The organism is Paenibacillus solisilvae (assembly GCF_042656405.1).
GTDB lineage: Bacteria > Bacillota > Bacilli > Paenibacillales > Paenibacillaceae > Paenibacillus_Z > Paenibacillus_Z solisilvae.
In genome coordinates this window covers 1-115343 of sequence record NZ_JBHSOW010000063.1, presented here as the reverse complement: position 1 = coordinate 115343, position 115343 = coordinate 1, and the positions used below count along the sequence as shown (strand labels likewise).

128 protein-coding genes and 1 riboswitch (1 of these 129 running past the window's edge) are annotated in these 115343 nt (G+C 48.7%); of the genes, 121 read left to right on the top strand and 7 right to left on the bottom strand.

The genetic code is table 11. The annotated features are described in order from the left end of the window. The 12 genes from scpB to ACFPYJ_RS17395 all read left to right on the top strand — a co-directional run. On the top strand, positions 1-510 hold the 3' portion of the coding sequence (gene scpB, locus ACFPYJ_RS17450; RefSeq protein ID WP_379189445.1) for an SMC-Scp complex subunit ScpB. It extends 123 nt beyond the left edge of the window; 510 of the gene's 633 nt are visible here — the last part of the coding sequence; the start codon falls outside the window, past its left edge; the stop codon is at positions 508-510. 110 nt (positions 511-620) lie between these two features. Continuing rightward, positions 621-1316: a DUF2953 domain-containing protein gene (locus tag ACFPYJ_RS17445; protein WP_379189444.1), complete on the top strand. Its 696-nt coding sequence runs from the start codon at positions 621-623 to the stop codon at positions 1314-1316. Between the two features lie 67 nt (positions 1317-1383). Continuing rightward, positions 1384-1845 carry a GerW family sporulation protein gene (gene ytfJ / locus ACFPYJ_RS17440; RefSeq protein ID WP_379189443.1) on the top strand — a complete coding sequence of 154 codons (462 nt, stop codon included), beginning with the start codon at positions 1384-1386 and terminating at the stop codon, positions 1843-1845. 330 nt (positions 1846-2175) lie between these two features. Further along, complete coding sequence (locus ACFPYJ_RS17435) at positions 2176-3384, top strand: D-alanyl-D-alanine carboxypeptidase family protein (protein ID WP_379189442.1); 1209 nt, start codon at positions 2176-2178, stop codon at positions 3382-3384. Continuing rightward, positions 3378-4058, top strand: a complete 681-nt coding sequence (locus ACFPYJ_RS17430; RefSeq protein WP_379189441.1) for a nucleoside recognition domain-containing protein — start codon at positions 3378-3380, stop codon at positions 4056-4058. Before ACFPYJ_RS17435 ends, ACFPYJ_RS17430 begins: the two co-directional genes overlap by 7 nt. A gap of 37 nt (positions 4059-4095) precedes the next feature. Beyond that, positions 4096-4584 carry a spore maturation protein gene (locus ACFPYJ_RS17425; RefSeq protein ID WP_379189515.1) on the top strand — a complete coding sequence of 163 codons (489 nt, stop codon included), beginning with the start codon at positions 4096-4098 and terminating at the stop codon, positions 4582-4584. A gap of 156 nt (positions 4585-4740) precedes the next feature. Continuing rightward, complete coding sequence (locus tag ACFPYJ_RS17420; RefSeq protein WP_379189440.1) at positions 4741-5481, top strand: pseudouridine synthase; 741 nt, start codon at positions 4741-4743, stop codon at positions 5479-5481. A gap of 89 nt (positions 5482-5570) precedes the next feature. Continuing rightward, positions 5571-6098, top strand: a complete 528-nt coding sequence (locus ACFPYJ_RS17415) for a redoxin domain-containing protein (protein WP_379189439.1) — start codon at positions 5571-5573, stop codon at positions 6096-6098. 19 nt (positions 6099-6117) lie between these two features. Beyond that, positions 6118-7791, top strand: a complete 1674-nt coding sequence (gene resB / locus ACFPYJ_RS17410; RefSeq protein WP_379189438.1) for a cytochrome c biogenesis protein ResB — start codon at positions 6118-6120, stop codon at positions 7789-7791. Beyond that, entirely contained in the window at positions 7788-9047 is a 1260-nt protein-coding gene (gene ccsA, locus ACFPYJ_RS17405) for a cytochrome c biogenesis protein CcsA (protein ID WP_379189437.1), read from the top strand. Before resB ends, ccsA begins: the two co-directional genes overlap by 4 nt. Positions 9048-9090: 43 nt before the next feature. Further along, a complete protein-coding gene (locus ACFPYJ_RS17400; protein WP_379189436.1) occupies positions 9091-9807 on the top strand; it encodes a response regulator transcription factor in 717 nt (238 codons plus the stop codon). Further along, on the top strand, positions 9808-11247 hold the full coding sequence (locus tag ACFPYJ_RS17395) for a HAMP domain-containing sensor histidine kinase (protein ID WP_379189435.1): 1440 nt from the start codon (positions 9808-9810) through the stop codon (positions 11245-11247). A gap of 250 nt (positions 11248-11497) precedes the next feature. Here ACFPYJ_RS17395 and serA read toward each other — a convergent pair whose 3' ends face one another. Continuing rightward, positions 11498-13090, bottom strand: coding sequence for a phosphoglycerate dehydrogenase (serA, locus tag ACFPYJ_RS17390; protein ID WP_379189434.1), 1593 nt, complete (start codon positions 13088-13090; stop codon positions 11498-11500). 281 nt (positions 13091-13371) lie between these two features. On the opposite strand from serA, the gene ACFPYJ_RS17385 reads away from it, so the two are divergent. Continuing rightward, positions 13372-13617, top strand: coding sequence for a rhodanese-like domain-containing protein (locus ACFPYJ_RS17385; protein ID WP_379189433.1), 246 nt, complete (start codon positions 13372-13374; stop codon positions 13615-13617). Between the two features lie 92 nt (positions 13618-13709). Here ACFPYJ_RS17385 and ACFPYJ_RS17380 read toward each other — a convergent pair whose 3' ends face one another. Continuing rightward, positions 13710-14633 (bottom strand): hypothetical protein, encoded by a 924-nt coding sequence (locus ACFPYJ_RS17380; RefSeq protein WP_379189432.1) that lies wholly within the window; start codon positions 14631-14633, stop codon positions 13710-13712. Positions 14634-14790: 157 nt separating this feature from the next. On the opposite strand from ACFPYJ_RS17380, the gene ACFPYJ_RS17375 reads away from it, so the two are divergent. The 3 genes from ACFPYJ_RS17375 to ACFPYJ_RS17365 are packed head-to-tail and all read left to right on the top strand — an operon-like array spanning position 14791 to position 16539. Beyond that, positions 14791-15384 (top strand): CPBP family intramembrane glutamic endopeptidase, encoded by a 594-nt coding sequence (locus ACFPYJ_RS17375; RefSeq protein WP_379189431.1) that lies wholly within the window; start codon positions 14791-14793, stop codon positions 15382-15384. Continuing rightward, entirely contained in the window at positions 15381-15638 is a 258-nt protein-coding gene (locus ACFPYJ_RS17370; RefSeq protein ID WP_379189430.1) for a hypothetical protein, read from the top strand. Before ACFPYJ_RS17375 ends, ACFPYJ_RS17370 begins: the two co-directional genes overlap by 4 nt. Before the next feature lie 37 nt (positions 15639-15675). Then, entirely contained in the window at positions 15676-16539 is an 864-nt protein-coding gene (locus tag ACFPYJ_RS17365; RefSeq protein WP_379189429.1) for a metallophosphoesterase, read from the top strand. Here ACFPYJ_RS17365 and ACFPYJ_RS17360 read toward each other — a convergent pair. Beyond that, positions 16484-17443, bottom strand: coding sequence for a polysaccharide deacetylase family protein (locus tag ACFPYJ_RS17360; protein WP_379189428.1), 960 nt, complete (start codon positions 17441-17443; stop codon positions 16484-16486). The genes ACFPYJ_RS17365 and ACFPYJ_RS17360 overlap by 56 nt on opposite strands. A 167-nt stretch (positions 17444-17610) precedes the next feature. On the opposite strand from ACFPYJ_RS17360, the gene ACFPYJ_RS17355 reads away from it, so the two are divergent. From ACFPYJ_RS17355 to ACFPYJ_RS17055, 61 genes are all read left to right on the top strand, one after another. Continuing rightward, positions 17611-17928: a hypothetical protein gene (locus ACFPYJ_RS17355; RefSeq protein ID WP_379189427.1), complete on the top strand. Its 318-nt coding sequence runs from the start codon at positions 17611-17613 to the stop codon at positions 17926-17928. A gap of 246 nt (positions 17929-18174) precedes the next feature. After that, positions 18175-18783 carry a genetic competence negative regulator gene (locus ACFPYJ_RS17350; RefSeq protein WP_379189426.1) on the top strand — a complete coding sequence of 203 codons (609 nt, stop codon included), beginning with the start codon at positions 18175-18177 and terminating at the stop codon, positions 18781-18783. A gap of 139 nt (positions 18784-18922) precedes the next feature. Next, positions 18923-20173: a Glu/Leu/Phe/Val family dehydrogenase gene (locus ACFPYJ_RS17345; RefSeq protein ID WP_379189425.1), complete on the top strand. Its 1251-nt coding sequence runs from the start codon at positions 18923-18925 to the stop codon at positions 20171-20173. A 131-nt stretch (positions 20174-20304) separates the two neighbouring features. Continuing rightward, positions 20305-21000, top strand: a complete 696-nt coding sequence (gene prsW, locus ACFPYJ_RS17340; RefSeq protein ID WP_379189424.1) for a glutamic-type intramembrane protease PrsW — start codon at positions 20305-20307, stop codon at positions 20998-21000. Positions 21001-21052: 52 nt separating this feature from the next. Next, complete coding sequence (locus ACFPYJ_RS17335) at positions 21053-21211, top strand: hypothetical protein (RefSeq protein ID WP_379189423.1); 159 nt, start codon at positions 21053-21055, stop codon at positions 21209-21211. 126 nt (positions 21212-21337) lie between these two features. Next, complete coding sequence (ypeB, locus tag ACFPYJ_RS17330) at positions 21338-22672, top strand: germination protein YpeB (RefSeq protein ID WP_379189422.1); 1335 nt, start codon at positions 21338-21340, stop codon at positions 22670-22672. 101 nt (positions 22673-22773) lie between these two features. After that, positions 22774-23427 carry a flagellar brake protein gene (locus tag ACFPYJ_RS17325; protein WP_379189421.1) on the top strand — a complete coding sequence of 218 codons (654 nt, stop codon included), beginning with the start codon at positions 22774-22776 and terminating at the stop codon, positions 23425-23427. A gap of 89 nt (positions 23428-23516) precedes the next feature. Further along, positions 23517-23732 (top strand): hypothetical protein, encoded by a 216-nt coding sequence (locus ACFPYJ_RS17320; protein ID WP_379189420.1) that lies wholly within the window; start codon positions 23517-23519, stop codon positions 23730-23732. Positions 23733-23864: 132 nt separating this feature from the next. Further along, a complete protein-coding gene (gene cmk, locus ACFPYJ_RS17315) occupies positions 23865-24566 on the top strand; it encodes a (d)CMP kinase (RefSeq protein ID WP_379189418.1) in 702 nt (233 codons plus the stop codon). A gap of 3 nt (positions 24567-24569) precedes the next feature. Beyond that, the gene (locus tag ACFPYJ_RS17310; RefSeq protein ID WP_379189417.1) at positions 24570-25145 is read left to right on the top strand and encodes a lysophospholipid acyltransferase family protein; all 576 of its coding nucleotides are present in this window, start codon (positions 24570-24572) and stop codon (positions 25143-25145) included. Positions 25146-25257: 112 nt separating this feature from the next. Then, positions 25258-26496: a 30S ribosomal protein S1 gene (gene rpsA, locus ACFPYJ_RS17305; protein ID WP_379189416.1), complete on the top strand. Its 1239-nt coding sequence runs from the start codon at positions 25258-25260 to the stop codon at positions 26494-26496. Positions 26497-26650: 154 nt separating this feature from the next. After that, complete coding sequence (locus tag ACFPYJ_RS17300) at positions 26651-27274, top strand: YphA family membrane protein (protein ID WP_379189415.1); 624 nt, start codon at positions 26651-26653, stop codon at positions 27272-27274. A gap of 6 nt (positions 27275-27280) precedes the next feature. Further along, positions 27281-28207: a YIEGIA family protein gene (locus ACFPYJ_RS17295; RefSeq protein WP_379189414.1), complete on the top strand. Its 927-nt coding sequence runs from the start codon at positions 27281-27283 to the stop codon at positions 28205-28207. Continuing rightward, complete coding sequence (locus tag ACFPYJ_RS17290; protein ID WP_379189413.1) at positions 28200-28385, top strand: capping complex subunit for YIEGIA; 186 nt, start codon at positions 28200-28202, stop codon at positions 28383-28385. Before ACFPYJ_RS17295 ends, ACFPYJ_RS17290 begins: the two co-directional genes overlap by 8 nt. 324 nt (positions 28386-28709) lie before the next feature. Then, a complete protein-coding gene (gene der, locus ACFPYJ_RS17285; protein ID WP_379189412.1) occupies positions 28710-30032 on the top strand; it encodes a ribosome biogenesis GTPase Der in 1323 nt (440 codons plus the stop codon). A gap of 342 nt (positions 30033-30374) precedes the next feature. Beyond that, positions 30375-30968 carry a glycerol-3-phosphate 1-O-acyltransferase PlsY gene (plsY, locus tag ACFPYJ_RS17280; protein WP_379189411.1) on the top strand — a complete coding sequence of 198 codons (594 nt, stop codon included), beginning with the start codon at positions 30375-30377 and terminating at the stop codon, positions 30966-30968. 12 nt (positions 30969-30980) lie between these two features. Continuing rightward, positions 30981-32018, top strand: coding sequence for an NAD(P)H-dependent glycerol-3-phosphate dehydrogenase (locus ACFPYJ_RS17275; protein ID WP_379189410.1), 1038 nt, complete (start codon positions 30981-30983; stop codon positions 32016-32018). A 72-nt stretch (positions 32019-32090) separates the two neighbouring features. Further along, entirely contained in the window at positions 32091-32372 is a 282-nt protein-coding gene (locus tag ACFPYJ_RS17270; RefSeq protein ID WP_379189409.1) for a stage VI sporulation protein F, read from the top strand. A gap of 194 nt (positions 32373-32566) precedes the next feature. Further along, the gene (locus ACFPYJ_RS17265; RefSeq protein WP_379189408.1) at positions 32567-32746 is read left to right on the top strand and encodes a DUF2768 family protein; all 180 of its coding nucleotides are present in this window, start codon (positions 32567-32569) and stop codon (positions 32744-32746) included. Positions 32747-32793: 47 nt separating this feature from the next. Further along, complete coding sequence (locus ACFPYJ_RS17260; protein ID WP_379189407.1) at positions 32794-33090, top strand: 2Fe-2S iron-sulfur cluster-binding protein; 297 nt, start codon at positions 32794-32796, stop codon at positions 33088-33090. 19 nt (positions 33091-33109) lie between these two features. Beyond that, a complete protein-coding gene (locus ACFPYJ_RS17255) occupies positions 33110-33709 on the top strand; it encodes a nucleotidyltransferase family protein (RefSeq protein WP_379189406.1) in 600 nt (199 codons plus the stop codon). Next, positions 33706-34050 carry a 2Fe-2S iron-sulfur cluster-binding protein gene (locus ACFPYJ_RS17250; RefSeq protein ID WP_379189405.1) on the top strand — a complete coding sequence of 115 codons (345 nt, stop codon included), beginning with the start codon at positions 33706-33708 and terminating at the stop codon, positions 34048-34050. Before ACFPYJ_RS17255 ends, ACFPYJ_RS17250 begins: the two co-directional genes overlap by 4 nt. A 108-nt stretch (positions 34051-34158) precedes the next feature. After that, a complete protein-coding gene (locus tag ACFPYJ_RS17245; protein WP_379189404.1) occupies positions 34159-34896 on the top strand; it encodes a hypothetical protein in 738 nt (245 codons plus the stop codon). Between the two features lie 334 nt (positions 34897-35230). Beyond that, complete coding sequence (gene spoIVA, locus ACFPYJ_RS17240) at positions 35231-36709, top strand: stage IV sporulation protein A (protein WP_379189403.1); 1479 nt, start codon at positions 35231-35233, stop codon at positions 36707-36709. Between the two features lie 235 nt (positions 36710-36944). Next, entirely contained in the window at positions 36945-38069 is a 1125-nt protein-coding gene (locus ACFPYJ_RS17235) for a sugar ABC transporter substrate-binding protein (protein WP_379189402.1), read from the top strand. 46 nt (positions 38070-38115) lie between these two features. Then, positions 38116-39630: a sugar ABC transporter ATP-binding protein gene (locus ACFPYJ_RS17230; protein ID WP_379189401.1), complete on the top strand. Its 1515-nt coding sequence runs from the start codon at positions 38116-38118 to the stop codon at positions 39628-39630. Continuing rightward, positions 39627-40613 (top strand): ABC transporter permease, encoded by a 987-nt coding sequence (locus tag ACFPYJ_RS17225; protein WP_379189400.1) that lies wholly within the window; start codon positions 39627-39629, stop codon positions 40611-40613. The genes ACFPYJ_RS17230 and ACFPYJ_RS17225 overlap by 4 nt, the downstream gene beginning before the upstream one ends. A gap of 262 nt (positions 40614-40875) precedes the next feature. Then, positions 40876-41151: an HU family DNA-binding protein gene (locus ACFPYJ_RS17220; RefSeq protein WP_379189399.1), complete on the top strand. Its 276-nt coding sequence runs from the start codon at positions 40876-40878 to the stop codon at positions 41149-41151. Positions 41152-41429: 278 nt separating this feature from the next. Then, positions 41430-41651, top strand: a complete 222-nt coding sequence (gene mtrB / locus ACFPYJ_RS17215; protein ID WP_379189398.1) for a trp RNA-binding attenuation protein MtrB — start codon at positions 41430-41432, stop codon at positions 41649-41651. Positions 41652-41729: 78 nt separating this feature from the next. Next, a complete protein-coding gene (locus tag ACFPYJ_RS17210; protein ID WP_379189397.1) occupies positions 41730-42293 on the top strand; it encodes a hypothetical protein in 564 nt (187 codons plus the stop codon). 130 nt (positions 42294-42423) lie between these two features. Continuing rightward, positions 42424-43293: a heptaprenyl diphosphate synthase component 1 gene (locus ACFPYJ_RS17205; RefSeq protein ID WP_379189396.1), complete on the top strand. Its 870-nt coding sequence runs from the start codon at positions 42424-42426 to the stop codon at positions 43291-43293. Between the two features lie 7 nt (positions 43294-43300). After that, complete coding sequence (locus tag ACFPYJ_RS17200; protein WP_379189395.1) at positions 43301-44023, top strand: demethylmenaquinone methyltransferase; 723 nt, start codon at positions 43301-43303, stop codon at positions 44021-44023. Continuing rightward, entirely contained in the window at positions 44020-44895 is an 876-nt protein-coding gene (locus tag ACFPYJ_RS17195; RefSeq protein ID WP_379189394.1) for a UbiA-like polyprenyltransferase, read from the top strand. The genes ACFPYJ_RS17200 and ACFPYJ_RS17195 overlap by 4 nt, the downstream gene beginning before the upstream one ends. After that, a complete protein-coding gene (locus ACFPYJ_RS17190; RefSeq protein ID WP_379189393.1) occupies positions 44889-45521 on the top strand; it encodes a UbiX family flavin prenyltransferase in 633 nt (210 codons plus the stop codon). The genes ACFPYJ_RS17195 and ACFPYJ_RS17190 overlap by 7 nt, the downstream gene beginning before the upstream one ends. Continuing rightward, positions 45511-46371, top strand: coding sequence for a menaquinone biosynthesis protein (locus ACFPYJ_RS17185; RefSeq protein WP_379189392.1), 861 nt, complete (start codon positions 45511-45513; stop codon positions 46369-46371). Before ACFPYJ_RS17190 ends, ACFPYJ_RS17185 begins: the two co-directional genes overlap by 11 nt. Further along, a complete protein-coding gene (locus ACFPYJ_RS17180) occupies positions 46368-47342 on the top strand; it encodes a polyprenyl synthetase family protein (RefSeq protein WP_379189391.1) in 975 nt (324 codons plus the stop codon). The genes ACFPYJ_RS17185 and ACFPYJ_RS17180 overlap by 4 nt, the downstream gene beginning before the upstream one ends. A gap of 27 nt (positions 47343-47369) precedes the next feature. Further along, entirely contained in the window at positions 47370-47813 is a 444-nt protein-coding gene (gene ndk / locus ACFPYJ_RS17175; protein ID WP_379189390.1) for a nucleoside-diphosphate kinase, read from the top strand. 42 nt (positions 47814-47855) lie between these two features. Next, positions 47856-48638 carry a CheR family methyltransferase gene (locus ACFPYJ_RS17170; RefSeq protein ID WP_379189389.1) on the top strand — a complete coding sequence of 261 codons (783 nt, stop codon included), beginning with the start codon at positions 47856-47858 and terminating at the stop codon, positions 48636-48638. A gap of 67 nt (positions 48639-48705) precedes the next feature. Then, a complete protein-coding gene (locus tag ACFPYJ_RS17165) occupies positions 48706-48876 on the top strand; it encodes a hypothetical protein (protein WP_379189388.1) in 171 nt (56 codons plus the stop codon). 203 nt (positions 48877-49079) lie between these two features. Next, complete coding sequence (gene aroC, locus ACFPYJ_RS17160; protein WP_379189387.1) at positions 49080-50249, top strand: chorismate synthase; 1170 nt, start codon at positions 49080-49082, stop codon at positions 50247-50249. An 8-nt stretch (positions 50250-50257) separates the two neighbouring features. Then, positions 50258-51358: a 3-dehydroquinate synthase gene (aroB, locus tag ACFPYJ_RS17155; protein WP_379189514.1), complete on the top strand. Its 1101-nt coding sequence runs from the start codon at positions 50258-50260 to the stop codon at positions 51356-51358. Positions 51359-51360: 2 nt separating this feature from the next. Continuing rightward, a complete protein-coding gene (gene aroH, locus ACFPYJ_RS17150; protein WP_379189386.1) occupies positions 51361-51729 on the top strand; it encodes a chorismate mutase in 369 nt (122 codons plus the stop codon). Positions 51730-52076: 347 nt separating this feature from the next. Beyond that, positions 52077-53633 carry an anthranilate synthase component I gene (trpE, locus tag ACFPYJ_RS17145; protein WP_379189385.1) on the top strand — a complete coding sequence of 519 codons (1557 nt, stop codon included), beginning with the start codon at positions 52077-52079 and terminating at the stop codon, positions 53631-53633. Between the two features lie 11 nt (positions 53634-53644). Beyond that, positions 53645-54688, top strand: coding sequence for an anthranilate phosphoribosyltransferase (trpD, locus tag ACFPYJ_RS17140; RefSeq protein ID WP_379189513.1), 1044 nt, complete (start codon positions 53645-53647; stop codon positions 54686-54688). Further along, on the top strand, positions 54678-55475 hold the full coding sequence (gene trpC, locus ACFPYJ_RS17135) for an indole-3-glycerol phosphate synthase TrpC (RefSeq protein WP_379189384.1): 798 nt from the start codon (positions 54678-54680) through the stop codon (positions 55473-55475). The genes trpD and trpC overlap by 11 nt, the downstream gene beginning before the upstream one ends. Next, positions 55472-56179: a phosphoribosylanthranilate isomerase gene (locus ACFPYJ_RS17130; protein WP_379189383.1), complete on the top strand. Its 708-nt coding sequence runs from the start codon at positions 55472-55474 to the stop codon at positions 56177-56179. Before trpC ends, ACFPYJ_RS17130 begins: the two co-directional genes overlap by 4 nt. Beyond that, entirely contained in the window at positions 56176-57378 is a 1203-nt protein-coding gene (trpB, locus tag ACFPYJ_RS17125) for a tryptophan synthase subunit beta (protein WP_379189382.1), read from the top strand. Before ACFPYJ_RS17130 ends, trpB begins: the two co-directional genes overlap by 4 nt. Continuing rightward, positions 57368-58186, top strand: coding sequence for a tryptophan synthase subunit alpha (trpA, locus tag ACFPYJ_RS17120; RefSeq protein WP_379189381.1), 819 nt, complete (start codon positions 57368-57370; stop codon positions 58184-58186). The genes trpB and trpA overlap by 11 nt, the downstream gene beginning before the upstream one ends. A 108-nt stretch (positions 58187-58294) precedes the next feature. After that, on the top strand, positions 58295-59392 hold the full coding sequence (gene hisC / locus ACFPYJ_RS17115; protein WP_379189380.1) for a histidinol-phosphate transaminase: 1098 nt from the start codon (positions 58295-58297) through the stop codon (positions 59390-59392). Positions 59393-59396: 4 nt separating this feature from the next. Next, complete coding sequence (locus ACFPYJ_RS17110; RefSeq protein ID WP_379189379.1) at positions 59397-60488, top strand: prephenate dehydrogenase; 1092 nt, start codon at positions 59397-59399, stop codon at positions 60486-60488. A gap of 445 nt (positions 60489-60933) precedes the next feature. After that, positions 60934-61530 (top strand): RNA polymerase sigma factor, encoded by a 597-nt coding sequence (locus tag ACFPYJ_RS17105; protein WP_379189377.1) that lies wholly within the window; start codon positions 60934-60936, stop codon positions 61528-61530. Continuing rightward, positions 61527-62129, top strand: coding sequence for an anti-sigma factor family protein (locus ACFPYJ_RS17100; protein ID WP_379189376.1), 603 nt, complete (start codon positions 61527-61529; stop codon positions 62127-62129). The genes ACFPYJ_RS17105 and ACFPYJ_RS17100 overlap by 4 nt, the downstream gene beginning before the upstream one ends. A gap of 89 nt (positions 62130-62218) precedes the next feature. Further along, on the top strand, positions 62219-62815 hold the full coding sequence (locus ACFPYJ_RS17095; protein ID WP_379189375.1) for a histidine phosphatase family protein: 597 nt from the start codon (positions 62219-62221) through the stop codon (positions 62813-62815). A gap of 142 nt (positions 62816-62957) precedes the next feature. After that, positions 62958-64166, top strand: coding sequence for a hypothetical protein (locus tag ACFPYJ_RS17090; protein WP_379189374.1), 1209 nt, complete (start codon positions 62958-62960; stop codon positions 64164-64166). A 284-nt stretch (positions 64167-64450) separates the two neighbouring features. Further along, positions 64451-64633 carry an IDEAL domain-containing protein gene (locus tag ACFPYJ_RS17085; protein WP_379189373.1) on the top strand — a complete coding sequence of 61 codons (183 nt, stop codon included), beginning with the start codon at positions 64451-64453 and terminating at the stop codon, positions 64631-64633. A gap of 148 nt (positions 64634-64781) precedes the next feature. Further along, a complete protein-coding gene (locus tag ACFPYJ_RS17080; protein WP_379189372.1) occupies positions 64782-65195 on the top strand; it encodes a DUF2487 family protein in 414 nt (137 codons plus the stop codon). A gap of 245 nt (positions 65196-65440) precedes the next feature. Next, entirely contained in the window at positions 65441-65971 is a 531-nt protein-coding gene (locus ACFPYJ_RS17075; RefSeq protein WP_379189371.1) for a ubiquinol-cytochrome c reductase iron-sulfur subunit, read from the top strand. 17 nt (positions 65972-65988) lie between these two features. Continuing rightward, positions 65989-66660 (top strand): menaquinol-cytochrome c reductase cytochrome b subunit, encoded by a 672-nt coding sequence (gene qcrB / locus ACFPYJ_RS17070; protein WP_379189370.1) that lies wholly within the window; start codon positions 65989-65991, stop codon positions 66658-66660. 22 nt (positions 66661-66682) lie between these two features. Next, positions 66683-67567 carry a c-type cytochrome gene (locus ACFPYJ_RS17065; RefSeq protein ID WP_379189368.1) on the top strand — a complete coding sequence of 295 codons (885 nt, stop codon included), beginning with the start codon at positions 66683-66685 and terminating at the stop codon, positions 67565-67567. Between the two features lie 141 nt (positions 67568-67708). Continuing rightward, the gene (locus ACFPYJ_RS17060; RefSeq protein WP_379189512.1) at positions 67709-68293 is read left to right on the top strand and encodes a DUF1405 domain-containing protein; all 585 of its coding nucleotides are present in this window, start codon (positions 67709-67711) and stop codon (positions 68291-68293) included. Between the two features lie 43 nt (positions 68294-68336). After that, complete coding sequence (locus tag ACFPYJ_RS17055) at positions 68337-69269, top strand: sporulation protein YpjB (protein ID WP_379189367.1); 933 nt, start codon at positions 68337-68339, stop codon at positions 69267-69269. 18 nt (positions 69270-69287) lie between these two features. Here ACFPYJ_RS17055 and ACFPYJ_RS17050 read toward each other — a convergent pair whose 3' ends face one another. Continuing rightward, positions 69288-70154 carry a YitT family protein gene (locus tag ACFPYJ_RS17050; RefSeq protein WP_379189366.1) on the bottom strand — a complete coding sequence of 289 codons (867 nt, stop codon included), beginning with the start codon at positions 70152-70154 and terminating at the stop codon, positions 69288-69290. Between the two features lie 148 nt (positions 70155-70302). Here ACFPYJ_RS17050 and ACFPYJ_RS17045 point away from each other — a divergent pair, with 148 nt between their 5' ends. The 31 genes from ACFPYJ_RS17045 to ACFPYJ_RS16895 all read left to right on the top strand — a co-directional run bounded on the left by ACFPYJ_RS17045 (position 70303) and on the right by ACFPYJ_RS16895 (position 100346). Then, on the top strand, positions 70303-70638 hold the full coding sequence (locus ACFPYJ_RS17045; RefSeq protein ID WP_379189365.1) for a nucleotide pyrophosphohydrolase: 336 nt from the start codon (positions 70303-70305) through the stop codon (positions 70636-70638). A gap of 54 nt (positions 70639-70692) precedes the next feature. Next, on the top strand, positions 70693-71223 hold the full coding sequence (locus ACFPYJ_RS17040; protein ID WP_379189364.1) for a tetratricopeptide repeat protein: 531 nt from the start codon (positions 70693-70695) through the stop codon (positions 71221-71223). Between the two features lie 26 nt (positions 71224-71249). Beyond that, on the top strand, positions 71250-72053 hold the full coding sequence (dapB, locus tag ACFPYJ_RS17035) for a 4-hydroxy-tetrahydrodipicolinate reductase (protein ID WP_379189363.1): 804 nt from the start codon (positions 71250-71252) through the stop codon (positions 72051-72053). Between the two features lie 39 nt (positions 72054-72092). Further along, positions 72093-72509: a methylglyoxal synthase gene (locus ACFPYJ_RS17030; RefSeq protein WP_379189362.1), complete on the top strand. Its 417-nt coding sequence runs from the start codon at positions 72093-72095 to the stop codon at positions 72507-72509. After that, positions 72509-73210 (top strand): bacillithiol biosynthesis deacetylase BshB1, encoded by a 702-nt coding sequence (gene bshB1 / locus ACFPYJ_RS17025; RefSeq protein ID WP_379189361.1) that lies wholly within the window; start codon positions 72509-72511, stop codon positions 73208-73210. The genes ACFPYJ_RS17030 and bshB1 overlap by 1 nt, the downstream gene beginning before the upstream one ends. 105 nt (positions 73211-73315) lie before the next feature. Continuing rightward, complete coding sequence (gene bshA / locus ACFPYJ_RS17020; protein ID WP_379189360.1) at positions 73316-74476, top strand: N-acetyl-alpha-D-glucosaminyl L-malate synthase BshA; 1161 nt, start codon at positions 73316-73318, stop codon at positions 74474-74476. Positions 74477-74497: 21 nt separating this feature from the next. Continuing rightward, on the top strand, positions 74498-75808 hold the full coding sequence (locus ACFPYJ_RS17015) for a CCA tRNA nucleotidyltransferase (RefSeq protein WP_379189359.1): 1311 nt from the start codon (positions 74498-74500) through the stop codon (positions 75806-75808). A 35-nt stretch (positions 75809-75843) separates the two neighbouring features. After that, a complete protein-coding gene (locus tag ACFPYJ_RS17010; protein WP_379189358.1) occupies positions 75844-76830 on the top strand; it encodes a biotin--[acetyl-CoA-carboxylase] ligase in 987 nt (328 codons plus the stop codon). 336 nt (positions 76831-77166) lie between these two features. Continuing rightward, positions 77167-78072: a 3-methyl-2-oxobutanoate hydroxymethyltransferase gene (gene panB / locus ACFPYJ_RS17005; protein ID WP_379189357.1), complete on the top strand. Its 906-nt coding sequence runs from the start codon at positions 77167-77169 to the stop codon at positions 78070-78072. Next, positions 78041-79012: a pantoate--beta-alanine ligase gene (gene panC, locus ACFPYJ_RS17000; protein WP_379189356.1), complete on the top strand. Its 972-nt coding sequence runs from the start codon at positions 78041-78043 to the stop codon at positions 79010-79012. Before panB ends, panC begins: the two co-directional genes overlap by 32 nt. Beyond that, positions 78924-79307 carry an aspartate 1-decarboxylase gene (gene panD, locus ACFPYJ_RS16995; RefSeq protein WP_379189355.1) on the top strand — a complete coding sequence of 128 codons (384 nt, stop codon included), beginning with the start codon at positions 78924-78926 and terminating at the stop codon, positions 79305-79307. The genes panC and panD overlap by 89 nt, the downstream gene beginning before the upstream one ends. Positions 79308-79386: 79 nt before the next feature. After that, entirely contained in the window at positions 79387-80226 is an 840-nt protein-coding gene (locus ACFPYJ_RS16990) for a tetratricopeptide repeat protein (RefSeq protein WP_379189354.1), read from the top strand. Positions 80227-80251: 25 nt separating this feature from the next. Continuing rightward, complete coding sequence (dinG, locus tag ACFPYJ_RS16985) at positions 80252-83134, top strand: ATP-dependent DNA helicase DinG (RefSeq protein WP_379189353.1); 2883 nt, start codon at positions 80252-80254, stop codon at positions 83132-83134. Continuing rightward, a complete protein-coding gene (locus tag ACFPYJ_RS16980; protein WP_379189352.1) occupies positions 83131-83787 on the top strand; it encodes a redox-sensing transcriptional repressor Rex in 657 nt (218 codons plus the stop codon). Before dinG ends, ACFPYJ_RS16980 begins: the two co-directional genes overlap by 4 nt. Further along, positions 83768-85069, top strand: a complete 1302-nt coding sequence (locus ACFPYJ_RS16975) for an amidohydrolase (RefSeq protein ID WP_379189350.1) — start codon at positions 83768-83770, stop codon at positions 85067-85069. The genes ACFPYJ_RS16980 and ACFPYJ_RS16975 overlap by 20 nt, the downstream gene beginning before the upstream one ends. 32 nt (positions 85070-85101) lie before the next feature. Continuing rightward, positions 85102-85590: a cell wall elongation regulator TseB-like domain-containing protein gene (locus ACFPYJ_RS16970; protein WP_379189349.1), complete on the top strand. Its 489-nt coding sequence runs from the start codon at positions 85102-85104 to the stop codon at positions 85588-85590. Positions 85591-85734: 144 nt separating this feature from the next. Further along, the gene (locus tag ACFPYJ_RS16965; protein WP_379189348.1) at positions 85735-86277 is read left to right on the top strand and encodes a hypothetical protein; all 543 of its coding nucleotides are present in this window, start codon (positions 85735-85737) and stop codon (positions 86275-86277) included. After that, positions 86270-87790: an AAA family ATPase gene (locus ACFPYJ_RS16960; RefSeq protein ID WP_379189347.1), complete on the top strand. Its 1521-nt coding sequence runs from the start codon at positions 86270-86272 to the stop codon at positions 87788-87790. The genes ACFPYJ_RS16965 and ACFPYJ_RS16960 overlap by 8 nt, the downstream gene beginning before the upstream one ends. Before the next feature lie 105 nt (positions 87791-87895). Beyond that, positions 87896-88768, top strand: coding sequence for a 3-hydroxyacyl-CoA dehydrogenase family protein (locus tag ACFPYJ_RS16955; protein WP_379189346.1), 873 nt, complete (start codon positions 87896-87898; stop codon positions 88766-88768). Continuing rightward, positions 88765-89970 carry an acetate/propionate family kinase gene (locus tag ACFPYJ_RS16950; protein ID WP_379189345.1) on the top strand — a complete coding sequence of 402 codons (1206 nt, stop codon included), beginning with the start codon at positions 88765-88767 and terminating at the stop codon, positions 89968-89970. The genes ACFPYJ_RS16955 and ACFPYJ_RS16950 overlap by 4 nt, the downstream gene beginning before the upstream one ends. 44 nt (positions 89971-90014) lie before the next feature. Beyond that, positions 90015-91310 (top strand): asparagine--tRNA ligase, encoded by a 1296-nt coding sequence (asnS, locus tag ACFPYJ_RS16945; protein WP_379189344.1) that lies wholly within the window; start codon positions 90015-90017, stop codon positions 91308-91310. 74 nt (positions 91311-91384) lie between these two features. Next, complete coding sequence (locus ACFPYJ_RS16940; RefSeq protein ID WP_379189343.1) at positions 91385-92077, top strand: DnaD domain-containing protein; 693 nt, start codon at positions 91385-91387, stop codon at positions 92075-92077. A 100-nt stretch (positions 92078-92177) separates the two neighbouring features. Further along, positions 92178-93758 carry a spore germination protein gene (locus ACFPYJ_RS16935; protein WP_417629238.1) on the top strand — a complete coding sequence of 527 codons (1581 nt, stop codon included), beginning with the start codon at positions 92178-92180 and terminating at the stop codon, positions 93756-93758. 13 nt (positions 93759-93771) lie between these two features. Further along, positions 93772-94431 (top strand): Ger(x)C family spore germination protein, encoded by a 660-nt coding sequence (locus ACFPYJ_RS16930; protein ID WP_379189342.1) that lies wholly within the window; start codon positions 93772-93774, stop codon positions 94429-94431. After that, a complete protein-coding gene (locus ACFPYJ_RS16925; protein ID WP_379189341.1) occupies positions 94421-94984 on the top strand; it encodes a Ger(x)C family spore germination C-terminal domain-containing protein in 564 nt (187 codons plus the stop codon). Before ACFPYJ_RS16930 ends, ACFPYJ_RS16925 begins: the two co-directional genes overlap by 11 nt. Positions 94985-94999: 15 nt before the next feature. After that, positions 95000-96118 (top strand): GerAB/ArcD/ProY family transporter, encoded by a 1119-nt coding sequence (locus ACFPYJ_RS16920; RefSeq protein WP_379189340.1) that lies wholly within the window; start codon positions 95000-95002, stop codon positions 96116-96118. Next, complete coding sequence (locus ACFPYJ_RS16915) at positions 96115-96249, top strand: hypothetical protein (RefSeq protein ID WP_379189339.1); 135 nt, start codon at positions 96115-96117, stop codon at positions 96247-96249. Before ACFPYJ_RS16920 ends, ACFPYJ_RS16915 begins: the two co-directional genes overlap by 4 nt. Before the next feature lie 84 nt (positions 96250-96333). Beyond that, positions 96334-96744, top strand: a complete 411-nt coding sequence (locus ACFPYJ_RS16910) for a hypothetical protein (protein ID WP_379189338.1) — start codon at positions 96334-96336, stop codon at positions 96742-96744. Between the two features lie 155 nt (positions 96745-96899). Beyond that, positions 96900-97835, top strand: coding sequence for a glycosyltransferase (locus ACFPYJ_RS16905; RefSeq protein WP_379189337.1), 936 nt, complete (start codon positions 96900-96902; stop codon positions 97833-97835). Between the two features lie 227 nt (positions 97836-98062). Beyond that, on the top strand, positions 98063-99058 hold the full coding sequence (locus ACFPYJ_RS16900) for a polysaccharide biosynthesis protein (RefSeq protein WP_379189336.1): 996 nt from the start codon (positions 98063-98065) through the stop codon (positions 99056-99058). Continuing rightward, positions 99048-100346 (top strand): nucleotide sugar dehydrogenase, encoded by a 1299-nt coding sequence (locus tag ACFPYJ_RS16895; protein WP_379189335.1) that lies wholly within the window; start codon positions 99048-99050, stop codon positions 100344-100346. Before ACFPYJ_RS16900 ends, ACFPYJ_RS16895 begins: the two co-directional genes overlap by 11 nt. 53 nt (positions 100347-100399) lie before the next feature. Here the strand turns inward: ACFPYJ_RS16895 and ACFPYJ_RS16890 are convergent, their stop codons facing one another. Then, positions 100400-101095, bottom strand: coding sequence for a GT-D fold domain-containing glycosyltransferase (locus tag ACFPYJ_RS16890; RefSeq protein WP_379189334.1), 696 nt, complete (start codon positions 101093-101095; stop codon positions 100400-100402). A 137-nt stretch (positions 101096-101232) separates the two neighbouring features. Between ACFPYJ_RS16890 and ACFPYJ_RS16885 the strand changes: the two genes are divergently transcribed. Continuing rightward, positions 101233-102363 carry a glycosyltransferase gene (locus ACFPYJ_RS16885; RefSeq protein ID WP_379189333.1) on the top strand — a complete coding sequence of 377 codons (1131 nt, stop codon included), beginning with the start codon at positions 101233-101235 and terminating at the stop codon, positions 102361-102363. A 107-nt stretch (positions 102364-102470) separates the two neighbouring features. Here the strand turns inward: ACFPYJ_RS16885 and ACFPYJ_RS16880 are convergent, their stop codons facing one another. Further along, positions 102471-103373: a glycosyltransferase family 4 protein gene (locus ACFPYJ_RS16880; RefSeq protein ID WP_379189332.1), complete on the bottom strand. Its 903-nt coding sequence runs from the start codon at positions 103371-103373 to the stop codon at positions 102471-102473. Positions 103374-103582: 209 nt separating this feature from the next. On the opposite strand from ACFPYJ_RS16880, the gene ACFPYJ_RS16875 reads away from it, so the two are divergent. From ACFPYJ_RS16875 to ACFPYJ_RS16835, 9 genes are all read left to right on the top strand, one after another. Further along, positions 103583-104608: an NAD-dependent epimerase gene (locus ACFPYJ_RS16875; RefSeq protein WP_379189331.1), complete on the top strand. Its 1026-nt coding sequence runs from the start codon at positions 103583-103585 to the stop codon at positions 104606-104608. A 78-nt stretch (positions 104609-104686) separates the two neighbouring features. Then, on the top strand, positions 104687-105754 hold the full coding sequence (locus ACFPYJ_RS16870) for a glycosyltransferase family 4 protein (RefSeq protein WP_379189330.1): 1068 nt from the start codon (positions 104687-104689) through the stop codon (positions 105752-105754). A gap of 266 nt (positions 105755-106020) precedes the next feature. Then, positions 106021-107202 carry a CDP-glucose 4,6-dehydratase gene (gene rfbG / locus ACFPYJ_RS16865; protein ID WP_379189329.1) on the top strand — a complete coding sequence of 394 codons (1182 nt, stop codon included), beginning with the start codon at positions 106021-106023 and terminating at the stop codon, positions 107200-107202. Positions 107203-107303: 101 nt separating this feature from the next. Continuing rightward, positions 107304-107414: riboswitch (TPP riboswitch) on the top strand. Between the two features lie 153 nt (positions 107415-107567). Beyond that, positions 107568-108629 (top strand): ABC transporter substrate-binding protein, encoded by a 1062-nt coding sequence (locus ACFPYJ_RS16860; RefSeq protein WP_379189328.1) that lies wholly within the window; start codon positions 107568-107570, stop codon positions 108627-108629. A gap of 64 nt (positions 108630-108693) precedes the next feature. Next, positions 108694-108996 (top strand): thiamine-binding protein, encoded by a 303-nt coding sequence (locus tag ACFPYJ_RS16855; RefSeq protein WP_379189327.1) that lies wholly within the window; start codon positions 108694-108696, stop codon positions 108994-108996. Beyond that, the gene (locus ACFPYJ_RS16850; RefSeq protein ID WP_379189326.1) at positions 108986-109750 is read left to right on the top strand and encodes an ABC transporter permease; all 765 of its coding nucleotides are present in this window, start codon (positions 108986-108988) and stop codon (positions 109748-109750) included. Before ACFPYJ_RS16855 ends, ACFPYJ_RS16850 begins: the two co-directional genes overlap by 11 nt. 5 nt (positions 109751-109755) lie before the next feature. Continuing rightward, positions 109756-110520: an ABC transporter ATP-binding protein gene (locus ACFPYJ_RS16845; RefSeq protein ID WP_379189325.1), complete on the top strand. Its 765-nt coding sequence runs from the start codon at positions 109756-109758 to the stop codon at positions 110518-110520. A 51-nt stretch (positions 110521-110571) separates the two neighbouring features. Next, positions 110572-111372, top strand: a complete 801-nt coding sequence (locus tag ACFPYJ_RS16840) for a TatD family hydrolase (RefSeq protein ID WP_379189324.1) — start codon at positions 110572-110574, stop codon at positions 111370-111372. Between the two features lie 118 nt (positions 111373-111490). Beyond that, a complete protein-coding gene (locus ACFPYJ_RS16835; RefSeq protein WP_379189323.1) occupies positions 111491-111988 on the top strand; it encodes a WGxxGxxG family protein in 498 nt (165 codons plus the stop codon). 111 nt (positions 111989-112099) lie between these two features. On the opposite strand, the gene ACFPYJ_RS16830 is transcribed toward ACFPYJ_RS16835, so the two are convergent. Further along, positions 112100-113509, bottom strand: coding sequence for a hypothetical protein (locus ACFPYJ_RS16830; RefSeq protein ID WP_379189322.1), 1410 nt, complete (start codon positions 113507-113509; stop codon positions 112100-112102). 151 nt (positions 113510-113660) lie between these two features. Here ACFPYJ_RS16830 and ACFPYJ_RS16825 point away from each other — a divergent pair, with 151 nt between their 5' ends. The 3 genes from ACFPYJ_RS16825 (at position 113661) to ACFPYJ_RS16815 (ending at position 115218) form a co-directional block, all read left to right on the top strand. Next, positions 113661-114431: a glycoside hydrolase family 73 protein gene (locus ACFPYJ_RS16825; protein WP_379189321.1), complete on the top strand. Its 771-nt coding sequence runs from the start codon at positions 113661-113663 to the stop codon at positions 114429-114431. A 119-nt stretch (positions 114432-114550) separates the two neighbouring features. Then, the gene (locus ACFPYJ_RS16820; protein WP_379189320.1) at positions 114551-114844 is read left to right on the top strand and encodes a phage holin family protein; all 294 of its coding nucleotides are present in this window, start codon (positions 114551-114553) and stop codon (positions 114842-114844) included. A 101-nt stretch (positions 114845-114945) separates the two neighbouring features. Next, positions 114946-115218: a LexA family protein gene (locus tag ACFPYJ_RS16815; RefSeq protein WP_379189318.1), complete on the top strand. Its 273-nt coding sequence runs from the start codon at positions 114946-114948 to the stop codon at positions 115216-115218. Positions 115219-115343: the final 125 nt, after the last annotated feature.

Below are 115343 nucleotides of genomic sequence, written 5' to 3'. Positions count from 1 at the left end.
ACGAATGACTTAATGAAGGATTTGAAACAGAAGAAACGGGGAATTCAGATCTCGCTGGTTGCTGGTGCTTACAGGTTAACGACCAACCCTGCGCATGCGCCATATTTTGAGAGGATGGCCTATTCCCCTACTCGTTCGAGCTTATCGCAAGCTGCACTCGAAACCTTATCGATTGTTGCGTATCGTCAACCGATTACGCGTATCGAAATCGAAGAAATTCGCGGTGTAAAGTGTGAGCGCCCTCTGCATTCTCTTGTTGCCAAGGACTTAATTGAAGAAGTCGGCCGGGCAGAAGCCATTGGACGTCCGATCCTATATGGAACAACCAGATCGTTCCTCGATTACTTCGGATTAGCCGGAATTGAAGCACTGCCGAAGCCTGGTGCGGAAGTTGAGGATTCACTCGATGAACAGACACAGCTTCTCTTTGAGAAACTGGAAGGTCGCCAAATGACGATTGAAGAGGTTCAGGATCCGCCAAAAGAGAGCGATGAAAGTAATGAAAGTTAAATAAGCAACAGCTATAATTCATCTGTCTTTATAACAATAAATGAATGAGATCTGATCGTAAGGTCATACTAAATCCGGGCCAAATTTAGGGAAACGGGGGAGAGACATCCATGCTTGGATACCCGTACGGATGGTTGATCGCGGCAGGTCTCTTTTTATTACTTCTAATAATTGTGGCGATGTCTCCGGTTGTTATCAGGGGCCATGTCAAACGCATTGGCGATGATGACGATGCGGATCTCCGTATTCGCGCACTGCTTGGAATTGTTAATTATCATTGGAAGCTGCCTATCGTAAAGTTAAAGGGAATGGGCATGGAGTTCAAGCGGGAAATGACTGCAGAGAATATGGGCGGATCTCAGCAGGACACCTCCAACAATCATGTGAATGCAAAAACCATTATGAAATCCATTGACCGGGCGAAAATGATGCTGAAGCATACCGATAATTTGCTTGGATGGGTCCGCATTACCTTGGGCCATGTTCAATTGACTGAGTGGCGGTGGAAAACGAAGGTTGGAACAGGCGATGCCATGTGGACGGCTATGATTACCGGAATGGTGTGGTCGGTGAAAACAACTTCAATTGGCGTGATATCCCAGCTTATCCGGCTAATGGCGGATCCGAAGCTGGCAGTAGAGCCGGTGTATGAAAAAGCCCATTTTTCTACGGAAGGAAATTTCACCGCGAAAATCAGATTTGGCTATGCGATCTATGCCGGAATTCTCTTGCTTTTCCAAATGAGAAAAGTCAAAGGGATTCCAAGGGGTATTGTTGGCTGGCAGCGAATTTTGCTTCGCGGATAATTACATAAGCTCCACAATACGAGGACAACATAATAAATGAAGTCTCGATATGAAGGAGGTTAATACGATGGTAGACCATCCCATTCAAGGTTTAATGCAAACCGCCATGGAGAACATTAAAGAAATGGTTGACGTCAACACGATTGTCGGCGATCCGGTTCAAACCCCGGACGGCAGCGTGATCATGCCTATTTCTAAAGTCGGTTTCGGGTTTGTAGCCGGCGGCAGTGATATCCGGTTCGATGCCAGCTCCGACAGCGCTAAGACAGGCGATGCTCAACATGCGGTGGTTTCGACACCTTTCGGAGGCGGTAGCGGTGGCGGTGTTTCCATTACGCCAATCGCATTTCTGGTTGTCGGAACGCATGGTGTTCGAATAGTGCCATTGGATAATCAGACTCATCTGATGGAGCGCGTTATCGAGTCAGCGCCCCATGTGTTTGACAAAATCCAAGGTATGTTCAAGCGTGATGATCAAACAAGTCTTGATTCTGTTTTAATTGATGCACCGGAGAGCCCTTACGTATAAGGATGGAATGAGGCATTTATATAAGCCCATACGGTATAGCCGTAAATGTAGCAAAGAAACTGTCCTTTGGGGCAGTTTCTTTTTGTATCAGGCAGGTGGTTGGAATCGGACATATCCCCATCATCCGTTCATATACTGGTACAAGACCTATAACTTGTACAGGAGGGTGTATGACTTATTCCATCTAAAGCAAAACTACAGCAGTGGCTGTTTGATTAATAAGTTAAGCCCGCAATAACTAATATTATATTACGAAGCGAGTTATTGCCCAATGAACCACAAACTGTTTCATTAGGTTTTACTCTCGCAATAACTTTTAGGAGGTCACGAATGAGGCGCGTATGTTTATCCATCCGTCAGTTGGGAGTTCTGGTTGTTGCGGGCTGCATCTTGCTGGGAATCCCGCCGATCATGGTGAGTGCAGCTCCAAGTCCTGTTTATACCCATGCCAGAGGAGTGGCATTAATTGATGTTGAATCCGGCAGGCTTCTCTATAGCTCCAATGGGGACAAACCCATGAAAATAGCAAGTTTAACGAAAATCATGACTGCGATAGTGGCCATCGAGCACGGGAAGCTATCCGATATGGTCAAGACAAGCGTTCGCGCTGCAGGCAGGGAAGGTTCGTCCATATATTTGAAGAAGGGCGAAGAAATGAGTCTTCAAAACATGCTGTACGGTCTAATGCTTCGTTCAGGCAATGATGCAGCAACAGCTATTTCAGAGCATGTCGGAGGCTCGGAAGAAGGGTTCGTTCATATGATGAACGACAAGGCCCAGATGCTGGGGCTCACCAATACGCAGTTTATGAATCCGCATGGTCTTGATGCCGAAGGTCATTATTCGTCTGCCAATGATTTGGCCAAGCTTACCGCTTACGCACTTAAGAACCCTACCTTCAAAGCCATAGTAAAAACGAAAGTGAAGACCGCTCCGAACCCAAATGATGAATGGGATTACTCCTGGAAAAATAAAAACCGGATGCTCACGATGTATGAAGGCGCGGATGGCGTCAAGACCGGTTACACCAAGCAAGCGCTGCGCTGCCTGGTCAGCTCGGCAACGAGGAATGGTCAGCAGCTGGCGGTTGTGACGTTAAACGACGGCGATGACTGGCTTGATCACCAGAAGCTGCTCAATTGGGGATTCAGCAACTATCCTTTAAGCGAGGTGACGCATAAAGGGCAGCCGATTAATGGTTACCCGCTGGCGGTCGGACGCACCCTGTTGTACCCTTTTGCCGAAGGGGAGAAGGAGGAGCTGCACTCGAAGCTGACGCTGCTTGACGCGCGTACGGCTGCTTATTCACTAGGTGAACGCGGCCATCTGGATTGGTTTTTAGGTGAAGCGAAAATCGGATCAACACCGGTATATGAGCCGCAGAGCGCACGGATTCGGCTGCCGGAGCATCCTGCTTCTGCAATGCAGCGGGATACTGCCGAAACAGCTGATGCGAAGCCCTGGAAGGAGTCATTCCTCCATGCATACAAGCTTACCTTATCAACGTTGTTCGGCGGGAAGGAGGCAGCAGGATGGTAAATATCATATGGCTATTTTTCATTGCGGTCAGTTTTGTCGCCGCGATCGTAAACGGCAGGATGGAAGCCTTAACCGAAGCAGCCTTTGAAGGGGCGAAGAGCGGCGTATCCGTGAGCTTCGGACTCATAAGCGTCATGGTCTTTTGGCTGGGTCTTATGCGGATTGGTGAGGATGCAGGGCTGCTGCGCAAAATCGCAGTTCTGCTGCAGCCTGTTGTTCGGTTTCTATTCCCCAGTGTGCCCAAAGGGCATCCCGCACTGGGCTACATAATGAGCAATATGAGCGCAAACATTCTTGGACTTGGGAATGCGGCGACTCCAATGGGCATTAAAGCGATGCAGGAGCTCCAGAAGCTGAATGAAGACAAAGAAACGGCTTCCGATGCCATGTGTACGCTGCTTGCGCTGAATACATCAAGCATAACGTTAGTTCCCACAACGCTTATTGCAATCAGGATGACCTACAGCTCGGCGCATCCCGCGGAAATCGTCGGTACAACCCTTGCAGCGACCCTGGTCGCTACAGCAGCTGCAATCGCTGCAGACCGGTGGTATAGAGGGCGGGCCAAACCTCCCAAATCAATAAACCGAGGAGGCTCTATCGATCGGACGAGCACGGCAAGCACCCTGTATAACGACTCATCCGGCGCCGGAAAGGGTGAGGCTATTGTATGAATGGATAACGGCTGTCTCGGCATGGACGATTCCTCTTATGATCGTATTTATCCCGCTTTATGCGGCCTTTCGAAAAGTGCCTGTTTACGAAACCTTTATTGAAGGGGCTAAGGATGGCTTTGGCACGGCAATCAATATTATTCCGCATCTTGTCGGGATGATGGTTGCCATCAGCATGTTTCGGGCATCAGGTGCGATGGATATGCTTGTCTCCATTATCAGTCCGCTGGTTGATCGTCTTGGAATCCCAAGCGAGGTTCTCCCGCTCGGCTTACTCCGTCCCCTTACAGGAGCGGGATCGCTTGCATTTACTACGGAATTAATTAAGACCTACGGTCCGGATTCAATGATCGGCCGTATCGCCTCCACCATTCAGGGCAGTACAGATACCACCTTATATGTATTGACAGTTTATTTTGGCGCAGTCGGCATTCGCCGAAGCCGCTATGCGCTTAAGGTAGGATTATTTTCAGATTTGGTCGGCTTTGCAGCAGCTATCATCATTTGCTTATTTGTATTCGGTTAACTTGGTATGAAGTTAAAACCTTGCAGCGCCCAGCAGTCCGTTTGTGCGAAATGTCAGGCCCGTGACCGCCGACATTCATCGCGCCAGCGGGCTTATTTGATGTCCGCTTTCCTTTATTAGGGCTTTTAGGGTATGATGAAGGATGAGGTGAAATCATTGGAACGTTTACAGAAAATTTTGGCGCAAGCGGGTGTAGCTTCGCGCCGCAAGTGTGAAGAGCTCATTTTGGCTGGAGAAGTGCAGGTCAATGAGGAAACGGTAACGACACTCGGAGTGAAAGCTGATCCGGCTGTTGATATCATTACGGTAAAAGGCAGACGAATCAAAAGCGAGACGAAACTCTATCTCATGCTGAATAAGCCGAAGGGTGTTATTACGAGCGCAAGCGACCCGCAAGGTCGCAAGATTGTATCCGATTTTTTGCCGGGTATCAAAGAACGCGTCTATCCTGTCGGCCGGCTTGATTACGATACAGAAGGACTTTTGCTGCTAACGAATGACGGCGAATTCGCGAACCTGCTTACGCATCCAAGCCATCATGTACCTAAGACATACTGGGCGACGGTAAAAGGCACACCGCACGGGTCAGCTTTGGAGAGATTGCAAAACGGCGTTCTGCTTGAGGACGGAATGACGGCTCCCGCTGAAGTCGAATATCACGATGTGGATGAAGAGAAGAATCAAACGACGATTTCCATCACGATTTATGAGGGGCGTAATCGTCAAGTAAGGCGGATGTTCGATGCAATTAACCATCCGGTCATTCTGCTGCGCAGAATAAAATTCGGCGATTTGAGCTTACTCGGGCTAGCCAGAGGGAAGTATCGCCATTTAACGCCTAAAGAGGTAAAAGATTTGCTGGCTTCGGCTGTCAAGACACATAAAATTCAAAAATAACAAGCGACGGCAACCTCAATTGCCGTCGAATTTTCGTTATAATGATAATTATAATCATTATAACAGCATAAGGGCGGTGACATAGGCACGTGAATAAGAACCGCAGAGTCATTCAGATCATTATATTTCTCGGCGTGCTGCTGCTGGGCGGCTATGCGATAGGGAATGCTTTGTTCGGAACCCATGACGGTCTGCCAAGTAAAGGCTCGAAGCCGCCTGATTTTGCGCTACTAGGCAATGACGGTAAAGCACACCGGCTGACTGATTACAAAGGTAAAGCGCTTGTCATTAATTTCTGGGGTACATTCTGCCCAGGCTGCGTTACGGAGACGCCGGACCTGGAAGCACAGTACAAGAAAAAGGGAGACAAGCCTCTTGAGATTGTCGGCATTAATTTGGGTGAAGACAATCTAACGGTGAATAATTTTATTAAGCAGTTTGATGTAAGCTATGATATTTTGCATGATGAGAACCGAAAAGTGGAGCGTCAGTATGGATTGAAATCGTATCCGACAACTTTTTTTGTGAAACCGGATGGAACGATTATGGACATTTTCGTCGGGCCGATGACGGAAAAGGACATTGACGAGCGCGTCACGAAATTGCTTCAGTCCTAACCGAGGGAGGTCTATTGGCTTGTTAGAGTTTGAAAATACAAAGTGTGAATGCGGACACCAGAATCCTGTAGGCACCGTGCTTTGTGAGAGCTGCGGCAACCCGCTGGATATCGGTGATGATGAGAATGCAGATCGGGATGCTCCGCTGGAAATGCGCTACGACGGTATTGCAAGACGTTCGCAAAAGAGCAACCCCTCTGTCATTGACCGTGTTTGGAACTTTTTCTCTTCTGTTAAAGTTGCCGTGCGTCTAATCATCATCACGCTGCTCGCGTCGATGATAGGAACGATTTTCACACAGGAAAATGCATTCGTATCGTTTGATCCATCCACCTATTACGAAGAGCGTTATGGTTGGATCGGCAAATGGTATTATAAGCTTGGTTTATCCAATACTTACGAGTCCTGGTGGTTTATCGGATTGCTTGTTATGATCGGGACATCGCTGGTTATCTGCAGTCTCGACCGCGTGCTGCCGCTCTACCGGGCGCTGAATAAACAGCAAATACGGAAACACTTTCAATTTCTGACGCGCCAGAAAACGGTGTTTGCAGAAGATATTGAGAGTAACGAGGAAGAATGGACAGGCAAATTGGCCGAACAGCTGAAAAAGCGCCATTTTCGCGTGAAACAGGATGGAGCCGCACTGCTGGCAGAGAAAAACCGGTTCAGCCGATGGGGCCCTTATATTAATCATATCGGTCTTATTATCTTCTTGATGGCTGTGCTGCTTCGTACACTTCCGGGCTGGTCGATGGATAATTATGTAACGGTTCCTGAAGGCGAGACGGTACAAATTCCGGATACCAGCTACTACATCAAGAATGAGAAGTTCACGATCAATTACTATACAGACGCCGAGCTGCCGAAGGAGCTCCAAGGTACAGCCCGCGCCAAGCTTTATGAGACGAAGGCAGTCTTATATGCCTGTACCGCGGACTGCGATAATCCGGCCGTTGAGCCGAAGCTCGAGGAAGTAAAACGTCATAATATCATTGTGAATGATCCGCTTTCGTATAAAGGGCTCAAAGCTTATCAATTCGGATTTGATGATACCCCGAAACTTAAAGCGGTTAAACCGACACTGTTTGATAAGAAAACAGGTAAAGCGTATGGAACCTTCGATCTCGAGATGCGCAATCCGAAGCTGGAGTATAAATTAGGTCCTTATTCGCTTGTGCTGAAGCAAACCTACATGGACTTTGCTCTAAATGCCGAAGGACAGCCGTCGACCAAATCCAATGAGCCGAACGCGCCTGCCTTTGTTTTCCTCATTAAAGGGCCTGATCTGCCTGCGGAAGGCATGCCTTATATGTATTTTCCGAAGCAAATCGATAAACAGCGGTTCAGCCAAGATGTGATTAATGGTGAAATCGGTAAAAAGTTCGATCTAAAAGTGAAATCAATGAGCGATGTTACCTTTGCCGGTGTGGTCACCTCTTTGAATATCAGGGCGGATCGTGCGATGCCTTATATATGGGTGGGAGCGGGCATCTCAATGTTCGGTCTTCTGATCGGTTCGTACTGGCAGCACCGACGGGTTTGGCTTCGGGTCGACCAGGGCCGCGTGACGCTTGGCGCACACACGAATAAGAACAATTACGGCATGCGTGCCGAGGTCGCAGCCGTTTTGCGCGGTGTAGGCATTGTAGTAGATCCAAAGTCGCTCGATAACGGGAGGAACAAATCGTGAGTTTGCTTGATTTCAGCAGCGGCGCGTTTATAGCCGCATTTTTTCTTTATTGCTTTGGTTTTATGTTCTATGCTGTTTGTGTAGGCGGGCAGAAATGGAGCAACAGGAAGCCGGAGGAGCATGTTAGGCGCTGGGGGCGGATTGCTTACTTTACTTCGCTGCTGGCATTTGCTGCGCATCTGACCTTCTTCTTCACCCGCTGGATCGGCGGGGGACATATCCCGACAAGCAACATGTACGAGTTCATGTCCTTCCTGGCGATGGCGATTATGCTGGCTTTCTTTGTGGTTCATGCGATCTACCGCAAACCGCTGCTGGGATTGTTTACTCTTCCGCTGACGGTAATTATCGTTGCATTTGCGGCGGTGTTCCCGCAGGAAGTTCAGCCGCTCATACCGGCTCTGCAATCAGGCTGGCTTCGTATACATGTTACCACAGCTGCGCTGGGCGAAGCCTTCTTCGCAGTTGGATTTGCGGCAGGTCTTATGTATTTGCTGCGTACCGTGGATTTTAAACAAACAAGTGAGCAAGCCCGCCGTGAACAACGTTGGGTCGAGTTCACACTTTATGTCATCGTAATTATCATTGCATTCGTCAGCTCGGTGTTTGCATTCCGCGGTGCGGGCTATGAAGCGACTTTCTCTAAAGAGACGGTTACAATTGACGATAACGGAATTGAGAATTCATCTACTGAAACAGTCGTCTATTCGCTTCCTCCCATCTTTAAGCCATTTAACAGCCAGGATGTCTCCGTAGACTCTTTCCTTGGTATGAAAGAACCGTTAATGGAAACACCTACTTGGATGCACGGCGTTAATGCAGCAAGAAAGCTGAACACCATTACATGGTCCATTATTAATGGTTCGATTCTATATGGAATTATTCGATTGCTTCTTCGCAGACGGATCGGCGCAGCCATTCATCCGTTTATGGAGGGCATCGATGAGGATGATATCGACGAAATTAGTTACAGGGCGATCGCAATCGGGTATCCCATCTTTATGCTCGGTGCATTGATTTTCGCGATGATCTGGGCGTATATCGCCTGGTCACGCTTCTGGGGCTGGGATCCCAAAGAAGTATGGGCGCTTATTACATGGCTCTACTACACAGCGTATCTGCATTTGCGTCTGTCGCGCGGCTGGCACGGCAAGAAATCGGCATGGCTCGCTGTTATCGGCTTCGTCGTTGTTTTGTTTACATTAATTGGTGTTAATTTGGTTCTAGTCGGTCTGCATTCTTACGCCGGCGTATAAACCCTGATCATAATGATGATCGATTGAGAGGAGTCTGGTTCGCATGTCCGAGGAACTGCATCGTATTCTGGTTGTGGATGATGAAGAACGAATTCGCAGATTGCTAAAGATGTACCTGGAGAAGGAAGGGTACCTGATTGAGGAAGCTGAGGACGGAGAGTCAGCGCTGCGTCTTGCGACTGTGAGCGATTTTGATTTGATTCTGCTGGACGTTATGCTCCCTGGAATAGACGGGGTTGAAGTATGCTCTCGCCTGCGCCAAGTCAAAGCAACACCGGTTATTATGCTGACAGCCAAGGGCGAAGAGATGAACCGGGTTCAAGGCTTTGAAGTCGGTGCGGATGATTATGTGGTGAAACCGTTCAGCCCCCGTGAAGTGATCTATCGGGTCAAAGCGATTCTCCGCCGTTCCTCGGCTACAGCTTTCTTGTCGAAGGAAGCACTGACGAGCAACAATATCGTATTCCCTCATCTGATTATCGAGCATGACGCACATCGGGTGATGGCTGGAGGACAAGAGGTAAGTTTAACGCCAAAGGAATATGAGCTGCTTCATTACCTGGCGATTTCGCCCGATAAAGTGTTCTCTCGCGAAGAACTGCTTAAGGACGTTTGGAACTATGAGTTCTTCGGGGACCTGCGGACCGTGGACACTCACGTGAAAAGGCTGCGTGAGAAGCTGAATAAAGTGTCTCCGGAGGCGGCGGCCATGATCACCACAGTATGGGGTGTCGGATACAAACTGGAGGTTCCGAAGTAAGTGGTCATATGGCGGAGTGTAGTTGGCAAGCTGTGGATCACGATCATTGGACTCGTAGCGGTTGTTCTGCTCATACTGGGTATGTTTCTTCTCCAGTATATTGATATCGCATCATTTAAAGATCCTCATGACGTCAAGGTACTCTTCGTTTATACGTCTATTATCGGATTTTTGCTCTCGACGTTCTTCGCTTTTTTCCTGTCTACGAAGATCACCCAGCCGCTGCTTCAAATGAAAAAGGCGGCGGATTTGATCTCTCAGGGAGAATATCGGACACGGGTACCGATTCGGTCCTCCGATGAAATCGGAGACTTGGCAAATACGTTTAACCATATGGCTGCAGAGCTGGATACCTTGATTCGTGATTTGAATCATGAGAAAGATCATTTGGGCAGCGTACTTCGGAGTATGGCGGATGCGGTTGTTACATTCAATGCGGATGGGCATGTCATTCTTGCTAATCCTCACGGTCAGCAGCTTATAGATCGATGGAACCAGCTGGAGTGGACGAATGATGAGACGAATCGCAGCGGTAAGCTGATGCGCGGTCAAGTCCCTGGTCCAATGTTCGAGCTGTACCGCAAGGTGTTGAGAGAAGGGCATGACTTGACGGATAAGATTCATGTTCAAAGCGGAGCTTGGTCGGTTGTGATGGCGCCGCTTAAGTCTAATGAGTCGGTGCGGGGTGCGGTCGCTGTGATGAGGAATGTAACGGAAGAGTCGAAGCTTGAGAAGCTGCGCCGGGACTTCGTTGCCAATGTCTCACATGAGATCAGAACGCCTCTTTCGATGCTGCAGGGGTACAGTGAAGCTCTGCTGGACGATATCGCCGCTTCTCCAGAAGAACGTAAGGAGCTCGTCCAGGTTATTTATGATGAATCCTTGCGGATGGGACGGCTGGTGAAGGACCTGCTGGATCTTGCGCGGATGGAAGCAGGCCATATCGAGATGAAGCTGGAGCAGGTAGACCTCGAGAGCCTGATGAGACGCGTTCACCGGAAGTTTCTTGTAATCGCGAAGGAACGAAACATTCGTCTGCAGTGTGTTGTTCCAAATGAACCGCTTATTATCGAAGCGGCGGATGAGGATCGTTTGGAGCAGGTACTGACGAATTTGCTGGACAATGCGCTTAGACATACGGATGGCGGGGCAGAAATCACGCTTTCGGCTAATCATGTCTCAATCGAACGTCAGCGGTTTATTGAGCTTAAAGTGATGGATGAAGGTCATGGTATTCCGCAGGACGATCTGCCTTATATCTTCGAGAGGTTCTATAAAGCCGATAAAGCCCGGACACGGGGGGCTACTTCAGGAGGAACCGGCCTCGGCCTTGCTATCGTTAAGAATATCGTGGAATCGCACCGGGGCCATATCCACGCGGATAGCGTTGTGGGCAAAGGTACGACATTCACACTGCTGTTTCCTGTCGAAGCAGTGTAACCTATAGCGAAGCGCTTCGATTCGAAGCGCTTTTTTTGTTGAAGGAAGCCGACTAATCTTGTTGGTCGTGAAACAATTCACTTTTTTTGTTCATTCATGAAGAAGAATAGGATAATGCCATCCTGCTTGCGGAGTGGGGTTATTTTGCCTTAGATCTATCAGAATGGATTTGTGAAAGCAGCCATTCAGGGTCGCATAAAAAAGAGCGCCCACATCAGTTGGCGCTCTTCGTCTAGTTACATATTTTGGTTTAGAACAGATTAATTTCCTTCGCTTTGTTCAAGTCTGGCAATTTAACAAGCTCGGAAATGGTATCTTTGGAAACTGGTTTATCAACGGTCAATACCATAATGGCAGATCCACCGACAAGCTCGCGTCCAACCTGCATCGTTGCAATGTTAACATCGTTCTTGCCAAGAAGCGTACCGACATTACCGATGATACCTGGTTTATCATTGTGCGAGATAAGAATCAGGTTACCTTCAGGAGCAACGTCAACTGGGAATCTGTCGATTTGCACGATACGCTGACCGTAACCAGTTAGCAGGGTACCGGCTACCAGACGCTCAGCTCTCTTCGAACGTAGAGATACCGTAACAAGGTTGGTGAAATCACGGGCGATATGCGATTTTTGAACGACGATATTTACGCTGCGTTCTTTAGCCAGATGCATGGAGTTGACCACATTGACTTGTTCTGATCCAAGATGATGGGACAGTACACCGCGTACAATATAGCGTGTAAGAGGCTGCGTATCCACCTCGGCAAGCTCTCCGGAGTAGCTGACTGTAATTTCTTCCACCGCGCCCTCAATGAGCTGAGCCACGAAGCTTCCAAGCTTCTCGCCAAGGCTGAAGTAAGGCTGCAAAATATTCAAAATGTTCGCAGGAATCGGCGGCATGTTCACCGCATTCATGAACGGTTTGTCACGAAGGATATTAAGCACCTGCTCCGAAACGTCGATTGCGACATTTTCTTGTGCTTCGACAGTGGAAGCGCCAAGGTGAGGGGTAACGATGATTTTGGGATTATTCAAAAATGGATGATCTGCTGCTGGAGGCTCCGATTCGAATACGTCAAAGGCAGCTCCGGCGACTATACCCTGATCGATAGCTTCAACAAGCGCTTGCTCATCGATTAGTCCACCGCGTGCGCAGTTAACGATGCGCATGCCTTTTTTCATAATCTCAAATTGCGGCCTTGAAATCATATGGCGGGTTTCCGGTGTAAGCGGCGTATGAACAGTGATGAAGTCGGCATTTCTTACGATATCATCGATGCTCGATAGACGGATACCGAGTTTTTCTGCACGTTCTTCGGTCAAGAATGGGTCGTATCCCCAAATTTCCATTCCAAATGCTTTGGCACGCTTGGCCACTTCGCTTCCGATACGGCCTGTTCCAAGAACACCCAGCACTTTGTTGCGGAGCTCGACACCGAGGAAGGATTTGCGATCCCATTCACCGCCGACTGTTTTCAAGTAAGCTTGAGGAATGTGACGCGCCACGGACATCATCATTGCAAACGTATGCTCACAGGTAGTGATTGTGTTTCCGTCAGGAGCATTAATGACAATGATACCGCGCTGTGTAGCGGCTGCCAGGTCGATGTTATCAACGCCAACTCCGGCACGGCCGATAACTTTAAGTTTTTTTCCGGCTTCCATAATACGCGCGGTCACACGTGTCTGGCTGCGAACAAGCAGAGCGTCATAATCGCCGATGATAGCGACAAGCTCGTCCTCGCTTAGTCCAGGGTTCTTGTCTACAGCAACATCTTCTGCGTCTACAAGTTTCTGAATACCTAGATCGCTGATCGGGTCTGAAACCAATACTTTAAACATGGTGGATTGCCTCCTGAGAGTTTTTTGCGCTTCAAAGCAGCAAAGCACATTGTTATGTAGGTATATAAGAAGCGAAAAACCCTCGCCATTCGGCTGTTTCTTGCGTCAGCTAAAGGCGAGAGTCTGTACACACTTGATGCTCTTTTCAAAAAAGATAAAAGCAGTTGCACGTCATACATTAGCCTTTACTATTTTAAGCAAGAATACAGACAAATGCAATGCCGAAACTTGCTCATTTGTGAAAATTTCGTTATGATCGACCGTGAATAGGGGGAGATTTTGTGGAACGATGGACGAATACTGAACCGGAACATTTTTTGAAGCAAGTTAAAGCAGGAGAGCTTACGAAAGCACAAATCATTGATGTTCGTGAGCAGGAAGAATGGGACTATTACCATATAGAGACATCCACACTGATTCCGCTGCAAACGATCCCGAATCGTCTTGATGAATTTCAAAGCAATGGTCTACCCATATATATCTTTGCGCACACGGCGTGCGAAGCGTGGCAGCCTGCCGCTACCTAGATGAAAGAGGCTACGGCAACCTCCGCAACGTTTCTGGCGGCATGGCTGCAGTAGCCTCTCTGGAAGGCTTTCAATATGACTAAGCGGTTTATCTATTCATTGGGCGGATAGAAAAATGGCAGTTGCGGGAGCAGCTCTTTCTCATACAGCTTCGCTTTACTGTCATTGAAATCACCGGCGCGCACGGCATCTGTGCTGATGAGCAGATCAACGACAGCGTCTACCGTTTTCATTTTCATGCTGCTCGCTTGACCGGAATTAATAAACTCGTCTACACGGGATACGAGATCCTGCGGGTAAAAGGCAGCGAGCTGTTTTCTTGCATTGAGCTGGTCAGCCATGAGTTTATTCTTCACAGACAGCTGAAGCGTCTTCCATTTCTGTATATCGAGCACAGCAGGCGATGTGTACTGATCCGGAATGTTCGGGTTCACGGATGAACTCCACTTTAGCATGGCGTAATAGTAACTTTGCTGACCCGCCATAGCTTGCTTGACCCCTTCAAGATAGTAGGCATCTTTCTCAATGGCTTTCACAAGATCGGATGATGACATGTCATTGGATGATACCGCACCGCGCTTTGAAGCATCGCTAAACATCTTAAGACATTTCAGCAATTGAAGCTGTGCCTGCTCAAGAAGCGGAGATGCCTTTGAGAAGGGCGCATGTTCGGCCTCGGAATACTTCTGATCGGCCAAGCTTGATAATTCTTTAAGAGACGAAGCGGGATCGTTAATTTGTCCGGAAGACATTTTATGTATAGTTTGAAACCATTCTGCTTGGAATTCACGGTAAGGCAAGAATACAGTATGATAGAAAGAAACCAAATCCTGCTGCTGATAGGCTGTAACAATACCGTTTTTGCTGCTTAAATGCACCTTGAATTGAACGAGTTTAGCTTCTGTTTTATCCGAACCGACCTTTATACCGTAGAAAAAGGCTCCGACTGCAAAAATAAGCATGAATAAAAAACCAAGGCTAAACAGCATTTCAGTTCGAGTAATACGTTTCTCCATGTTAATCCCCTTCATCTCTATATTTCTTGGTGGTTATAAAATAAAATAAATGTATTTATATGTAAAATATTGTATTTTCATGTCGGCTTAACGTCCTACTAGTATAGGTGAAAACATTTGAAAAGGAAATATGAACCTTTATGACAGGCGGTTACCTATGAAAAAATTCGATATACGCAATATTCGATTTAAAAAGGTTACAATTGACCAAATCGATGACCGCTTGCTGCTTATTAATTTATATGTGACTCAAAGCGTTACCTTTATTATCGGTTTAATCTGGGTATTATTTCAGCATCGAAACCCATTTTTGCTATTTTCTGTCCCAAAATCTTTATCTTTTTTATTATGGGGCCTCGGGTTGGCCGCACTTGTGCTTGCAGTTGATTTACTCGTATCCCGTTTTGTACCTGAAGAAGTGGGGGATGACGGAGGGGTAAATGAACGTATTTTCAAAAATAGGCCCGTTTGGCATATTGCTGTGATGTCGCTCATTATTGCAATATGTGAAGAAACCTTGTTCAGAGGAGCGGTACAGCATAATATCGGTCCCTATTGGACGAGCATTATTTTCGCAGTCATTCATGTCCGCTATTTGCGCCATTGGATTCCAACGGGTCTTGTTTTTTCCATTAGTTATGCGCTAGGCTGGATCTATATCCAGACGGATACGTTGTGGGCGCCGATCTTAGCCCATTTCGTCATTGATATGGTTATGGGATTCGTAATTCGGTTTCGGAGGGAAGAATGAGCAGAGTCGAAAAGTTTGGCAGAGGGCGTACGCCTCCCCCTTCCAAGAAGTCTTTCAAGAAATCTAATGAAGAAACGGCAGCAGCCTCAGAGATGTTCGTAGAACAAGCTGAAGATGGCTTGCCTGCAAGGCGGCATATTCATCCTTCCAATAAGCAGCAAATGACGAAATGGTTCTATCGCTTACTTATCGTCCTCTTCATATCATTATCAATTGGTCTGCTTATCTGGGGAAGGCAGTATGCTAAGTTCTAGGGGATCTTGAACACCGATTGAAAGGGGGCAGCCATTCGTGTTAGGTTATTTGATTAGCTTAGCTGCTGCTGCAGCAGGGTTTTTGAGTTATATGGTTTGGGAGTCCTACCGCTATCGAATTGATGAACAGACCATAGAATTGCAGCGACTCCCAGCTTCATTCGATCGCACCAGGATATTATTTATTTCAGACATACATAGACGCAGCATTACTGATGATTTGATTGCACGCTGCCTGTCAGCCGGGCGAACCGATTTGGTATTAATCGGCGGTGATTTACGCGAGAAAGGGGTGCCGCTTCAGCGCAGCCGGGAAAATATCCGGAAACTGATGAAAATTGCACCCGTGTATATGGTTTATGGAAATCATGATTATGATGAAGATATTCGTCCCCTAGAGGTGATGCTTCAAGAAGAGCGGGTGCGATTGCTCCATAATGAATCGGTCGTGCTTGAACAGAAGGATGGAAGCCGCATACGGCTTGCAGGAGTGGATGATCCCAGAACGAAACGCGATCGCCTGGAGCGTGCATTAAGCGAGCCGGCAGACGGGGATGAATTATTCACCTTGCTGCTGGCTCATGATCCTGCGATTGTTTTTCGGATGGAGGGGGCTTCTTCAATCGATCTGATTCTTTGCGGACATACGCATGGAGGTCAGGTAGCGCTCCCGTTTATTGGCCCAGTCATGCGGCATCCCTTCGAGAAGATCTGCTGGCGCGGCTGGTTCAACCTTAATAATCCGCAAACGGCCGGAGAATGGCTGCCCCGGCTGTTCGTCAGCTGCGGCTATGGGACCTCTAAACTGCCTATCCGCCTGCTTGCACCGGCTCAGCTGCATCTATTTACTTTGCGCTCTTCGGCTGCGCTGGCACCGAATCAATCGAAGCCGGATCGATAAAGCCATACCCTTTCTGCTCAAGCTTGGTTAACAGCGAATCCAATGCATTGACCGTCCATGGCAGCTCGTGCATAAGAATATTGGCGCCAGGGTGAAGCTGGTCGAGTACATTTTGAATGACAAGCTCGGGTTTGTCTTTTGTGCTTTTGTCCCAATCCAATGAGCCATTAGACCAAGTCATGAACAGCATGCCCTCTTTTTTCACTGCTTGCTTAACAGCATCGCCTCCAGAACCAAAGGGAGGCCGGAAGAAGGTGGGCGATTTTCCTATTGTTTCTTTCACAATTTTCTGTACGTCGGCAATTTGTTTCATAACAACAGCTGGAGTCTCTTTCTTTAAATCAATATGATCCCAAGAGTGATTGCCTATCGTCTGACCGCGGTCGGCTATTTTTTTGAGCAGTTCCGGATGTTTCTTCACGCGGTAGCCGTTGACGAAGAAGATAGCCTTTGCTTTATGTTTATCCAGCGTATCAAGTAATCCTGTAATCATCTCGTCTTCTTTAGGTCCGTCATCGAAGGTGAGAAGGACGACTTTGTTGGAAGCTGCTTTGGAAATGGGCTCAAAGCGGTAGACCTTGTTCATCCGGTACAACTTCGCAGCAGCCTCGGAAGGTTTTTTGCCGCCGGCTGGCGGCTGATTCGCTGCGCCTGCATTCGGATCTGCCGGATTTGCGGCTTCGTTTGTTCCGCCTGCCGGAGTGGAAGAGGGCTGCGGTTCTTTCTCGGGCGACTTGGTGCTGCCAGGTTGATTTACAGGGCGATTAGCAGAAGTATCGGAATGCGGAGCCTTGCTGTTCCCTTTGCCGGTGACCGATTCTTTAGGAGAAGCGGCACATCCTGTCGTTAACGTTAGAGCGACGATAATAGCGGCTGCTGCTTTTGCCCGCATGTAAGATGCCATATTCGTTACCTCCCGTTGATTGCCAATTTCTTATTAGGTGCCCTCATTGTAACATATGTCACCGCCAGCCGAAATTTTCGGTTTCCTTTTTTTGTGATGGGATGACTCCTCAGCAGGAAGGCCAAACTATATGCGAATCCTAATGATAATCAAGGAGGATTGCAGAGATGAAATGGAGCGGATTTCTGATTGGGGGCATTGCTGGGATGGCTGCAGCCGCATATGTGGCGAAGAAGCGTCCGGGAATGTTTGCCTGGGCGAGCTCGGCAGCGGGTGAAGCATGGACAGGCATGAGAGGCAGAGCATTGAATGCGGTGATTAACCGTAAATTTAATCACGCTGCGGAGAAAACTGTCCCAAAGCACAGCGATTTATCCAAAGAACATTCCACTGATGCCTGGGGACAGATTACAATGCTAATGAATAGTGATCCCGAGGTTAAAAAAGAAGCAGAGCAAATTGCTGCTGAAGCTAAAACGCATTAAAAAAAAATGAATCGTTTGCCCGTCGGTTTTCGTATACAAATAGACGGTGTAAACGATTCTTTTTTTACTTCAAATTAGTGCATTCCCTTCACAGACATGCTAACATAGTTACATAGCACGATTTATTCACCAAACAGTCGTAGCTTCATACCCTGTGTATAACAGATGCTGCAGCGTTTATGCGCTTTCGACATGGTTTTGCTCCGCGAAAACGAAGCAGATGCTACCGAAAAGGAGGATCCTATCATGAAAATCGAACGACTCAATCAAGACAAAATACGAATTTTTCTAACGTTCGACGACCTGCTGGAGCGTGGGATCCAGAAGGAAGACATGTGGCGCGAAATTCCGAAGGTGCATGAGTTATTCAGTGAAATGATGGACCAAGCCTACAATGAACTCGGGTTTGATGCGAATGGACCGCTTGCTGTCGAGGTTTTTGCACTGCCGGCGCAAGGAATGGTCGTTATCGTCACACGAGGCAAGGTAAACGGGAAATCCGATGAACGAACTCAAGAAGAAGAAGACAACGACGAAGACGTCTACGAGATGGAAGTGACACTTGAGCAGAGCGATGTGGTTTTGTACGCTTTTCGAGATATCGAAGACGTCATCTCTGTTTGCAAGCAGCTCAAAGCCGCCAATATTGTAGACGACGGACGTCTATATGCCTATAACGGCAGATATATGCTTGCCTTCGAACCAGTCGGTGTAGAGTTGGCGCGTTACCATGCCATCATTGCCCTTCTGGCTGAATACGGAGAAGCAACATCAATTACAACAGCCGTTCTTGATGAATATGGCAAATTGATTATTGCTGCTGACGTCGTCAACGAAATTTGCACTCATTTCTAAAAGCTGGACCAATTAAAGCATCTGCTGCGGGCTTGACCTGTGCGCACGATGCTTTTTTTTGCTCTGCTGGGGGACTGCTACTCCGAATAGTTGAAGTTATTCCCGCTCATATTACTTATGATAAGGTGGTGGAGTACCGATGACGGCAATGGATACGAATGATATGCTAACAGCTACGCAGCTGGTCATTGAAGAGGCGCTTCAGAAACTAGGCTATGGCCAGGATATGATTGATCTGCTCAAAGAGCCGATGCGTCTTTTAACGGTCAGAATTCCAATCCGAATGGATGATGGGACGACCAGGGTATTTATCGGTTATCGTTCTCAGCATAACGATGCGGTAGGGCCTACTAAAGGCGGGGTTCGGTTTCACCCGGATGTGAACGAGATTGAAGTTAAGGCGCTTTCGATCTGGATGAGCATCAAATGCGGAATCGCTAACCTTCCCTACGGAGGAGGCAAAGGGGGCATTATTTGCGATCCCCGCAAAATGTCCTTTCGAGAATTGGAACGGCTAAGCCGCGGCTATGTACGTGCAATCAGCCAAATTGTAGGCCCGACTAAGGATATACCAGCCCCTGACGTGATGACCAATTCACAAATCATGGCATGGATGATGGATGAATACAGCCGGATCCGCGAATTTGATTCGCCTGGATTTATTACGGGGAAACCGCTTGTTCTGGGAGGTTCATTGGGCCGTGAGAGCGCCACAGCGCGCGGTGTCGCGATCATGATTGATGAGGCGCTGAGAAAGAAAGGTATTCCTCTGAGCAATGCCCGCGTCGTTATTCAAGGATTTGGCAATGCGGGGAGTTACCTGGCCCAATTCATGTATGAAGCTGGTGCCAAAGTTATAGGTATTTCGGATGTGAACGCAGCATTGTATAATGAGAATGGGCTGGATATTGAAGACTTGATGGATCGGCGGGATTCTTTTGGGACTGTAACCAATTTATTCAAGGACACGATATCCAATGAGGAGCTTTTGTCACTGGATTGTGACATTCTTGTACCTGCAGCGATCGAAAATCAAATAACGGCCGACAACGCAGACAACATTCGTGCTAAAATAATTGTCGAGGCGGCCAACGGCCCTACGACGCTTGAAGCGACTCGGATCGTTACAGATCGGGGGATACTTCTTGTTCCTGATGTACTTGCAAGCGCCGGCGGTGTTATCGTTTCTTATTTTGAATGGGTTCAAAATAATCAGGGCTACTATTGGTCCGAAGCTGAAGTGGATATGAAACTTCGCGAAATGATGGTCCGCGGCTTCAATCAGGTCTATGAATTGCATCAATCACGAAAAGTGAATATGCGGCTTGCCGCTTATATGGTCGGAGTGAGGAAAATGGCCGAAGCCGTTCGTTTCCGCGGTTGGGTCTGAACGAAGGCGAAGCAGATGCTTAGGAGGATTACTCTGCAAAAGCATTGTTTAAGCTTTCGAAGCAGTGGTTGCCCAAAGATAACGTGAACCGTTATCTTTGGGCAGCATAATTTTTAGGAGGTGACGACAGGATGCTGCTTTTCTCCATATTGACGGCTGCGGTTGCGCCGGGGATTTCTTTGCTAACTTATTTTTATTTGAAAGACCGATATGAAGCCGAACCGATTCATATGGTGATTCGCGTCTTTCTGCTCGGCGTGCTCATCGTGCTTCCAATCATGGTGATTCAACGCGGCCTCCTGCTATGGTGGAGCGACCAGCCTTTTTTATTCGCATTCGCCATATCCGCCGGGGTGGAGGAATTGGTAAAATGGTTTGTGCTCTACCACATCATTTATAACCATACAGAGTTCGATGAGCCTTATGATGGAATTGTGTATGCCGTAGCTATCTCGCTCGGTTTTGCAACGGTGGAGAATGTGCTCTATGCGGTGTTTCAGCCAGCTACGTTCGGTACCTTGCTAGTGCGTGCGCTGCTTCCCGTTTCAGGACATGCTCTTTTCGGAGTCACGATGGGCTATTATTTGGGAAAAGCGAAATTTGCCCAAAACAAGCCGAATCGAAGCTTCTTATTTCTCTCGGCGGCTATCCCGGTCATCGAGCATGGAGTCTATGATTGGATTATGGGATCACGCACGACGTATTGGGTCTGGTTTATCGTTCCTCTCATGATTTACTTGTGGATTAAAGGTCTGCGCAAAATGAACCGGGCCAGTGCGCGTTCACCGTTTCGACTGGTCGGACGCGAGGAAGAGGTTAAGCTGTAATGTTTTCGTCCATAATAAGGGAAGAAAACATTCAGGAGGGCACTACGAAACAATGATCTCGGCACGTGTGAAAGTGATGATTCGGTGTAAGGTTTGCGGTGAAAAGTTTGTGCTTCGCGGCCGCAGGGAGAAGGATCGGATCGATACCGGTTTTAAGCAATGTCTATGCGATAATGCCAATGACTTCGAGGTAGAGGAACGGGCGCTGTAAATTTCACGGGTCTGCAGCGGCTCAACTTTTCAAATTCCAAAAGGGTAACTTACCCAAAGATGCATAAAGCTCCTTCGGGCAAACCAAACTAGCAGTAGGTTTGCATACGAAAGGAGCTTTTGTCTTATGTATCGTAGATTGAGCGCTGTGCTGTTCCCGGTTATGACCCTGTTTTTTATCGGGTCGATTTATTGGGGGTATCAAGAGCATCAAGAAAAGAATTCGATTTTGATAAAGGCGGAGAACCAATATCAGCGTGCCTTTCATGATTTGAGCTACCATGTTGAGCAGCTCCATAGAGAGCTCGGAAATACGCTTGCTGTTAATAGCACCTCACAGGGTTACCATCGTAAGGGGTTAGTTAACGTATGGAGGCTGACAAGTGAAGCGCAGAATGAGATCAATCAACTGCCTTTGACGCTTCTTCCGTTTAACCGTACAGAGGATTTCCTCTCACGGATCGCTAATTTCTCCTACAAAACATCGGTCCGCGATCTATCGAAGCACCCGCTAAGTAAAGATGAATACAAAATGCTAAAAACGTTATATGGAAACTCCGAGGACATATCCAATGACCTGCTGAAGGTGCAGGATAAGGTGATTTCTAAGAATCTCCGCTGGATGGATGTCGAAACGGCTCTGGCTACGGAGAAATCTTCGTTAGATAACACAATCATTGATGGGTTTAAAACCGTTGATAAAAAGGTGAGCGAATATCCGGAAATCAATTGGGGACCATCAGTTTCCAGCATGTATCAGAAACGCACGATTCAGATGCTAAGCGGAGAGAAGAAGTCACCCGAGGACATTAAGAAGCTTGCAGCTGATTTCCTGAAATTACCGGACACCAGCGGCATTAAAGTGATAGAGAATGGAAAAGGAACGGAGTTTGCTTCCTATTCTGCTACAGTCAGCAAAGGGAAGTCAGATGATGCGATTCATCTCGATTTCACGCAAAAGGGCGGTAAGCTGATCTGGTTCATGAATCCGCGTAAGATCGGCAAAGAAACCATAACAATGAAAGACGCTGAACGAAAAGGGATTGATTTCCTTGCCAGGCATGGATATCAAGGCATGAAATCAATCAATTACGATCAATATGATTCCGTTGGGGTATTTACCTGCGTGGGAACGCAGAATGGCGTATTGATCTTTCCAGAGAAGCTTACTGTGAAGATTGCTTTGGATAACGGTGAAGCAGTCGGCATGCAGGCGAACGATTACATCTATGAGCACCATAAACGGAACATCCCGAAACCTAAAATTATGAGCGCCGAAGCACGAGCTGCTCTGAATCCTGACTTTAAAACGAAGTCTGAGCGTATGGCGCTCATCAAGAATGATGAAGGCAGCGAAGTGTTGTGCTACGAATTTGTAGGACGCATCAACGGCGGAATGTACCGGATATACATAAATGCAGATACCGGTACAGAGGAATCTATTGAACAAATGCCTGAATAGGCTCAAAGACGTGCGACTTTAGCACGTCTTTTTCTTTTGCGGCGCATCCCCCCAAGTTTCGACATGCTGTGCTATAATCTAGAAAATGGGAGGAAACGACTATGCCGCCGATTGTTAACCAGTTTTTGTACCTGCAGGTGGCTTCATCTGACGAAGAGGAAGCTTCTGCGGAATACAAATCAAGAATTGCTGATTCCAATGATGACGAACTTCTCATTGATGTGCCGATTATCGAAGGATCCGGACGTCTCAAGCGCCTTTTTCATGGAGACGAGCTATCCGCTTATTATATAGCTGAGGATGGTGTGAAAAGCTTTTTTAATTCTCATGTAATCGGATTCAAAGAAGATGTCGTGAAGCTTGTCCGCATTCGCAAGCCGGATATAGGCAGCATTACAAAAGTACAGCGCCGTCATTTTCTGCGTGTAGCCGCAGAATTGGAAATAGCAATCAGCATGTCAGCGCATGTCCGGTTTATCGGAATAACGGATGATGTTGGCGGAGGCGGGATCTCTTTTGTTGTCGATGGCCGATGGCCGATCAAACATGAAACGATCCTCGATTGCTGGCTGCTCGTCCCTTATCGCAACGGCTCGGTTGATCATTCTTCGTTTGAGGCTGAAGTAGTAAGAGTAAAGTCTACAGAAACAGGAAAAAACCAAATCATGGCCAAGTTTTCCAGCATAACGGATGGAGAACGTCAAAAAATTATCCGTTACTGCTTTGAACGCCAGCTCGATATCCGAAAGAAATAATAAGTTCTTTGTTTTCCATCTTCATTCACATGCATAATGCTGCAGTTCATGGAAAAAACTAACCCTACTAACATAAGGAGGTTTTTTCCATGAATGTACGTCATTTACTGCAGCTTCGCAAACGCCGCTCATTCAAAAGCAGCTCAAAACATTTTACCGACCTGTCTGATCATGTCACGGAAATCCTCAAAAAGATCGTTATTTTATTGCTCATTGCCGTTGTTTTGAGCCAGCTGGCCCTTCAAATTCCGCAGGTAAGAATGTGGATAACAGGCGTCGACCGGTTGGAAGGATCTCCCTTTTGACGGTTCCTGTTCTTTGCATCTCTATGGCTGCTGTGGTATAATTTCTACTATCGCAGGCAGAGCCTGCTTTTTTCATGATGAAAAGGGCATGGTTTGCAGCAGCTGATGACTACCCAAGGAGGTCAAACACCGTTGAGCAAGAATGGGGTACGTTATAATGGCCGCATTAACGTGGCGATTGATGGACCAGCCGGTGCCGGCAAAAGCACAGTAGCCCGAAAGGTTGCCGAGAGTCTTGGCTACATTTATGTGGATACTGGCGCTATGTACCGCGCGGTAACTTTGGCCGCAAACCGCTCAGGTATTGAACCCCATGAATCGGACAGGCTGAAGGAACTTGTGGAGTCCATACATATTCGTTTGAAGCCCGGTGTGGAAGGACAAACTGTTCTTTTGAACGGAGAAGATGTAACTCAAGCGATTCGCACTAGAGACGTAACGCTTCGAGTCTCGCAAGTTGCCTCACATGAAGCCGTTCGAACGCGGTTGGTCGATATCCAGCGCGAACTTGCCGCATTAAAAGGAATTGTGATGGACGGCCGCGATATCGGGACTCAGGTTTTGCCGCAAGCGGAATTAAAGGTTTTCCTAGTCGCAAGCGTGCAAGTCAGAGCTCTTCGCCGCTATCAGGAATTGAATGAAAATGAAAGAATCCCGCTTAATCAGCTAGAGGAAGAGATCGCACAGCGAGATCACAGTGATGAAAATCGCGAAATTTCACCGCTTACCTGTGCTAAGGATGCAGTCGTGCTGGACAGCACGGAGCTGACAATTGACCAAGTTGTCGCACTTATTCTAGACTTAAGCCGAACCAAATTGGCGGAGGCGAAGTAAACTATGGTATATAATATTTGCCGCAGCCTTCTTCGCTTGATTTACGCCGTGTTATTTCGATTCGAGGCAAGCGGTACAGAGAACATCCCTGCAACCGGTCCTGTCGTCCTTTGCGCAAATCATATCAGTGTGTTTGATCCGCCAACCGTAGGGATTAAACTTCAGCGCAAGGTGCATTACATGGCCAAGGCAGAATTGTTTAACATTCCGTTATTTGGATCTCTCATTCGAACGGTTGGTGCATTTCCTGTAAAACGCGGGGGTGTCAGCAAAGAAGCCATTCGCAGCGCAATCAGTTTGCTGAAGGATGGCGGCGTGATGGGTATTTTTCCAGAAGGAACGCGCAACTCTTCGTCCGGTATGGGCAAGAAGGGCGCAGCAATGATTGCAATGCGGAGTTCAGCTACCGTTATACCGGTCGCGATAATCGGCAAGTATGGTATTTTTCGCAAGATGAGAGTTCGTTATGGCAAACCCGTTGATCTTACTGCCTTCATTGATGATTCCTCACCCGATGTTCTGGAGCGGGTAACAGATGCCATTATGCTGGAGATTCGGCAGATGGTTCATCAAAAGTAATTATTTTATGCGTTTTTATTTATGTTTTAGACGGTGAGCTGAAGAGAGTTGTTTCAACTTGAAGCATCACGTTTAAATAAAGTTGGGGTATGAACTGAGGAGGTTATTTCAAATGTCAGAAGAAACAAAAGTGCAAGAAACCGCAGCAGAGGAATCGATCAGCCAAGACGCTATGGATAATTTCGTGTCCTTGAAAAAAGGTGACACAGTGAAAGGATCGATCGTCAAGATTGAAGATAACCAAGTGTTTGTAAGCCTTGGATATAAATATGACGGGGTCATTCCACTTCGCGAGCTCTCCTCGATTCAAATCGAGAATGCAGCTGACGCAGTTCAAGTAGGTCAAGAGGTTGAATTGAAAGTGGTTAGCATCGACGATGAGAAAGAAAAACTCGTTCTTTCCAAAAAAATCGTTGACGGAGAACGCGCTTGGGATACTCTTCAAAGCCGTTTCGAATCCGGTGAAATCTTCGAAGTAACGGTTGCCGATGTTGTTAAAGGCGGCCTTGTTGCAGACGTGGGTGTTCGCGGATTTATTCCTGCTTCCATGGTTGAGCGTCATTTCGTAGAAGATTTCAGCGATTACAAGGGCCGTACGCTCCGTGTAAAAGTAAAAGAAATCGACCGCGAGAACAACAAAGTGATCTTGTCCGCAAAAGAAGTTTTGGATGCTGAATTTGAGCAAAATAAGCAAACGATCATCAGCGGCTTGCAAATCGGTCAAGAACTTGAAGGAACGGTTCAACGTTTGACACCATTTGGCGCTTTTGTTGATATCGGCGGTATCGATGGACTTGTTCACGTATCCGAACTTTCATGGCAGCATGTTGCTCATCCGAAGGATGTTGTATCCGAAGGTCAAGCGGTTCGCGTGAAAGTACTTAAGGTAGATCCAGCTGCAGGCAAAATCAGCCTGAGCATTAAAGCTGCTCAACCAGGTCCTTGGGAAACTACCAGCGACAAATTCAATGTAGGCGATATCGTTACAGGTACTGTCCGCCGCATTGTAGCCTTTGGTGTTTTTGTTGAAATTGCACCAGGCGTTGAAGGTTTGGTTCATATTTCCCAGCTTGCGCACCGTCATGTGACAACTCCGCATGAAGTTGTTAAAGAAGGCCAAGAAGTGAAAGCGAAAGTGCTTGACTTCAACCCTGCTGAGAAACGCGTAAGCCTCAGCATCAAAGAAACAGAAGAAGCTCCTGAGCAGCCGGAACGCGCTCCACGCGCTGAAAGAGCGCCTCGTGCTTCGCAAAAAGTTGAGCTTAACAACCCGAACGTAAGCCTTAGCAATGAAAGCATGAGCTTCACTCTTGCTGAGCGTTTTGGCGATAAACTTAGCAAATTGAAATAACATTTATTTTCCTAATATAAGGAACAAGAAAAGCCGTTTATCTAGCAGAACACTGCGCAGATAAGCGGCTTTTTGCTGTCATTTTGAGGATGGACAGGTTCGATTAGGCTGGCGATCCATAGCGCATAATAAGGGATACGAGAGGTGATTGAGGATGAATGATGGTTATATTGCGGTCTGGTTTCTAACAATAGGCATCATATTATTCATGACAGGGTGGCAGGAGCAGGTGGCGGACCAGCTCTCACAAAGGTCGCTATCGCTAATTCTAGCGGGAGCATTCATGCTGCAATTCGTTACAATTCCGATCATTTCAGAACTAGCCGTTAAGGGAAGTGTAGTTTATATAACAGCTGTTACTGCAGCTTCTCTACTTTTACTTCGGCGGCCGGGAACCATTGTATATGTGTTGGTGTGCGGTGTATTAACTGGAATGATATGCCTATGGATCAGATATATGTACCTGCTCGATCCCGTTTTTATATTGTTGAATCCAGCCTGGGATGGTCCCTTAATCGCTGGATTGTTCGCTGGCCTGCTTTGCGACAGATTCCGGACGCAGTCTTCCGTAGTGGTTATTGCCGCAGTAATTTCTCCGCTGCATGCTGTTATTCATACTTGGAACGGGATGCAGTTCGTAATCGGAAGCTTGGCATGGTGGGACGGCTTGATGATTTCACTGATGGTTGCCCGGGTAATCGGCAATTCAAAAGGGTGGCTTCGCCGAAAAACGCTGCCTGTCATGGATGAGCCGTCAGGACAAAGAGGGGGAGGGTAAGCAGCGATGTGGGAACATTTGAAATCGGGTCATCCTTATCATGTGCTGTACGGGATTATGCTGGGAGTTGGATTCGGGGTGATTGCAAGACTGATGATGCTGCGCACGGATTACCGGCAGTACCCGACCTACCCGCATGGGAGAATCATTCATATTTCACTTGGTGTTATTGCAGCGGCGCTTGGAGCGGTAGCAGTACCGGCGATGTATAAGAAAGACTTCACGGCGATCACTTTCCTGACGCTTGCAGCTCAGCAGTTCCGGGATGTTCGCAAGATGGAGCGGGATACGTTAACTCAAATAGACAGCATGGAGCTTGTTTCACGGGGGACAACCTATATTGAAGGAATCGCTATGGTCTTTGAGGGACGAAATTACCTGGTTATCTTATCGGCGTTATTGACGACGCTGGCATCTCTTGCGCTTGGACTGCCTTTCGGCGTTATAATGGGAGGTTTAACTCTTCTGCTCGTGAATGTGCTGAAGTCTGGAAAATCCGTCTCGCATATAGCCAAAGTAGAATTGGCAGATGTGCGTGTCGATGGTCCGGATTTATTCGTGGGCGATATTTATATTATGAATGTGGGATTGGTTTCGAATCAGCAGCTGATAGCTGAGCGCGGACTTGGCGTAATTTTGACTCCTTATAATGCAAACGGCAAAGCGACTTTAAGTAACTTAGGGCAGCGGCAGGCCATTCTATTTGATGTCTCGACTGTGCTTGGGGTGTATAGAGATGACGGGGAACCTGCTCTGATGCCAATGGCTAAGCTCGATATGAAGGATGGGCGCTTAGCTGTGTTTCTGCTTCCCCAAGAGAAAGACGGGGCAAAGGCTATTGCCGTTGTTGAGCGAGCTCCGATTTTGGAATCTGCTGTGAGGATGCCGACTGAAGCAAGCGTGAACCAGGGGAAGGAGGAGCAGCATGGCTAAAATTGTGGCGATCGTGACTATTGAACGGAATGCTGTCGCCGGCGGAGCCCCGATTTTTGTAGAACCTGACACGAATAAGCGAGAATCGACGGCGTTCTTGCTCGAAAAAATATTGGATGCGAACGCACATGATTTGAAGAATGGAACTTTCATTTTGGTTGATCATAGACATGAATGAAAAGTTAGCCAAGCCCGGCGTTTTTTGCTATGATGGTAGGCGTGAGTCATTTCGTAAGATTAAGCAGTCGTTTACAATTGCGTTTTCATTGTATGCCATTACAGGTAAAAGGGACGGAATAGACCCGTTACGCTTTAAATATAAGGAAGTACACCCTCTACTATACTTTGCTTGTATTTTTAGAATCCTACTGCATGACCATTCTAAACGGCGAAGCCGTATTTTTATGAGCGTATGCTTACAATGTGAGAGTTCACTTTATGATGGTGCCGCATCTGCGGTATATCGGATAAAAGCGGCGCTAAAACTTGGAGGAGTGAAATAATGTCAAAACCCATCATCGCCATTGTAGGGCGTCCAAATGTGGGAAAATCAACGATATTCAATCGGATCATTGGTGATCGGTTAGCGATCGTTGAGGATAAGCCCGGCATAACGCGAGATCGTATTTACAGCTCTGGAGAATGGAATGGCAGAGCATTCAGTGTCGTTGATACGGGCGGTATCGAGATCGACGGTGAAGACGAAATTATGAAGTCTGTACGTATGCAGGCGGAGCTTGCTATTGAAGAAGCGGATGTCATCGTTTTTATGGTGGATGCCAAAGCTGGACTCACCAATGCCGATGATGAAGTGGCTCAAATGCTGCTCCGTTCACGTAAACCGATTGTTGTTGCTGTTAATAAAGTCGACAACCTGAATCGTCACGATGATATTTATGAATTTTATAACCTGGGCTTTGGCTCACCGATTCCGATTTCGGGAGCGCATGGCATGGGGATTGGCGACCTTCTGGATGCTGCAGTGGAGAAGCTTCCTGAGCTGACTGAAGAGAACTACGAGGATGATGTTATCCGGGTTGCTCTGATTGGACGCCCAAATGTCGGCAAGTCCTCACTTGTTAACGCACTCCTGGGGGAGGAGCGGGTTATCGTAAGTAATGTTGCGGGTACGACCCGTGATGCTATCGATACACCATTTGAACGGGATGGGCAGAAGTATGTTCTTATCGATACAGCGGGTATGCGTAAACGGGGCAAAGTCTACGAAACTACGGAGAAGTACAGCGTCATGCGTGCTTTGAAGGCGATTGAACGGGCTGATGTCGTTTTGGTTCTCATAAACGGTGAAGAGGGCATTATCGAGCAGGACAAGCATATCGCCGGTTATGCGCATGAAGCAGGCAAAGCTTCCATTTTTGTCGTCAACAAATGGGATGCCGTTGAAAAAGACGAGAAAACGATGCAAAATTTCACCCAAAACATTAGAGAAAACTTCTTGTTCATGACTTACGCACCAATCGTGTTCCTCTCAGCCTTGACGAAACAGCGGCTGCATAAATTGCTTCCAATCGTTACAAGAGTCTCTGAGCAGCATGCGCTCCGTATCCAAACGCATCTTCTTAACGACGTTCTTTCGGATGCCATCGCAATCAATCCGCCTCCAACGGATAAAGGCAGACGACTGCGGATTAACTACGCGACTCAAGTTGCCGTAAAGCCGCCGACAATCGTTCTATTCGCCAACGATCCGGAAATGATGCACTTCTCTTACGAGCGGTATCTGGAAAATAAAATCCGCGCCGCCTTCGACTTCGAAGGCACCCCAATCCGTATCTTCACCCGCCGCAAATCGGATGAAGACTAAACTTACGGAGAAGCTTACTAATCAGCCCTACACTAGCTTACGCAGTAAGCCCTGCAATTAGCTCATGCAATGAGTCTGCACTAGCTTACGAAGTAAGCGTAGTCGTCGCCGCATGAAAGCTTTGTCCCTCGGGGACATCTAATCGAGCTCGCTCCAGCAGGACCGACGAATATCCGGGTGTCCAGAGGGATGGATCCCTCGGGGTCCCCCTCCGGGGGATTTAGGGGGCGCAGTTGAAGCTTGAATTAAGGTTAATGTTTAGATGCTTTAAGAAAATTAATGATCTTAAAAAAGGGTGCCCCGAGGGAATCCCCCTCGAGAGCCTCCACAGGAGAGAATAATTTGCTCACAATCCTAGCAGTTCTAATCAGTTATTTATTAGGTTCGGTTTCATTTAGTATTTTGATTGCGAAATGGGTTAAAGGCATTGATATTCGGAACCACGGAAGTGGTAATGCCGGTGCGACAAACACTTTGCGTGTACTTGGGAAAGGTCCGGGTACGGCCGTCTTTCTGCTGGATATCGCAAAAGGGGTCCTAGCGGTATGGCTTGGAGTATGGATTGCCGGCGGAGATTGGGCGCCGGTTCTTTGCGGTCTAGCCGCAATTGCAGGCCACAACTGGCCGGTATACTTTGGGTTTAAAGGCGGGAAAGGCATTGCGACAACTGTAGGCGTCATGGCTACACTTGCCTTTATTCCCGCATTAATTGCAGGTGTGATTGCCATCATATTAATTGCCATTACCCGTTACGTTTCGCTGGGCTCCTTGATTCTGGCCTTACTGCTGCCTGTGTTTGTATGGATGATGGATAAACCGGCCGCGTATCTATGGGGCAGTTTGGTGATATGCGTGCTTGCATTCGTACGTCACCGTAAAAATATCGTCAAACTTCTTAAAGGCACTGAAAACAAGCTTGGCGCTAAAAAAGGGTAAGGAGGCTTGCATATGAACCGGAAAGCAGCTGTACTAGTCGCCGGAAGCTGGGGGACAGCTCTGGCAGCCGTTCTTGCTGACAACAACTTTGACGTCACTATATGGGCCCGCAATGCTGCTCAAGTTGAGGAAATCAACATGAGGCATACAAACAGCAAAGCATTGCAGGATGCCGTTTTACCGGATAATATAACGGCTACAACGAATATGGAGCAAGCTTTGACAGGTTCAGAAATTGTATTGTTTGTCGCCCCTTCTTCGGCTATGCGTGATGTGGCCAAGCAGGCTGCGCCTTTTATAGCTCCTGATGCTTTGTGCATTCATGCAACGAAAGGGTTTGAGTCTGGAAGCTATAAACGGATGACGACAGTTTTGTCTGAGGAGCTGAATTGCGACCCGAGCCAGCTCGTTGTCTTGTCGGGCCCGAGTCACGCGGAGGAAGTCGTGCTCAGGCAGCCTACGACGGTTGTAGTAGCCTCCGCATCGCAGGAGTCGGCTGAGCGGGCACAGGATGCGTTTATTACCCCTTATTTCCGGGTTTATACCAATATGGACGTGGTCGGCGTCGAGGTGGCCGGAGCGATCAAGAATATTATTGCTCTTGGAGCCGGTCTTACAGACGGGTTAGGTTTTGGGGATAACGCCAAAGCGGCGCTGCTTACGAGGGGGTTAGCTGAAATCAGCCGGCTAGGCAATGCAATGGGCGCCAATCCGCTCACTTTTGCAGGCCTGGCTGGGGTTGGCGATCTTGTTGTTACCTGTACGAGTAAGTTAAGCCGTAATTATCGAGCAGGCTTATTGCTTGCTGAGGGTCTTCCTTTAGATGAGGTCCTCACTCGTGTTGGAATGGTCGTAGAAGGCGTCAGAACAACAAGCGCGGCTCATGAGCTCTCCAAACAATACGACGTCGTCATGCCGATCTCAGAGCAGTTATTTGAAGTGTTATTCGAAAATAAACCGCCGCGCAGCGCCGTTGAATCTTTAATGGGCCGCGGCCGTACGCATGAAATGGAAGAGGTTGCGGGCTCTTGGGGCCTACACCAATCATAATCATCGCTCATATGATGCTAGCAGCAACTAAGCGGATGTCTCACTCATCTGCTTTGCTTGAGGAGGGATGATATGAGTGGTAAAAACAATATTTCCAAAGATGTCCTCAGCGCAGTAAACAAAAAAACGGGCAAGCCAATTACCGAAAGTGCGGTTAAGAAGCTGGCCAGCAATGTTTCCGAAGATACAATTCAAAATGAAGATGAGCTTCGCAAGCTGATCAAGTCGGTGTCGGATATGGCCAAAGTACCGGTATCGGATAAAACCATTAATGACATTGTCGGGGCTGTGAAGAAAAGCGGCATGAATATGAACAACATTGAAACGCTTATGAAGTTTATGATCAAGAAGTGAGGAAGAGGACAGAAGCAAGGCATGCCCGGCATCCTTTGAGCCGGAAGTCGCCTTTTGCTTCTGTCTTTTTTAATGACGCTGGGGCGGTATCTTCGTATTGTCACAGTCACGTTTAGGACGTAAGTAGCCGTATAAACGCGACTAGTGGTATAATAGAACGAATATTTGTCGTACAAGGGTGGCGGAGATAAAAGATGGATCCAATGATGAAGATGTGGGTTTCGTTAGTAGGGATCGGGCTTATGGCGATAGCGGCTGTTATTATTTCTTTAGCTCGATATAAGACAAAAGGTGTTTTGAGAGGTATTCTATCCTTTATCGCATTTGGAATGCTGGTGCTCGGCGGAATACTCGGTTTTATTTCCATTACATAACGAAAGTCATAAAAGTCCACAATGGAGAGAGGAAGTCAGCATACCTTATGCTAGAACTTATTAGTCGAACACGCTCGATTACAGTAGAGGCCGAAGAAGGCATGTCTTTACTTGATTTGGCAATGAAGCATGATCTGGACTGGGCATTTTCTTGTACACGGGGCACTTGTGCGAGATGCCGCTGTTTTGTAGAAGAAGGAGCGGATTTTTTAGAGGAAGTTACGGATGCAGAATGGGACCGCATGAACCCGGAGGAATTTGAACAAGGTTACCGTCTTGCCTGCCAGGCGTTGATCAAGTCGGATGCGGGTCTAATTAAAGCCGTTAACAAACCTTATTTCTAAATTGAAGGACGTGGGGCCTATGGATGCAAATGATCCCATTAATCGGGCATTAGTTATGATTGCACAAGCGGCAGAAGCGAGTGACGCCGTCTGGTTGGTTGGCGGTAGTACAGGGCTTATGCTTCGCGGCTTGCAATTGAATAAACGTCCCAATGACTTGGATTTGTACGCGGATGAAGAAGATGCCCTTAAGCTGCACGAGCTGCTGCTGCCGTTTTCCGTAGATGCACAGCAAGTGAGCGTCACAGGGATTTATCGTTCGGTGTTAAGTCACTATAGCATTGAAGGCATTTCGGTTGAACTTGTAGGCGGTTTCGAAATCAAGTCAGGAGCTGGCCGTTACGGTGTCGAGGTTAGAGAAGTTCTGGCCCCTTATAAGGACATGATTGAAATGGGCGGCTATGAGATTGGAATTGTTCCGCTTGCCCATGAAATGTGGTTTAATCTTCTCCGCGGACGCGATGATCGTGTTCATCTGATTGCGGAGGAACTGAGTAAGCAATCCGAGCTGCACCGGGATGCTTTTATCCATATCGAGGCAAGAAATGAACTGAATGCCGAGCTGATCGGCATGATTCATAATTGGTTGGGTCATGAAGAAACGAGGAGTATGTCATGAATGTAACGGTCACATTTCTCCCCTCCGGACGGAGCGTCAGCGTCAGAGCCGGAACAACGGTGCTTGATGCAGCCAGGCGTGCCGGTGTTTCAATACGCACAAGATGTGATGGCAAAGCCGCCTGTCTGATGTGCAAAGTAGTTGCAGACAGCAGTTCGGGACTATCTCCGCTCAGTGATAATGAGAGGTATAAGCTTGCAGGTATGGACCGCTCAGGCACAAGATTATCCTGCCAGGCCAGAGTTGTGGGCCATACAGTCGTCGAGGTGCCTGAAGACCCTCTAAGAGCAGCCGTAAGGCGCCAGCTGATGCGGCAGGCTGAAGAGGATGAGCTTTGGTAGAAGCAGAGCCCAGTACAACGAAAGATTATGCTTACGATGCAGGTTTTGCTTTTTTTGTGGCTAGTCGGCACAAGAGATGAAACCACGCAATAATTATCAGGAGGCTCCATGAAAAGAAACTTCTTTAAACATGCGGCTGCGGCTGCTCTGATTGCGGTGATGACAGTCCTATTATCGGGCTGTTTGTATCCGAAGGATCAATTGGAGCAAAACAAAATGCCGCCTAAAGATGCCATACTTAGTGTACAAGCTGTCATTGATCAGTATCAGAAAGATACCGGCTTGCTTCCCATACAGAATAGTAAGCCGGATACGCTTGTGTATGAGAAATACCGAATTGATTTCGATAAGCTGCAGCGGATGAATTATATTTCGGAAATTCCGGCAACAGCCTACGAGAAAGGCGGCAGCTACTATTATCTGATCATTAACGAGGAGACGGATCCCACGGTTAAACTTATGAATCTCGTGATCTATCAACAGGTTAATGATCTTCAAGCCTCTGTCAAATCGTATTCCGATGCTCATAAAGGAAAGCTGCCGGCCGGTAAATCCGTATATCCGGATTTCACAGGCCTTGATTTTAAGGAAATGGGAATCAAGGAACCCGTACTATCGAGTGTATTTTCGGGACAGACTCTTTCAACGATCATGGATGCCAAAGGTAACGTATACCTTGACTACGGCATCGATATTACACAAGTGCTCCAGAAGCTCGGCAGCGGCAAAAAGCCGGATGACAAGCAGGATTTACGGGCCTTGTTAGCGAACCAATCGGATTTAGTGCCCGTTAAAGCGCCGATCTATCGGCTCCGCGGCGGTGAGCCGCAAGCCATGCTGAAGTAGCCTAATAACGGATAGAAACCTCTTTCGCTTCCTAAGCGGGAGAGGTTTTTTTGATGAGATTGGAATAGGTTAGCCGTTTCTCTCATATATCTCAATCTTGGAAGGTCGGAACGGGAGAAGTTAGCGAAATCGAAAGATTTCATCAACCTAGTCGTCATAATTGGGACGAACGCGTAATAAGATGTTACTAGTCCAAAATCATGTACGAGTTGCGTCGCAAGCGAATCCAGCCGGAATCGGTTAGCGGCGAACCCTGACGACACGCAGCAGGAGGAAGCACAGCAATAACGGTACGTCCATGTACTGGCGAATTTCGATTTGGAGGGGATATTCAGTGGAGAAAGTGGACATTTTCAAGGACATAGCCGAACGTACTGGCGGGGATATTTACCTCGGCGTTGTTGGTGCGGTCCGCACGGGCAAATCAACCTTCATTAAACGGTTCATGGAGACGGTTGTGCTGCCAAACATCACGAACGATGCCGATCGGGTAAGAGCTATCGATGAGCTGCCGCAAAGCGCTGCAGGCAAAACCATTATGACAACCGAGCCGAAATTTGTACCTAATCAAGCGGTACAGCTTCGTGTGGCAGAAGGTCTTGATGTAAACATCCGGCTTGTGGATTGTGTAGGATATGCGGTGGAAGGTGCCAAAGGGTACGAGGATGAGAATGGCCCACGTATGATTACGACACCATGGTTTGAAGAACCGATTCCTTTCCAAGAAGCAGCTGAAATCGGCACGCGCAAAGTCATTCAAGAACATTCCACGCTTGGCGTAGTCGTTACGACGGACGGTTCTATTGCCGAAATTCCGCGCAGCTCCTATGTAGAAGCAGAAGAGCGGGTCATTAATGAACTGAAGGAAGTGGGTAAGCCGTTTGTGCTTATCGTTAACTCCACACGTCCTAAGAGTGATGAAGCTCTCCAGCTGCGCAGCGAACTGCAAACGAAATACGATATTCCGGTCATTACGCTGAGTGTGGCTACGATGGGGGAAGAAGAAGTCATCTCCGTGCTTCGTGAGGTACTCTACGAGTTCCCGGTACACGAAGTGAATGTCAACCTGCCGAGCTGGGTTATGGTGCTGAACGATAACCACTGGCTGCGCAGCAATTACGAGAATTCAGTACGTGATACCGTGAAGGATATTCGCCGTCTGCGCGATGTCGATCGCGTCGTTACGCAATTTATGGAATACGAATTCATTGCCAGAGCCGGCCTAAGCGGAATGAACATGGGGCAGGGCGTTGCAGAGATCGACCTGTATGCGCCGGATGAGCTTTATGATCAAATCCTGATGGAAGTGGTCGGCGTTGAGATTCGCGGCAAGGATCACCTGCTGCAGCTCATGCAGGAATTCTCTCATGCCAAACGTGAATATGACCGGTTCGCGGAAGCGCTGGAGATGGTGAAGACGACAGGCTACGGCATTGCGGCTCCATCACTTGCCGAGATGGCGCTGGACGAACCTGAACTCATCCGTCAGGGCTCACGTTTCGGTGTTCGTTTGAAGGCGACCGCCCCTTCCATACACATGATTCGTGTGGATGTCGAATCGGAATTCGCTCCGATCATTGGGACAGAGAAGCAAAGCGAAGAACTCGTTCGTTATCTGATGCAGGATTTTGAGAATGACCCGATTAAGATCTGGGAATCGGACATTTTTGGACGCTCGCTTCATTCGATTGTTCGCGAAGGTATTCAAGGCAAGATCGCCATGATGCCTGATAATGCGAGGTATAAGCTTCAAGAGACGCTGGGTAGGATTATTAATGAAGGCTCTGGCGGCTTGATTGCGATTATCCTGTAATACAGAAACTAAGGTCTATAAGAGGCACGCTGCTGCGTGTCTCTTTTTCATTTGAAGAAAAGCAAAATTCGCCGCTATTCGACATGTTAACCTTAATTTCCGATTGACATACTTGGTGATAATGATACTATTATACTGATTACAAAGATAAAAAGCAGGTTAGCTTCCAAATTAAGGTTCACTCATAAGAAGCTGCTGCGTGTTCACTACACAATTTTTAGGAGGAGAAACAAGAATGAAACCATGGGGAAAGAAATTAATGATTGTTGCAGCGGCGGCTTTAATGCTTATTCTCAGCGCTTGCGGAGCTAAGCAGAGCAATGAGGGAAGCAAAGACAATACGGCAGCTTCCAACCAAACGGATACAACGAACCAGGCTGCTGACAGTAAGCCAGGCGATGCTTCTCTTAAAGGCAAGAAGATAGCACTCGTTATGCAATTCAACACAGGTACATTCTCTTCACAATACATTGAAGGTGTGAAAGACCAAGTTGGTAAACTGGGCGGAGAGGTTCAAGTCTTTGCTTCGGATAATGATTTGGGCAAAATGTCCACGAATCTTGATGCTGCAATTAACCAAGGTTTTGACGGAATCTTGATCGACCATGGACAAGCCGGCGCACTTGAACCGGGAGTTAAGCGTGCTGTTGAGAAGAAGATTCCGGTCGTCGTTTTTGATGCGGATATCAAAGTGCCAGGCGTAACCGTCCTGCAGCAGGATGATAAAGTAATGGCCGAAATGTCATTGGAGCAGCTTGCTGCGGATGCAGGCGGCAAAGGTAATATCGTAAAAGTGTGGGTAGCAGGCTTCGCGCCAATGGAACGCCGCCAAACGGCTTATCAAGCTTTCCAAGCTAAATATCCTGACCTCAAAGAAGTATCCGCATTTGGCAATGCAAACAATCCGGCAATGGATACACAGGCACAAATGGAAGCTGTTCTGCGCAAATATCCAAACAAAGGGGATATTACTGCGGTTTGGGCAGCATGGGATGAGTTTGCCAAAGGGGCAGCTCGTGCGATTCAACAAGCAGGACGCACAGAAATCAAAGTTTACGGTATCGACATGAGCGACGAGGATTTGCAAATGATCCAAGATCCTGCAAGCCCATGGGTAGCATCGGCAGCTGTGGATCCAAAAGATATCGGCCGTGTACAAGTGCGCTTTCTCTATCAAAAATTTCATGGCGATCAAACAGATGATGTCGTTGTTCTGAACCCTGTGTTCGTTAAACGCGAGGATCTGCCCAAAGCGCCTGAGAAGGTCAATACGACACAGCTGAATCAATATGTAAAAGGTTGGGGCAACAGCGACCAAGGCTATACGGATTGGCTGAAAGAGCTTGAAGCTTCAAAATAAGGTACTCCATGATTCCGAGTAGGACAAGGCAGACAAGGAGGTAGTCATGGGAAAGACAAGCCAGCTTCGCATGAATAAGATCAACAAATCATTTGCCGGCGTATCTGCCCTGCAGGAGGTCGATTTTGAGGTTCGTGCAGGTGAAATCCATGCCCTTCTGGGTGCGAATGGAGCAGGCAAAAGCACGCTGATGAAAATATTATCCGGCGCTTATGAATTGGATTCCGGAACAATTGAAATCGATGGACAAGCAGCGGTTATCCGAACCCCTGGTGATGCAAAGGCGAATGGTATTCATTGTGTTTACCAGGAGGTGGATACCGCCCTTGTCCCGCATTTGTCTGTCACAGAGAATATTATGCTTGACCGGATCTCTTCCAGGGGCAGCTCATCCTGGCTGAGGTGGAGCAGTCTTCATAAGGAAGCGGAGACAGTCCTCGCCAGGCTCGGTGCCCATATACCGGTACGTAAACGAGTAGGCGAGCTCACGTTGGCGGAGAAACAGCTGGTCCTGATTGCGCGTCTATTAACGGAACAGGCAAAAGTAGTTATTTTTGATGAACCGACCGCACCGCTCAGCCTCGAGGAGGCTGAGCGGTTGTTCCTTGTCATGCATCAGCTTAAAAAGGACGGGATTGGCTGTATTTTTATCACGCACCGCTTGCCTGAGGTATTTCAAAACTGCGACCGGATTACCGTTATGCGCGATGGGCGCCATGTGCTGACAGCCCAGAAGAAGGACACTTCAATTGACGACATCGTAAAAGCAATGCTTGGCCGAACTTTCGCTGAGGAGTTTCCTAAAGTGGATGTTAAAATCGGCGGCAGCGTACTCGAAGTCAACGGTTTAACACGTTCGCACGCCGTCCGGGATGTCAGCTTTGAGGTGAAGGCTGGGGAAATCGTTGCGATCGTTGGACTGGTCGGGGCAGGCAAGACCGAACTATCCAGACTGCTCTTTGGCGCAGATGCCAAGGAATCGGGTTCAGTTAAGGTCAAGGGGCGTGAGATTGATCTGAGCCAGCCTTCGGAAGCCATCCGCGGCGGGATTGCACTTGTGCCGGAAGAACGCCGCAAACAAGGGATTCTGGTGTCCGAATCGGTGAAGAGAAATCTTAGTCTGCCCATTCTGAACCTGATTTCCAAGCTCGGTTTCCTCTCACATGCAGCAGAGAGTAAGAACGCAGAGACCTTAATCAGCCGGCTTGGCATTAAAGCTTCTTCAGCGGCTCAATCAACCATGTACTTAAGCGGCGGCAATCAACAAAAAGTTTCGATCGGCAAATGGCTGGCTGCTGACGTAAATGTTTTTCTGTTTGATGAACCGACTAAAGGCGTCGATATCGGGGCGAAAAGCGATATTTTTCGTATCATCGGAGACTTGGCCGGGCAGGGAAAAGCAATTGTCTACTTAACCTGCGAGTTTACGGAGGCAATTGGGATCGCTGATCGCATCATGGTCATGTGCGACGGCCGTCTTGTGGCCGCTTTTCCGCGGGGCGAGGCAACACAGGAGCAGCTGCTGCTATTTGCAAGCGGCGGAGAGGAAGTTTCACGATGAAGAACAAAACAATGGATTTCACCTTTAAATATGGATCATTGCTCGTTATTGCGCTCATAATTGTATTCCTATCTTTTTGGAATGAACACTTTTTCACATACAGCAATTTAACGGATATTTTGCGTTCCATCTCCATTGTGACATTCGTTGCGATCGGAGTTACGTTCTCGCTCACAGTTGATGGCTTCGACCTGTCTGTCGGCTCGACCGTTTCGATTACAACCGTGGTAGCATCGGCATTAATGGTCTGGTATCAGCAGCCGTTAATCGTCGTCATTGTCATTCCATTACTAATCGGGGCGATCGTAGGATTGATAAATTCCTTCCTGATCGTCCGCGTCCGGATACCGGATTTGCTCGCCACACTTGCCATTATGTACATTGTAGCAGGTGTTCACAAAACGTTTACAAAAGGGTATTCGATATACAATAACATGCAATTGACAGACGGAACCACCGCTCCCGGCAAATTCACAGATTCCTTTCTGTGGCTTGGCCAAGGGAAGCTCCTCGGCATTCCGGTTCCGGTTATTTTGATGATTATCGCAGTTGTTGTTGTGCATCTGTTTTTTGCCTATACACGCTGGGGCCGCCAGATGCAGATGACGGGCGGCAATGAAGAGGCTGCGCGTCTTTCCGGAGTGCGGGTTAAACGTATTCGTACGGCGGCATACGTGGCTTCCGGCCTATTTGCTGCTATCGGCGGCATTCTGTTTGCCGCGCGCGTTGGAACGGGCCAAGTGGATGCAGGAGCCTCGCTGCTAATGGAATCTGTAGCGGCTGTATTCGTCGGTTACTCGGTGCTCGGAGCCGGGCGACCTAACATTATCGGGACCTTTTTCGGTGCCATTCTGATCGGAGTTCTTCTAAACGGGATGACGATGATGAACTTGCAATATTATACAACCGATATAATTAAAGGCAGCGTTTTGGTGCTCGCACTGGCTGTCACATTTATTCATCTCAACCGTAAAAAGGCATAAAACCCTAGTAATCTGTAAGGGAAATCTTAAGTCAACCTCTTGAAATTCTAAAGTCACTGTATTACTATAAATCTGTTCATGGTTCAGCATGCAGGAGCTGCACACTTATCCAAATTCTGAAATGAACGCGGAAACGATCGCTGTCAGCAATTTGACTACGAAATGGTTAACGCTATAGCCTGCAGGTATAATTTCTCAGGTTTCGGTAAAACAGAATGATAATGATGTGCTTATGAAGCTGCCGTCAGGGGAGGTGAAAGAATTGAACAAAACGGAACTGATTGCGAAAGTAGCCGAATTGACTGACCTTTCCAAGAAGGATGCATCTAAAGCGGTTGATGCTGTTTTCGATGCTGTCTCCGATGCACTGCAAGGTGGAGATAAAGTACAGCTGGTAGGATTCGGAAACTTCGAGGTTAAAAGCCGCGAAGCTCGTAAAGGACGCAATCCTCAAACGGGTCAAGAAATCGATATCCCAGCAAGCAAAATCCCGACTTTTAAAGCCGGTAAATCTCTAAAAGACCTTGTCTCCAAATAAGACTCGGCAGCAGCCGACTGATAACGCCCGAATGCCACAAGCATTCGGGCGTTTTTCATGTCTTACTGTGATTGCAGCACCAGCCTGAAATGCTATTGACAAGATTGTCTAATTCCAGTACACTGAGCCTTGCAGTTCTTGGGTTTTGTTAGAAAAGCGGTGTCAATTGGACGCTGGCGGCTAAGCCGCTTCTGCCCGAGTATTTTATCTTACAGCCATAACTGCCGTCCTGAGCGCTCGTTCGGGAGGCATTTTTTTAAAATGAGGAGGACGTCAAGATGAATGACTTGCAGGGCGATTACATCGTTATTAAAGCGAAAGCGCAGGGTGTGCAAGTGATCGGTTTGACTCGGGGACAAGATACAAAGTTTCACCATACGGAGAAGCTGGATAAGAATGAAGTATTAATTTGTCAATTTACGGATCATACCTCGGCAATAAAAATCCGCGGAAGAGCAACCGTTATGACCAAGTATGGAACGGTGGATACAGAAGACTAATGATAAGCAGGCATAGCCTGCTTTTTTAGTTTGTACAATAAGAAGAGTAGGACATTCTCGGGACGGAGGCTTAGCATCATGTCCATAAGAAAAAGGCTGCTCTTCACACTGGCAATTACGCTCGCGATTACCGTTTCCTTATCGCTTCTCCCGCATTCTTTCCAGGCAACACCAGCGCCTAATGGTGATGTAGCTGTATTTCGAACCATAACTGTGAAACGGTTAAGCTCGGATAATTTGGTTGATTCAATGATCGGCCTGCAGCTGACATTGCAGCTGAAGCGGGTTGTTTGGAAACAGGCTGTGCTGTCCGTTGATTTATCGGTTGAAGAATTCGGTAATAATACGAAGGTATGGATGGGTGATTTGGAGCGGCTTTTGGTATTGTCGTTTATAAAGGCAGAGAACGTAAACCGGATCCTTGTCCGTTTCGTCGGGCCCGATTCTCAGAAGGCTGAAGGGGCTGACGGAGCCGACCGTGTCATCGCTGCGGCTGATGTCCGGCGCACTGATCAATGGCTGGCAACCGATTTATCCAAGCTGGGGGATTCCGACCCGTTTCAGGAAATTATATGGAAACAGCGCTTAAGGCTGATTATTTCCGGGAACAGCTCCAAAACGCCAGAGACAGCCAACTTTTGAAAAATATTGTCCAGCTGCTTGCGTTTGCGTGACGAACGTCCTTCATGTAGCGAAACGATAAACAAAATGGTATAATAATTAAGATTATAGAACAGCAAGAGTTGCGCTGTCTGTCCGGAGGCTTGACCATATGAAACCTTATAAAGTACCAGAAATCGCCAAGAAGTACGTGGAATACGATATGATTCAAACGTACACGGAGCTGCCGGATTTTCCTGATTCACGGATTCGGCTGCTTTTCACTTTTCTAGCGAATCAGCGCACACCGCTTCTGCACAGTGAGCTCTACTCGCTTGCAGCATCGCTCGTTCAGATCGGGATGGATACACATGACATGATTGATTCAGATTCAGGTCATGTTCCTGAGAGGGAAATGCGCTCCAGGCAGCTAAGAGTGCTTGCAGGCGATTATTTCAGCAGCCGATTCTATCACCTTCTGTCACAAGCAGGTCAGGTCGATATGGTTCGCCGCATTAGTGACGGTGTTTGTGAAGTAAACAAGCTTAAAGTGAATTTTTACATGCGAATGAAACAGCTGAAGATGAATGCGGAAGACTATTTAACCCAGTGCATCCAGTTAAAAACAGAATTATTCCACGCCTTTACGGGAATTCTGGATGAGAAAATGGTTCGTGTTTGGCAGGAACTGCTTCATGGTGTTGGACAATGCGAAGTGGTATTGGACGAGTTAACACGCAGCGAGAAACCCGAACAGTTCAGCGAAAGCTGGGCTTATTGGCACGTTTTGAGTGAAGGGACGGAAGAAGAAAAACGGGTCTTGATGAACAAGACCGGGGAAACCTCATTCGTTTCATCGCTGTTAACCAAATACGACATTCGCGGTCAATTGGCCCAGAAGCTTCAGCAATCCGTGTCGCAAATACAGGCTGTCGCATCACGTCTGGAGTCCGATAAGCTTGTTCGCGAACTTATGCAAATTGGAGAGACGTTTGTGCGTCCGCTTATGCCGGCTGCCTCGGCCCTCAACGAGAGAAGGTAACTAAACAATGCAATCCAAATCAAAAGAACAGCATGTTCATGCGGTGTTTGAAAGCATCGCACCCAAATACGATTTGATGAATGATCTGCTCAGCTTCCGCAGACATAAAGCGTGGCGGGCCTTTACGATGCGAAAAATGGACGTCAAGCCGGGCGCAACGGCCATCGATCTGTGCTGCGGCACATGCGACTGGACGATTGCGCTCGCTCGCGCTAGTAAGACAGGCAAGACGATTGGGCTGGACTTTAGTCAGCATATGCTTGATTTCGGGCAGCAGAAAGTCAACCGGGAAGGTCTGGAAGGTCAAATTTCACTCCTTCACGGCAATGCGATGCAGCTTCCTTTTGAGGATAATCATTTTGATTATGCGACGATTGGATTTGGCCTTCGCAACGTGCCAGATTTAGTACAGGTTCTGAAAGAAATGAAACGTGTAGTTAAGCCTGGCGGACAAGTCGTGTGCCTGGAATTGTCCAAGCCGGTTTGGCAGCCGTTCAAATCCATTTATTATTTTTACTTCGAACGGATCTTACCGGGTCTTGGAAAGCTCTTCGCGAAGAAATATGAGCAGTACAAATGGCTCCCTGAGTCTCTGAAGGTATTTCCTGATTTGAACCAATTGGCTGATATTTACCGAGAAGAAGTTGGTTTCCGGAACGTACGCGTTTACCCCTTAACTGGCGGAATTGCTGCGTTACACATTGGGACGAAGGGAACAGACGGAGCATGATTCGCAAAATTGGCATTATTCTTGAAATGATTAAATTTGAGCACACCATATTCGCTCTTCCATTTGCTTTCATGGGCGCGCTTTTGGGCGCGGTTATGATGGAGAAAAGACTGCCTGAGTGGAGTGAGATCGGCTGGATTATCCTTGCCATGATCGGAGCTAGAAGTGCTGCGATGGGTCTTAACCGCGTCATCGACAGTGCCATTGATAAGAAGAATCCGCGAACGGAGCAGAGGGCGATCCCGGCAGGACTTCTGAAGGTTGGAGAGGTCATTTTATTCATCGCCGTTTCCTTTGTTCTTCTGTTCGTAGCAGCTGCGAAACTGGATCCCATCTGCTTGAAGCTGATGCCGATTGCCGTTTTCATGCTTGTTCTTTACTCCTACACGAAGCGTTTCACCTGGCTGTGCCATGTCGTACTTGGGCTTACGATCGGGTTGGCTCCGCTTGGTGCATGGGTAGCGATCACCGGACATTTGGATTTATCCGCTTGGCTTCTGTATGGAGCGGTTGCATTTTGGCTGGCGGGCTTTGATATTATCTACGCATGTCAGGATTTCGACTTTGACCGCAGGGAAGGCGTTTATTCGATCCCGGCTCGCTTTGGACTGAATGGTGCTCTTTGGATTGCGAGAGTGTTCCATTTCTTAACAGCTGCCGGCTTTATCCTGCTCTTCTGGATGACAGATCTTAGCTGGGGATATCTGATTGGAACCATCATCGCTGCGGTTATTTTGTTCTATGAACACTGGCTTGTGAAGCCTAACGATATGAGCCGGGTTCAAACCGCCTTTTTCACGATGAACGGAACACTGAGTACGGTATTGTTCGCCTTTACCCTGCTTGATTTGGTGGTGCTGCGCAAGTGGTAGAAGAGCCTCCTGCAGCGCGGAAGCGCTGGGTAGTCGGGATTACCGGTGCCAGCGGGTCTATATACGGCATTCGCTTAATTGAAAATTTACTGGCTTCGCAGGCGGATGTTCATCTTGTAGTTACTGAAGCCGGCTGGCGGGTGCTGAAAGAGGAGATGGGCTGGGACATAACCAAGCGGTTAGCGGCCCTCGCTGCGGTCTTCCATGAATCATTAGAACGAAAGCAGCTGACTCTGCATCCCAACGCGGATATTGGCGCTTCTATCGCAAGCGGATCATTTCGGGTAGAAGGCATGATTATCATGCCGTGCTCTATGGGAACACTGGCTTCCATTGCACACGGAATTTCAGATGATTTGATGACTCGTGCTGCGGATGTTATGCTGAAAGAAGGGCGCAAGCTGCTGCTTGTACCGCGCGAAACGCCGCTGCATGCCATACATTTGGAAAATATGCTGACACTTGCTAAAATGGGCGTAAAGCTTATTCCTGCGATGCCGGCTTTCTATTATGGACCTCTGTCCATTGAGGATATGATTAATTTTCTTGTTGGAAAAGTGCTCGATCAGCTTCCACTGGATCATGATTTGTACAGAAGATGGGGAGATGAGCAGCATGGGATTTAATCGACCGATAACTATCGGACGCATTGACTATGCTAACGTTTGGCCGATTTTTCATTATGCGGAGCAATGGCTTCCGCAGGATCGGTTTGTTATTGATAGACGTGTTCCGTCCGAGTTGAACAAAGCGCTCCATAAAGGGGAAGTTGATATAACTTCAATGTCCTCCTATGCTTATGCGGAGCATGCTGACGATTACATCATTTTGCCTAACTTATCTGTTAGTGCGAAAGCAAGGGTAAACTCGATCTTGCTCATTACGAGGAAGCCGATTGAGACTGTATTGAACGGTACAATCGCTTTGACATCCACATCCGCAACATCAGTTAACTTATTGAGAATTATCATGTCGCTTTATTATCAGGCAAGCCCATCCTATATTACGATGGAGCCTTCGCTTGATTCCATGCTGGAACAAGCGGATGCGGCGCTCCTGATTGGGGATAATGCGATTCATGCATCATGGGAAAGTGAAGGATATACCGTAATTGACCTGGGGGAGCTGTGGAAGAACTGGACCGGTTACGGAATGACATTCGCGCTTGTCGCCGTTCGGAAGACGACGGCGGCAGCAGAACCAGAGGCGGTGGCAGCTGTGCTGCATGCTTTGACGGAAAGCAAACGGTTTAGTTTGGCAGATTTGACACCGCTCATCAACAAGGCCTGCGAACAGCTTGGCGGGGAAAGCTCTTATTGGAGACGTTACTTTCAAGAATTAAATTATGATTTTGGTGAGGAAGAACAGGCCGGGCTGGAGCTGTATTTTAAATACGCCAAACAGCTGGGACTGCTGAATGACGACATTCACATGCAATTTTTTGTAGACCATACTGCCCTACAGGTGAACGAATGAAACTACTTGATATTTACGCCAAAATGAAAAGTGACCTCGATGTCATCGAGGGACAGCTCGCGCGAAGCGTGACCTCTGATCACGAACTGCTAAGTGAAACATCAACCCATCTTTTGAAAGCGGGAGGCAAGCGAATCCGTCCCGTTTTTGTTCTGCTTGCAGGCAAATTCGGCGATTACCGCTTGAATGTGCTTGAGAGAATCGCAGTTCCGCTTGAATTGATCCACATGGCATCGCTGGTGCATGATGATGTAATCGATAATGCCGAAACACGGCGTGGACAGCTCACGGTTAAAGCCAAATGGGATAACCGGATTGCGATGTATACCGGTGACTATATCTACGGCAAGGCTCTGACGATTGTCACTGATTTGAATAATCCGGTCATCCATCAGATTCTGTCTAAAGCGATGGTTCAGATGTGCATCGGAGAGATGGAGCAGATTCGAGATTTCTTTAATACGGAACAGTCGGTTCGTAATTATTTGCTCCGTATTCGCCGTAAAACGGCACTCTTAATCGCCGTAAGCTGCCAATTAGGGGCGATAGCGTCAGGAGCGGGTCATCGAAGCGCCAATCTGCTCTACAAGTTTGGGTATAACGTTGGCATGGCTTTTCAGATTCGAGATGATTTACTCGATCTGCTCGGAACCGAGAAACAGATCGGCAAGCCCCCAGGCTCGGACATCAAGCAGGGTAATATGACATTGCCTGTTCTTCTTGCCCTTCAAGAGTCTTCTATTAAAGAACCATTATTATACGAAATAAAAAAAATTCAGGAGTCGAATGGAGCAGGGGATACGACGAAGGCGTTGAATTTTATACGTAAGAGCGCCGGCATTCAAGTTGCCGAGGAGATGGCCACCCGTTATATCAATAAGGCTATCCAAGCTCTAAGCGGTCTGCCGAATATCCCGGCTAAGAAGAATTTGACCGACATTGCTCATTTCGTAGCAAAAAGGAACTACTAATGAATTTAAGTAGGAGGTAGAGAACGGATGGAGAGAACCTTTTTAATGGTCAAGCCTGATGGCGTACAGCGTGGATTAATCGGTGAAATTGTTTCCCGTTTTGAACGAAAGGGTTTGAAGCTTGCTGCTGCAAAATTTATGCAGATTACGCCAGAGCTTGCTGAACGTCACTATGCAGAGCATGTGGGCAAAGCTTTCTATCCACCGCTCGTCCAATTTGTTACGTCTTCGCCGGTATTTGCTATGGTTTGGCAGGGGGATAACGTGATCGCTTTAACGCGCGCACTCATTGGTAAGACAGATGCAATCGAGGCAGCGCCCGGCACGATCCGGTCTGATTATGCTGTACATACGAATTTTAATCTCATACACGGCTCTGATTCACCGGCTAGTGCCGAACGCGAGATCGGTATATTCTTTTCTCCGGAAGAAGTACTGGAATATGAACATTCTATCCAGCGCTGGATTTAAAGCAGGCATTCATCATAGTCAGTAGCAGCGGGGGAATATCGCTTGGTGGATATGGATTTCGATTTATTTGTAAAACGAATGAAAGCGAAAACAGATATCGATCTTTCGCAGTACAAAGAAGCGCAAATGAAACGCAGGCTGACTACGCTGAGGCAGAAGAACGGGTTTCATACATTTGCCTCTTACTTTGATGCTATTGAGCTCGACAGCAAGCTTCTGAACGAATTTCTGGATCGGATGACAATCAATGTTTCCGAATTTTGGCGCAATCCGGGCAGATGGGAAGCGATGGAGAAGAAATTCATTCCGGAGATGCTGAAGAGCGGCGGGCGCATTAAGATTTGGAGTGCCGCATGCTCGACGGGCGAAGAGCCATACACACTGGCAATGATAGCCGCTGAGATGGGCGCGCAAGACCGCACTGCAATTCTCGCAACGGATTTGGATGCGATCGTTTTGCAAAAGGCATCGCAAGGTGTCTACCACGAACGTTCTGTCCGGGACGTTCCGCGTTCATACCTGCAGAAGTATTTCTCCAAACAAGATCAGGATCATTATGTGATTAACAGCCAACTAAACAAATCAATTGTTTTTAAACAGCAAAATCTTCTGCATGATTCCTTTGATTCAGGCTTTGATATTATCGTTTGCCGCAATGTTATGATCTATTTTACAGAGGAAGCTAAGCATCTTCTCTATCAAAAGTTCGCGAACGCACTTCGTCCTGGCGGCCTGCTGTTTGTAGGCAGTACGGAACAAATTTTTACGCCTTCTCAATATGATTTTGAATCTGCTGAAACATTCTTTTACCGTAAACGCTCCTGAACCGTGTATACCGTTTTCCAACTTCTCCAATACTGTAGATAACCTGTTAGTGTTGGAGGAAGCAAGAATGGACAAACGGAAAGTGATCGCGGCTTATCAAAGAGGGTTTATGAATGTCCACGAATGCGCACAGCTGCTGGGGATTGATCTCGATCAAATAGCAGGTTTAATCAATGATCCGCGTTTGAGAACGGACCCGCAGCAGGTGTTACTTGGCAAACGATCGGTTAACGGTTGAAGAAACGCAAGGACCAAGCTGTCGGCCGCCCTTCTTTAAGGTGCGGATGACAGCTTTTTGCTATGTTAGGGCGATTTAGAAGAGAGGTTGTATTCCTTGTCAAACCGACTAGGCTATACTATAATGAGCAAAGATATTTGGGCTGATATACATAACCGGATGGAACGCACGCGTGGTGTTCGGATTGAAGGAGGAGCTTTACCGTGAGTTTACGATATTTGACAGCAGGAGAGACGCATGGTCCGCAGCTTACAGCTATTATTGAAGGGCTGCCGAGCAATTTGCAATTAGATTTTGAGGAATTGAATTTTCAGCTGCACCGTCGTCAAAAAGGCCATGGCCGTGGGCGCCGTATGCAGATTGAGAAGGATACAGCGAACATTGTAGGCGGCGTTCGCCACGGAAAAACAACGGGGGCGCCTGTTGCGCTTGTCGTTGCGAACAATGACTGGAAGCACTGGACGACTGTTATGAATATCGAGCCGATCGAGGGCGGAGACGAAGAGAAGCGCCGTGTGCATCGTCCTCGTCCGGGACATGCCGATCTTAATGGCGGTCTCAAATATAACTTGAAGGACCTACGCAACGTGCTGGAGCGCTCCAGTGCACGGGAAACAGCAGCACGCGTGGCTGTTGGAGCGGTTGCGCGTCAATTCCTCGCCGCCTTTGGCATCAAAGTGGCAGGTCAAGTCATTCGAATCGGAGAAATTGTGGCCCCGGCTAACAATCTGCCGATTGATGAACTCATACGTTTAACGGAAGAATCTTCGGTACGGGTGGTCGACAAAGAAACGGAAGAGAAGATGACCGCTTATATTGATCAAATTAAAGCGGAAGGCGATTCCATCGGCGGTATAGTGGAATGTGTGGTAGAAGGCGTACCGATCGGTCTTGGCAGCCATGTTCAATATGACCGCAAGCTGGATGGCCGTATTGCGCAAGCGGTAGTTTCAATTAATGCGTTCAAAGGCTGTGAAATCGGAATCGGCTTTGAGGCCGGCACAATCAAAGGTTCACAGGTTCATGATGAAATTCTCTATTCGGAGGAGCGGGGCTATCACCGTGCTACGAATCGGCTGGGCGGATTTGAAGGCGGTATGACCAATGGTGAGCCGATCATTGTTCGCGGAGTCATGAAACCGATACCGACCTTGTACAAGCCGCTGCAAAGCGTGGATATCGATACGAAAGAACCGTTCACAGCACAAGTGGAACGTTCGGATAGCTGTGCAGTCCCGGCAGCAAGTGTTGTCATGGAGCATGTAGTGGCTTGGGAAGTAGCCAAAGCATTCCTTGAGAAGTTTGGCGGCGATTCCATGGAAGAAATCCGAGCGAACTATGATCATTACTTGGCACAGCTGGAGCAGTACTAATGGAGCAGATGCGCGAGTTACTCGTTGAGCTGGGAGAGCGCACTTATCCGATTTATATTGGCGAGGGACTGTTGAATGCAGCGGGTGATTTATTTACCCAGCGCGGTATCAGCGCCAAATCACCGCTTATGATTATTACAGACGAGAACGTTGTAGCTCAAGGACATTTAGACAAGCTGCAGGCTGTACTAATTGCTGCTGGGTTTAAAGTCGTTACTTCGGTTATTAATCCGGGTGAAAGTTCGAAGTCCTTGCTCGTCTTAGAAAAACTGATCGGGCAAGCGCTTGAAGAGGGTCTTGACCGCAAATCGACCATCGTTGCGCTGGGGGGGGGAGTTGTCGGTGATCTGGCCGGGTTCGTTGCGGCCTCCTACATGCGCGGCATTAAATTTATCCAGGTACCAACGACCATTCTTGCTCATGACAGCAGCGTTGGCGGTAAAGTAGCCGTCAATCATCCAATGGCTAAGAATATTATCGGTGCTTTTCATCAGCCGGAGCTTGTGCTGTATGATCTGGAAACCTTGCAAACATTGCCTAAGCGTGAGGTTAGCGCAGGATTGTCTGAAGTGGTCAAGCATGGTCTCATTTGGGACGAAGAGTTTGTTTCATGGTGCGACGAGAATGCGGAACGGCTGACAGCTCTTGATGCTGATGCGCTTGGCTATGCGTTGTTTAAAGGCTGCAGTGTAAAAGCGGCAGTCGTGTCCAAAGACGAGCGAGAGAATGATCTTCGTGCCATTCTGAATCTGGGTCATACGATAGGTCATGCCTTGGAAGCGGTAGCCGGCTATGGCGAGCTGCTGCATGGGGAAGCGATCTCAATCGGAATGGTCGGTGCTGCTCGGCTGGGAGTCAAGCTTGGTGCATCTGAGGAAGTCTACACGGTTACGAAACGCGTCTTATCTCGCGTGGGACTGCCGGTGAAGCTGCCTCCGCATTTGGACACGGATGCAATTATGGAAGCTATGCTTCATGATAAGAAGTTCATGGAAGGAACCATCGTGTTTATCGTCCCGGTTGAAATCGGCAAAGTAGAAATAAATAAATCCGTCTCCGCTGCTCTCGTTAGGGAGATTGTGGAACAATTGAAACAGGAGGCCGTTTAAGGATGAGTGTACGGGGAATACGCGGCGCCATTACGGTGGATGTTAATGAGGAACAGACTATACTGCAGGCTACGGTTGAATTACTGAATGGTATTGTGACAGCGAATAACATCGTTCCTGAAGAGATCTGCAGCGTGTTTATAACGGTAACAGGTGACTTGGACGATACGTTCCCGGCACGCGCGATCCGGCAAATGGGAGGCTGGGAGCTGGTACCGCTTATGTGCGCGCTTGAAGTGCCGGTTAAAGGCAGCCTGGAGAAATGTATCCGTCTTATGCTGCACGTCAACACAGACAAAACACAGAAAGAAATTGAGCATGTGTACTTGGGCAGGGCTCAGGCTCTTCGCCCGGATTTGACAAAAGCATAAGCAATTATCATGTATCACCGAGACTCATGGCTGTGCCTTTAGAGGTGCAGTTTGATGTTGACGGTTCATAAACGCTGGTGTATAGTGATTTGTAGTTAGTTTAGAGCAGAGCCTAGTGAGTTAGTGTTTGTGACGTTAGATGAGATGAGAAGAGCTGAGCGCAAGTTAACCATGAATACCATTTTCAAGCGTTGAACCCTAACGGGATTTCTGTCTTCAAGACGGATTCTTTGTTCATGGCTGCAGCGTCTATGATTGTGGTTCCAGCACTCATGATCCATCTTCTGACATGAACACTCCTGCTACTGCAGGAGTTTTTTTATTTTCCAAATGAGGAGAGATAGAGTATGAATCAGGAGCTGCAGCAGGTTATCAAACTTTCAGAAGCGTATAATTTAATTCCCATCGTTCGTCACGTGATGGCGGATACGGAGACACCGATACGGATATTCCAGCATTTTTATCGGGATCGGCAAGCGTTCCTGCTCGAAAGCGTGGAGGGCGGCGTGAAATGGGCGCGTTATTCCTTTATCGGTACCGATCCGTTTATGCTCATTCGCGGTAAGAATGGTGAAATGGTCATTGAGCAGAACGGTGAGACGAAGATTCTTCGTGAGAAACCGATTGAGCTGCTTAAAGCCCATTTGCGTGCTTATCGCAGCCCGGCGATTGCGGATCTGCCCCCATTTACCGGCGGGGCCATCGGTTTCTTCGGTTATGATCTTCTCCAATATTATGAGAAGCTTCCGCCTCACCGTGTGGATGATCTCAAGATGAATGATCTGCAATTCATGTTTTGCGATCAAGTTATCGTATTCGATCATTTCAAACAACAAATCCAAGTGATCGGCAATGTGCATATTCCGAAGGCAGCAACAGACGATGAGATTAAGAACGTCTATGAGGCCACCCTTGGCAAAATAGAAGCAACAATTGAACGGCTGCAGCAGCCGCTTCCGACTACAATAATGGCGGGCGGAGCAATTCCTGCGGATCCGGAACTCGGTGAAGTTTCCTCCAATTTAACCAAGGAGCAGTTTCTGTCCAACGTAGATCAAGCGAAAGAATATATTCGCGCAGGCGACATCTTTCAAGTTGTTCTGTCTCAGAGGTTTAATATTGAAACTGAGGTTGATCCGTTCCATGTTTACCGTGTGCTGCGGACGATGAATCCTTCCCCCTATATGTATTACTTGAAAATGGATGATGAAATCATCGTCGGCACATCACCGGAAGCATTGGTGAAGGTAGACGGCGAGCGGGTGGAGACGCGGCCAATTGCAGGGACAAGACCCCGCGGCAAGACGCCGGAGCAGGATTTGGCGCTGGAGCGCGAGCTGCTGGCAGATGAGAAGGAACGTGCCGAGCACTTAATGCTGGTTGACCTGGGCCGCAATGACATCGGCCGGGTATCTGAATTCGGAACGGTGCGCTGTGATTCCTACATGGATATTGAACGGTATTCGCATGTCATGCATATCGTCTCTAACGTATCAGGCAAGCTGAGGGAGGACAAAGATTTCTTCGATGCTTTCGTCTCTTGTATGCCGGCTGGGACCGTATCCGGCGCGCCGAAGCTCCGGGCAATGGGGATTATCGCAGAGCTTGAGAATGAAGCCCGCGGCGCTTATGCCGGAGCTATCGGATATCTCGGCTTCGGAGGAAGCTTGAATACGTGCATCACCATCCGTACATTGATCTTTAAGGATGGCAAAGCATACGTTCAATCAGGCGCCGGCATTGTATGGGATTCTGTACCGGAGAACGAGTATCAGGAAACGGTCAACAAAGCGATGGCGATGCTTAAAGCGGTCCGTGCAGCAGAAGCGGCGTTTACAGTTCCGCTTAAGAGCGAGAGTATGATCAATATGGATTATTACGCGAATGCGGTTGTGGAAGGGTGAGCAGCGACGTGATGAATGAACCAATGACGATGCAGCGTGCGATAGCTGCTCTTATAACCGGACAGAATCTGACTCGCGAAGAAGCGCGTGCCACTATGAGCATCATTATGAGCGGTGAAGCGACAGACGCACAAATCGGTTCCGTTGCAACCGCCTTAAGGATGAAGGGTGAAACGAAGGATGAAATTACCGGCTTCGCCGAAGCGATGCGCGCTCACTCCAATCATGTTCATACGGAGCAGGAAGGTCTGCTTGATACCTGCGGGACCGGGGGTTCCGGTATCCATAAATTCAATATTTCGACAGCATCGGCTATCATTGCATCGGCTGCTGGCGTCCGCGTTGCCAAACATGGCAACCGTGCGATGTCAGGAAAGTCGGGCAGTGCTGATGTATTGGAAGCGCTGGGTGTCAATATTTCTTTGACAGCCGAGCAGGCCGGCCATTGTCTGGGATCGATCGGGATCTGCTTCATGTTCGCTCAGCTCTACCATCCTTCATTGAAACATGCAGCAGGTCCAAGACGGGAAATCGGCGTTCGGACGATCTTTAATATGTTAGGGCCCCTAACGAATCCGGCAGGAGCGGACCGCCAGCTGCTCGGTTTGTATGATCGCACCCGCACAGAAACAGTCGCACTGGTTCTGGGTGAGCTTGGATTGAAACGTGCGATGGTCGTGAGCAGCTTGGACGGCTTGGATGAAATCAGCATTTCATCACCGACACAAATATCGGAGCTCCATAATGGCATCGTAAGAACCTACGAAATAACGCCAGAGGAGCTGGGTCTTCCCGTTCATTCGCTATCGGAAGTGATCGGCGGAGATGCCGAAGTGAATGCAGCCATTATTCGACGTATCTTCAGCGGTGAGGAGCGCGGTGCTTACCGTGATATTGTTCTGGCTAATGCGGGAGCTTGCATGTACGTGGGAGGCTTAACGGAGTCCCTGCGCGCCGGTGCAGATGCCGCAGCTGCAATTATTGATTCCGGTAAAGCTGCCGAGAAGCTGGAGCAGCTAGTTCATACGACAGGAGAGTTTGCCTATGTTTCTTGATAAAATTGTTGCTTCCAAACGGAAAGAAGTAGATGATCTGGCGGAGCGCTTTTCACTGAATGACTATGAACGTAAGATTGCGGAGCTCCCGCCATGCAAAGGGTTTGAACGCGTCTTAGCGGGCGCAACCAAGCGCTCGATTGGATTGATTGCCGAAGTTAAGAAAGCTTCTCCCTCCAAAGGTCTGATCCGCGCAGACTTTGACCCGGTTGAACTGGCGCGGACCTATGAAACGGCTGGAGCAGACTGTATCTCTGTGCTTACGGATGAAGATTATTTTCAAGGGAAAAACGAATATTTGACCGCCGTGCGCGGAGCAGTTAATCTTCCGCTCCTTCGTAAGGATTTTACGGTAGACTATAAGCAGATTTATGAGGCTCGTGTTATAGGTGCGGATGCGATTTTGCTCATTGCTGCGATTCTTAGACCCTCACAATTATCTGAGTTTTATGATATTGCCAAGTCAATTGGTTTGGACGTGCTTGTCGAGGTTCATGATCAGGAAGAGATGGAGTCCGTGCTCGGCCTTGGTAAAGCTGGACTTGTAGGCATTAATAACCGGAATCTCCAAACCTTCGTTACGGATATCACTACAACGGAGAAGTTGATTGGACTCGTTCCAGAAGGAGTTACGGTCATCAGTGAAAGCTCGATTGCATCTCCCGGGGATATTGACTACGTGAAGTCCACAGGTGCGAAGGGTGTGCTTGTTGGTGAGTACTTTATGCGTCAGCCGGATGTGGCTGTTGCGGTTGAGGGATTAATGGGGCCGGTGAAGGCGCGATGACCCAAACGGAGAAGAGCCGCACCCGCGTCAAAATCTGCGGATTGCGCGATGTGGATACGATCAGGTCGATGAACCGTTTGCCAGTTGATGAAATCGGATTCGTATTCGCCAAGAGCCGCCGCCAGGTTTCTCCTGAGCTTGCTGGCGAGCTTATTCAAGAAGTGAAGCTGCTGCAGACACCGGCCGGCCAACCCCCGCGTACAGTCGGCGTATTTGTGAATGCTGAGCTCGAGAGTCTTCGGCAGCTGCTGCTTACCGCACCACTGGACGTGATTCAGCTACATGGTGAAGAAACGCCTGAGCTGTGTCATTCTATCCGGCAAGAATTGAATGTGGACGTCTGGAAGGTCTTCTCCGTCACGGAGAGCGAGCAGCATTCCAATTCTGATCATGATGGCTCAATCTCAGAAGGTCCGAAACGTCTGGAGCCGTACCGTGGTAAGGTTGATGCGTTTCTCATCGATACTGCCGGAGGGGGAACAGGACAAACCTTCGCCTGGCATGTGATCGACCGTTATGCGGCAGCGGCCAAATCCATCGGGGTTCCGCTTTACGTAGCCGGAGGCCTGCATCCAGATAATGTGAATGATTTATTGGAGCAGCATCATCCAGGCGGTGTTGATGTCTCCAGCGGAGTAGAAACTGAAGGTATCAAGGATTCAGACAAAATTAAAAGGTTTGTGGAAAGGGTGAAGCGAGTATGATTCAAGTCCCTGACGTAAACGGGCGGTTTGGAAAATTCGGCGGCCGTTATGTGCCGGAAACACTTATGAATGCACTGCTTGAGCTGGAAGAAGCCTACAACCATTACTCGAAAGATCCGGATTTTATTGCTGAGGTCCGTTATTTATTAAATCAATATTCAGGGCGTCCAACCTCTCTGTATTATGCAGAACGGCTTTCTGAGCATCTTGGCGGCGCCAAGGTTTATTTGAAGAGAGAGGACCTGAATCATACCGGTGCTCACAAAATAAACAACACAATCGGCCAAGGCGTGCTTGCCAAACGAATGGGCAAAACCAAAATCATTGCAGAAACAGGTGCAGGCCAACATGGTGTTGCTTCTGCAACGGTAGCGGCGCTGCTTGGCCTGGAATGTAAGGTATTCATGGGCGAAGAGGATACGAAGCGTCAAGAGCTGAATGTCTTCCGGATGCAGCTGCTCGGTGCAGAAGTTGTTCCTGTAATGTCAGGTACGCGCACACTTAAGGATGCTTGTAACGAAACGCTTCGTTACTGGGTCAGCAATGTTGAGGATACGTATTATATTTTGGGTTCCGTGACAGGACCGCATCCGTATCCGATGATGGTTCGTGATTTCCAGCGGATTATTGGCGATGAGACCCGCGAGCAGATTCAGAAGGAAGCCGGTCGGCTGCCGGATTATGTGGTTGCTGCAGTCGGCGGCGGCAGCAACGCGATCGGAATGTTCTATCCGTTCATCCAGGATGAATCTGTCCGTATGGTCGGCGTAGAGGCTGCAGGTAAAGGTATTGATACAATTGAACATGCAGCAACTATGACTAAAGGACGTCATGGTGTATTCCAAGGTTCTTTAAGCTATGTGTTGCAGGATGATTTCGGACAAGTACAGCCTGCACATTCCATCTCCGCCGGGCTCGATTATCCGGGTATCGGACCGGAGCATGCGTATCTGAAAGATACCGGCCGCGCTGAATATGTTCCGATTACAGATGCTGAAGCCATGGAAGCTCTGCAGCTGCTCACCAGGAAGGAAGGCATCATTCCTGCGCTGGAATCAGCGCATGCTATCGCACAGGTAATGAAGCTGGCTCCTACGCTGAGCAAGGACCAAATTGTTGTCGTTAACCTCTCCGGCCGTGGAGATAAAGACGTTCATACCATCATGGGATCATTAGGAGGTGGGACAGATGGCCGCTAATAATCTGATTGATGATGTATTCGGACAGCTCCGTGAGCAGGGGCAAGCAGCGTTAATTCCATTCGTAACGATTGGAGATCCGGACCTTAACACCTCGGTTGAAATCATTCAAGCGCTTGAGGAAGCCGGCGCTGATATGGTTGAGCTGGGAGTGCCTTACTCCGATCCGCTTGCAGACGGGCCGGTTATTCAACGTGCATCCGAACGGGCTCTGCAGAATGGCAGTATTTCGGTAGCGGATGTTATTCGTGTAGCGGAGAATGCGCGCAGCGCGGGAGTTAAGCTGCCTTTTATCTTATTCACTTATTACAATCCAGTCCTTCAATTCGGATTGGAGCGTTTCTTCAAGCTCGTCACCGAAAAAGGAATCAGCGGATTAATTATTCCCGATCTCCCCATTGAAGAGGATTCGGAAGTCAGAGCGATGGCGGAGGAAGCAAACATTCATCTGATTCCTCTTGTGGCTCCTACTTCAAACGACCGCGTTACACGCATTGCAAGCAAAGCCCGCGGCTTTGTGTATTGTGTCTCCTCACTAGGGGTTACAGGTGTTCGCGCGGACTTCCATAAAGGGATTGAAGAGTTTCTAGCGACCGTTCGAGGAGCGACCTCACTTCCGATCGCCGTAGGCTTCGGGATCTCCAGCCGTGAGCAGGTTGAACGGTTTGAGAAGCAGGCTGACGGCGTTATCGTAGGCAGCGCAATTGTCCGCAAAATCGAAGAGGTTGTGCCGCTGCTGCAGTCTTCGGATACTAAGCAGGACGGACTTGCCCAGATTCGTGATTTTGTTAAAGCGCTCAAGGGTTGAGGACAAGAGCCGCATTATTGGAATAAACCTTTTAAATCCATGGCACTTATGAGACAATATACAGCATAACGTTTGTAACTATAAGCCATTTTCATGAGGTGATTATCGTTGAATCCGAAAAAAAACATTGTGCATCTGCCTGTCTACCAGCCGGGCAAGCCGATAGAAGAAGTAAAACGTGAGCTCGGCCTAAAGGAAGTCATTAAGCTTGCATCCAATGAGAATCCGTTCGGCAGCTCCGAACAGGCTAAATTGGCTATTCAAAATGAGCTTGCCAACATCAGCATCTATCCGGACGGCGGCAGTGTTCAGCTTACAGCAGCAATAGCGGAGTATTTGCAGGTTGCTCCGAATCAAGTCATTTTTGGAGCGGGCTCCGATGAAGTGATTTTGATGCTCGCCCGTGCATACCTATCTCCAGGCGATGAGACGATCATGGCTGATGAGACGTTCCCCCAATATAAACATAATGCCGAGATTGAAGGCGCAACGATCATTGAAGTTCCGCTAAAAGATGGAACGCATGATCTTCCTGCCATTCTTGCCAAAGTAACCGATCGCACGAAAATCATTTGGATCTGCAATCCGAATAATCCGACAGGCACAATCAATCGCCAGGATGAGCTTGCTAAGTTCATAAGCGAAGTGCCGAAGCATGTACTTATCGCGCTTGACGAAGCTTATTATGAATATGTAACCGATGAAGCTTATCCAGACAGCTTGGCGCTTCTTCGTGAGAACAATAATGTAATCGTACTCCGTACATTTTCAAAAATATATGGTCTGGCTTCCCTGCGAATCGGCTACGGCGTAGGTCATCCCGACGTTATCCGTTCCGTAAACCAGGTCCGCGAGCCTTTTAACACAACTCGTTTCGCACAAGCGGCGGCTTTGGCTTCAATCAAGGACTTGGAGTTTCTGAACAACTGCAGGGAACGTAATGCCGAAGGCCGGATTTACTTGGCTGAACAGCTCGATCGCCTAGGACTCAGCCATTTTGAAGCGCATGGCAATTTCGTGATGTTTGATGCGAAAATCCCTTCACAGCAAGCATTTGACGGGCTGCTTCGCAGAGGCATTATCTCACGCGCCCGCTGGCAGTACTACCCGACATATATTCGGATCACGGTAGGTAGCCAGGAGCAGAATGAAGCCTTCATTAAGGCGCTTGAAGAAGTATTAGCAGAAGCGGCGGTGCTGGGCTGACATTATGAAGAAAATTGCGATATTTGGCGTAGGGCTGATCGGCGGATCGCTGGCGCTTTGCTTTAAAGGCAAGCCGGGAATTACTGTCGTTGGCCATTCAATACGCGAATCATCCGCAGCCAAGTACCTCGAGCGGGGCGTTGTCGATCATGCGACAACGTCTATGCGCGAGGCGGCGGAAGGTGCGGATTTTATTTTTTTATGTGTGCCGGTTGGAAATCTTGCTCCATACGTTCGTGAGCTAAGCAGCATGAATCTGAAGCCTGGATGTATTGTGACAGATGTAGGCAGTACGAAAGCTTCTGTGGCGGAGAGTGCAAGAGAGGTCCGTTTGGAGGGGGCAACCTTTATTGGCGGCCATCCGATGGCAGGGAAGGAACAATCCGGGGTTGAAGCGGCCTCGATTTATTTATTCGAGAACGCTTTTTATGTGATTACACCCGATACCGATGTCCCGCAGCAAGAAGTGGACAAGCTGATTGATCTGCTGAAGTACACAAAAGCGCACATCATTCAGGCTGATCCAGAGAAGCATGATCAGATCGTCGGAGCGATCAGCCATCTTCCGCATATCATTGCAGTCGCTTTGGTGAACCAGATCCGTCATTACAGCAATGAGGATGAACTGTACTGCGTCCTGGCTGCTGGGGGCTTCCGTGATATTACTCGGATCGCCTCAAGTGATCCCGTCGTATGGCGTGATATTCTGGTAGACAACCGAAATGTACTGTTGAACCTGCTCAAAGACTGGAATGAAGGCACATCTTCATTTATCCGCATGCTGGAAGAGAAAGACGCAGAAGGGATTGAAGAAGCTTTTAAGGAAGCCGGTCAGTTTCGCAATCAGCTGCCGGAGCGCCGCAAAGGGATGATTCATTCCATCTATGAATGTTATGTGGATGTCCCTGACCACCCGGGTATTATCGGGAGAGTGGCTACAGAGCTCGGCAACAGTGCGATTAACTTAAGCAACATCCAGATCATTGAGAGCAGGGAAGATGTTCCGGGTGTGCTCCGCTTGTCTTTCCGTACGCAGGAGGATCTGGATCGTGCAGTAGCCAAACTGGAACAAATAGGATATTCTGTGCATTTTTAAAATAAATCTGATATTTATGAAAACGCTTGTTGACAAAATGAAAACGTATACATATAATAAAGGTACAGTATGGTTTCTCTCCACTCCTATCCTAATCCATCGCAATTTGTGCGAGGCCGCCTTTTAAATAGGGCGGTCTTTTTTTTTTTGTTTTTTTGGGAACAAAGCTAATGCTTTTTTCGTCTAACTTAAATGCAGTCGTATTTTTTGAAATTCTTTTAGCCAAGTCCAATCCGCATTATGTTACAATAGACGTAATCAATGTAAAAAAGTGGGATAACCGAACGCCGTCGAATACGGCAGGAATATGTTCTTATTCCACGAATTAATGATTGACGAATAATATTAATTTTTTTTTATCATCTACCGCAACTTTTTTCTCCCGCTTCGGTACAATGTTATACCGAAGCGGGATTACTCCTAAGGCCAAGGAGGATCGCCCGCAATGACCGATTCCCAACTCATACGTGAAATAAAAGACGGTAATATACAGCTATACTCGGAATTGATGCGGCGCTATCAGCGTAAGATCCTTGCCTTCATCTATCACATGCTGAAGAGCGCGAAGCTTGAGCTCTTGGCTGAGGATTTATGCTCGGAAACGTTCTACAAAGCCTATCGCAGCCTGCATTCATTCCGGGAAGTCGATGCTTCCTATTCCACATGGCTGTATACCATAGCAAGAAATACAGTACTCAGCGAACTGCGTAAGCAAAAAGCTGGCAACGTTTCTCTAGATGAAGTTGGATACATACCGGTTGCACCACCAGATACCATACCAGAGCAGCGACTGCTTCAAAGCGAGCGGATGACGATGGTTAGGGAAGCGATAAACAGCTTGCCCGAGAAACAGCGCTCCGCACTTATTTTACGAGAATACGATCAATTGGATTATCAGGAGATTGCCAGCATTCTAGGGCAAACGGTAAGCTCCGTCAAATCGCTTCTTTTCAGGGCCCGCAGCAGTGTAAAAGTGCAGCTAGAACCGTATTTCGGCGATTCACCATTGCTGGAAGAGTACGAGGGGATGAAAATAAGATGAAATGCCTCGAAGTTCAACAATCGTTTGGTGCATATTGGGATTTAATGGAAGAAGATGAAGAGCGCAGGTCAATTGACGAACATCTTCGGCATTGCGAAACATGCAGCGAAGAGTTCCGGATCTGGGAAGAGAGCGAGCAGCTTATTCGTTTCTTCTCTGAGCATGATGACGAGACCGGTCCAATGGATCATGTGAATCATGATGTAATGGACCGGATTTATGCAGAACAATCCTGGCTCATACCGGTCTCTAACCGGAGTTATCAGTTCTCTAAGGCTTTCCGCCGAAACGTAACAGCCATTGTTGCTTGCTGCATGGCTATTTTCGTCTGCGGATTATTCTATCTCCTTACGGGGTCCGGCAGCTCTTCGTCGACGGATGTGGCGAAGCTCACCGGATTGATTGAAACTGCGAATGCTTCGAGTGATGTATCCTTGATCAGCGCTGACTTTTACGCCGAAGTACCGGTCGCGAGCATCAGTGACCCGATCATCATTAATATCGTGCCGACCGTACCTCAGTATTGGGTTGCACTGTCGATATTAGGCATTATCATGACCCTTCTCATATTAAATTGGTTTTCGCGGACGCGAAATTGACGTATACTACTTAGAAGAGCAGACTCCAGCTTGATTAGCTGGAGAATTTTCGTTTTAAAGTATTTTAATCGTGGAAAGAGGGACCGAGCTTGCGGATAGGACTTATTCGTCACGGGAAAACAGACTGGAATGCGCTTGGCAAAATACAAGGGCAGACGGATACATCTCTTAATGATGAGGGCATCCGTCAAGCAAATGCATTAGCGGTGAGGCTGAGTCAAGACTCAATAAAATGGGACATGGTAATCTCGAGCGACCTTAAGAGGGCCTACGAGACCGCGAGAATCATTGCGGCAGAGCTCCAAATTCCGTTATTGCCTGGTGAACCTAAGCTGCGGGAACGTTTCTTCGGATTAATTGAAGGAACAACAGAAGAGGAACGGCTGGCAAGATGGGGGGCGGATTGGCGCAAATCCGACAGCGGGCAGGAATCCGATGAAACGGTAAGAGAGCGTGCACTGTCTTTCGTGCAAGCCATGGCCATGCAGCATCCCCATCTTAATATTCTGATGGTTACTCATGGAAGTTTGCTTGCCCAACTTCTCAAAGGCATGTGTCCCGGTATTGAGGACAAACCGATCGTTAATCTTTCCTACTCCATTATGCAGCTGGAGGCTGATAAATGGACACCCTTGCTACATAACTGCACCCGTCATTTAGAAGAACTTCAGCAACAAGGCTATTGACCTCAATGGGAAAAAAGAGTACAGCTGCTTGCCGCAATTTGCGGATAAGCGGCTTTTTTTTATTTTCATAGGTTATAAATTTCGCCAATGTTCCAATAATGATAGTAAACCTGCAAGCGGAACCGGGAACGGAGGGCGGAAAATGAATTTGGCGGACATGCTTAGCTATGCCGATATCGGCCAGTTAAGCCGAATTGCGACTACGTATCATTGCGACTGCAATGGAAATTCGAAAAACGATTTGATCCAGTCTATATTATCAACGGTTAATCGCAGGGATGTGTTTGAAGCCCAAATCGGTGCGATGAAGCTGGAAGATTTGCGATTCATTAATTCGCTGCTTTTTGATGCCAGAGATGCTTTCAGCTTAGAGGAACTCGTTGCACGCGTTCAGCAAAGTAAATTCGGAGTGCCGCCTGCCGAAGCGGAGCCAGCAGCAAATGCTGTACCCGCAGATAAACCTTCGGTTAAGAAAAGCACCAAACGCAACAAGGCTTCAAAAGAAAAACCGGTGCCGGAGTCAGGCCCAAGAGAAACGATTTCAAGGTTTAAGCAGTATGGATGGCTGTTTAATGGTTATTCAGGATCGAATCGCTATTTGTTTCAAGTGCCTTCTGATTTGAAGGAACGCTTCAAAGCTACCATGGAACGCAGATTTGCTTCTCAGGTTAACTATGCAGACGGGGAACCGGATGCTTACCGGGATGAGCAGCTCTTAATGGGCGAAGATGTTCGTCAGCTTCTCAATTACATACATCATAATGAAATTCCCTTGACCTCTGAGGGTGTGATGTATAGGAGAAGCGTGCTGCAAATTCTTGAGCTGTTCGGTGTTAAAGAGCAGCTTCCGGCCCGCGGAGAATGGAGATTTGGTTATGGAAGGCGAATGAAGGAATACCCGAACCGCCTATCCCTTCTCTATGATTATTGTTATTACAATGGATGGATTGCCGAAACAAGCACGCTGCTTACATTAACGGCTTCGGGAAAAGAGCGCCAGGCGCTCCAATCACCGGAGCAATCAGACAAGCTCTATCAATTCTGGATCAGACTCTATAGAGGCCCGATTCCAAACATACGCTCCATCATTCACTGGATCGATAAGCTGTCCCGCCGCTGGGTTAACGCAGAGGATTTAATGAAGGCGTTAGTTCCCTTTATTAAGCCGTATTACTATGATCAGCCGGAGACCATTTTGGAGCAGCGCTTGCTCACGATGATGATGCACCTTGGTCTGCTTCGTGTCGGTGAACATGCAGAGCAAAGACAAGTCATCCGGATGACACCAATGGGCAAATCAATTGTCGCCGGCTTAAGCATAGACGATGACGCCATTATTTTGAATGGATAAAGGGCATCTATGAACTGGGCAGGAGCACATTCATGAAGAATAGGGGCCAAACGTCCTTAGCGGAGTTTGCCGCGTTGAATATGATTTAGTAGAGCCGGTTTGCTCGAGCTAGACAAGATCACAGTAGTCACACCTATACGCTTTCTCTTAGATCGCCTGCTAAAAGTCGTCAACAGACACCGGACGAGAAGACGATTTCAACGAAGAGATGGACGATGGAAAGCACAAGTGGCGAAAGGAAACGGATATAGGATCTCTTAAACGCCGTGTTGGAGGTGTATCCTATGGACAAAATGAAAGTATCGTACGAAGCGATGCTCGGACTAGCTGCTGAGATGACCCTTGACGAAGCCGTGCTTAAGTTCCGAACAGACCGGTTATATCAAGCCATCGATAAGGCGCTTGCCTCCGGGGATAAGGATACGTTCCGTCGCTTGACTGACGAACTGAAAACGTTACACGTTTGAGCTGCTGGATAAAGCCCAGAAGAGGCCTGTCATCGCGCGGATAAATCATCCGAAGCGGGGCAGGTCGTTTTTTTGTGCAGAAGATTGTGGTAGGATGGTAGAATATAGGACAGTCTATGAAAATTGCAGCCCAAGGATTGGTGAAAAGATGAAATTCAGCGATTTAAGCAAAGAACAATGGGCGGAGCTTCAGCCTTATTTGGATACCGCTATCCTGCCGCTGACAGGCCTAACGGGATCTGAAATGCCTCATGAAGCAACAGAAGCATTAGAGAAATTGCGGGATGTGCTGGATTTAATCGAAGGCCCCTTCAAAGGCAGAGTTGTGATTTACCCTTCCTGTCACTTCGACCAAGGCCCCGGTGGGAACCTGGCAGAAGAGCTTTGCCGTAATTTAAGAAAGGTTGGCTTTCGATACATAATTGCAGCGGCAGCTTACCCCTTGGATGGGGCGGACACGCTAAGCTGTGCAGATCTTGTCATTGCCGTTGAGGCCGATGGAAGCTTGCCGTCTAAGGATTCCGTCAGCGAAGCGGTCAGGATCTTATGGCTTGGACGATAAGTAGAAGTAATTCCATATTCAGTGCATAAGCCGTCATTCGATTGGGAAAAACAAATGCCAGACAAGGTCAATTGTGACAAAATAATAACAAATTAAAGATCGTTTTTGATCCGCTGGGCAAATTACCCGCCATATTCTTGACGCTCCAAATCACCTAGGCTATTATAAGTAATGTCCTAGTTCGTCGTACGTTTTGCCTTCGGCAGAACACAAGATATGGCTCAGCAAAGGGGGTAGAACAGAAGATGAGTAACCATCAACAACATGAAACCAAGCAAAGTCCGGTGAAACGAGGCGGAATGTCCCGTCGTCAATTTTTGTCGTATACGCTCGGAGGTGCAGGAGCCTTTATGGCTGCTGGTATGTCGCTCCCGATGATACGCTTTGCAGTTGATCCGATTTTAAAGAAAAAAGCTGGCGGCACATGGATCAAAGTCGTCGAGGAAACTAAGCTTACGAATGAACCTCAAGAGTTTAAATTCCAAATTCACCAGATTGACGGTTGGTATATAAGCGACCCTGAATTGACTGCGTGGATCTCCAAGGATGACAGCGGCAAACCATTTGCACTTTCACCGATTTGTAAGCACTTAGGCTGTACAATCGGGTGGAACACAGAGAAAAACGAAGAGTATGTTTGTCCGTGTCACAATGCGCATTACACGAAAGACGGCAAAAACCTGATCGTCGCTCCAAAACCATTGGACGAGTATGATCTTAAGGTTGAGAACGGCTGGATTTATCTCGGACCAGTCAAAGCAAATACACGCGTATAAAGGAGGCGTAGGCTCAGATGTTTAAAAACGTATACAACTGGATTGACGAACGTCTTGATATTACGCCGATGTGGAGGGACGTCGCGGATCATGAAGTGCCGGAGCACGTTAACCCTGCTCATCACTTTTCCGCATTTGTATACTGCTTTGGCGGATTGACGTTTTTCATCACGGTTATCCAAATTCTGTCGGGTATGTTCCTGACGATGTATTTTGTTCCGGATATCATCAATGCTTATAAGAGTGTTGACTATCTGCAGCATAAAGTTGCTTTTGGCGGTATCGTGCGCGGGATGCATCACTGGGGTGCGAGTCTTGTAATCGTCATGATGTTCCTACATACGCTGCGCGTATTCTTCACAGGTTCGTACAAAGCGCCGCGTGAAATGAACTGGGTCGTTGGGATGTTGATTTTCTTCATCATGCTGGGTCTTGGTTTCACAGGCTACCTGCTTCCATGGGATAACAAAGCTTACTTTGCAACAAAGGTTGGTATTCAAATTGCAGAATCCGTACCTTTTATCGGTACTTACGTTAAAGAATTGATGCAAGGTGGAGAAATCGTAGGGGCAGAAACGTTAACTCGCTTCTTCGCTATCCACGTATTCTTCCTGCCAGGCGCGCTCCTTGCGCTTCTAGCGGCGCATTTCTTTATGATCCGGAAACAAGGTATTTCGGGACCACTATAAGCCGAAAGGAGGCATATTGCGAATGGCACATGGCCACAAATCGGATGAAAAAGTCGTTTTCGTTGGAGATTCTCGGGTTCGGAAACGCACTGTGCCGGTAAGTAAAGTACCGCCGGACTATTCCTCGTATCCTGGTAAATCGGAAGCCTTTATTCCGAACTTTCTTCTGAAGGAATGGATGGTCGGGGTTGTCGTACTTGTCGGGTTTCTAGTTCTGACTATTTCAGAGCCAGCACCGCTTGGTTATCCGGCTGATCCAACAAATGCAGGCTTTATTCCAATGCCTGACTGGTACTTTTTGTTCTTGTATCAATTTTTGAAACTGCAGTATGTGTCGAAGGATTACGTTGTTCTGGGAACCGTTGGCGTACCTGGTATCGCGTTCGGTGCGCTCCTGCTTGCGCCTTTCTTGGATACAGGTAAAGAACGCCGTTTCTACAAACGTCCAATCACTTCTATTCTTATGCTGCTTTCATTGATTTCTGTGTTCTACCTAACGAAGCAATCGTGGGATCACTACCAACACGAGCTGCAGTTGACGAATACAGTGCCTGAGCATATTCTTCGCGAAGAGAAAGCCCGTGAAGCGGCAGCGAAAGGCCAAGAGCCAGGCGAAGCAGCTGCGGAAGCAGCAAATATTCCGCTCGTTGACAAAGATGACCCGGCTGTTGAGTTGACTAAGAAAGCACAATGTGTGGCTTGTCACGGAACAGACCTTAAAGGTAATGAAAGTGCAGGAATTCCTTCATTCCACGGTATCGGTGACGAGTTTAAGAAAGAACAGCTTGTTGACATCGTGACAAACGGTGCCGGCGGCGGTAAAATGCCAGCTTTCAAAGACAAGCTTACTGCAGAAGAGATCGATCAATTGACGACTTGGCTTGCTAAGCAAAAGAAAGCTGAATAATAACAGCACAGATGAAGAACCTGATCGTAAGAAGCGATCAGGTTCTTTTAAATTAGGAATAAAATGGGAAACGGAGGCCTAACATTGTCAAAGGTAGCATCAGCATCATTATGGAGCCGATCTGTTCTCTTAAGCCGACCGATGCTCTGGCTTCTATTTGCAGTAAACGCGCTTGGAACTGTATACGGTTACATTTGGTACTGGCAGCAGATCGAGTATACGATCGACAATCATCCCCTGTGGCGTGTCATCTTCGTCCCGGATAGTCCAACGGCCAGCTTGTTTTTTACGTTATCACTGCTCTACCTCTTGTTTCCGGTGCTCAATAAACAAACGAATGCGTTGATATGGATAAGGCCCCTCATTGAAGCGCTTGCCGTTGTAACATCATTAAAGTATGGAATCTGGGCGGTAACGATGATCGTTGCCGGTGCAGCACAAGGAGATCAGCTGGAATGGGAGCATTATATGCTGATTGTGTCGCATCTTGGGATGGCGATTGAAGGCCTGCTGTTTGTCAGATTTATGGTTTTCGGACGGTTAGCGGCCTTCATTGCGTTTCTGTGGCTTCTATGGAACGATTCCATCGATTATACTTATGGCGTATTTCCGTGGCTTCCTAACGTCCTTGAGGACGATTTGAATGCGGTTCAAACCTTCACAATCGGTCTGTCTGTTTTTAGCTTATTGATGACTTGGCTCTTCCTTCGATTGCGAAAGGTCTAATCTTGGACATCCCCCCATAAAGTGTTAAAGGAGGGGGATGAGCATGAGCCCAAAAATATCAGCATTCTTCGCTATATTTGGATTCGCTTCACTGCTGCTATTGACCGGGGGCTGCGGTGTTCATGATTCTGATACCGCTGCTCGTGTGACCGTTAGTGATGTTCTACCCGATAAACCAGGAACGGCTCTTCAGCAGTTAAATCAATTAGCGGAGCAGTTATATGCAGCTGCCAATGAAGAGAATAGACAGCTGGCTTATTCCATAATCGGGCGGCTGGAGGGCGTATCTGCGGATGGAAGCTTAAGACGCATCGGTACGATTCAGGGCTGGGCCGCTTTCGATCATAGTGTGAAGGATGCCAAGCTGGCTATTGCACAATCCGGGACAAGCAGCACCTGGTATATGCAGGCTGCAAGGCTGAAATTGGCATCGGATGTTCTGCTCCGGCCTGAAGCGCCATTGTGGCTGCAATACGAGGGTGTGCTTCGGGATGACGAGAGCCGTCTGCTGCAGGCCTGGCATACGCAGCTGGAGGGCCATGCTGATGCGGCAGTAGTTTCCTTGCATATTTTGAAGGAGCATTTCGAGCGTGTCGAAGTGGCTGCGCTTATGCAAAGAGAGGCTTCGCAGCTTGCTCTGCTTAAGGGACGAATCGATTACACGGAGCGGCTGCTTAGCTTTGCTAGGGGAGAAGCGGAGATGAATTCCGCTTCAGTTCCCCAGGCCTTTCAAGCATTGACCGCAGCGAGAAGTCAGCTGTTTGCAAGTCAGAGCAACTCTGCAACGGCAGCCGTCCAATCCGCACCGGGCAGCATAGCTTACGCTGAGCAGCGAGCAGCTGGCGAGCAGCTGGCTATTTTGTATATCTCAGCAATCATCATGGGTATTCTCGCATTCGCCGGCTGGCGCAGATTTGCTTATGAGCAGCGGCATGGAACCCCATATACAGATGGTTTTTTCAAAAAGAAACGATAGGCTGCGTTCCACATTTCTTTATTCCTCCTTGAAGCCTTCCCCAAGAACATCATGCACATCTGTTATGACGATAAAAGCTAAGGGGTCAATACTGCGAACGATCGTTTTCAACCGTCTGATTTCTTGACGGCCGACGACGCAGTAGATGACCTCTTTTTGTCTGCCGGAGAAAGCGCCTCGGGCAGGGAATAAAGTAACCCCTCGATCCATCTCCTTCGTAATTTGCGAAGCGATGACTTCCCCATTCTCCGTGAATATGGAAAATGCTTTAGCGGCATAAGCTCCTTCCTGAATAAAATCGATCATTCTGGATGCAATAAATACGGCAACAAGCGTGTAAAGTACCTTTTCTTTAGGGATGTAAATAAGCGAAGATCCGATAATAATCACGTCTAAGGTCAAAATAATTTGGCCCATGCTCCAGCCTTTCATCTTGGAGGCGATGCGAGCTATGATGTCCGCACCTCCGGTGGTGCCGCCAAATCGAAACACAATGCCAAGTCCGAGGCCTAACGTGACCCCTGCGTACAAAACCGCCAGTATGTAATCATTCGAGGTCTGGAAGGGGACGATCCACCCCAGGCGGATGAGTTTTTCCATAAGTGCAAGAAACACAGACAGCGAGACTGTGCCGAATATCGAATATCCGATTTGGGCTCGTCCCAAGATACGCCATCCAAGGATAAACAAAGGGATATTGAGTACTAAAGTGGAGATGGAAAGCGGCCAGTTTAACGCATAATTAAGCAGGATCGCAATTCCGGTTACTCCGCCCTCCATTAATTGATTGGGGATGATAAAATAGTGCAAACCGAATGCATACACCGCGGTTCCAAGCATAACAAGAGGAAGCGTGCGCAGCAGTGCCGACAATCGTGCAGCCAAATCGAATCAAACTCCTTCCGTGATCTTTCTTGGAATGAAAGCTATACCCTAGTATGGCTCTTTTAGAACGAATGCAAAAGCATTGTTTTCGCATGCGCTTTACGATAACATATGAGAAGACCCTTGGGAAACAGAAAGGAATACCACGATGAATGAAAAATCGCTTGCGGAAATGCAGCGCGAGGTAGACCTCTATATCTCGCAATTTAAAGAAGGGTATTTCAGCCCGCTGTCTATGCTAGCACGGATGAGCGAGGAGGTTGGTGAGCTTGCCCGTGAGGTCAACCACCAGTTCGGAGAAAAACCGAAGAAAGCAGATGAAGCTGACAATTCTATAGAAATGGAATTAGGCGACATCTTATTCATCGTCATATGCTTCGCAAATTCATTAGGAATCAATATGACCGAAGCGCATGATCGCGTGATGAACAAGTTTAATTCACGCGATGCAAATCGCTGGACTCGAAAAAACGTCGAACCGTAGAACGGGTCCATACATATGCTGTACCATCAACCTGTGTACAAGGAGGATGGGCGGATGGACGGAGAGAGCAGCTTAAAGAAAGCTTACGAAGCCATCCTTAGCGGCGATTTTGAGCAGGCTATCGCGCGGTTCGAGGATGCGATCGAACAGGATCCAGATAATGCAGCCCCTTATTATAGATGCTCTATCACATGCGCTCGCAGCGGGAAATGGCAAAAGGCGCTTCTCTATGCAGAGAAAGCGGTAGAGCTTGATTCAGAGCAAGAAGAGTATGCCTTTCATCTGCAAACGGTTCAGGCGAAACAGCTGGTTATCGAAGCGGAGAGCTTGTTCATGGCGCAAACTTCACTAAGCTCTGAGCAGGCACTCGATAAGCTTCAGGAGGCGTCAAAACTTGATCCTTTAAATTTGGATGCGCTCCTGCTGCTTGGCGCTGCGTATGCTTCGCTTAACCGATTAGATGAGGCTGCTTCCTGCGCACTGGAAGCGATCCGTCTAGACCCTGAGCATTCGGCAGCGCGTCGTCTACTGGCTGATATGAACCGCCGGCGGAGAGCACTGAGGGCAAGCAAAAAGAGAAGATAACTGAAGGGATACAGGTGAAATAGTCAATGACAGAACCAATAAAAGTCGTCGTAACAGGTGCAGGCGGGCGAATGGGCCGCGAAGTTGTAAAAATGGTGCTTCAAGATGAACAATTGCAGCTTGCTGCTGCGGTCAGCCCTTCAGCCGGTCCGATTGATGCGGGAACGCTCGTCGGACTATCCCCCTGCGGTGTAACCGTTTCTCCAGATTTGGAAACTGCTCTATCCCAAGCAACAGCAGATGTACTTGTAGACTTCACCGTGCCTCATGCTGCTTACAGCATTACAGAAACAGCCATACGGCACGGTGTTCGTCCTGTTATCGGAACGACCGGCATTACTCCGGAACAGATGTCAGAGCTGGACAAGCTGTGCAGGAGCCAAGAAATCGGCGGGTTAATCGCGCCGAACTTCTCGATCGGCGCTATTCTAATGATGAAGTTCGCTGCGCAAGCGTCAAAGTATTTGCCGCATGTGGAGATTATCGAATATCATGGTGAACAGAAGCTGGATGCTCCTTCCGGAACTTCGATAAAGACAGCGGAACTGATCTCAGAGGCAAGGCAAGAATTGCGTCAAGGTCATCCGAATGAAAAAGAAACCATTGAAGGTGCGCGAGGCGGCTATTATAATGGGTTTCGTATACATAGCGTACGGTTGCCGGGAGTTTTTGCTCAGCAGGAAGTCATTTTTGGCGGATTTGGCCAAACGCTCAAAATCCGCCATGACTCTTATGATCGTGCCGGATATATGCCGGGCGTCAATGTAGCAGTGAAGAAGGTTATGACGTATACGGGGCTTATTTATGGCTTCGAGCATGTCATGGATTAGAGTTAAACTTGCGGGTAATCGGAGAGGAGAGCGGCTAGAGTGAACATCGCGTTTATTGCCCATGATCGTAAGAAAGATGAAATGGTGAATTTTGTAATTGCTTATGAAAATGTTTTTAAAGGGCATACGCTCTATTCCACGGGTACAACGGGCAGTCGTATTATGGAACAAACGAATCTGTCTATCCATCGTTTCATGTCTGGACCGCTTGGCGGCGATCAACAAATCGGGGCGATGGTCGCCCAAAATGAGATGGATCTTATCATTTTTCTTCGTGATCCTCTTATGGCACAGCCTCACGAGCCGGATATTATCGCTTTGCTTAGACTTTGTGATGTTCAGGGCATTCCCGTTGCTACGAATGTCGCCACTGGAGAGCTGCTGGTTAAAGCATTGCAGCGCGGAGACTTTGCTTGGCGCGAGCTTGTTCATAAATATAAGCCAGGTGAGATATAATGTCAGGACTATTCATAGATATACTTGCTTTCGGCGCGCATCCCGATGATGTAGAAATCGGGATGGGCGGGACGATTGCCAAACACGTTCATCATGGATATCGCGCAGCAATATGTGATTTGACGGAGGCAGAGATGTCCTCCAATGGCACCGTAGAAACGAGGCGGCAGGAGGCCGCTGAAGCTTCCGCGGTGCTTGGTCTATCGGTGCGTTCATGTCTGGGGCTCCCGGACAGAGGCTTGACGGGTGCCGGAGATCAAATTGAAGCCGTTGTACGTGAAATTCGCAGGCTTAGGCCCCGTCTGGTATTCGCTCCTTACTGGGTCGATCGTCATCCCGACCATAATGCCTGCAGTCGAATCATAGAGGAAGCTGTCTTTAACGCGAAATTACGCAATTTTTTACCGGAATTGCCGGCTGTTCAAGTGGAGCAGCTGTACTATTACTACATAAATGACAGCAATGAGGTATCATTGATTACAAATATCAGCGATTTTGCAGAGCAAAAAATGAATGCTCTCAAGTCGTACCGTTCACAATTTGCGCCTCCTGCTGAAGGCAAAGATCGGGTACAGACACCGCTCACAGATCGTTATGTGGAGCGGGTGGCTGCTCGTGACATGCTGCTGGGCCAATCTAAAGGGTGGGCGTATGCCGAAGGATTTGCAATTAAGCGTCCGCATGAGATAACGTTATTCTAAAGTCACCTAACCGAGCATGATTAATTCGATATCAGCTCAAGCTTAATTCGTCGAAACATAGCATATATTCGTTTTAGAGCAGCGTTAACAACTGGGGGTGTAAGCGTGGGAAAACGATTGAAAATAGGAATAACCTGTTATCCGACATTGGGCGGTTCGGGTGTCGTCGCAACGGAGCTCGGCAAACTGCTGGCAGAAAAAGGACATGAAATTCATTTTATAACCCATAGTATCCCGTTTCGACTCGGTCAATTTCATAAAAACATTTTTTATCATGAAGTCGAAATTAATGATTATTACGTCTTCCGTTATCCGCCTTATGATCTTTCACTTGCCAGCAAAATGGCGCAGGTTGCCAAAATGCACAATCTGGATTTGCTTCATGTCCATTATGCCGTTCCGCATGCGGTATGTGCTTATTTGGCCAAGCAGATGGTCGGAAGCCAACTCCGCACGGTAACGACGCTTCACGGGACAGATATTACAGTACTGGCGCAGGATGAATCCCTTAAAGATATGATCCGACTTGGAATTAATGAAAGCGATGCAGTCACGGCCGTTTCTAACGATCTCATTCAGGAAACACGGGATTTGCTTGATATTGAGAAAATGATTGACCTGACCTACAACTTTGTCGATAAGCGTGTCTATTACCCGCGTGATTGCGCATCGCTGAGAAATGATTTTGTCGGCGAAGGCGAGAAGATCCTGATGCATATTTCCAACTTCCGTCCGGTGAAAAGGATGAGCGATGTTGTGGATATCTTTGCAAAAGTTGAGCAAAAGGTGCCAAGCCGCCTTCTGCTTGTAGGAGAAGGGCCGGATCTACCCAAGATTCAGCAGAAAGTCCGGTCAATGGGGCTCGAGAATAAAGTTCATTTTCTTGGAAAACAAGATGATGTCGCTCATGTTATTTCCATCGCAGATCTTATGCTTCTGCCGTCTGAGAAAGAAAGTTTCGGTCTTGTTGCACTGGAAGCGATGGCTTGCGGAGTGCCGACGATCGGTTCATTCGCGGGGGGGATACCTGAGCTCGTTACACATGGAGAGACAGGATACCTATCGCCGATCGGAGATACGGAGGAAATGGCGCATAATGCCATTAACTTATTAAAGAATGAGCGTTTGTATCAGCAGTTTCGGGAGGCCTGTCTGCACCGGGCACGGACTCAGTTCTGCAACGACTTAATTACAGCTGAGTATGAGCGCATTTATTACCGGGTGCTCGGAATTGAAGCTGATGTTCCGGTTCCGGTTTGCGATTAGCGCCATGCAGGAGAGGGGCAGATGGCCATTAACCAAGCCTTAACCAAAGCTCTGCCCGTTCTGCGAATGCTTGAGCAGCATGGTCATGAAGCGGTCTTCGTTGGGGGCTGTGTCCGGGATACGATAATGGGAAAGGTGCTCAAGGATGTTGATATTGCAACCTCTGCAGCACCTGACCAGGTCGAAGCTGCGTTTCCAAGAACGATTCCTACCGGACTGCAGCATGGTACAGTTACGGTTATTCATGAATCGGAGCACTATGAAGTAACCACGTTTCGTACCGAATCTGCTTACGAAGCGCACCGCAGACCTGCACAGGTTCAGTTTGTAGCCGACCTTGAAGCGGATTTAATGCGCCGGGACTTCACGATAAACGCCATGGCCATGCGTGCTGACGGTTCGATCGTAGATCCATTTGGAGGCAGGCAGGACTTGCAGCGGCGGGTGCTTCGTTGTGTTGGGGATGCGAATTTAAGGTTTCAAGAGGATGCGCTGCGGATGGTGCGTGCGGTCCGCTTCGCAGCTGAATTCCAAATGCATATTGCTCCGCAAACTTGGAAGGCGCTTCGGCGTTACAGTCATCTGCTGGTTCATATTGCTATGGAGCGGATCGGTGCGGAATCGGACAAAATGATCGGAGGTTCAAATCCGAGCAGAGCGTTGGCATGGTTTGCGGCTGCCGGTTTACTTGCCTATACGAAGACTCCCCTACCTCCAGCCTTAGTTAGGCAAGCAGAGCAATTCAGGATGGATCCGGCTGCAGACAAGGGCAAGCTGAAGGGATTGGCAGCACTAACGTCACTGGAAGAACGATGGGCCGCATTTTGTATTGCTTTAGGACTTAGTATGGATGATGCATACGAGCTGTTTGATGCGTTCCGCTTTTCAACCAGCCGAATCGGACAGCTGAAGGCTGCTGTAAACGTGCATCAACAGATGACTGCATTCACCTCTTCACTTCAATCTGCAGAGAGCCCTATTCATGACGGGCTGCTCTCTTCTGAACACGAGCAAATGCTCCATCGCGCCTGGATCTTGGCCGTTCTCGATAATGGAAAAGCAGCTGCGGCTTGTTGGCTGCATGCCGCAGCTGCGCTTACATGCAGCAGCCTTAATTTGGACAAGCTTGCAGTCTGGCTCAATGAACTGGCAGTATCCAGTGTCCGCGAACTTGCCATTGGAGGAGCGGATCTACTCCGATTGCTGCATAAGCCATCTGGCCCCTGGCTTGGCAAGCTGCTGAACGAATTGGTTCGAGATGTCGCTATCGGAGTGCTGACAAATGATCGGGATTCATTATTGGATGCAGCTGGCAGCCGATTACCGGAATAGGAAGCTTCGTCAATAAGGATCATGAAGGAGTCAATATGAGCAATCAAATTCTTACGATGCTGGAACAGCACAAGGAAGGATTTCTATCTGGGGAAGTGCTCAGCCAGGAGTTGAAAATAAGCCGTACTGCCGTATGGAAGCAAATTAAGAAATTGGAATCGCAGGGCTATCAATTCGAAGCCTCACGCAGATTGGGCTACCGCTTGATAGGAAAACCGTCCAAGCTGTCGGTGCACGAATTGATGGACAAGCTTAGCGGATCTACGCTCATCAAAGCAATCAAGCTTCATGACTCTGTTGATTCGACGCAAAATATCGCGCATCGGCTTGCTGAAGATGATGCTCTTGAGGGCACGCTTGTCATTGCCGAGCAGCAAACGAGCGGCCGGGGACGAATGGGACGAAAGTGGATTTCACCGACGGGAAAAGGGGTCTGGATGAGCTTGGTGCTGCGGCCAAAGCTGCCGCTGCAGGTTGCTTCCCAGCTGACTCTGCTTACTGCTGTCGCATTGTGCAGAGCGCTTCGAACCGTTGCCGCACCTCTGGAAATTGGAATTAAGTGGCCTAATGATTTGCTCATTAACGGTAAAAAAATAAGCGGTATTCTACTTGAGTCCACAGCTGAAGAAGAGCGTCTTAAATACGTGATTGCGGGGATCGGCATCAGCGTTAATCTTGAAGAGAGCGACTATCCGCAAGAGCTCCGTGATATAGCGACCTCCTTGAGACTGGAGCTCGGACGTCCGCTTGACCGCGCCGAGGTTATCGCCTCCTTCATACGCGAATTCGAGCAGCTGTACACCGCTTATCAAAAGGACGGATTTGGATTTATACGTTCCCTGTGGGAAGCATTGTCCGTATCGCTGCACAAACCCATGCAGTTGAAAACGGCTAACGGAATGCAAATTGGAACACCGATTGGCTTGGATGAGAGCGGAGCGCTGCTTGCTACGTTCGAGAATGGAGCAACAATTCCGATTTTCTCTGCGGAGACGCTCCCGGCACCGGATAACCGTTCATAGACGCCATGCTGTTTCTTTGGTATAATCGGTTTATCAAATGATCTATCTGGCAGGGCGGTATCGATATACTTGAACCGCACCGCACCAGAGGATTCATCAACGAACTTGTGGTTGATTGATGTCTTATTGCAAGGCAGTGTACTCTGCTCTGAGCCGTTAGGGACCGAGACAGAAGGAAGCTCGCTGGTGGCAGGACGTTCCTTTTTGGATTGGAACCTTTTTAGCGGCGGCTAGAAGGTTTTTTTGTGTTGATCACATAGGAAGAGCAGGGTTCGCGAAAGCTTTAATACGAGCTGACGAATCGTGGTCATCCTCATTCCAAAGGAGGACGTAGCAATGAAACAACCGTTGACTATTACGAAGCTGAAAAAAATGAAACAGAGCTGCGAGCCAATTTCGATGCTGACCGCCTATGATTATCCATCCGCCAAGCTTGCTGAGGAAGCGGGCATCGACGTTATCCTCGTCGGTGACTCGTTAGGTAATGTAGTGCTTGGATATGATACAACAATTCCCGTTACACTTGATGATATGGTTTATCACTCCAGAGCGGTGGCGCGAGGGGCAGTTAATACGTTTATCGTAACGGACCTGCCGTTCATGACCTATCGGCTCGGTAATGAAACAACGCTGCGGAATGCAGCCAGATTGCTTCAGGAAGGCCGTGCACATGCGATCAAGCTGGAGGGCGGCGCAGACATTGCCGGCGAGGTATCAGCTTGCGTACGCGCGGGCATACCGGTTATGGGCCATATCGGGCTTACACCTCAATCGGTTCACCAGCTGGGCGGATACAAGGTGCAGGGGAAGCTGGAACGTGAAGCCGAGCAGTTGATTGATGATGCGAAGGCATTAGAAGCTGCCGGTGCCTTCAGTATCGTGCTGGAGTTGGTAACGGAACCGCTCGCAGAGGCGATTTCGTCAGCTCTTACGATTCCTACAATTGGAATCGGCGCAGGACGCGGCTGTGACGGACAGGTCCTTGTTTACCATGATCTGCTGCAGTATGCGTCTCCATACCGGGAGAAGAGATTTGTGAAGACCTATGCGGATCTTGGCACAACCGTCCGCAATGCAATCGGTGCCTACGTATCCGATGTGAAAGCTCGTTCTTTTCCGCAGCAGGAGCATGCATTCGGAGTGGAGCAGGAGGTACTGCAGCAGCAGCTTTACGGCAGCAGCAAGGATAACGGGAAGGGAGCTGACACAAATGATCGTCTGCACAACAATTCCCGAGCTTAAAGCCGAGCTGAATAACTGGCGCAGTAAGTTTCCTGAGGGACGCATCGGCCTGGTACCGACAATGGGATATCTGCACGAGGGGCACGCAAGCCTGATGCGGAGAGCTGCTGAGGATTGTGAGTTTACTGTTCTCACCGTATTTGTCAATCCGCTTCAATTTGGACCTAATGAAGATTTTGACCGTTATCCCAGAGATACGGAGCGGGATAAAGAAATAGCGGAAGCAAATGGCATTGACTTGATATTTATTCCGTCCGTACAGGAAATGTATCCGAAGAAGCCGCTTACCAGGGTTCTCATCAATGAGGTTACTGACCGATTATGCGGGGCTTCCAGACCCGGGCATTTTGACGGTGTAGGTACTGTTGTCAGCAAGCTGTTTCACCTGGTCTTGCCGGACCGCGCTTATTTTGGAATGAAGGATGCACAGCAGATCGCTGTTATCAAGCGTATGGTAGATGATCTTAATTTCCCGGTGGAAATCGTTCCTTGCGAGACGGTCCGCGAAGCAGACGGATTGGCTATGAGCTCCCGCAATGTTTTCTTGGACAACGAACAACGCTCTCAGGCTGTTGTATTATCCCAGACACTGAGCAAGGCTGAGAAATGGATCAGGGAGCCTGGTATAACGGTTACTGACATGCTGGAACGGATTAAAAATTCCATCCAAGAAGCGCCGAGTGCGGTAATTGATTATGCGGAGCTTCTGGAGTATCCAGATTTAATACCTCCTGGCTCGGATACGGATTTATCTCAGCATAACCAAACTTTAATTGTCGCGTTAGCTGTAAAATTTGGCCAAACGCGTCTTATAGATAATCGTTTAATGGCAGCGCATGGAGGTGACAGACATGTTCAGAACAATGATGAAATCGAAGCTCCACCGGGGAACGGTGACAGAAGCGAACTTGAATTATGTGGGCAGCATAACTATAGATGAGGATTTGATGGAAGCTGCTGATATTTGGGCGAATGAGAAAGTGCAAATCGTTAATAACAATAATGGAGCACGTCTGGAAACCTATGTCATTACCGGTCCGCGCGGCTCCGGGGTCATTTGTTTGAATGGCGCTGCGGCAAGACTGGTCCAGCCTGGAGACAATGTCATTATTATTTCTTATGGAATGATGCCGGAGGAAGAAGCGCGCACGTATAAACCAAAGGTTGTTATACTCGATGCGGCAAACCGTCCGGTTGAAACGATGCTTGAAGAAGTTCATGCAACCATTATTTAACCACTTTCCTTCAGAGGCTTGGATTCCAGCGTTGTGAAACGTCTGGGATGCTGTATGAAAAGAGATGCAGGGGCAAAGAATGAGCTTAACAATTCTCTTTCATCACAAGCGTGAAGGTGGGATGCAGAAGATGTTCAAGCATGTATTTGCCTCGATGAAGGAAAAGCTTAACGAAATTATGATCCATTATCCGCACGCAAATGAAGACCAGAAGAAGCTGCATGACGAGCAGCTGTCGATGCTTAGACAGTTTAGTGACACCTTTATTGAGGAATGGCTGCAGTTTGAAGAGATCATGGCTGATTTTCGCGAGCTCCAGCTATCCCCGTCGCTTTCATCTTCAAACTTGAAGGCAGAGCCGCCGGATATTTCCGGTATTGCGACTAATCAAGCCGCAGCTGCCGGAGAGGTTGAACAGATGCCAGAAGCGTTGTTAAACTCGCTGTCATCAGGATGCACAAACGATCCCGGTACAGCTGGCGGTAACCACGAGTGTGCTGGCGAGAGCGAGGCTGATTATGAACAGCTGCAAACGATGTTGAAAGGGCAAGGGTATTTCAAGCTTTTCATGTTTCGTGAAGCAGCCAAGCATTTTCAAGAGGCCGTCAGACGTTGGCCGGACGATAATAAGGCCCGATTATTTCTTGCCATGACGTATATGCATGTACAAGAATGGAATGAAGCGCAGCGGCATTTCCAACTGCTTGTTGAAGTAACGGATGATTCCAGATGGCGTGCGCTCGGTCTCAACGCTCTTGGCTGCATACAAGCAGTCCGGATGAATCTGGAGCAGGCTGCAACCTATTTTCAGAAAGCGCACGAAGCCGACCCGGATTTTGCCGACCCGCTGTCCAACATGAAGTCCTGCCAGCAGCAGACGGGTCATTTATCCCTGTTCTTTGGGAGCGGATTGCTTTAGTTTTTGTGAGAGGATCGAAGACCGGATGAATTATGCGGTACTGGATTTAGAAACGACCGGTCATGGGGCCGGCGATGATATGCTACAGGTTGGTCTCGTATTGCTCGATGAAACGATGCAAATCATACGGACTTATAATACATTTGTTAAACCGACGATACCGATTCCGCCTTTTATCACACAGCTGACCGGCATTGATGAGTCGATGGTTGCGGATGCGCCGTCTATTGAGGATGTGCTTCTTGAGCTTATCCCGCTTCTTGAGGATGCCGTGCTTGTTGCTCATAATGTCGGCTTCGATGCCGGGTTTCTAAGCTCAGCGCTTGACCGCTGCGGTTATATGCCATTTGCCGGGCGTAAGCTGGATACAATTGATTTGCTTCGGGTCCTTTATCCAACGCTGACGACTTATCAGCTTGGGGCAGTCACGGAGCTCTTCGGTATCGAGCATGATCAGCACCACCGCGCAGACAGCGATGCATTGGCAACGGCGGAGCTCTTCAAGGAATGTTTCACTAAGCTTGCGAGCTTACCGCTGCTGACGCTGCAGCGGCTGTCTAATTTACTCAGCGATGAAATCGATGATCTGGGCTGGTTTATACAGGAAATGGTGGTTCGCAAAGAAACAACCACCTCCATCGACATGGATGCTTATTCCTATTTCCGCCAGTTTGCCATGAAAGCCGGTGATTGGACGGAGGAACAGCCACCGCGCGGCGAGAATGGCGAAGAAGGCTTGATCAGCGATTACACCTTTGAGAGCTATCTTGATCATATCAAAGACGGTATCCGTTCCATCATACCTGGATACGAAGAACGTGAACCGCAGAACATGATGTTTCAGGAAGTTATCGATGCGCTTGAGAAAGATCGGCATTTGCTGATTGAAGCCGGTACTGGAACGGGAAAATCACTGGGATACTTAATTCCGGCACTCTATTATGGGGTACAGCATAATAAGAAAATCATCGTCAGTACGCATACCATTAACCTTCAGGAGCAGTTAAGGCAAAGAGATTTGCCGCTGCTTCAGGCGGTTATGCCTTATCCATTCCGAGCCGCTGTCTTCAAAGGACGCGGCAATTATTTATGCTTGCGCAAGTTTGAGGGTAAAGTAAATACACAGGACTTCGGAGCCCCGGTGGAAGACCGGATTACAGCTGCCCAAATGGTTGTCTGGCTGAGTGAATCTAATCACGGAGATCAGGAAGAGCTTAACTTCGGCAATCGTGGATCAGAGTTTTGGTCAACGGTATCAAGTGACGCTGATTCCTGCCTCAATCGAAGCTGCCCATGGTTTAAGCGCTGTTATTATCACCGTGCCAAGCAAGAGGCGAATTTAGCCGATGTCGTCATCACGAACCATTCCATGCTGTTCACCGATATTCGCGCGGATCATCGTCTGCTGCCCGGTTATGAGCATCTTATTGTGGATGAAGCTCATCATCTGGAGGAAGTCGCAGGCAAGCATCTCGGTACGCAATTATCTTATCATTCCGTTCAGCATCCAATCGGCAGATTATGCAAAGATGCGCGTAACGGCCAGCTTATTCAGCTTAAGCATAGATTAGCCAACGAGGATTCCGATTACGCCGATAAATGGCGGGAAGAGATCGATGAGGTTGTTCCCGTGTTCGGAGAGTTGCGTGACGAGTGGGACCGCTTGTTCGAAATCCTGTTCTCCATGATGGGGGGAAGTTCAGCAGGAGGCTCTCAGGATGCGGGAGAGGCCGGACAATTTGTGCTTCGTCTTCGGACCAGCAAGCTGCCGGCGAAATGGCAGGAAGCTCAATCCATAGAAGAGATTGTTCACAGCCTGTTAAGTCAGATCATCCGGCCGCTGGATAAGATGTTCGGTAGTATGAAAGAAGAGCTGAACGATCCGGCTATCTCTGCGGTAGTTACGGATTTGAGCGGTACTGTAAAGGATTTGACCCGTGCCAGGGATGAGCTGCGTCTCTTTATGAAGGCCGATAAGCCAGAGATTGTTTATTGGATAGAAGCCAATGGCAATTTCCGGGCGAAGTCGGTTCATCTCTATGCGGTTCCGGCAGATGTCAGCAGTCAATTGCGTGCTTATTTCTTCGATACTAAGAATAGTGTTGTCCTGACTTCCGCAACCTTATCCGTGCAAAAGTCTTTCCAATATGCTTGCGAGCAGCTTGGCCTGCAGCAGGATGAAGAGCAGGGACGTCTTAAGACCGTCCAGCTTCCATCCCCATTTAATTACCGGGATCAAGCACTTGTTATTATTCCGCGTAATTTTCCCGTTCTCAAGGGTGCCGCTGGCGACCCGTTATTCAATGAAATGCTGGTCAAGTCCTTAGCCGAGACCGCTATGGAGACAAAAGGGCGCATGCTCGTCTTGTTCACCTCTTATAAGATGCTCAAACAAGTATATGAGCCGCTTAAAGAAGCACTATCATCCAGCGGAATTCAGCTGCTTGGTCAAGGCATAGACAGCGGAAACCGGAGCAAGCTCACAAGACGGTTTCAGCAGCAGGCGGCATCGGTGCTGCTTGGTACGAGCAGCTTCTGGGAGGGTGTTGATATTCCAGGGGACGCTCTGACTTGTTTAGCGATTGTGCGGCTGCCATTTCAACCGCCCAATAACCCGCTTGTTGAAGCGAAGTCGGAGATGCTGCAGGAACAGAAACAGAACCCGTTTATGAAGCTGTCCATCCCTCAAGCCGTTATCAAGTTTAAGCAGGGGTTTGGAAGACTCGTCCGGACAACGCAGGATCGCGGAATTGTGCTGATTTATGATACCCGTGTCATTGATACGTATTATGGCAAATACTTTCTATATTCACTGCCTGGACCCAAAATCGAGCATATGCATTTGGAACAAATGGTACCCCGGATCAGGGAATGGTTATCGGCAGATCAAGGGGAGATGGTGGAGTGAAGCCTTTCAAAATATCAGAAGCGGTTGTGAGAAGATTACCCCTTTACCTACAGGTGCTCAATGATTTGAATATGCGCGATGTGCAGACGGTATCCTCACAGGAGCTCGGCAATAAGCTTGATCTTAACCCGGCACAAATTCGTAAAGATCTTGCCTATTTTGGAGATTTTGGCCGTAAAGGCATCGGTTATGATGTATCCTATCTGATCGAGAAGATTCGACAGATTCTCAAGCTGGATCAGCCCCTTAACGTTGGACTTGTTGGTGCGGGCAATCTTGGCCGCGCCTTGTGCAATTACAATACGTATTTGAAAGATAACATGAAGATAACTGCAGTATTTGATGCGCATCCCTCAATGGTTGGGGCTTCGATTAACGGGTTGACAGTGCTGCCGATGAGTGAGTTGAACGATACTGTAGCCGCTCGCAATATTCGTATAGGCATTATTACCGTCCCGGCGATTGAAGCTCAAAATGTTGCGGATCATTTCGTAGTGGCAGGTGTTGCCGGGATTTTGAATTTTGCCCCTACCATACTGCGCGTGCCTGATCATGTCCGTATTCATTATGCGGATTTTACGACCGAACTGCTTAGTTTGGCTTATTACTTGGAAAAAGAAGGAGACGACGAAGATGAAACGGTTGTGGATTGAGAACGGTACGTTCGTAACGATGGATGACCAGCGTCCTGTCTTGAAAGGTCATATGGTCGTCGAAGGCGATACCATTCTATATTTGAGCGAAGAGCTTCCGGATCCGCTGCCGGAAGGCGCTGAGCGCATGAACGGTCAAGGGCTCGTATTCATGCCTGGGCTCATCAATACGCACGGCCATGCTGCCATGTCGCTGCTGCGAGGCTATTCCGATGACCAGTCCCTGCAGGTGTGGCTCGAACAAAAAATGTGGCCGATGGAAGCGAAATTTACGGATGATGATGTCCGCTGGGGAACCTCGCTGGCGGTTGCCGAAATGCTTAAATCAGGAACCACAACATTCGTTGATATGTATGACCGGATGAACATTGTAGCAGAGGTTGCCGAGCAGTCAGGCATACGTGCTTTTCTGACGCGCGGTGTTATCGGCTTGTGTCCTCCGGAGGTACAAACCTCCAAGCTAAACGAAGCCAAGCAGTTTGTTCAGGATTGGAACGGCAAAGCCGATGGACGGATTGCAACGATGCTTTCTCCGCACGCTCCTTATACTTGTCCGCCTGACTATATTGTCCGAATCGTTGAAGCGGCCCATGAATTGAATGTTCCACTACATACGCATATGTCGGAGTCGGCTGCAGAAGTTGCGCAAAATGTAAAGGATTACGGCTGCCGTCCGGTAGAGCATTTAGACAAACTGGGCTTTTTCACCCGTCCGGCGCTGCTTGCACATGCGGTGCATTTAACCGATGATGAGATTGCACTGCTGGCTGCCCGCGGAGCCGCTGTGTCTCATAATCCTGCAAGTAACCTTAAGCTTGCAAGCGGTATTGCCCGCGTGCCGGATCTTCTGAAAGAAGGCGTGACCGTTTCGCTTGGAACAGACAGTGCGGCAAGCAACAATAATCTGGATCTGTTCGATGAGATCCGCCTGGCTGCGCTGATTCATAAAGGCGTCTCGGGCGATCCGACTGCTGTACCGGCTCAGGAAGCACTGAAGCTCGGAACCGTATACGGGGCTAAAGCCATCTGGCAGGAGCAGCGCGTGGGTCAGTTGAAAGAAGGATTGAAGGCTGACTTCATTGCGATTGACATGGAGCAGCCGCATTTCTACCCGCAGACTGAAATAATCTCTCATCTGGTATATTCGGGATCAGGAAGAGATGTCGTGCATGTGTGGATCGACGGAAATCAAGTTGTGAAGAATGGCGAATGTCTGCTGCTGGATGAAGCAAAGATCTTAGCCGAGTCTCAGCGCTGCTTTGAAAGGCTGCTGTCCTCCTAATGCGGGCAAATCGTCGAAAAAGGCCTCCGTTTATGACGCCTGGCCGCATCTTATTGGTATCGGCAATGGCTGTTATTGTAATATTGATTGCTCTTAACGTTTATTACCGGTCTGTACAAGCTCCCGTGTGGAAAGAAGAACGGGCAGCCGAAGCTCAGGCACTGAAAGTTACGGATTTGAAAGAAGCGACAGACTCCGAGAAATTCGTCTGGGAAGAGCCTGTCTGGATTGTTAAAGGCAAGGATAAGGATGGCGAGGATGCATATGTCTGGCTGAAGAAGGATAATCCCATTCTCCTAAAAGCGAAGGACGGCTTATCCAAGGCCGATATGAAGCAAAAATTTTTAGAATCTAAACCGGACGCAGATATCCATGATATCAATGTCGGCATGCTTGGCGGCGTGCCGGTTTATCAGATATATTACGACCGTAAACAAGCATCGATAACGAGCTATTACTATGAGTTTTATAAGTTTCAGGACGGGGCATTCATAATCACCTACAAGTTACCCTCCCAATAACGTGAGAAAAGCACAGCGTAAGCAGAATACGCCAGAGCTCCCTGTATTTGCACGCCCTCTTAGGTATCAGAACATGATATACTTTCGTATAGTAGCAGTGATAGACGGAAGGTCATGAACTGATACCAAAGGGGGCTTTTTGCCATGAAAATAAGATTGATGCCTACATTGATTACAGTTGTTCTTTCTGCCAGCTTACTAGTCGGCGGTTGGTTTATTTACCGCAACGTGGCTACTGTTCAACCGCTGGAGCGAATCGTTGCCGAGGTACCAGGCGTTGTCCAAGCCAATCCGGTGATCAGCAATGATGCAGTCACCTTGGATCTTACACTCGATAAGGATGCCAACATCCGTAACATATACGATCGGATCGCAAATGATGGGAAAGCGGTTATCGGCAGCCGGGAGTTAAAGCTCAACATTCAGCCCGTTGCAAATGAAGATCAGACCAAGCTCGATGATGTCTGGTCATCCGTTCTATTCGATGTCGCACAGGCTATGGAGCACCGCAACTACTCGGACATTCCGGCTGCGATGAAGCAGATGGAGCATCAATTTCCGGGTGTTAAAGCCACTACGGAGATGGATGATATCAATGTCTATATTACGTTAAAGGACGGCAATTCCGCGAAATATATGGTTCTGCCCCGTACGCCGGACCAGATGGGAGCGTGGCCGAATGCGTAATTATACGAAAGAAATCCTGATCGGCTTCGTGCCGGTCTTTATCTTATTCATGCAGTTCATCGTGAAGGTCAATATGCTTCCGATTGTACTGCTGTCAGGACTTATCGGCGGATTGCTCTATGTGGCCAGATCACGCGGTAATCTCGCCGCAATCGGCGGAGAACGCAAAGGGAAACCGCGGCCGACTACGCCGCTTTCCTTTGAAGAAATCGGCGGTCAGGAGCGTGCCAAGCAAGAAATCATCGAGGCGCTTGACTTTCTCGTGCATGAGGAGCAGATTTCGAAATTCGGAATTCGTCCGTTGAAGGGAATCCTGCTTACCGGTCCTCCGGGAACAGGCAAGACGCTGCTTGCGAAAGCAGCCGCGCATTATACCGACTCCGTATATATCGCCGCATCAGGTTCTGAGTTCGTGGAGATGTATGTTGGTGTTGGGGCAAGCCGAATTCGGGATATGTTTAAGGAAGCCAGGCAGAAAGCAATGAAAGCCGGCAAAACAAGCGCAGTTCTGTTTATCGATGAGATTGATGTCATTGGCGGAAAGCGTGACGGAGGCCAGCATCGCGAATACGATCAAACGTTAAATCAGCTGCTCACAGAGATGGATGGCATTCATACCGCAGAATCGCCGAAAATTCTAATCATCGGAGCAACGAACCGAAAAGAAATGCTGGACAGCGCCTTATTGCGTCCGGGAAGATTCGACCGTCATATCGGAGTAGATCTGCCTGATAAGAAGGGACGTAAACATATTTTGCACATTCATGCCCGCAATAAACCGCTGCATGATGAAGTGAATCTGGAGAAAATCGCAGAGGAATCCTTCGGATTCTCTGGCGCGCAGCTGGAGAGCGTCATGAACGAGGCAGCCATTTATGCGATGCGTGACACTAGCGAATCCCTTACACAGCGCCATTTATCGATGGCCATTGATAAAGTGCTGATGGGTGAGCAGACAGACCGGGAAGCGACGAAGGAAGAACGTGAACGCGTCGCGCTTCATGAGCTTGGTCATGCCATTGCAGCTGAGCTGGTAAGACCGGGTAGTGTGTCGCAGGTTGCACTTCTTCCCCGCGGTCAAGCGCTTGGATATGTCCGCCATAACCCGCAGCAGGATCGTTATCTGTACACCCGTGAATTTTTGGAAGGTCAGATTATGATTGCACTTGGGGGAGCTGCCGCTGAAGAATTATTTTATGGAGACCGCAGCACAGGTTCACGCGGCGACTTCGAGCAGGCGATGAATATCGTCCGTTCGATGGTAGAGTCGGGCTTGACCGAGCTTGGTATTATTGACAGCTCCATGATGACGCCGGATAAATGGGCTGATGTAACGCATACCGTTCTAGAAGCGCTTATGAGCCGTATCAAGCAGATGCTTGGCGAACAAAAAGAGGTCTTCCTCCGCTCGCTTGATGTGCTGATCAAGGAAGAGACGCTTGGCGGCGATCGTTTCCGCTCGCTGCTTGGAACGGTGCAGGATTTGCCGAATGAAGAGCTGCAGCGCGTATAAATATTGTCGGTTTGAAGGCAGACCCTGTGTCTGCCTTCTTTATTTTTCTCATAAACGGTATAATAAAGGTACAAAGAATGTGCAGGTTGGATGGAGGAATCTAGGTTGACAGTACGTAAAGCCGGTGTGGTCGGGGCTGGAACAATGGGACAAGGAATCGCGGAGATGCTGGCCTTCAACGGGCTTGATGTTTATATGATCGAAGATACAAGCGAGCGGTTAACACAAGCAATCGAGATGATTGAGCATAGTCTCGATAAGCAAATGGAACGATGGGCTTTGACACATGCGGAGAAGAAGCTCGTTATGAGCCGGCTGCATCCCGTTGATTCATTATCTGAGTTAGCCGAATGCGAGCTCGTGATCGAGACGATTACGGAAGATCTGGACAGCAAGCGGGTCATATTTGATCAGCTTGATCAGCTGTGCGGACCCGGCGTCATCCTTGCAAGCAATACGTCTACATTAAGCTTGACGGAGCTCGCCAGCGTTACGGCGCATCCTGAGCGTGTGATCGGCATGCATTTTGTCTATCCGGTTATAAAAACGAACCTGGTCGAAATCGTGCGCGGACTTAAAACCTCGGATGAGACCTTTGCCCGTACGAAGCATTTTGTGGAAGAGATTATTCATAAGAAGGGCGTGATGGTGTTCGAATCTCCCGGCTTTGTGACGACCCGGCTGATCTGCTTGTTCATTAATGAAGCCCTGCATGTGCTGGAGGAAGGCGTAGCCTCTGCGGAGGATATCGACAGTGCGATGCGAATCGGCTATTCCTTTCAATACGGGCCTTTTGAAATGGCGGACCGCTTCGGTCTTGATGCCGTACTCGCGGCACTTGAGCGGATGTTCAGGGAATATGGGGAGTTAAAGTACCGTCCGTCAATTGTTCTTAAGAAGATGGTCAGGGGCGGGCATCTTGGCGTGAAAAGCGGAGTCGGCTTTTTTAATTACGACAAGGATGGGGATCGGCTATGATTATACTCGTTATGAACGCAGGGAGCTCCTCGCTTAAGTATCAGCTGTACAATATGCTTGACGAATCGGTGCTTGCTCAAGGTCGGGTAGAAAGAATTGGAATGGATGCTTCCATTCTCACCCACGAGCCGGAGGGAAAGCCGGACGTCCGCCAAGTCAGTGAAATATTAGATCATAATACAGCCGTTAAAAGGCTGACCGATTTGCTGACCCACAGCGAGCACGGCGTTATCCGTTCGATGAAAGAGATCGATGCGGTCGGCCATCGTGTCGTTCATGGCGGTGAGAGCTTCAAGCATTCGGTCATCGTCACGCTGGAAGTAAAGCTGGAGATTCGCCGGCTGTTCGAACTGGCTCCGCTGCATAATCCGCCTGCCATGATGGGCATTATGGCCGTCGAGGCAAACCTGCCGGATGTTCCGCAGGTTGTCGTATTCGATACGGCTTTTCACCAGTCGATGCCTCAGGAATCTTATCTGTATGCCATTCCAATGGTGCTGTATCGCAAGCATAAGATTCGCCGCTACGGCTTCCACGGCACTTCCCATGATTATGTCAGCAGCCAAGCCGCGAATAAGCTTGGAGAGCCGCTGGCGTCGCTCAAGATGGTAACCTGCCATATCGGCAACGGTGCGAGCTGTGCTGCAATTCGGAACGGGGAGTCGGTAGACACCAGCATGGGATTAACGCCGCTTGAAGGTCTGATGATGGGGACCCGAAGCGGTGATTTGGATCCCGCTGTCGTCCCTTTTGCAATGAGCAAGGAAGAGCTGACGATTAATGAAGTGAATTCGATGCTGAATAAACACAGCGGTCTGCAGGCGATCAGCGGCTTCAGCAGCGACATGCGCGAGATTACGGATGCGATGAAAGACGGCGACAAGCAGGCTAAGCTTGCTTTTGACATGTACACCTACCGCCTGCGCAAATATATTGGCGCTTACGCGGCTGCGATGAACGGCATGGATGTGCTTGTCTTTACTGCCGGGGTCGGTGAGAATTCAGTGGTGCTGAGACAGGCCGTTTGCGAGAATCTAACCTTTATGGGGATCGAGCTGGATCCGGAACTGAACGAAAGCAAATCCAAGGAGACCAGAATCATCTCCACTGCGCAATCACGCGTGAAGGTTCTCGTTGTTCCTACGAATGAAGAACTATTAATTGCCCGGGATACGTATAAATTAGTTCTGGAGGCTGTATAACGATAACGATACGATAAATGTTTAATAAGGAGGACGTGAAGTTTATGAGAACATTAACGAGGATTACACAGCTTCATCAGCATGTCGGCGAATCGGTATGGATCGGCAGCTGGCTGAACGGCAAACGTTCAAGCGGTAAAATCCAATTCCTTCAGCTGCGGGACGGAACGGGCTACATACAAGGAGTCGTGGTCAAGAGTGAAATCACAGAAAGCGTTTGGGAGGCCGCTAAATCTCTGACTCAGGAGAGCTCTCTCTATGTGAAAGGCACGGTCCGCGAGGAACCGCGCAGTGCTTCAGGCTATGAGCTGACCGTGGAAGATATCGAGATCATCCAAGTTACCCAGGACTATCCGATTACGCCCAAGGAGCATGGCGTTGACTATTTGATGGACCGCCGCCATCTGTGGCTGCGCGCACCGAAGCAAAGGGCCATTCTCGTTATTCGTGCGGAGATCATCCGGGCCATACAAGCCTTCTTCGATGAGCGGGGCTTTACGCTCGTGGATCCGCCGATTCTGACCCCTTCTTCCTGTGAAGGGACGACGAACCTGTTTCATACCAAATATTTTGATGAGGACGCTTATCTGACACAGAGCGGTCAGCTGTATATGGAAGCTGCGGCAATGGCTCTTGGCAAGGTTTACTCCTTTGGTCCGACATTCCGGGCGGAGAAATCCAAAACACGCCGTCATCTCATTGAGTTCTGGATGATAGAACCCGAGATGGCGTTCGTTGATCATGAAGAAAACCTGCGCGTACAAGAGCAGTTTATATCCTATGTGGTCCAAAGCGTAGTTGCGAACTGCCGTGCGGAGCTTGAGACAATCGGCAGGGATATCAGCAAGCTTGAGTCGATTCAGGCCCCATTCCCGCGCATTACATATGATGAAGCAGTTCGGGTGCTGCAGGAGCAGGGTCAGGAGATTGCGTGGGGGGAAGACTTCGGGGCGCCGCATGAAACGCTGATTGCCCAGTCTTACGATCGCCCGGTGTTCATTACGCATTACCCGGCATCGTTCAAGGCGTTCTATATGAAGCCTGATCCGGCGCGTCCCGAGGTTGTTCTCTGCGCGGACATGATCGCACCGGAGGGATATGGAGAGATAATTGGCGGATCGCAGCGGATCGATGATCCGCAGCTGCTGGCGGAGCGATTCTCTGAGCATGAGCTTTCGACAGAAGCATACCAATGGTATCTGGATTTACGTCAATATGGCACGGTTCCGCATTCCGGCTTCGGTCTTGGTCTAGAGAGAACTGTGGCTTGGATATGCGGACTTGATCATGTAAGGGAGACGATTGCTTTCCCGCGGATGCTGTACCGTTTGTATCCGTAAGTAGAAGCAGGAATGGAAACAACAACCGGCCGTCCAAGCGATGGGAGGACGGCTTTTTGGGAGGAGAATGACCGGTGAAAAATGAGATGTGGAAAGCTTACGCACGGGGCATGGCAGCCGCTATGAACAGCGGCAGTGTTGCAGTCCCGGCCGGTCTGCTCCGGTCTTATCGGGGCATTGGATTATCAGATACAGAGATGCTGCTTATGATCCAGCTGCTGATGTTCCGCCAGCTTGAACAGGTTGAGTTCCCGACGCCTGAGCAGCTGGCTGAGCGCCTTGGACTTACATCCATGGCAGTCGGGCAGATGCTGGGACGAATGATGAAAGACGACCTGCTTGCGATCGATGAGCAGGTGGATCCGATAAGCGGTATTCAATCGGAGCGCTACAACTGGAATGGACTCATTATTCGAAGTGCGGAGTGGATGGCTGAGGATGCGCGTCAATCGATTCAGATCGACCGGGAGCAGCAGCGCCCCTCCTTGGCAGATCAGCCCAAAGCTGGAGAGCTGTTTACCGTGTTTGAACAGGAATTCGGCCGTCCGTTGTCTCCTATGGAATGCGAGACGATCAGCGCTTGGCTTGATCAGGACAAATATCCGGACGAGCTGATCCGATTTGCGCTGAAGGAAGCCGTGTTCGCAGGCAAGCTGCATTTTCGCTATATCGACCGGATTCTGATTGAATGGAGCCGTAACCGGGTTACAAATACGGATGAAGCAAAAGCGCATACGCAGAAATTTAGAGGCGGCCGGGGTTCTTAGAACCTCAGGCCGCTTTTTCTTATTTTTCCTTGAAAATACATAAATGCTATCGGTTCGAGCCATAATATCCCTATCTTTAACCAAGAAGAAGGTGGACGGATTGGCTTTCTTCACCAACAAACAATCGAAAACATCTACGGTGGATGGTGTATTGGAACCTTCCAATGGGAAGGAGGCGATCCTGCTCACCGCACCGCTGCAAGAAAAAATATCGGCGATAACCGGTAAACTTGGCAGCAGCGAGGATGTCGTGCTTCGCAAGCTGGGCAGGCAATCCTCAGACGAGCCGGAGCTGGCAATTATCTATATTGACAGTATTATCGACCATCGTACCATCAACGACAATATTGTACAGCCGCTGCAGGCAGCTTTATTGACTAAGGCTTCAACAAACCGGGCGAATGAGTCCGACCCGCTGTACAGCTATGGAATTGCCGCCGGGTTCGTCCTCAAGATAAATAGTCTTGAGGCTGCACTGACAGCCCTGCTTTGCGGCAGCTGTCTCATCATGGTTGATGGTGTTGTAGACATCTTGGCAGCCGATGCAAGCGGCGGCGAACAGCGGTCGGTGGAAGAGCCAAGTACGCAGACGGTGATGCGGGGACCGCAGCATAGTTTTACCGAGAATGTGAAGACGAACCTTGGATTAATCCGCCGGATAATCCGGTCGTCCGACCTGAGAATCGAATGTACCGTCATCGGCCGTCATACCCATACGAAAATTGCCGTCTGCTATCTGGAAGGCATAGCGGAACCGGTTGTCGTTAACGAAGTGAACCGCCGATTAAAAGCGATTGATATAGACGGTATTCTTGAAAGCGGCTACGTTGAGGAATTCATTCAAGATAAAACGTTTACTCCTTTTCCGACGCTGTTAAACGTAGAACGGCCGGATGTCGTTGCTGCCGCACTGCTTGAGGGACAAGTAGCGGTCATTATAGACGGGACGCCCTTTGTACTGCTTGCGCCGGTGACCTTCTTCAAGTTTTTCCAGAGTGCGGAAGATTATTACCAGCGCTGGGACATCGCCTCCTTTCTCCGTCTGCTTCGACAGTTAGCTTTCTTCATATCGATGCTGCTGCCGGCTCTTTATATCGCAGTAACGACGTTTCATCAAGAGATGCTTCCGACGACACTGCTGATCAGCCTGGCAGCGCAGCGGGAGGGGATTCCATTTCCTGCATTGGTGGAAGCGCTGCTGATGGAAATGACGTTCGAAGTGCTTCGTGAGGCAGGGGTACGTATGCCCCGGGCAGTCGGTCCTGCGATCTCCATCGTCGGCGCGCTTGTACTCGGTCAGGCGGCGGTGCAGGCGGGGCTGGTATCTCCGGCCATGGTTATCGTTGTGTCATTCACGGCGATTTCTAACTTTGTAGCGCCCCAGCTTAATATTGCGATCGCTGCGCGTCTCATTCGTTTCTTTCTCATGTTATGTGCGGGAGTGCTCGGATTTTTCGGAATAATGACAGGGATTCTAGTTCTGCTTACCCATCTGGCGGGATTGCAATCGTTTGGTGTGCCTTATATGACGCCGCTTGCTCCTTTCCGAAGAAGCAGTATGATTGATATTTTCATTCGCGTACCGCGCTGGGCGATGTCGCTGCGCCCAGTTGCAATGAGCGGCGGGAAACGCAAGAAAGATGCGAAAATGCCGCAATGGCAGCGGCGGGGCAAAAATTGACGGAGGGATCTGCATGGGAAAACGGCTGTTTAGTATAGGTACAGCGCTTCTTCTTACAGTTCTGCAATGCGGATGCTGGAATCGGATCGAGCTGAATGAACTGAGCATCGTAGCGGCGACGGCTGTTGATATAAAGAAGGACGGCAAGTGGCAGATCAGCTATCAGCTGGTCATTCCACAGGCGATCTCGGGCACCACCGGCATATCTACGAATGCAGCACCCGTGTATGTTTTCTCTACAGAAGGGGAGAGCATACGCAGCGCAATCAATAATACTAGCAAGGAGCTTTCACGGAAGCTCTACTTTCCCCATAATCTGATGGTTGTTATCAGTGAGGAAGCGGCTAAAGCAGGATTCGCTCCAATAATGGATGTGTATTTGCGAAATCCGGATTCACGAGAGACGGTTACGGTTTTTCTAACTCATGGACGGGCGCGCCGCATTCTTGAACAGCTCGTGCCGATGGAAAAGATTCCTGCAGGCGCCGTGCTGCATATGGTTCAGAATGAAACGAAGAACGGATCGTCGCTGCGGGCGATGACGGTTTTTCAAGTGATGCAGGAGCTGCTTGGACCAACGCATTCTACGGGAATTCCAAGTTTAACAATGGCGGGCGGCGGAGAGAAGTACGATTCACTTGATGCAGAGGACGCATGCAGAGATGAAGCTTAAGCTTGGTCAGATCGGAATCGTACAAGATGAGAAGCTGACAGGATGGCTTAGTGAGCAGGACGGTTTAGGGACGATATGGCTGGCTGGTCAGATTAAAAGCACCACGATGGCTTTCTCATGTAATGAAGACGAAAAGGTCCCAACATCGTCCTTCCGAGTCATCAAAGCAAATACAAAGGTTACTCCGCAAGTAATAAACGGCAGGATCCGGATGCGCGTGAACGTGAAAACGAGCGGTACGCTAATGGAATATCGGTGTGCGGAGGACCTGTCAACGCCAGCTTCAATAACAAAAGTGGAACAGGCTATCGCTGAGCAACTGAAGCGGATCATGATGAAGAGTTGGGAAGCCTTGCAGAAGCAACGTGCCGATATTGTCGGATTCGGAACGCTTATTCATGAGAAGTATCCCCGATATTGGAAATCGATCGCTTCTTCTTGGAATGACCGTTTGGACAATGTGGAGCTGGATTTGCGTGTTAAAGTGAAAATCAACCGGGTTGGTATGAGCAGCAAAAGCTTTGAATCGATTTTAAATGAATCCAAACAATGAGAACGGGGGTGCTTCGTGCAGCAGATAGGTAAATATCAAATGATCGTCATGATCATTATGTTTGAGCTTGGAAGCACGACCCTCTTCGAACTAGGGATTAAAGCGAAACAAGATTCGTGGCTGGCCATACTGTTCGGCGCTCTCATAGGATTTGCATTGCTATGGGTATTTGTGCGTATTCAGAACCGCGCCCCTTCGCTTTGCTTTGCCGGGCTTCTGCGTTTGCATCTGGGCCGTCTGCTGGGCACTGTCGTCGGCGTCTTATATGCCGTTTATTTCGCTTATGAATCGATGCGCAATATCCGCGATTTCAGCGAATTGACAGTCATGACCATCATGCAGCAGACACCGCAGTGGATCATTATCGTCATCGTGGCGGGACTCGCTCTTTATGCGCTTAGCAAAGGGGCGCTCGTTTTCTTTCGTATCGTTGAATTGCTGTTTCCTGTCGTTCTAATCAGCTACACATTACTGCTTCTTTTCTTGATAATAACGAAATTGCCTAACATTCATCATTTGCTGCCTATATTGGAGGATGGAATCGCGCCGGTCGCAAAGGCGGCATTTCCCGATATTATATCCTTTCCTTTTGGACAAATCGTCGTATTTCTCATGTTCTGGCATCACATTTCCGAGAAGAACAATACAGGAAAAACGGTTGCAATGGGCTATATGATCGTCTCCGTATTTCTTATACTCATGAACGCAATTACAATGTCCGTTCTCGGACCGGAATTGAGTGCAGTTTCAGCGCTGCCGCTTCTTGAAGTTGTGCAATTAATTCGTCTGGCCAACATCATTGAACGTCTCGATGTGGTAGTTACCTTACTGCTCTATATCGGTTTATATGTCAAAATGACCTTATTCTTTATGGCATCTGTGCTCATGATCAGTTCATTGTTTAAACTAAAGAATGGCAGGGTTGGACTTGTTATGATCATCCTGATTACCTTAATGTCATTCACGGAACGGAATAATACAGAACATATTTGGATTGGATTGGTCATTGCGGTGAAAGTGTTTACCGTCTTTCAGATTCAGATTCCGCTGCTGCTCCTGATTGTCGGAGCTTTGAGAGGTCTTGGAAAGAAGAATGGGGGAAGCGCAGAAGGGGAGGTTGCGATTCAGAAATGAGAGAAGGCGCAGTCTCCCAGGTGATGACCGATATGATCATAATCTATCAAACAGCTTTGCAGGGAATAGGTTCATTCCCTGCTTTTTTGGACTTTTTGGGACAAGATGAAGAAAAAAAGTGTAAAAATTAAGCAATTACCCTAGTAGTGTTGTCCAATCCATCTTATAGAGTCTTCGATATAATAACTTAGATTATATATTGGAGGTGATTAATGATGAGTACTTTTTTGGATAAGCGCACTTCAATGAACTCCAACACAGTCGGAGCACCAGGAATTGCATTAACTACTACACCTGCGTTATTCGGTATTATCGGTCTTCAAACGCAAAATGCTGTAAATCCGATTATTACTCTGTCAGGGACGGTTGGAATCAGCGGAGATTTCGGAGACACGTATAAAATCGAAATTGTCCGGGGAGCAAGCTATTCCCTTGCCAATGTCATTTATACTGCTGAGGGAGTCGTAACGGCAATTGCAACTACAGAGTTTAATGCCTTCACTGCTCAGGATCTACTTGCCCCTGCGGCATTGGAAACTGTATATTCTTCGTTTATTTCGGGCGTAACCACTTCAGTCCGCAATGGTCCGGAAGTTTTCTCGGGTGAAGCTTCTACAAAAGCCTAACAGAGCTTCGCTTTGATGAGCGGATCTGCTAGAGAAGCAGCACGATTGAAAAAGGGGTAGGAAGCGATTCCTGCCCTTTTTTTATATCCATATGAACGGAGGTGGCACCTGAGCCTATTCCCCTGCAAATTTTTCTGAAGGGAGATGATATACGGTTGAAGAAACTTAAAATGCTGCTGATCACGCGTGACTTCAGTCAACATATGGAGCGGAGCTTTCATTATTTTCAGCAGGAGCTTACGAAATACGCGGACATTGCGCTGTATCACGAGGACGGCGACATTTCATCCATTCTCAAACAATTGCCCTTCGAACCGGACTTTATCCTGCTCAATGATCTGCGTGACACCCATTGTCCGAGAATAGAAGGACTTTCCCGTCTTTCCATCCCATGGGGCATCATCATGCATGATCTCCATTTCAATAGCAAGGGACGCAAAGACTTCATTCATCAGCATCATGTTCCTGTCATCTTCACGATGTACCGCAGCGCCTTTATCAACTTGTATCCTGAATTCATTTCAAAAATGAGATGGCTGCCGCATTTTGCGCACGCTCCGATTTTTCGGGATTACAGGATGGCTAAAAGCATTGAATTGCTGCTTATGGGATATGTAGAGCGCAAGTATTATCCGCTGCGGTACCAGATGCTGAATCACTACCTTGACCGACCGGGTTTCGTTCATCACGATCATCCCGGCTATCTGCAGTTTCCGAATATTACTGACGCCTGGATCGGCGTGAACTATGCCCAAGAAATAAACAGAAGCAGGATGTTTCTCTCCTGCGACTCCATTTTTCATTATCCGCTGCGCAAATATTTCGAGGTGCCCGCCTGCAATACACTGCTGCTCGCTCCTTGTAATCAGGATTTGCTGGATCTGGGCTTTGAGCCAGGGAAGCATTTCGTATCGGTATCGGAAGAAGATTTCCGGGACAAGGCGGATTTCTACGCGGACCTGCGAAATGAGGCGATCTTGACGAGAATAGCCAGACAAGGCTTTGAATTCGTTCATCAACGACATACAACCGCAGTTCGTGCGGCTGAGTTTATACGAATGGTCAATTCGATTATCCATACCGGATCGTAAATGATTGCCATCAATCAAAGACCATTTTTCTTTATCACGATCAGATCGTCCATTCCGTTTCTTGCATTCTTTCATAAATTAATAGAAGTTTAGTGACGGCAATGGAAACTGAAATGGACTTCAACAGGAGGGTGGACATCGCTGCATGCAGGATTTTGAGGAAATTGTAATCATGGAGTATCTAATAGGCTCCACAATCGCTAATCTGTGTTCAAGGGGGGAGAAGGATGTTTCGTAACAAAACCATTCTCATTACAGGAGGAACGGGGTCTTGGGGTCAAAAGCTGACGGAGACCTTATTAAACGAACATCCAAAAGAAATCAGAATCTTCTCCCGCAACGAATGTGCGCAAGTGCATATGAAGAGGGAATTTATTCAAGATCCCCGTCTGCGTTACATCATTGGAGATGTCAGAGATTATAATGCCGTCATGGATGCGTGCTATAAAGTGGATTATGTGTTTCATTTGGCCGCACTAAAGCATGTGGATGTCTGCGAGGACCAACCGGATGAGGCACTGAAGACGAATGTACTTGGTACAGAAAATATCATTCGTGCGAGTATTAAGCAGCATGTAACGAAGGTAATCAATGTATCCACGGACAAAGCCGTCGACCCAATGAATACGTATGGTTTAACAAAAGCAATCGGGGAAAAGTTAATGATCCGTGCGAATCTGCTTAGCGACTATACACGCTTTGTTTGCGTCCGGGGAGGCAATGTGCTGGGAACAAGCGGCAGCGTTGTGCCGTTATTTATGGATCAAATCCGTGAAGGTAAAGAAGTTACGATTACCCATAATGACATGACCCGTTTCTTTCTGACGATTACAGAAGCGATCCGATTATTGTTGGTTGTAACAAGGGAATCGGAAGGCGGAGAAACGTTCGTCATGAAGATGAAGGCATGCCGGATCGTGGATCTTGCCAATGTCTTGATGGAGCTCTCCGGCAGCAAGCCGGGATCATGCAAAGAGATCGGAATGCGTCCGGGAGAAAGACTGGATGAAGTACTCATATCAAGAAGTGAAGTGCCGTACACGCGGCAGTTTTCCGAGCAGTATTATATGATTCTTCCATCTTCCATCTTATACGGCAAGTATGAAAGGTACAGCCATTTAAACAGGGTGGCTTTTCAAGAGTATCATTCCAATGCCGGATTGATGGATAAAGAAGCGATCGCGGAGCTATTGAGAGAGGGGGGCCTTGCAAGTGGGCAGTAATCTGAGAAAAGTCGCTGTTGTCGGGCTTGGTTATGTGGGGCTGCCGCTTGCGCTTGCATTCAGTAAGCAGGGAAATGAAGTTATCGGCATCGATCTCGATGATAGGAAGCTGCAAGCGCTGGAACAAGGAAGAAGCTATATTAAAGACATTCCGGATGAGCAAGTGAAAATGGCTTTTGAAAGACAGCGGTTTTCTGCAACCAAGGATATGCGTCGTTTAAGAGAAGCCGATGTCATTATCATTTGCGTGCCGACGCCATTAACCGAGGATAATGAGCCGGATTTGACTTATTTGATGCAGGCGGCAGCAAACATCCGTGACCATCTTCGCATTGGCCAAATCATCGTTTTGGAGAGCTCAACATACCCTGGAACGACCAGGGAAGTGTTGAAGCCGACATTGGAGCAGAGCGGTTTAATCGTGGGGACTGATATTTTTCTAGGTTATTCTCCAGAGCGTGTGGACCCGGGCAATCGCAGCTATCCACTTGAAGTCATTCCCAAGGTGATAAGCGGAATAACGGAAAAGTGCGCCAGTGCGGTTGAGGATGTGTATAAGACCGTGTTCCAAACGGTTGTTAAGATTTCCTCAACCGATGCCGCCGAAATGACGAAGCTGCTTGAAAATACGTACCGATTCGTCAACATTTCCTTTATCAATGAAATTGCGCAGCTGTGCACCAGCATGGGCATCGATGTTTGGGAAGTCATTGAAGCGGCCCGTTCAAAGCCATTCGGATTCTCGGCGTTTTTTCCCGGTCCTGGAGTAGGCGGACACTGCATTCCTGTCGACCCTCTATATTTGCAATGGAGGTCGAAGCAATTTGGAGCGGCAAGTTCTTTTATTGCGATTTCCAGAGAAATCAACCACAAAATGCCCGTTTATATCGTTGATCGGATCAAGGAGGCATTAGCCCGCGAATCTTTGACAGGCGTTAAGATTCTTGTTGTGGGGGTCACATTCAAACCGAATATTGACGATATCCGGGAATCCAGTTCAATCGAAGTGATGAAGCTGCTGCAGCAGGAAGGCGCTTTATTGTCTTATTATGATCCCTATGTGCCCGAAATAACGCTGCAGGGGAAGAAGCTTACAGGCACCCGGTTGAGCGAGAATGAACTATGCCTGGCTGATTGTGCGATTATTGCTGTGAACCATGATGAACTGCCGCTTCAGCGAATTATTGACTATGTGCCGCTCGTATATGATACCAGGAATGCACTTAAGGGGATGAGTGGGAAAGCGAAGGTTATACGTTTGGGAGGGGGAGTCAGCGATTCGAATTAACAATCAGGAATCGCTGATTGATGCCTAGTCAGGCGGATGATCGATCTCTACTCTTAGAACCTCTCCTTTAACAAGATGTTCCTTCCCTTCCCGAAATCGATGCCGACCTTGCCGGTTAACTCGCGGACCATCTGTGCCAGAATGACAGCATTAACACCGCAGGAAATAATGGCCGCATCAAAATGGTCAGGATGAGCCATTAACCAATTCCTGATCATCTCCATATCATTGTAATGCGAGAAGGGGAGCGCTTGAGCGATATGAAGATCGTACGGCTTTTCCTCCAAAGTCTTGCGGAGCTCATCCGCTCTGGACGTGATGACGAGAACTCTTCGTTTGCGGAGGATGTTCCAGAACCCGGGATATTTGGCTAATTTGCGGTTGTCACTCGCGTGACAAGTGCAGCGGGGATGAATATTGAAATACGTAAAAACCTGATCGGTCAATTCACGTTTTAAATACTCGCTGACTCCGATCGTTTGGTCGCCTGAGGGGAGAATGCCGACGATATCGGCATTTTTCAGTACAGTTACCATTTCGTCCCTCAACGGGATATTAGGCAGTGTCACTCCTTTCTTCCCCATATTCGCTTTCCTTGCCCATTCTTCGCCTAGCACCTGTTCCATTGTCCAAACGGAATTCTGAGCCAAAATCAAATTTTCTCCGTCCCCGATTCGCACGAAGGATAAAGGTTGTTTATTGTCGAGCGCCGTTCCGATCCGTTCGATCAAGCCGTTAAAATCTAACATGCCGGGATCATTCCTCCTAAACCGCAGTTTTTATGAATATATCCTATGCTTCCGGGAGCATAGCGATTGGACGGCTAAATGTGTTGAAGCGGGTTTGGATCTGACTGATACCCGTACATGGAGAAGGGGGAGTTGCATTGATAACGGTCAGTCTATGTATGATCGTCAAAGACGAGGAGAAAGTACTCGGCCGGTGTATCGATTCCATTCGTGATTTAGTCGATGAGATCATCATTGTCGATACGGGGTCGTCTGACCGTACGAAGGAGATTGCCGCCGGTTATACGAGCCGCGTATTCGATTTGGAGTGGATGGATGATTTCGCAGCTGCGCGCAATTATTCGTTTGAACAGGCAACCATGGAATATATCATGTGGCTTGATGCAGACGACGTGCTTTACGAGAAAGACCGCAGCAAGTTCGCAGACTTAAAGCAGTCGCTGTCCTGGGAACCGGATGCCGTCATTTTCGATTACCATCTGGCGTTCGATGCGGCCGGGAATGCGACAGCAGCCTCGCGCCGGTACCGGCTGATAAAGCGGAGCCAAGGGTACCGCTGGCGCAACCCGGTGCATGAATATCTGGATGTGACTGGCGGGAAGGTGCTGCAAACAGATATCGCGGTATCCCATCACCGGGAGGGTAACCATTCGGCGAGAAACATGCGGATTATTCAACAATGGATCGAAAACGGAGGCAAACTGGAAGGCCGCAATTTGTTTTTTTACGCGAATGAGCTGCTGGATCAGCGGGAGTACCGGGAAGCGTCGGAATGCTATGAGACTTATTTCCGAGAATCCGCCGGTTATCGGGAGGACCGGATTGCAGCATGCGGGAAGCTCGCCGAATGCTACCATCACCTCGGGCGGAAGGAAAAGAAACTGGACAGTCTGTTCAAATCGTTTCATTATGACGTTCCTCACGCGGATTTTTGCTGCACGATCGCGGGATGTTTCGAGGAAAGGGGGGAATGGGCGCTCGCGATCTACTGGTATAATCGGGCGCTGGAGTCGCGGCAGCCGGAAGGCTACATGGGGGTGGTGAATCTTGTCAGCCAGACGTGGCTGCCTCATGTTCAGCTCTGTCTTTGTTTTGCTAAGCTCGGGCAGCTCCGGCAGGCCTTCGAACATAACGAGCATGCCCTTTCGTACCTCCCGGGCGAGGCTAATCTGCTGGAAAATAAAAGGCGGCTCGAGCTTGCCCTCGGAATGACGATGCCGGCTGAACATCCGGAAGGCTCAAATGATGATGCGCCGGCTGTGGAATAAACGGAGTAAGTGCAGGTGCTGCCCCCGATGATCCTTGTTGGTTATGAACGGCATAAAAGACGCCCCGCTGTGTTTAATCATGCGAGGGCGTCTCTTCGTCTATCCCGTTATTGCAGCGATTTGAAAAAGCCCTCCCACTCTTTCTTGCAGATGTTCCACGACCATTGATCAATGACTGTATTCCTGGCATTGCGTCCCATTGACTTGCATTCGCCCGGTTCCATCATCAATTTAATGACCTCTTTCCGGATCGCATTGGCCGTCCGGGGGATGATGACTCCGTTATGCTTGTTGCGTATCAGTTCGGGCACAATTCCCACCTTTGTCGAAATGACAGGCACTCCGCAGGCTGCTGCCTCCAATACCGGAAAAGGAATGCTTTCCGATCGGCTTGAACAGATTAGGCAATCGAGCTGCTGATAGTAGCCGATCATTAGCTCGCGGGGAACATACTGTTCCTTAAAGGTCCGTATATCGAGTTCGAGCTTCAATCCGCGCAAAGCGGACCGGACCATATCATACCCCTTTAATTCGCGGCGGGCAGGGATATCGATTCTTCCTACCCAGCCCACCCTGAATGAGTTATCGGCCCGGATGCCGGAGGCGGGCTTAAAAAGCGCAGTATCGATCCCCACCCTTGTTCTGCGAAGGGGAAAGTATGGCGTGAACAAGCGGACGATTTCATCCGAATACGTGTTAACCCCGCGCAATTGCTGGATAAACCGCATAAATTCGCCCGGGAATCTTCCACTGGCCAGATGCGGCTCATAGGGAACCAATGACGTTATGCCGGTCGCCATTTTCTCCATGGGGATCCCGACTTTATACAGCCTCTGCGCAATCGAGACCGTCATTGGATAGATAAGGTCAAAGCCGGCTTGATCAGCAGCGGTCACATTGGAATAATAGTTGATTTCAAAGCGGATCCCATCTATGTCAAGAGCGGCCAAATCTTTGGCGATATGGTCAAAAGCCCATCCGGGATAATCAGCGACCAACAAGATATTCATGTTATCACTTCCTTTCATGACTTTGGATTTCTCTGCTTCTACATAATTTATGAAAGTTAACATGGACTTGAATGGGTAAACGGAAAATTACTCGTCCGCGGGCAGTGTAATGGCCGTTCCTTCCTGTGGGTCGTCACATATGCTGATCTGAATGGAAGTTATTTGTAAATTCATCTACATTTCGTCCGTTTTTAGAAGGGGGATCAGTTGTGCATATTCTTGTAACCGGCTGTGCCGGGTTTATTGGCTCGCATGTTTCCAAGCGGCTGCTGGAGGAAGGTTATGTCGTCGCTGGTTTTGATAATTTGAACGATTATTATTCGGTTTCACTGAAGAGGGACAGATTGAAGCGGTTGGATTATCCGGACTTCTTATATGTACAAGGCGATTTGGAAGACCAAGGCAGCTTGGGTCGGTTGTTTGAACAGTTTCGGCCGCAGGCCGTTATCCATTTGGCGGCGCAGGCAGGCGTCCGGTACAGTCTTGACAACCCTCATGCTTACATTCAGTCCAATGTGGTCGGTTTCATGAATGTACTGGAAAATTGCCGCCATCATGGAATCCGGCATCTCATCTATGCTTCTACAAGCTCCGTGTACGGCCTCAACACAACGCTGCCGTTCTCCACGCAGCAGCCGGTTGATCACCCTATCAGCCTGTATGCCGCGACGAAAAAGTCAAATGAACTCATGGCGCACACTTACAGCCATCTGTTTGGCCTGCCGACAACGGGACTGCGGTTCTTTACTGTTTACGGGCCTTGGGGAAGGCCGGACATGGCGCTTTTCCTGTTCACCAAAGCGCTATTGGAAGGGAAGCCTATTCAATTGTTCAATTATGGCAGAATGAAAAGGGATTTTACCTATATCGATGACATTGTGGAGAGCATCGTTCGGCTGCTTCCACTTCCGCCCAAACCGGATTTCGATTGGGACGGAAGCACGCCGAGTCCGGGTTCCAGCCCGGCTCCTTATAAAATCTACAATATCGGCAATCATGACCCTGTTCCTTTGCTGGATTTCATAACGGCGCTGGAAGAGAAGCTGGGCATAGCCGCCCAAAAAGAACAGCTTCCCCTCCAACCGGGGGATGTAACAGAGACGTATGCGGAAGTGACAGATTTGTTCAAGATGACGGGATTTAAACCGCAGACATCCGTTCAGGAAGGGATTGGAAGGTTTGTTGACTGGTATATCGATTATTACGGAAAAGACGGCGCACCCACTGAAGATTAAGGACTTCCGGGAGGGAGCGGAAGCGAAGAAGCGGGCAATAGCGTCTTCGAGAAAATTGGATAGAAGGGGGTTATGGGAGTGAGAATTCTGTATGTTGCGCCGAGCTCCAGGGAGGGCGGCTTGCAAACGACGCTGCGAAACCGGATCGGTGCCCTTCGCGCTCACGGTATTCATTCCGAAGTCGTTTTTTTGGAGAAGAGCGAGGGCGAATATATCTTTAAAGATATCGTCCATTATTATGTGCGGAGTCCAGGCGAATTCCAAAAGCAGATTATGATTGGAAATTATGATGTGATTTCATTTATTTATGCGCTTAGCTTTCTTCCGTACGTACCAAAAACCTATCAGGGCAAGGTGCTCTACGAAGTGAGAGGATGGAACAGGGAAATTGCCGGCAACCTGAAATTGATCAGCCGACTTAGAAAGGTTCATGCGGTCATGTGTATCGCCAAGTACTTAAAGCCGCTCGTCATGGCCCAATTAACCACCAGCGTTCAAGTTTTTGTAGACGGTAATGCGGTTGACCCCATGTTCCATTTGATTATGCCCCAGGAGCGGAAATGGAAGGATTGCCCGATTCCGGGCAAAGGCCGAAAAGTCATTGCGTTTGCCGCCAGAATGGAGCGCAGCAAAAACTGGTTCGAATTTGTTCGGATTTGCGAGCGGCTAAACAGCATAGACAAGATCGAGCCTTGGTTTATATGCAATCCCACGAATAGAGATGAACTGGCGAAAGTCCAACAAGCGTGTGAGAGAAGCGGATTGAAGGGCATCAGCCGGTTTATGTACAACATACCCAATCACTATATGCCTGAAGTTTTTTCGGAAGTCAGGCGCTCTGGAGGCATCATCCTGTCACCGTCGATACGCGAAGGGCTCGGCAATCACATTCTTGAACCGCTGGCCATCGGCGTGCCGATCGTCAGCACGGACGTTCCCGGGAAAAATGAAATTATTACGCATGGGCTAAACGGCCTGCTTTATAAAACCGGTGATATTAATACGGCTGCGGAATACGCAGCTGGGGCAATGGGAGATGAAACGCTGAGGAATGCTTTGATTGCAAATGGATTAACAACGATCCGTCAGGAATACAGCCCTTCCGTATATGTGGAGCGATATTTGGGTCTATTGGCCCGATTATAATTGCATGATCAGAATGTGTATAACGAACATATTCTATGGTATGAGATAGATGGCTGCAGCAAAGACCCGGGCTTGCATGTATCTGATGCAGCCTGTCGTGAAGTTCATATTACGCCTGTTGACCTAAGAGGTGGAGAATCCTATTCGGCCTTGCGGTCATGAGCTTGTTCCTCGATCCGAGAGAAGAGTGGAAAGTCCATACATGCTGCAGCTGTTTATCGGAAGATGAGGGATGAGGCTTCAAGGCAAGGGGATGAATCGTAAAGATGAATCACTCATTCTGGCAGAGCAAGAAAGTATTCATAACCGGTCATACGGGGTTTAACGGGTCATGGCTTTGTCTATGGCTGCGCAGGCTGGGTGCCGAGATCCACGGCTATAGCGACAAGCTGCCCACATCGCCTTCGATGTACCGGTTATGCGGACTGGAGCAGGATATTGCTTGGACGCGCGGCGATATTCGGGATGGCGGCAGGCTGACCGAAGCGCTTCGCATTGTGAAACCGGATATCATCTTTCATTTGGCGGCGCAGCCGCTGCTTGGGAGGTCCTATGAAGATCCGCTTACGACCTTTGCGGTTAATACGGTAGGAACGGCAGCTCTGCTGGATGCCGTCCGGGTGACGGGCAGCGACCATCCGGTGCGCGCAGTCGTATTAGCGACTTCGGACCATTGTTATGCCAACCGCGAATCGAAGATGGGCTGCCGCGAGTATGATGCTATTGGCGGGCAAGATCCCTTTTCGGCAAGCAAAGCCTGCGCAGAGCTCGTTGTTTCTGCGTACCGGCGATCATTCTTTGAGGGCGGAAGCGGCATGCCTGCCGTCGCGACCGTTCAGGCCGGCAGCATAATCGGCGGCGGGGACTGGGCCGAAGGCCGCATTGTCCCGGGCTGCGTGCGGGCCGCGATGCTCGGGCATGCTCCAGTGCTGCAGAGCCCGGAGACGGTCCGGCCATGGCAGCATGTGCTGGAGCCGCTGGCCGGTTATCTTGAGCTGGCGGAGCGGTTGTTCGGGAAAGGCGGAGCTTCCTACGCCGAAGCGTGGAACTTCGGGCCGCGGGAGGAGGATGCGAAGGCGGATTCTTGGCTGGCCGGGGCGTTCTGTTCGGCGCTCGGAATCCAGACCTCTGCATGCACTGGAGCAGCAGCGCAGGAAGCGGAGAACATCGGCTCGCGGAAAGTGACAGCAGTGCTGCGGCTTGATAGTACCAAAGCGCAGTACCGGCTCGGCTGGAGGCCATGCTGGAAGGCGGATGAAGCCGTTAACCGGACAGCGGAATGGTATTTGCAATGGATGAAAGGGATGCCGATGCGTGATGTCTCGGCGGCTCAAATCGCAGACTATGAAGCAGCAGCCGGCAATAACAGCAAGGAGCATGAGTTGGCCGGGGAAGGCGCTGATTCGATGTTGGCATTCACGGAAGAATCGAAGAGCGGCGGAGTATAGCAGCGGCCGGGCCGCTCTGACGCGCAGCCCCAAATAAATGCACAAGAATAACAGTGTTATTTATCATTTGTTTTGCTATAATAGAGCTTGCGACAATAGCTGAATAGATATGGGGAGCTGGATATGGCCGGCTGAGAGGGGATACCGTAATAATCCCGACCCTTAAACCTGATCTGGATAATGCCAGCGTAGGAAATCGCGTTGTAAACGAATCGCTGCCGCCTTTCACAAGGTGCTCGTACGCGGTACAAACTTACAGAGCACATTTCAAGCGTCTTCCAATTCGGAGGGCGCTTTTCTTATTAAATCGGGGTCTGACAAGCTTGTCGCTCAACATCTTGTACAACTGGAGAGGAGCAAGTGGAATGAGAAATTTCAGTAAACTAAAATGGGGGATTACAGGGCTTGCGCTAGTTATAGCTCTGACCGGCTGCGGGGCTAAGAACACAGAGAATACAGCCTCCGATAACCAAACCAATACGGCAGCAGGCGGCAAAGAAAATGCGGCAGCAGATACGAAGGACAAGCCGCTCACAAAGGTTAAGGTCGTGCTTGACTGGACGCCGAATACGAACCACACGGGGCTTTATGTGGCGCGGGATAACGGATTTTATAAGGAACATGGTCTTGATGTCGAGATCATTCAACCAGGCGAAGCGGGTGCCGATACGATGGTGGCTTCCGGTGCCGCGGACTTTGGCGTTGGCTATCAGGAGGGCATTACGCAAGCGCGCCTCCAGGGAGTGCCTCTCGTGTCGATCGCGGCTGTCATTCAGCATAATACATCGGGCTTCGCATCCCCGGCGGATAAGAACATCAAGTCTCCTAAAGATTATGAAGGCAAAACCTATGGCGGCTGGGGTTCCCCTGCTGAATCAGCGGTTATTGAATCCTTGATGCAGGAAGAGAAGGCAGATGTGAAGAAAGTGAAAATCGTCAGCATCGGCGATGCGGATTTCTTCACTGCAGTCAAGAAAAATATCGATTTCGCATGGATTTATTACGCTTGGACCGGGGTTGAGGCAGAGCTTCGCGGCGAGAAGATCAATATGCAGTATTTGACGGATTACAGCGAGAAGCTGGATTATTATACGCCTGTGCTTGAAACGAGCGAGAAAATGATTTCGGAGAAAAAAGATATCGTTCAAGCATTCGTAGCGGCATCTGCCGAGGGCTACAAATTTGCGATTGATCATCCGGGTGACGCCGCTGAAGTATTAATTAAAGCAGAGCCGAGCTTAAATGCGGATCTCGTTCGCGCCAGCCAGAAGTGGATCAGTCCTAAATATCAGGATGATGCGAAGAGCTGGGGCGAGCAGAAGCTTGAAGTTTGGACAAACTATGCGGATTGGATGCTTGAACACAAGCTGCTCGATAAAGAGCTTGATGCAGATAAAGCATTTACGAACGAATTCATTTCGGAATAGAGCATTCCTTGTGACGGCGATCGGATCGCAGACTCATACTAGAAGCAGAGAGGAATAATCCAACATGGCAAATGCACTTCTAAGCATTCAGATACTCCCTAGCACACCGGGCGGCGAAAGCGTCATTCCTTATGTAGATCGCGCGATTGAAATCATTAAAGCTTCGGGCGTACCTTACCGGGTCGCCCCGCTGGAGACTACGATGGAAGGCGAGCTTAGTCATCTGCTTGCTGTCGTTCAAGAAATGAACGATGCGATGACGGCAATGGGCTGTGCATCCGTTATTTCACAGATTAAAGTGTATTACAATCCACAGAGCGGCGCTTCTATGGGCAGGCTGCTGGAGAAATACCCCGATGGGCAGTAATCTTCGCAAATTATGGCCGCCGGCGGCGGTTATGCTCGCACTCGTGCTGCTCTGGCAAGCGGTGGTTGTCCTATTCCATATCGATGAATATATTCTGCCATCGCCGCTTGTTATCTTCATGAATGCATGTAAGGAAGCACCACAATTACTTGATCATACAAGGTCCACTTTGGGTGTTACCTTACTCGGATTTGCGGCAGGTGCGGCGGCGGGCTTCGTGCTCGCCGCTTTACTGCATCTAATCCCAGGTGCGAAAACCGCATTATATCCACTGCTTGTACTGACTCAAAACGTACCTACTCTGGCATTAGCGCCGCTGCTTGTGATCTGGTTTGGCTTCGGCATTCTGCCCAGAGTCATTCTGATCATCATTGTGTGCTTCTTTCCGATTGCGGTCGCCATGCTGACCGGACTAACGCAGAGCGACCCCAAGCTGGTTACTTATATGCAAATGATCGGAGCTTCGAAGCGGCAGCAGTTTTGGCGGCTTGAGCTGCCTCATGCAATGCCGTACTTATTCTCCGGCCTGAAGATCGCGGCTTCCTACAGCGTAATCAGCGCTATCTACGCGGAGACTGTAGGGGCCAGCAAAGGACTCGGTTATTATATGAGGCTCGCCCAGAAGGGATATGAAACAGCCAATGTGTTCGCAGCTATTGCGATTATCGTGCTGTTAAGCCTTGTTTTCTTTGGCATAATCAGTTTGGCGGAACGAATACTGCTTCGCGGAAGAACGACGAGTAAAGGAGAGTGAACGGGATGTCGATTGTGCTTGAAGTGGATGGCATTTCCAAAAGTTTTGACGGTCAAGCCGGCGCCAAGGCCGTCCTCTCTGATGTATCTTTTCATGTAAAGGAAGGCGAGTTTGTCTCGCTGATCGGACCTTCCGGAAGCGGCAAAACGACGCTGTTTCACCTGATTGGCGGACTTGCGAAACCGACCGGCGGCGATATTCGAATCCATGGCCGAAGTACCGTTGGCGAGCGGGGCAATATTGCTTACATGCCGCAGCAGGCTTCGCTTATGCCGTGGCTCACGGTAGCTGCCAATATTGAGCTTGCCCTGGATATCGCAGGTATTGACCGTCAGGATGCCCGGAGCATGGCGCGGGAGTGGCTGGAGCGCGTAGGATTGAAGGATGGCATAGCCGAATCCTATCCGAATTTGCTGTCCGGCGGTATGCAGCAGCGGGTATCCTTTCTCAGGGCGCTGCTGTCCCCGCAGCCCCTCATGTGCTTGGATGAACCGTTCGGCGCGCTGGATGCTTTGACACGCATGCAGATGCAGAGCTGGCTGCTCTCGCTGTGGGAGGAGAATCGCCGCACGGTGCTGTTGGTAACCCATAGTATAGAAGAAGCGCTGCTGCTCTCCGATCGTATCCTCGTACTCTCAACTGCACCTGCAGCTGTGATCCGCGAGATAACCGTTCCATTTTCCAGACCGCGCAAGGACGCGCTGTGGAGTAACCCGGACTTCAATGAGCTCAAGCGGGAGATTTATGATCTGCTCAAGCCAGTAAGATAATAGGAATAGCTAAATGCATAGGATTCAAATCCGAAGCTGAAAGGAGATCTTATGACGGCAGGAAGATGGATTGATGCGCATATTCACGTCGACTTGTATGCGGAGGAAGAACGGGAAGCTTTGCTTGACGAGGCGTTTGCAAACGATGGGATTGCGGCGGTAGTTGCGGTGTCGATGCATTTAAGCTCCAGCAGGACGAATCATGAGCTGGCATTGAGATATATTGGTCAAGTACTGCCTGCTTACGGGCTCCATCCGGAGCAGCCGCTGCCTTCCAAGGCAGAGCTTGATCAGCTCTTTGATTGGATCGGTGAGCGGTATATCGGCGGGGAAACGTTTGCAATTGGCGAAGTTGGACTCCCGTACTATACCCGCACAGAAGCGGAAGCTGCAGGTCTCCTATTCGAGATGCAGCCTTATCTGGAGCTCCTTGAACGGTTTGTTGAACTCGCGGCGGCACTGGATCGTCCCATTGTCCTCCATGCCGTATATGAAGATGCTGAGCAGACATGCGATCTTCTTGAGCGTTATGGTATCAGGCGGGCACATTTTCATTGGTTCAAGGGATCAGATGAGGTTGTCGAACGGATGATTAAGGCCGGTCATTATATTTCCATCACACCTGATGTTCTATATGAAGAAGAAATCAGGCGTCTGGTGCAGCGTTATCCGATGACGCTTATGATGACGGAAACGGATGGCCCATGGCCCTTTGAAGGACCTTTTGAAGGAAAAGCAACCAAACCCGCCATGGTCCGGAAAGTAGCGGAAGCGATCGCAGACTTGAAGGGAATTCCCGTCCTGGAAGCAGAAGCAAGACTGCTTAAGAACGCCATTGATTTCTATACATAACCCGGATTCAGCGGTAGAGCCGCTGATCCGGGTTTTTGCTTGTTTTGGGAAGCATAAAGGCAGCTTGATCAGGAGAAACCAAAGGGGAACGATAAATTAACTACATGGAGGTCATGATGTGAAGAAGCTCGCAGCCAGCATCTCTGTTACCGCAATTGTATCCATGATGGCATTCACAGCACCTACTTTTGCCAATGGGGGTGTCATGCCGGGAACCAGCACTTATAATACCACGAATTACAACAACGATGGCAAAATGGCAGACATAAAGCCAAGCACGAATACAACGATCAATACGAACAGCAGAGCGAATTTGAACAATATGGATATGAGCCGCAACGTGGATCCATACGGAAGCTATTATAATTCAACGAACAATAATGGCCGTTATGATATGCAATCCGCTTCACCAAGAATGAACAGCTACGGGATTCGGTCAACCACGAGGGATGTGGTTGATTACGGTACCCGCTCCTTCGATAAAGCGAGCACCAACCTCTACCGGGCAACGGCTGCAACAACGACAGACGATAATGATTTTGATTGGGGCTGGCTTGGACTGCTCGGGCTGATCGGCCTTGCCGGCTTAAGAAGCAAAGACCGGGAACGCACCTAAAACCACGTTTTCATATTGATGTTCGTATCTAACAAAACAAAACCCGGTGGCTGCGCTTTTATTCTGCGCTTCACCGGGTTCTTTCATTCCTGCGGGGACCGTTGTTCATGCTCAAATAAGGAACATGGCCACGATTGTTGTAACGGCAAGACCAAGCAGGACGGGCTTCAAATTACGGCGGGCAAGCTCGAATGGACTCACACCGCAGATCGCGGCGGCGGGAATGAGCGCCCATGGAATGAGCGTGCCTCCGCCAACCCAGATCGCCGCTACCTGCCCGAGAGCCGTAAGGGTCGCTGCGCCGGAACCGATCGCTGTTGCGAATAAATGGGCAATCGATCCGGCTAATGAGATACCCGAAAAGCCTGAACCGTCAAGCCCTGTGATCGAACCGGTAACGGTCAAGGTAACGGCACCGACGGCTTGATTAAGCGGGACATTGTTTGCCAGAGCAACGCCAAGGTCATTGACAATGCCATGTGATCCTTCAGGTAATACTTTGCCGAACAATTCCGTGAAGGCGGAATCTCCCAAGTAGAAGAAAGCGGCAATCGGAATAACCGGGCCAAACACCTTAAAGCCAAACTGGAAGCCTTCAATCAGATAGGAGGTCGTTTGCTCCAAGCCTTGATTGCGGTGAGCCAGCATGGTGACCGCTATAAGAATGAAGACAGCGGTGCCTCCAACGAGCGCCGTCGCATCGCCGCCTTGAAGATTCAGAATAAACATGGCGAGTACATCTATCAGGAACAAGAATGGAATAAGAAGGGCCAAAGCCTGTTTGACGCGATGCGGGAGTACGATTTTATCATCGATTTCATTGAATTCCCCATTCCCGCCGCTGCTTCCGCCTGTGACAAGACCATCCCGCCAGGTACCATTCTTCATATCCCGGCGCATCATCCAGAAGGCTGCGGCCGTCGTAACCACACCCATAACAATGACAAGCGGGATACTGGCTTCCATGACCGATGATACAGGCAGACCAGCCGCATCCGCTGTTAATTTCGGAGCGCCCTGAATAATATAATCCCCGGATAATGCGATGCCGTGGCCGAATAAGTTCATCGCCATCGCTGCGCCAAGCGCCGGCAGCCCAACCCGCACTGCAACGGGCAGCAGGACAGCTCCGATCAGCGCAACGCCAGGCGAAGGCCAGAAGAACCAGGACGTCACCATCATAATGATACCTATGCCCCAGAAAGCGAGTGCCGGAGACCGGAGAAAACGGGTCAGCGGCGCTACCATCATCTCATTAACACCGGTCTTAATCAGAATGCGGCTCATCGAGACAATGATGGAGATAATGAGGATGGTGCCGATCAATTCTTTGATTGCGAAGATAAAGCTGTTGAAGATACCGCTTACAGAACCGCTTAAACTCTCCGTTGCGATCAAACCGAGTGCGAAGATGCCGACGACGCAGATCAGAGTCGTATCTCTGCGCTTGATTAGCAGTGCCATGATGAAAACAATAAACGACAGATATACATAGTGCAGCGGAGACAATTGAATATCCACTGGGAGCACCCTTTCACCTTCATAATGTTGATTATTCATCGTATGCAGGTGAGAGGTTGGGCGTTCATCCAAGCATTTGTCCGTTTCCATTTGCTAGAGAGATTCATATATTGGAGATATAGAGTAAAAAAAGGACAAGAACTGGAGGTGGATGAAATTGAATAAAACACAATTCTTCACCTTGCTGGCACCCATTGCAATCCGGGTCCGGTTAGAAGGCTCCTTCATGTTTCCCTCGCTTCGATTAGCGCAAAACTTGCTCGAAACAGGGGGTAAATTGCCAAGCTGGAATAACCTTGGCGGATACAAGGTCGGCAGCGGTAAACCCAATGCCTATTGGCGGGGAGACGTTGTCAATAAAGGCACTTGGGAAGTTTATGACCATCAACGCGTTGAGATTATAGCCGCATTCCGGGCTTATGATAGTATCTATGACTTCTATAAGGATCAGGATCTGCTGTTTATGATCAGGCGCTACGACTCTGTACGGTCAGCACAGACGCCGAGGCAGCAGGCACAAGCGCTTCAAGCATCCGGCTATGCAACGGACCCGAATTATGCATCGAAGCTGATATCGATTATGGAAACCAATGGCCTGCAGCAATATGACATCCAAGCGGAGGAGGAACAACCAATGACAGAAGGGGAGAAACTGGCTTTTGAGGCACTGCAGGAAACGGTCAAGCAGCTCACGTCCGGCTTAAACGCTCAGAATGCCACGATTTCGGAGCAGGAAACGAAGATATCGGCATTAGAAAATCATGTCGCCGTGCTGGAAGGCAGCTATGCCATGGACGTACCGGTCTGGGCAAAGGATGCGGTCGATGCTGCTGTCAAAGCGAAGCTTATTGACAAGCCAAATGGAGGGGGATTGGATTTCTACCGTTTGCTGACGGTGCTGCACAGACAGAAACTGATTTAAGCTTTTCGTGTGCATTTCAAGGTTTAAAAGAAGGCCCCTTAGGGGGTCTTTTTGCCGCCCTGAGGGACCATCCGCCCAGCAATCACATATTCTATATTAAAAACGGAGCGTGATGAGTTATGGAATGGAGTGCGATTACAAATTTAATAGATCCGTCTTTATTCTTGGTCATTGCCGCTTGCTGGGTTATTGGATACATTCTGAAACAGACGCCAAAGGTCCCGGATTGGACAATCATCTATGCCGTTACCGCTTTTTCCATTACAGTCACTCTATTCATGCTGGGCTTTCATGTGCGAAGCGTACTGCAGGGTATTCTGTGCGGAGCCGCTGCGGTTTATGGGCATCAATTATTGAGGCAGACGAGGGAAGGGATGGGAGGAAGCGGGAGCAGGAGGAAAGAAGATTCATAAATACTGCGAGCATGACGGGGTTTGTAAATAATTAGTATTTGATTCTAGTTCGATCCTCATCTATAATGGGAACAAATGTTCCTATAATGGAGGGATGCAGGTTGAATATCTCATTGAAAAGTCTGGAAGTCGCTTATGAAATACTCTGCTATACCACGAAGAAGCAGATATCGCCAACCGTCGAAGAGGTGGGAAGGCTGTCCGGGCTCAAAACACGCAACGCCGTGTACAATCATCTCAATCGGCTGAAGGAAACCGGTATTGTCACCTGGGAAGCGGGTGAAGCCAGGACGCTTAAGGTGCTGCAGCCTGATTATGTGCGAAGTGAGTATCTTGCCGCGGTTCAGAAGAAGAAAGAGGATTATGTGTATTAGCGGTCTATCAAACACCGGGAATTCCGGTGTTTCAGGCTGTCGAGAAAGTCTCGACAACCTTGTTTATGTTCAAATAATTTAATACGACACCGCGTTAATGTGGTATAATTATATTAACCCATTCG

Bases quoted from the DNA above. Each gene is read 5' to 3' on its own strand.
- ACFPYJ_RS17255 (WP_379189406.1), top strand. From the start codon at position 33,110: ATGGATGCAAATGATCCCATTAATCGGGCATTAGTTATGATTGCACAA.
- ACFPYJ_RS17105 (WP_379189377.1), top strand. From the start codon at position 60,934: ATGACCGATTCCCAACTCATACGTGAAATAAAAGACGGTAATATACAG.
- ACFPYJ_RS16880 (WP_379189332.1), bottom strand. From the start codon at position 103,373: ATGAATATCTTGTTGGTCGCTGATTATCCCGGATGGGCTTTTGACCAT.
- ACFPYJ_RS17300 (WP_379189415.1), top strand. From the start codon at position 26,651: ATGAATGATGGTTATATTGCGGTCTGGTTTCTAACAATAGGCATCATA.
- rpsA (WP_379189416.1), top strand. From the start codon at position 25,258: ATGTCAGAAGAAACAAAAGTGCAAGAAACCGCAGCAGAGGAATCGATC.
- ACFPYJ_RS16965 (WP_379189348.1), top strand. From the start codon at position 85,735: ATGAAAATAAGATTGATGCCTACATTGATTACAGTTGTTCTTTCTGCC.
- ACFPYJ_RS17200 (WP_379189395.1), top strand. From the start codon at position 43,301: ATGCAATCCAAATCAAAAGAACAGCATGTTCATGCGGTGTTTGAAAGC.
- serA (WP_379189434.1), bottom strand. From the start codon at position 13,090: ATGTTTAAAGTATTGGTTTCAGACCCGATCAGCGATCTAGGTATTCAG.
- ACFPYJ_RS17060 (WP_379189512.1), top strand. From the start codon at position 67,709: ATGCTCTGGCTTCTATTTGCAGTAAACGCGCTTGGAACTGTATACGGT.
- ACFPYJ_RS17265 (WP_379189408.1), top strand. From the start codon at position 32,567: ATGGATCCAATGATGAAGATGTGGGTTTCGTTAGTAGGGATCGGGCTT.
- ACFPYJ_RS17195 (WP_379189394.1), top strand. From the start codon at position 44,020: ATGATTCGCAAAATTGGCATTATTCTTGAAATGATTAAATTTGAGCAC.
- ypeB (WP_379189422.1), top strand. From the start codon at position 21,338: ATGTATCGTAGATTGAGCGCTGTGCTGTTCCCGGTTATGACCCTGTTT.
- ACFPYJ_RS17055 (WP_379189367.1), top strand. From the start codon at position 68,337: ATGAGCCCAAAAATATCAGCATTCTTCGCTATATTTGGATTCGCTTCA.
- ACFPYJ_RS17425 (WP_379189515.1), top strand. From the start codon at position 4,096: ATGATCGTATTTATCCCGCTTTATGCGGCCTTTCGAAAAGTGCCTGTT.
- ACFPYJ_RS17260 (WP_379189407.1), top strand. From the start codon at position 32,794: ATGCTAGAACTTATTAGTCGAACACGCTCGATTACAGTAGAGGCCGAA.
- ACFPYJ_RS17290 (WP_379189413.1), top strand. From the start codon at position 28,200: ATGGCTAAAATTGTGGCGATCGTGACTATTGAACGGAATGCTGTCGCC.
- ACFPYJ_RS17185 (WP_379189392.1), top strand. From the start codon at position 45,511: ATGGGATTTAATCGACCGATAACTATCGGACGCATTGACTATGCTAAC.
- ACFPYJ_RS17080 (WP_379189372.1), top strand. From the start codon at position 64,782: ATGAAATTCAGCGATTTAAGCAAAGAACAATGGGCGGAGCTTCAGCCT.
- trpB (WP_379189382.1), top strand. From the start codon at position 56,176: ATGATTCAAGTCCCTGACGTAAACGGGCGGTTTGGAAAATTCGGCGGC.
- ACFPYJ_RS16825 (WP_379189321.1), top strand. From the start codon at position 113,661: ATGAAATTGAATAAAACACAATTCTTCACCTTGCTGGCACCCATTGCA.
- ACFPYJ_RS16925 (WP_379189341.1), top strand. From the start codon at position 94,421: ATGAAGCTTAAGCTTGGTCAGATCGGAATCGTACAAGATGAGAAGCTG.
- ACFPYJ_RS17310 (WP_379189417.1), top strand. From the start codon at position 24,570: ATGGTATATAATATTTGCCGCAGCCTTCTTCGCTTGATTTACGCCGTG.
- ACFPYJ_RS17040 (WP_379189364.1), top strand. From the start codon at position 70,693: ATGGACGGAGAGAGCAGCTTAAAGAAAGCTTACGAAGCCATCCTTAGC.
- der (WP_379189412.1), top strand. From the start codon at position 28,710: ATGTCAAAACCCATCATCGCCATTGTAGGGCGTCCAAATGTGGGAAAA.
- ACFPYJ_RS17345 (WP_379189425.1), top strand. From the start codon at position 18,923: ATGACGGCAATGGATACGAATGATATGCTAACAGCTACGCAGCTGGTC.
- qcrB (WP_379189370.1), top strand. From the start codon at position 65,989: ATGTTTAAAAACGTATACAACTGGATTGACGAACGTCTTGATATTACG.
- trpE (WP_379189385.1), top strand. From the start codon at position 52,077: ATGAATCAGGAGCTGCAGCAGGTTATCAAACTTTCAGAAGCGTATAAT.
- ACFPYJ_RS16930 (WP_379189342.1), top strand. From the start codon at position 93,772: ATGGGAAAACGGCTGTTTAGTATAGGTACAGCGCTTCTTCTTACAGTT.
- ACFPYJ_RS17335 (WP_379189423.1), top strand. From the start codon at position 21,053: ATGATCTCGGCACGTGTGAAAGTGATGATTCGGTGTAAGGTTTGCGGT.
- ACFPYJ_RS17180 (WP_379189391.1), top strand. From the start codon at position 46,368: ATGAAACTACTTGATATTTACGCCAAAATGAAAAGTGACCTCGATGTC.
- ACFPYJ_RS17325 (WP_379189421.1), top strand. From the start codon at position 22,774: ATGCCGCCGATTGTTAACCAGTTTTTGTACCTGCAGGTGGCTTCATCT.
- ACFPYJ_RS17230 (WP_379189401.1), top strand. From the start codon at position 38,116: ATGGGAAAGACAAGCCAGCTTCGCATGAATAAGATCAACAAATCATTT.
- ACFPYJ_RS16975 (WP_379189350.1), top strand. From the start codon at position 83,768: ATGAAACGGTTGTGGATTGAGAACGGTACGTTCGTAACGATGGATGAC.
- ACFPYJ_RS17295 (WP_379189414.1), top strand. From the start codon at position 27,281: ATGTGGGAACATTTGAAATCGGGTCATCCTTATCATGTGCTGTACGGG.
- ACFPYJ_RS16855 (WP_379189327.1), top strand. From the start codon at position 108,694: ATGGCAAATGCACTTCTAAGCATTCAGATACTCCCTAGCACACCGGGC.
- ACFPYJ_RS17210 (WP_379189397.1), top strand. From the start codon at position 41,730: ATGTCCATAAGAAAAAGGCTGCTCTTCACACTGGCAATTACGCTCGCG.
- trpA (WP_379189381.1), top strand. From the start codon at position 57,368: ATGGCCGCTAATAATCTGATTGATGATGTATTCGGACAGCTCCGTGAG.
- ACFPYJ_RS16970 (WP_379189349.1), top strand. From the start codon at position 85,102: ATGACGCCTGGCCGCATCTTATTGGTATCGGCAATGGCTGTTATTGTA.
- ACFPYJ_RS16845 (WP_379189325.1), top strand. From the start codon at position 109,756: ATGTCGATTGTGCTTGAAGTGGATGGCATTTCCAAAAGTTTTGACGGT.
- ACFPYJ_RS17075 (WP_379189371.1), top strand. From the start codon at position 65,441: ATGAGTAACCATCAACAACATGAAACCAAGCAAAGTCCGGTGAAACGA.
- ACFPYJ_RS17430 (WP_379189441.1), top strand. From the start codon at position 3,378: ATGGTAAATATCATATGGCTATTTTTCATTGCGGTCAGTTTTGTCGCC.
- panC (WP_379189356.1), top strand. From the start codon at position 78,041: ATGATCGTCTGCACAACAATTCCCGAGCTTAAAGCCGAGCTGAATAAC.
- ACFPYJ_RS17245 (WP_379189404.1), top strand. From the start codon at position 34,159: ATGAAAAGAAACTTCTTTAAACATGCGGCTGCGGCTGCTCTGATTGCG.
- ACFPYJ_RS17275 (WP_379189410.1), top strand. From the start codon at position 30,981: ATGAACCGGAAAGCAGCTGTACTAGTCGCCGGAAGCTGGGGGACAGCT.
- prsW (WP_379189424.1), top strand. From the start codon at position 20,305: ATGCTGCTTTTCTCCATATTGACGGCTGCGGTTGCGCCGGGGATTTCT.
- ACFPYJ_RS16820 (WP_379189320.1), top strand. From the start codon at position 114,551: ATGGAATGGAGTGCGATTACAAATTTAATAGATCCGTCTTTATTCTTG.
- ACFPYJ_RS16915 (WP_379189339.1), top strand. From the start codon at position 96,115: ATGAGAGAAGGCGCAGTCTCCCAGGTGATGACCGATATGATCATAATC.
- mtrB (WP_379189398.1), top strand. From the start codon at position 41,430: ATGAATGACTTGCAGGGCGATTACATCGTTATTAAAGCGAAAGCGCAG.
- ACFPYJ_RS16950 (WP_379189345.1), top strand. From the start codon at position 88,765: ATGATTATACTCGTTATGAACGCAGGGAGCTCCTCGCTTAAGTATCAG.
- ACFPYJ_RS17270 (WP_379189409.1), top strand. From the start codon at position 32,091: ATGAGTGGTAAAAACAATATTTCCAAAGATGTCCTCAGCGCAGTAAAC.
- ACFPYJ_RS17320 (WP_379189420.1), top strand. From the start codon at position 23,517: ATGAATGTACGTCATTTACTGCAGCTTCGCAAACGCCGCTCATTCAAA.
- ACFPYJ_RS17360 (WP_379189428.1), bottom strand. From the start codon at position 17,443: ATGGCATCTTACATGCGGGCAAAAGCAGCAGCCGCTATTATCGTCGCT.
- ACFPYJ_RS17015 (WP_379189359.1), top strand. From the start codon at position 74,498: ATGGCCATTAACCAAGCCTTAACCAAAGCTCTGCCCGTTCTGCGAATG.
- ACFPYJ_RS16990 (WP_379189354.1), top strand. From the start codon at position 79,387: ATGAGCTTAACAATTCTCTTTCATCACAAGCGTGAAGGTGGGATGCAG.
- rfbG (WP_379189329.1), top strand. From the start codon at position 106,021: ATGAATCACTCATTCTGGCAGAGCAAGAAAGTATTCATAACCGGTCAT.
- ndk (WP_379189390.1), top strand. From the start codon at position 47,370: ATGGAGAGAACCTTTTTAATGGTCAAGCCTGATGGCGTACAGCGTGGA.
- ACFPYJ_RS17380 (WP_379189432.1), bottom strand. From the start codon at position 14,633: ATGGAGAAACGTATTACTCGAACTGAAATGCTGTTTAGCCTTGGTTTT.
- ACFPYJ_RS17375 (WP_379189431.1), top strand. From the start codon at position 14,791: ATGAAAAAATTCGATATACGCAATATTCGATTTAAAAAGGTTACAATT.
- asnS (WP_379189344.1), top strand. From the start codon at position 90,015: ATGAGAACATTAACGAGGATTACACAGCTTCATCAGCATGTCGGCGAA.
- dapB (WP_379189363.1), top strand. From the start codon at position 71,250: ATGACAGAACCAATAAAAGTCGTCGTAACAGGTGCAGGCGGGCGAATG.
- ACFPYJ_RS17045 (WP_379189365.1), top strand. From the start codon at position 70,303: ATGAATGAAAAATCGCTTGCGGAAATGCAGCGCGAGGTAGACCTCTAT.
- ACFPYJ_RS16850 (WP_379189326.1), top strand. From the start codon at position 108,986: ATGGGCAGTAATCTTCGCAAATTATGGCCGCCGGCGGCGGTTATGCTC.
- ACFPYJ_RS16890 (WP_379189334.1), bottom strand. From the start codon at position 101,095: ATGTTAGATTTTAACGGCTTGATCGAACGGATCGGAACGGCGCTCGAC.
- panD (WP_379189355.1), top strand. From the start codon at position 78,924: ATGTTCAGAACAATGATGAAATCGAAGCTCCACCGGGGAACGGTGACA.
- ACFPYJ_RS17130 (WP_379189383.1), top strand. From the start codon at position 55,472: ATGACCCAAACGGAGAAGAGCCGCACCCGCGTCAAAATCTGCGGATTG.
- ytfJ (WP_379189443.1), top strand. From the start codon at position 1,384: ATGGTAGACCATCCCATTCAAGGTTTAATGCAAACCGCCATGGAGAAC.
- ACFPYJ_RS17355 (WP_379189427.1), top strand. From the start codon at position 17,611: ATGAAATGGAGCGGATTTCTGATTGGGGGCATTGCTGGGATGGCTGCA.
- ACFPYJ_RS17065 (WP_379189368.1), top strand. From the start codon at position 66,683: ATGGCACATGGCCACAAATCGGATGAAAAAGTCGTTTTCGTTGGAGAT.
- ACFPYJ_RS17205 (WP_379189396.1), top strand. From the start codon at position 42,424: ATGAAACCTTATAAAGTACCAGAAATCGCCAAGAAGTACGTGGAATAC.
- ACFPYJ_RS17090 (WP_379189374.1), top strand. From the start codon at position 62,958: ATGAATTTGGCGGACATGCTTAGCTATGCCGATATCGGCCAGTTAAGC.
- ACFPYJ_RS17250 (WP_379189405.1), top strand. From the start codon at position 33,706: ATGAATGTAACGGTCACATTTCTCCCCTCCGGACGGAGCGTCAGCGTC.
- ACFPYJ_RS17350 (WP_379189426.1), top strand. From the start codon at position 18,175: ATGAAAATCGAACGACTCAATCAAGACAAAATACGAATTTTTCTAACG.
- aroH (WP_379189386.1), top strand. From the start codon at position 51,361: ATGAGTGTACGGGGAATACGCGGCGCCATTACGGTGGATGTTAATGAG.
- ACFPYJ_RS16910 (WP_379189338.1), top strand. From the start codon at position 96,334: ATGAGTACTTTTTTGGATAAGCGCACTTCAATGAACTCCAACACAGTC.
- trpC (WP_379189384.1), top strand. From the start codon at position 54,678: ATGTTTCTTGATAAAATTGTTGCTTCCAAACGGAAAGAAGTAGATGAT.
- trpD (WP_379189513.1), top strand. From the start codon at position 53,645: ATGAATGAACCAATGACGATGCAGCGTGCGATAGCTGCTCTTATAACC.
- ACFPYJ_RS16960 (WP_379189347.1), top strand. From the start codon at position 86,270: ATGCGTAATTATACGAAAGAAATCCTGATCGGCTTCGTGCCGGTCTTT.
- aroB (WP_379189514.1), top strand. From the start codon at position 50,258: ATGCGCGAGTTACTCGTTGAGCTGGGAGAGCGCACTTATCCGATTTAT.
- ACFPYJ_RS17085 (WP_379189373.1), top strand. From the start codon at position 64,451: ATGGACAAAATGAAAGTATCGTACGAAGCGATGCTCGGACTAGCTGCT.
- ACFPYJ_RS16860 (WP_379189328.1), top strand. From the start codon at position 107,568: ATGAGAAATTTCAGTAAACTAAAATGGGGGATTACAGGGCTTGCGCTA.
- ACFPYJ_RS16840 (WP_379189324.1), top strand. From the start codon at position 110,572: ATGACGGCAGGAAGATGGATTGATGCGCATATTCACGTCGACTTGTAT.
- ACFPYJ_RS17435 (WP_379189442.1), top strand. From the start codon at position 2,176: ATGAGGCGCGTATGTTTATCCATCCGTCAGTTGGGAGTTCTGGTTGTT.
- ACFPYJ_RS17110 (WP_379189379.1), top strand. From the start codon at position 59,397: ATGAAGAAAATTGCGATATTTGGCGTAGGGCTGATCGGCGGATCGCTG.
- ACFPYJ_RS17235 (WP_379189402.1), top strand. From the start codon at position 36,945: ATGAAACCATGGGGAAAGAAATTAATGATTGTTGCAGCGGCGGCTTTA.
- ACFPYJ_RS17010 (WP_379189358.1), top strand. From the start codon at position 75,844: ATGAGCAATCAAATTCTTACGATGCTGGAACAGCACAAGGAAGGATTT.
- ACFPYJ_RS16900 (WP_379189336.1), top strand. From the start codon at position 98,063: ATGTTTCGTAACAAAACCATTCTCATTACAGGAGGAACGGGGTCTTGG.
- ACFPYJ_RS17225 (WP_379189400.1), top strand. From the start codon at position 39,627: ATGAAGAACAAAACAATGGATTTCACCTTTAAATATGGATCATTGCTC.
- ACFPYJ_RS17445 (WP_379189444.1), top strand. From the start codon at position 621: ATGCTTGGATACCCGTACGGATGGTTGATCGCGGCAGGTCTCTTTTTA.
- bshB1 (WP_379189361.1), top strand. From the start codon at position 72,509: ATGTCAGGACTATTCATAGATATACTTGCTTTCGGCGCGCATCCCGAT.
- ACFPYJ_RS17400 (WP_379189436.1), top strand. From the start codon at position 9,091: ATGTCCGAGGAACTGCATCGTATTCTGGTTGTGGATGATGAAGAACGA.
- ACFPYJ_RS17370 (WP_379189430.1), top strand. From the start codon at position 15,381: ATGAGCAGAGTCGAAAAGTTTGGCAGAGGGCGTACGCCTCCCCCTTCC.
- ACFPYJ_RS17100 (WP_379189376.1), top strand. From the start codon at position 61,527: ATGAAATGCCTCGAAGTTCAACAATCGTTTGGTGCATATTGGGATTTA.
- dinG (WP_379189353.1), top strand. From the start codon at position 80,252: ATGAATTATGCGGTACTGGATTTAGAAACGACCGGTCATGGGGCCGGC.
- ACFPYJ_RS17165 (WP_379189388.1), top strand. From the start codon at position 48,706: ATGGACAAACGGAAAGTGATCGCGGCTTATCAAAGAGGGTTTATGAAT.
- panB (WP_379189357.1), top strand. From the start codon at position 77,167: ATGAAACAACCGTTGACTATTACGAAGCTGAAAAAAATGAAACAGAGC.